The sequence below is a fragment of the Xanthomonas sp. WHRI 7064 genome (genome assembly GCF_040202355.2).
GTDB classification, from domain to species: domain Bacteria; phylum Pseudomonadota; class Gammaproteobacteria; order Xanthomonadales; family Xanthomonadaceae; genus Xanthomonas; species Xanthomonas arboricola.
The window spans coordinates 2,975,255-3,090,597 of the sequence record NZ_CP167821.1; the positions used below are offsets into that span (position 1 = coordinate 2,975,255).

The 115,343-nt window shown below is 65.9% G+C and carries 99 protein-coding genes, 2 tRNA genes and 1 pseudogene (2 of these 102 running past the window's edge); 28 read left to right on the plus strand and 74 right to left on the minus strand.

Going from position 1 to position 115,343, the window contains the following annotated elements:
• The 23 genes from truB to tpiA form a co-directional block, all read right to left on the minus strand.
• On the minus strand, window positions 1-326 hold the beginning of the coding sequence (gene truB / locus ABQY74_RS12775) for a tRNA pseudouridine(55) synthase TruB (RefSeq protein WP_184352367.1). Its footprint begins 601 nt before the window's first position; only the first 326 of its 927 coding nucleotides appear in the window; it begins with the start codon at window positions 324-326; its stop codon lies off the left edge, out of view.
• A gap of 80 nt (window positions 327-406) precedes the next feature.
• Entirely contained in the window at window positions 407-799 is a 393-nt protein-coding gene (gene rbfA, locus ABQY74_RS12780; protein WP_053045225.1) for a 30S ribosome-binding factor RbfA, read from the minus strand.
• Window positions 800-940: 141 nt separating this feature from the next.
• Window positions 941-3,649 carry a translation initiation factor IF-2 gene (infB, locus tag ABQY74_RS12785; protein WP_039522179.1) on the minus strand — a complete coding sequence of 903 codons (2,709 nt, stop codon included), beginning with the start codon at window positions 3,647-3,649 and terminating at the stop codon, window positions 941-943.
• Between the two features lie 95 nt (window positions 3,650-3,744).
• On the minus strand, window positions 3,745-5,256 hold the full coding sequence (nusA, locus tag ABQY74_RS12790) for a transcription termination factor NusA (RefSeq protein WP_016903006.1): 1,512 nt from the start codon (window positions 5,254-5,256) through the stop codon (window positions 3,745-3,747).
• A gap of 4 nt (window positions 5,257-5,260) precedes the next feature.
• On the minus strand, window positions 5,261-5,851 hold the full coding sequence (gene rimP, locus ABQY74_RS12795) for a ribosome maturation factor RimP (protein ID WP_024937971.1): 591 nt from the start codon (window positions 5,849-5,851) through the stop codon (window positions 5,261-5,263).
• Window positions 5,852-6,061: 210 nt separating this feature from the next.
• Window positions 6,062-6,138: transfer RNA gene (locus ABQY74_RS12800), tRNA-Met, on the minus strand.
• Window positions 6,139-6,340: 202 nt separating this feature from the next.
• Window positions 6,341-7,801, minus strand: a complete 1,461-nt coding sequence (gene nuoN / locus ABQY74_RS12805; protein ID WP_349791698.1) for an NADH-quinone oxidoreductase subunit NuoN — start codon at window positions 7,799-7,801, stop codon at window positions 6,341-6,343.
• Between the two features lie 36 nt (window positions 7,802-7,837).
• Window positions 7,838-9,340, minus strand: coding sequence for an NADH-quinone oxidoreductase subunit M (locus ABQY74_RS12810; RefSeq protein WP_039522180.1), 1,503 nt, complete (start codon window positions 9,338-9,340; stop codon window positions 7,838-7,840).
• 20 nt (window positions 9,341-9,360) lie between these two features.
• Complete coding sequence (nuoL, locus tag ABQY74_RS12815; protein WP_349791700.1) at window positions 9,361-11,520, minus strand: NADH-quinone oxidoreductase subunit L; 2,160 nt, start codon at window positions 11,518-11,520, stop codon at window positions 9,361-9,363.
• A 7-nt stretch (window positions 11,521-11,527) separates the two neighbouring features.
• Entirely contained in the window at window positions 11,528-11,833 is a 306-nt protein-coding gene (nuoK, locus tag ABQY74_RS12820) for an NADH-quinone oxidoreductase subunit NuoK (protein WP_006450557.1), read from the minus strand.
• Window positions 11,830-12,492, minus strand: coding sequence for an NADH-quinone oxidoreductase subunit J (locus tag ABQY74_RS12825; RefSeq protein WP_172837831.1), 663 nt, complete (start codon window positions 12,490-12,492; stop codon window positions 11,830-11,832). The genes nuoK and ABQY74_RS12825 overlap by 4 nt, the downstream gene beginning before the upstream one ends.
• Before the next feature lie 4 nt (window positions 12,493-12,496).
• Window positions 12,497-12,985, minus strand: a complete 489-nt coding sequence (nuoI, locus tag ABQY74_RS12830; protein ID WP_002810206.1) for an NADH-quinone oxidoreductase subunit NuoI — start codon at window positions 12,983-12,985, stop codon at window positions 12,497-12,499.
• Between the two features lie 3 nt (window positions 12,986-12,988).
• Window positions 12,989-14,080 (minus strand): NADH-quinone oxidoreductase subunit NuoH, encoded by a 1,092-nt coding sequence (gene nuoH, locus ABQY74_RS12835; RefSeq protein ID WP_039522183.1) that lies wholly within the window; start codon window positions 14,078-14,080, stop codon window positions 12,989-12,991.
• The gene (nuoG, locus tag ABQY74_RS12840) at window positions 14,077-16,311 is read right to left on the minus strand and encodes an NADH-quinone oxidoreductase subunit NuoG (protein ID WP_104573549.1); all 2,235 of its coding nucleotides are present in this window, start codon (window positions 16,309-16,311) and stop codon (window positions 14,077-14,079) included. The genes nuoH and nuoG overlap by 4 nt, the downstream gene beginning before the upstream one ends.
• The gene (nuoF, locus tag ABQY74_RS12845) at window positions 16,308-17,642 is read right to left on the minus strand and encodes an NADH-quinone oxidoreductase subunit NuoF (protein WP_024937978.1); all 1,335 of its coding nucleotides are present in this window, start codon (window positions 17,640-17,642) and stop codon (window positions 16,308-16,310) included. The genes nuoG and nuoF overlap by 4 nt, the downstream gene beginning before the upstream one ends.
• A gap of 3 nt (window positions 17,643-17,645) precedes the next feature.
• Window positions 17,646-18,173: an NADH-quinone oxidoreductase subunit NuoE gene (gene nuoE / locus ABQY74_RS12850; protein ID WP_016902996.1), complete on the minus strand. Its 528-nt coding sequence runs from the start codon at window positions 18,171-18,173 to the stop codon at window positions 17,646-17,648.
• Entirely contained in the window at window positions 18,170-19,477 is a 1,308-nt protein-coding gene (locus ABQY74_RS12855) for an NADH-quinone oxidoreductase subunit D (RefSeq protein WP_016902995.1), read from the minus strand. The genes nuoE and ABQY74_RS12855 overlap by 4 nt, the downstream gene beginning before the upstream one ends.
• Entirely contained in the window at window positions 19,474-20,226 is a 753-nt protein-coding gene (locus ABQY74_RS12860; protein WP_024937980.1) for an NADH-quinone oxidoreductase subunit C, read from the minus strand. Before ABQY74_RS12860 ends, ABQY74_RS12855 begins: the two co-directional genes overlap by 4 nt.
• A gap of 36 nt (window positions 20,227-20,262) precedes the next feature.
• Window positions 20,263-20,817, minus strand: a complete 555-nt coding sequence (locus ABQY74_RS12865) for an NADH-quinone oxidoreductase subunit B family protein (protein WP_016944318.1) — start codon at window positions 20,815-20,817, stop codon at window positions 20,263-20,265.
• On the minus strand, window positions 20,808-21,164 hold the full coding sequence (locus ABQY74_RS12870) for an NADH-quinone oxidoreductase subunit A (RefSeq protein ID WP_003485539.1): 357 nt from the start codon (window positions 21,162-21,164) through the stop codon (window positions 20,808-20,810). The genes ABQY74_RS12865 and ABQY74_RS12870 overlap by 10 nt, the downstream gene beginning before the upstream one ends.
• A gap of 102 nt (window positions 21,165-21,266) precedes the next feature.
• A tRNA-Leu gene (locus tag ABQY74_RS12875) sits at window positions 21,267-21,351 on the minus strand.
• Window positions 21,352-21,400: 49 nt separating this feature from the next.
• The gene (gene secG, locus ABQY74_RS12880) at window positions 21,401-21,874 is read right to left on the minus strand and encodes a preprotein translocase subunit SecG (RefSeq protein WP_104573550.1); all 474 of its coding nucleotides are present in this window, start codon (window positions 21,872-21,874) and stop codon (window positions 21,401-21,403) included.
• Window positions 21,875-21,907: 33 nt separating this feature from the next.
• Window positions 21,908-22,663, minus strand: coding sequence for a triose-phosphate isomerase (gene tpiA / locus ABQY74_RS12885; protein WP_104573551.1), 756 nt, complete (start codon window positions 22,661-22,663; stop codon window positions 21,908-21,910).
• Window positions 22,664-22,775: 112 nt separating this feature from the next.
• Between tpiA and ABQY74_RS12890 the strand changes: the two genes are divergently transcribed.
• The gene (locus ABQY74_RS12890; protein ID WP_104573552.1) at window positions 22,776-23,576 is read left to right on the plus strand and encodes an SDR family oxidoreductase; all 801 of its coding nucleotides are present in this window, start codon (window positions 22,776-22,778) and stop codon (window positions 23,574-23,576) included.
• 284 nt (window positions 23,577-23,860) lie between these two features.
• Here ABQY74_RS12890 and ABQY74_RS12895 read toward each other — a convergent pair whose 3' ends face one another.
• From ABQY74_RS12895 to trpB, 10 genes are all read right to left on the minus strand, one after another.
• Window positions 23,861-24,289 carry a group 1 truncated hemoglobin gene (locus tag ABQY74_RS12895; RefSeq protein ID WP_016902989.1) on the minus strand — a complete coding sequence of 143 codons (429 nt, stop codon included), beginning with the start codon at window positions 24,287-24,289 and terminating at the stop codon, window positions 23,861-23,863.
• Window positions 24,289-25,161, minus strand: coding sequence for a DUF3034 family protein (locus ABQY74_RS12900; protein ID WP_181098267.1), 873 nt, complete (start codon window positions 25,159-25,161; stop codon window positions 24,289-24,291). Before ABQY74_RS12900 ends, ABQY74_RS12895 begins: the two co-directional genes overlap by 1 nt.
• Complete coding sequence (locus tag ABQY74_RS12905) at window positions 25,158-27,524, minus strand: EAL domain-containing protein (RefSeq protein ID WP_349791704.1); 2,367 nt, start codon at window positions 27,522-27,524, stop codon at window positions 25,158-25,160. Before ABQY74_RS12905 ends, ABQY74_RS12900 begins: the two co-directional genes overlap by 4 nt.
• On the minus strand, window positions 27,521-28,213 hold the full coding sequence (locus ABQY74_RS12910) for a methylamine utilization protein (protein ID WP_102253854.1): 693 nt from the start codon (window positions 28,211-28,213) through the stop codon (window positions 27,521-27,523). The genes ABQY74_RS12905 and ABQY74_RS12910 overlap by 4 nt, the downstream gene beginning before the upstream one ends.
• 200 nt (window positions 28,214-28,413) lie before the next feature.
• Window positions 28,414-29,352 (minus strand): isopenicillin N synthase family oxygenase, encoded by a 939-nt coding sequence (locus ABQY74_RS12915; protein WP_039816401.1) that lies wholly within the window; start codon window positions 29,350-29,352, stop codon window positions 28,414-28,416.
• 124 nt (window positions 29,353-29,476) lie between these two features.
• Window positions 29,477-30,826: a phosphoglucosamine mutase gene (gene glmM, locus ABQY74_RS12920; RefSeq protein WP_016902983.1), complete on the minus strand. Its 1,350-nt coding sequence runs from the start codon at window positions 30,824-30,826 to the stop codon at window positions 29,477-29,479.
• A gap of 82 nt (window positions 30,827-30,908) precedes the next feature.
• Entirely contained in the window at window positions 30,909-31,793 is an 885-nt protein-coding gene (gene accD, locus ABQY74_RS12925) for an acetyl-CoA carboxylase, carboxyltransferase subunit beta (RefSeq protein WP_016902982.1), read from the minus strand.
• Between the two features lie 206 nt (window positions 31,794-31,999).
• The gene (gene trpA, locus ABQY74_RS12930) at window positions 32,000-32,806 is read right to left on the minus strand and encodes a tryptophan synthase subunit alpha (protein ID WP_039526476.1); all 807 of its coding nucleotides are present in this window, start codon (window positions 32,804-32,806) and stop codon (window positions 32,000-32,002) included.
• 38 nt (window positions 32,807-32,844) lie between these two features.
• A complete protein-coding gene (locus ABQY74_RS12935) occupies window positions 32,845-33,054 on the minus strand; it encodes a hypothetical protein (RefSeq protein ID WP_349791707.1) in 210 nt (69 codons plus the stop codon).
• Window positions 33,054-34,271, minus strand: coding sequence for a tryptophan synthase subunit beta (gene trpB / locus ABQY74_RS12940; RefSeq protein ID WP_039522203.1), 1,218 nt, complete (start codon window positions 34,269-34,271; stop codon window positions 33,054-33,056). Before trpB ends, ABQY74_RS12935 begins: the two co-directional genes overlap by 1 nt.
• A 106-nt stretch (window positions 34,272-34,377) precedes the next feature.
• Here trpB and ABQY74_RS12945 point away from each other — a divergent pair, with 106 nt between their 5' ends.
• A complete protein-coding gene (locus ABQY74_RS12945; RefSeq protein WP_104559449.1) occupies window positions 34,378-35,298 on the plus strand; it encodes a LysR family transcriptional regulator in 921 nt (306 codons plus the stop codon).
• 133 nt (window positions 35,299-35,431) lie between these two features.
• Here ABQY74_RS12945 and ABQY74_RS12950 read toward each other — a convergent pair whose 3' ends face one another.
• The 9 genes from ABQY74_RS12950 to prmB form a co-directional block, all read right to left on the minus strand.
• Window positions 35,432-36,100, minus strand: coding sequence for a phosphoribosylanthranilate isomerase (locus ABQY74_RS12950; protein WP_016903693.1), 669 nt, complete (start codon window positions 36,098-36,100; stop codon window positions 35,432-35,434).
• Window positions 36,097-36,870, minus strand: a complete 774-nt coding sequence (gene truA, locus ABQY74_RS12955) for a tRNA pseudouridine(38-40) synthase TruA (RefSeq protein WP_349791709.1) — start codon at window positions 36,868-36,870, stop codon at window positions 36,097-36,099. The genes ABQY74_RS12950 and truA overlap by 4 nt, the downstream gene beginning before the upstream one ends.
• A gap of 38 nt (window positions 36,871-36,908) precedes the next feature.
• Window positions 36,909-37,295, minus strand: a complete 387-nt coding sequence (locus tag ABQY74_RS12960; protein ID WP_349791711.1) for a VOC family protein — start codon at window positions 37,293-37,295, stop codon at window positions 36,909-36,911.
• Window positions 37,292-39,268 carry a FimV/HubP family polar landmark protein gene (locus ABQY74_RS12965; RefSeq protein ID WP_349791713.1) on the minus strand — a complete coding sequence of 659 codons (1,977 nt, stop codon included), beginning with the start codon at window positions 39,266-39,268 and terminating at the stop codon, window positions 37,292-37,294. Before ABQY74_RS12965 ends, ABQY74_RS12960 begins: the two co-directional genes overlap by 4 nt.
• 241 nt (window positions 39,269-39,509) lie before the next feature.
• The gene (locus ABQY74_RS12970) at window positions 39,510-40,535 is read right to left on the minus strand and encodes an aspartate-semialdehyde dehydrogenase (protein WP_039522208.1); all 1,026 of its coding nucleotides are present in this window, start codon (window positions 40,533-40,535) and stop codon (window positions 39,510-39,512) included.
• 86 nt (window positions 40,536-40,621) lie between these two features.
• On the minus strand, window positions 40,622-41,698 hold the full coding sequence (locus ABQY74_RS12975) for a D-glycerate dehydrogenase (protein WP_245102489.1): 1,077 nt from the start codon (window positions 41,696-41,698) through the stop codon (window positions 40,622-40,624).
• Complete coding sequence (aroC, locus tag ABQY74_RS12980) at window positions 41,691-42,794, minus strand: chorismate synthase (protein WP_039522212.1); 1,104 nt, start codon at window positions 42,792-42,794, stop codon at window positions 41,691-41,693. The genes ABQY74_RS12975 and aroC overlap by 8 nt, the downstream gene beginning before the upstream one ends.
• On the minus strand, window positions 42,784-43,272 hold the full coding sequence (locus ABQY74_RS12985) for a hypothetical protein (protein ID WP_349791716.1): 489 nt from the start codon (window positions 43,270-43,272) through the stop codon (window positions 42,784-42,786). Before ABQY74_RS12985 ends, aroC begins: the two co-directional genes overlap by 11 nt.
• Window positions 43,262-44,188 (minus strand): 50S ribosomal protein L3 N(5)-glutamine methyltransferase, encoded by a 927-nt coding sequence (prmB, locus tag ABQY74_RS12990; RefSeq protein ID WP_016903701.1) that lies wholly within the window; start codon window positions 44,186-44,188, stop codon window positions 43,262-43,264. The genes ABQY74_RS12985 and prmB overlap by 11 nt, the downstream gene beginning before the upstream one ends.
• An 80-nt stretch (window positions 44,189-44,268) precedes the next feature.
• Here prmB and ABQY74_RS12995 point away from each other — a divergent pair, with 80 nt between their 5' ends.
• On the plus strand, window positions 44,269-44,919 hold the full coding sequence (locus tag ABQY74_RS12995) for an SCO family protein (RefSeq protein ID WP_024939548.1): 651 nt from the start codon (window positions 44,269-44,271) through the stop codon (window positions 44,917-44,919).
• The gene (gene asd / locus ABQY74_RS13000) at window positions 44,916-45,764 is read left to right on the plus strand and encodes an archaetidylserine decarboxylase (RefSeq protein WP_349791718.1); all 849 of its coding nucleotides are present in this window, start codon (window positions 44,916-44,918) and stop codon (window positions 45,762-45,764) included. The genes ABQY74_RS12995 and asd overlap by 4 nt, the downstream gene beginning before the upstream one ends.
• Window positions 45,765-46,403: 639 nt before the next feature.
• On the opposite strand, the gene ABQY74_RS13005 is transcribed toward asd, so the two are convergent.
• On the minus strand, window positions 46,404-47,987 hold the full coding sequence (locus ABQY74_RS13005) for a transglycosylase SLT domain-containing protein (RefSeq protein WP_349791720.1): 1,584 nt from the start codon (window positions 47,985-47,987) through the stop codon (window positions 46,404-46,406).
• Between the two features lie 284 nt (window positions 47,988-48,271).
• On the opposite strand from ABQY74_RS13005, the gene ABQY74_RS13010 reads away from it, so the two are divergent.
• Window positions 48,272-49,777, plus strand: coding sequence for a helicase HerA-like domain-containing protein (locus tag ABQY74_RS13010; protein WP_102253847.1), 1,506 nt, complete (start codon window positions 48,272-48,274; stop codon window positions 49,775-49,777).
• A gap of 71 nt (window positions 49,778-49,848) precedes the next feature.
• Here the strand turns inward: ABQY74_RS13010 and nudK are convergent, their stop codons facing one another.
• Window positions 49,849-50,448: a GDP-mannose pyrophosphatase NudK gene (gene nudK / locus ABQY74_RS13015; protein WP_039522220.1), complete on the minus strand. Its 600-nt coding sequence runs from the start codon at window positions 50,446-50,448 to the stop codon at window positions 49,849-49,851.
• A gap of 357 nt (window positions 50,449-50,805) precedes the next feature.
• Here nudK and ABQY74_RS13020 point away from each other — a divergent pair, with 357 nt between their 5' ends.
• Window positions 50,806-52,080, plus strand: a complete 1,275-nt coding sequence (locus ABQY74_RS13020; RefSeq protein WP_349791723.1) for a hypothetical protein — start codon at window positions 50,806-50,808, stop codon at window positions 52,078-52,080.
• A 411-nt stretch (window positions 52,081-52,491) separates the two neighbouring features.
• On the opposite strand, the gene ABQY74_RS13025 is transcribed toward ABQY74_RS13020, so the two are convergent.
• Window positions 52,492-53,958, minus strand: coding sequence for a rhomboid family intramembrane serine protease (locus ABQY74_RS13025; protein ID WP_349791725.1), 1,467 nt, complete (start codon window positions 53,956-53,958; stop codon window positions 52,492-52,494).
• Window positions 53,959-54,064: 106 nt separating this feature from the next.
• On the opposite strand from ABQY74_RS13025, the gene greB reads away from it, so the two are divergent.
• The gene (greB, locus tag ABQY74_RS13030) at window positions 54,065-54,571 is read left to right on the plus strand and encodes a transcription elongation factor GreB (RefSeq protein ID WP_184229539.1); all 507 of its coding nucleotides are present in this window, start codon (window positions 54,065-54,067) and stop codon (window positions 54,569-54,571) included.
• A 125-nt stretch (window positions 54,572-54,696) separates the two neighbouring features.
• Here greB and rimO read toward each other — a convergent pair whose 3' ends face one another.
• Window positions 54,697-56,070 carry a 30S ribosomal protein S12 methylthiotransferase RimO gene (gene rimO, locus ABQY74_RS13035; protein ID WP_065049719.1) on the minus strand — a complete coding sequence of 458 codons (1,374 nt, stop codon included), beginning with the start codon at window positions 56,068-56,070 and terminating at the stop codon, window positions 54,697-54,699.
• Window positions 56,071-56,250: 180 nt separating this feature from the next.
• On the opposite strand from rimO, the gene ABQY74_RS13040 reads away from it, so the two are divergent.
• From ABQY74_RS13040 to ABQY74_RS13055, 4 genes are all read left to right on the plus strand, one after another.
• Window positions 56,251-56,913, plus strand: a complete 663-nt coding sequence (locus tag ABQY74_RS13040; RefSeq protein ID WP_047128956.1) for a dienelactone hydrolase family protein — start codon at window positions 56,251-56,253, stop codon at window positions 56,911-56,913.
• Window positions 56,910-57,347 (plus strand): HIT family protein, encoded by a 438-nt coding sequence (locus ABQY74_RS13045; RefSeq protein WP_349791729.1) that lies wholly within the window; start codon window positions 56,910-56,912, stop codon window positions 57,345-57,347. The genes ABQY74_RS13040 and ABQY74_RS13045 overlap by 4 nt, the downstream gene beginning before the upstream one ends.
• 27 nt (window positions 57,348-57,374) lie before the next feature.
• Window positions 57,375-57,542, plus strand: a complete 168-nt coding sequence (locus ABQY74_RS13050) for a LiaI-LiaF-like domain-containing protein (RefSeq protein ID WP_006452352.1) — start codon at window positions 57,375-57,377, stop codon at window positions 57,540-57,542.
• 489 nt (window positions 57,543-58,031) lie between these two features.
• Window positions 58,032-58,217, plus strand: coding sequence for a LiaI-LiaF-like domain-containing protein (locus ABQY74_RS13055; protein WP_349791731.1), 186 nt, complete (start codon window positions 58,032-58,034; stop codon window positions 58,215-58,217).
• A gap of 22 nt (window positions 58,218-58,239) precedes the next feature.
• On the opposite strand, the gene dcd is transcribed toward ABQY74_RS13055, so the two are convergent.
• Both dcd and apbC read right to left on the minus strand, forming a co-directional pair.
• Window positions 58,240-58,809, minus strand: a complete 570-nt coding sequence (gene dcd / locus ABQY74_RS13060) for a dCTP deaminase (RefSeq protein ID WP_010366727.1) — start codon at window positions 58,807-58,809, stop codon at window positions 58,240-58,242.
• Window positions 58,810-58,905: 96 nt separating this feature from the next.
• Complete coding sequence (gene apbC / locus ABQY74_RS13065; RefSeq protein WP_024939536.1) at window positions 58,906-59,757, minus strand: iron-sulfur cluster carrier protein ApbC; 852 nt, start codon at window positions 59,755-59,757, stop codon at window positions 58,906-58,908.
• Window positions 59,758-60,097: 340 nt separating this feature from the next.
• Here apbC and ABQY74_RS13070 point away from each other — a divergent pair, with 340 nt between their 5' ends.
• Together ABQY74_RS13070 and ABQY74_RS13075 are read left to right on the plus strand one after the other, a co-directional pair.
• A complete protein-coding gene (locus ABQY74_RS13070) occupies window positions 60,098-63,088 on the plus strand; it encodes a TonB-dependent receptor domain-containing protein (RefSeq protein WP_349791733.1) in 2,991 nt (996 codons plus the stop codon).
• 380 nt (window positions 63,089-63,468) lie between these two features.
• Entirely contained in the window at window positions 63,469-66,525 is a 3,057-nt protein-coding gene (locus tag ABQY74_RS13075; protein ID WP_104554035.1) for a TonB-dependent receptor, read from the plus strand.
• A 299-nt stretch (window positions 66,526-66,824) separates the two neighbouring features.
• Here the strand turns inward: ABQY74_RS13075 and ABQY74_RS13080 are convergent, their stop codons facing one another.
• Together ABQY74_RS13080 and ABQY74_RS13085 are read right to left on the minus strand one after the other, a co-directional pair.
• On the minus strand, window positions 66,825-67,220 hold the full coding sequence (locus ABQY74_RS13080) for a hypothetical protein (RefSeq protein WP_349791735.1): 396 nt from the start codon (window positions 67,218-67,220) through the stop codon (window positions 66,825-66,827).
• 199 nt (window positions 67,221-67,419) lie between these two features.
• Window positions 67,420-69,015: an NAD(P)/FAD-dependent oxidoreductase gene (locus ABQY74_RS13085; RefSeq protein ID WP_349791737.1), complete on the minus strand. Its 1,596-nt coding sequence runs from the start codon at window positions 69,013-69,015 to the stop codon at window positions 67,420-67,422.
• Window positions 69,016-69,362: 347 nt separating this feature from the next.
• Here ABQY74_RS13085 and ABQY74_RS13090 point away from each other — a divergent pair, with 347 nt between their 5' ends.
• From ABQY74_RS13090 to ABQY74_RS13100, 3 genes are all read left to right on the plus strand, one after another.
• Window positions 69,363-71,465 carry a M13 family metallopeptidase gene (locus tag ABQY74_RS13090; protein ID WP_039526432.1) on the plus strand — a complete coding sequence of 701 codons (2,103 nt, stop codon included), beginning with the start codon at window positions 69,363-69,365 and terminating at the stop codon, window positions 71,463-71,465.
• A gap of 362 nt (window positions 71,466-71,827) precedes the next feature.
• Complete coding sequence (locus tag ABQY74_RS13095; protein ID WP_349792250.1) at window positions 71,828-73,933, plus strand: M13 family metallopeptidase; 2,106 nt, start codon at window positions 71,828-71,830, stop codon at window positions 73,931-73,933.
• 184 nt (window positions 73,934-74,117) lie between these two features.
• Window positions 74,118-76,130, plus strand: a complete 2,013-nt coding sequence (locus tag ABQY74_RS13100; protein ID WP_065049728.1) for a M13 family metallopeptidase — start codon at window positions 74,118-74,120, stop codon at window positions 76,128-76,130.
• Between the two features lie 204 nt (window positions 76,131-76,334).
• Here the strand turns inward: ABQY74_RS13100 and ABQY74_RS13105 are convergent.
• The 7 genes and pseudogenes from ABQY74_RS13105 to ABQY74_RS13135 all read right to left on the minus strand — a co-directional run.
• Window positions 76,335-76,487, minus strand: a pseudogene (locus ABQY74_RS13105) (DUF1751 domain-containing protein); the annotation flags it as partial.
• A 126-nt stretch (window positions 76,488-76,613) separates the two neighbouring features.
• A complete protein-coding gene (locus ABQY74_RS13110; RefSeq protein WP_026064941.1) occupies window positions 76,614-77,312 on the minus strand; it encodes a rhomboid family intramembrane serine protease in 699 nt (232 codons plus the stop codon).
• 40 nt (window positions 77,313-77,352) lie between these two features.
• Window positions 77,353-77,760 carry an MGMT family protein gene (locus ABQY74_RS13115; RefSeq protein ID WP_349791740.1) on the minus strand — a complete coding sequence of 136 codons (408 nt, stop codon included), beginning with the start codon at window positions 77,758-77,760 and terminating at the stop codon, window positions 77,353-77,355.
• 486 nt (window positions 77,761-78,246) lie between these two features.
• The gene (gene gorA / locus ABQY74_RS13120) at window positions 78,247-79,617 is read right to left on the minus strand and encodes a glutathione-disulfide reductase (RefSeq protein WP_349791742.1); all 1,371 of its coding nucleotides are present in this window, start codon (window positions 79,615-79,617) and stop codon (window positions 78,247-78,249) included.
• Window positions 79,614-80,864 (minus strand): FAD-dependent oxidoreductase, encoded by a 1,251-nt coding sequence (locus ABQY74_RS13125; protein ID WP_349791744.1) that lies wholly within the window; start codon window positions 80,862-80,864, stop codon window positions 79,614-79,616. The genes gorA and ABQY74_RS13125 overlap by 4 nt, the downstream gene beginning before the upstream one ends.
• A 7-nt stretch (window positions 80,865-80,871) precedes the next feature.
• Window positions 80,872-82,116 carry a DUF418 domain-containing protein gene (locus ABQY74_RS13130; RefSeq protein WP_349791746.1) on the minus strand — a complete coding sequence of 415 codons (1,245 nt, stop codon included), beginning with the start codon at window positions 82,114-82,116 and terminating at the stop codon, window positions 80,872-80,874.
• Between the two features lie 207 nt (window positions 82,117-82,323).
• Window positions 82,324-82,803 (minus strand): peptidylprolyl isomerase, encoded by a 480-nt coding sequence (locus ABQY74_RS13135; RefSeq protein ID WP_024939526.1) that lies wholly within the window; start codon window positions 82,801-82,803, stop codon window positions 82,324-82,326.
• 46 nt (window positions 82,804-82,849) lie between these two features.
• Between ABQY74_RS13135 and ABQY74_RS13140 the strand changes: the two genes are divergently transcribed.
• Together ABQY74_RS13140 and ABQY74_RS13145 are read left to right on the plus strand one after the other, a co-directional pair.
• Complete coding sequence (locus ABQY74_RS13140) at window positions 82,850-83,458, plus strand: C40 family peptidase (protein ID WP_175430018.1); 609 nt, start codon at window positions 82,850-82,852, stop codon at window positions 83,456-83,458.
• 109 nt (window positions 83,459-83,567) lie between these two features.
• Complete coding sequence (locus ABQY74_RS13145; RefSeq protein WP_349791748.1) at window positions 83,568-84,317, plus strand: C40 family peptidase; 750 nt, start codon at window positions 83,568-83,570, stop codon at window positions 84,315-84,317.
• Window positions 84,318-84,466: 149 nt separating this feature from the next.
• Here ABQY74_RS13145 and ABQY74_RS13150 read toward each other — a convergent pair whose 3' ends face one another.
• The 3 genes from ABQY74_RS13150 to ABQY74_RS13160 form a co-directional block, all read right to left on the minus strand.
• Entirely contained in the window at window positions 84,467-84,958 is a 492-nt protein-coding gene (locus tag ABQY74_RS13150; RefSeq protein WP_016903982.1) for an acyl-CoA thioesterase, read from the minus strand.
• 106 nt (window positions 84,959-85,064) lie between these two features.
• Window positions 85,065-85,901 (minus strand): class I SAM-dependent methyltransferase, encoded by an 837-nt coding sequence (locus ABQY74_RS13155; protein WP_349791750.1) that lies wholly within the window; start codon window positions 85,899-85,901, stop codon window positions 85,065-85,067.
• A 9-nt stretch (window positions 85,902-85,910) separates the two neighbouring features.
• Window positions 85,911-87,251, minus strand: a complete 1,341-nt coding sequence (locus ABQY74_RS13160; protein ID WP_349791752.1) for a dicarboxylate/amino acid:cation symporter — start codon at window positions 87,249-87,251, stop codon at window positions 85,911-85,913.
• Window positions 87,252-87,393: 142 nt separating this feature from the next.
• On the opposite strand from ABQY74_RS13160, the gene ABQY74_RS13165 reads away from it, so the two are divergent.
• The 5 genes from ABQY74_RS13165 to ABQY74_RS13185 all read left to right on the plus strand — a co-directional run bounded on the left by ABQY74_RS13165 (window position 87,394) and on the right by ABQY74_RS13185 (window position 93,260).
• Window positions 87,394-89,100 carry an alkaline phosphatase gene (locus ABQY74_RS13165; protein ID WP_349791754.1) on the plus strand — a complete coding sequence of 569 codons (1,707 nt, stop codon included), beginning with the start codon at window positions 87,394-87,396 and terminating at the stop codon, window positions 89,098-89,100.
• A gap of 91 nt (window positions 89,101-89,191) precedes the next feature.
• On the plus strand, window positions 89,192-90,487 hold the full coding sequence (gene tilS, locus ABQY74_RS13170; RefSeq protein WP_127159142.1) for a tRNA lysidine(34) synthetase TilS: 1,296 nt from the start codon (window positions 89,192-89,194) through the stop codon (window positions 90,485-90,487).
• 31 nt (window positions 90,488-90,518) lie between these two features.
• Window positions 90,519-90,782, plus strand: a complete 264-nt coding sequence (locus ABQY74_RS13175; RefSeq protein ID WP_016903977.1) for an exodeoxyribonuclease VII small subunit — start codon at window positions 90,519-90,521, stop codon at window positions 90,780-90,782.
• Between the two features lies 1 nt (window position 90,783).
• Window positions 90,784-91,659 (plus strand): farnesyl diphosphate synthase, encoded by an 876-nt coding sequence (locus tag ABQY74_RS13180; protein ID WP_349791756.1) that lies wholly within the window; start codon window positions 90,784-90,786, stop codon window positions 91,657-91,659.
• Window positions 91,660-92,162: 503 nt separating this feature from the next.
• Window positions 92,163-93,260 carry a M35 family metallo-endopeptidase gene (locus tag ABQY74_RS13185; RefSeq protein ID WP_039522258.1) on the plus strand — a complete coding sequence of 366 codons (1,098 nt, stop codon included), beginning with the start codon at window positions 92,163-92,165 and terminating at the stop codon, window positions 93,258-93,260.
• A gap of 70 nt (window positions 93,261-93,330) precedes the next feature.
• Here the strand turns inward: ABQY74_RS13185 and ABQY74_RS13190 are convergent, their stop codons facing one another.
• The gene (locus tag ABQY74_RS13190) at window positions 93,331-93,795 is read right to left on the minus strand and encodes a DUF4870 domain-containing protein (RefSeq protein WP_024940779.1); all 465 of its coding nucleotides are present in this window, start codon (window positions 93,793-93,795) and stop codon (window positions 93,331-93,333) included.
• 102 nt (window positions 93,796-93,897) lie between these two features.
• Entirely contained in the window at window positions 93,898-95,265 is a 1,368-nt protein-coding gene (pmbA, locus tag ABQY74_RS13195; RefSeq protein WP_104554024.1) for a metalloprotease PmbA, read from the minus strand.
• 52 nt (window positions 95,266-95,317) lie between these two features.
• Here pmbA and yjgA point away from each other — a divergent pair, with 52 nt between their 5' ends.
• Window positions 95,318-95,899, plus strand: coding sequence for a ribosome biogenesis factor YjgA (gene yjgA / locus ABQY74_RS13200; RefSeq protein ID WP_349791759.1), 582 nt, complete (start codon window positions 95,318-95,320; stop codon window positions 95,897-95,899).
• Window positions 95,900-96,050: 151 nt separating this feature from the next.
• Here the strand turns inward: yjgA and tldD are convergent, their stop codons facing one another.
• The gene (gene tldD, locus ABQY74_RS13205; protein ID WP_024940782.1) at window positions 96,051-97,496 is read right to left on the minus strand and encodes a metalloprotease TldD; all 1,446 of its coding nucleotides are present in this window, start codon (window positions 97,494-97,496) and stop codon (window positions 96,051-96,053) included.
• Window positions 97,497-97,595: 99 nt separating this feature from the next.
• Between tldD and ABQY74_RS13210 the strand changes: the two genes are divergently transcribed.
• Window positions 97,596-98,351: a DUF6065 family protein gene (locus ABQY74_RS13210; protein ID WP_349791761.1), complete on the plus strand. Its 756-nt coding sequence runs from the start codon at window positions 97,596-97,598 to the stop codon at window positions 98,349-98,351.
• 131 nt (window positions 98,352-98,482) lie between these two features.
• Here the strand turns inward: ABQY74_RS13210 and ABQY74_RS13215 are convergent, their stop codons facing one another.
• From ABQY74_RS13215 to ABQY74_RS13225, 3 genes are all read right to left on the minus strand, one after another.
• Window positions 98,483-102,409 carry a YhdP family protein gene (locus ABQY74_RS13215; RefSeq protein WP_349791763.1) on the minus strand — a complete coding sequence of 1,309 codons (3,927 nt, stop codon included), beginning with the start codon at window positions 102,407-102,409 and terminating at the stop codon, window positions 98,483-98,485.
• Window positions 102,410-102,578: 169 nt separating this feature from the next.
• Window positions 102,579-104,078 (minus strand): ribonuclease G, encoded by a 1,500-nt coding sequence (rng, locus tag ABQY74_RS13220; RefSeq protein ID WP_024939725.1) that lies wholly within the window; start codon window positions 104,076-104,078, stop codon window positions 102,579-102,581.
• The gene (locus ABQY74_RS13225; RefSeq protein ID WP_039522269.1) at window positions 104,078-104,650 is read right to left on the minus strand and encodes a Maf-like protein; all 573 of its coding nucleotides are present in this window, start codon (window positions 104,648-104,650) and stop codon (window positions 104,078-104,080) included. Before ABQY74_RS13225 ends, rng begins: the two co-directional genes overlap by 1 nt.
• Before the next feature lie 122 nt (window positions 104,651-104,772).
• On the opposite strand from ABQY74_RS13225, the gene ABQY74_RS13230 reads away from it, so the two are divergent.
• Window positions 104,773-105,507, plus strand: coding sequence for an SIMPL domain-containing protein (locus ABQY74_RS13230; RefSeq protein WP_349791766.1), 735 nt, complete (start codon window positions 104,773-104,775; stop codon window positions 105,505-105,507).
• 233 nt (window positions 105,508-105,740) lie between these two features.
• Here the strand turns inward: ABQY74_RS13230 and ABQY74_RS13235 are convergent, their stop codons facing one another.
• On the minus strand, window positions 105,741-105,980 hold the full coding sequence (locus ABQY74_RS13235; protein ID WP_180969204.1) for a hypothetical protein: 240 nt from the start codon (window positions 105,978-105,980) through the stop codon (window positions 105,741-105,743).
• Here ABQY74_RS13235 and ABQY74_RS13240 point away from each other — a divergent pair.
• On the plus strand, window positions 105,874-106,482 hold the full coding sequence (locus tag ABQY74_RS13240; RefSeq protein WP_349792252.1) for an energy transducer TonB: 609 nt from the start codon (window positions 105,874-105,876) through the stop codon (window positions 106,480-106,482). The two genes, ABQY74_RS13235 and ABQY74_RS13240, sit on opposite strands and share 107 nt — an antisense overlap.
• 238 nt (window positions 106,483-106,720) lie before the next feature.
• On the opposite strand, the gene rlmH is transcribed toward ABQY74_RS13240, so the two are convergent.
• Complete coding sequence (rlmH, locus tag ABQY74_RS13245; protein ID WP_016903756.1) at window positions 106,721-107,191, minus strand: 23S rRNA (pseudouridine(1915)-N(3))-methyltransferase RlmH; 471 nt, start codon at window positions 107,189-107,191, stop codon at window positions 106,721-106,723.
• 121 nt (window positions 107,192-107,312) lie between these two features.
• On the opposite strand from rlmH, the gene ABQY74_RS13250 reads away from it, so the two are divergent.
• Window positions 107,313-108,854, plus strand: a complete 1,542-nt coding sequence (locus ABQY74_RS13250; protein WP_104554019.1) for an alkaline phosphatase PhoX — start codon at window positions 107,313-107,315, stop codon at window positions 108,852-108,854.
• 217 nt (window positions 108,855-109,071) lie between these two features.
• On the opposite strand, the gene ABQY74_RS13255 is transcribed toward ABQY74_RS13250, so the two are convergent.
• The 6 genes from ABQY74_RS13255 to leuS all read right to left on the minus strand — a co-directional run.
• On the minus strand, window positions 109,072-110,187 hold the full coding sequence (locus tag ABQY74_RS13255; protein WP_349791768.1) for a J domain-containing protein: 1,116 nt from the start codon (window positions 110,185-110,187) through the stop codon (window positions 109,072-109,074).
• An 11-nt stretch (window positions 110,188-110,198) separates the two neighbouring features.
• Window positions 110,199-110,609 carry a ribosome silencing factor gene (gene rsfS, locus ABQY74_RS13260; protein WP_024939731.1) on the minus strand — a complete coding sequence of 137 codons (411 nt, stop codon included), beginning with the start codon at window positions 110,607-110,609 and terminating at the stop codon, window positions 110,199-110,201.
• Between the two features lie 57 nt (window positions 110,610-110,666).
• Window positions 110,667-111,533: a nicotinate-nucleotide adenylyltransferase gene (gene nadD / locus ABQY74_RS13265; protein WP_349791771.1), complete on the minus strand. Its 867-nt coding sequence runs from the start codon at window positions 111,531-111,533 to the stop codon at window positions 110,667-110,669.
• Window positions 111,530-112,558 carry a DNA polymerase III subunit delta gene (gene holA, locus ABQY74_RS13270; protein WP_349791773.1) on the minus strand — a complete coding sequence of 343 codons (1,029 nt, stop codon included), beginning with the start codon at window positions 112,556-112,558 and terminating at the stop codon, window positions 111,530-111,532. The genes nadD and holA overlap by 4 nt, the downstream gene beginning before the upstream one ends.
• 185 nt (window positions 112,559-112,743) lie before the next feature.
• Complete coding sequence (lptE, locus tag ABQY74_RS13275) at window positions 112,744-113,385, minus strand: LPS assembly lipoprotein LptE (protein ID WP_024939734.1); 642 nt, start codon at window positions 113,383-113,385, stop codon at window positions 112,744-112,746.
• A 224-nt stretch (window positions 113,386-113,609) separates the two neighbouring features.
• Window positions 113,610-115,343, minus strand: the 3' portion of a protein-coding gene (leuS, locus tag ABQY74_RS13280; protein WP_349791775.1) for a leucine--tRNA ligase. It continues 909 nt past the right edge of the window; only the last 1,734 of its 2,643 coding nucleotides appear in the window; its start codon lies beyond the right edge, outside the window; it ends in the stop codon at window positions 113,610-113,612.

Here is a 115,343-nt window from a genome sequence, read left to right on the forward strand (position 1 = left end):
CGCAGCGCGTCTTCGCCCAGTGCCGGCACCGCACGCTCGCGCAACACCTGGCCATCGGCATCGTCGGTATCGGTGGTGACACCCAGCACGATCTCGGCGTCGTAGGCCTTGGCCGAACCGAGCAGCAGGCCGGCAATCTTGGTGGCCTCGCCCAGACACAGCGGCAGCAAGCCGGTGGCCAGCGGATCCAGGCTGCCGGTGTGGCCACCCTTTTCGGCACGCAACAAGCGGCGCGCGGACTGCAAGGCCGTGTTGGAGCTGACTCCAGCCGGCTTGTCGAGCAACAGGATGCCGTGCAACGGGCGATAGACGATACGGGGTTTCAACAGATCGGTGCTCGAATCGGGCACTGTGCGTGCCCGTTGAAATCAGGGCCGCTGATCGACAGGCGGCCGGCCGGCAGCGCTCAGCGCTGCTCGGTGTCCTCGTCGCTGGACGCGGCCTCGGGACCGACATCGTCCAGGTCACGCAGCAGGTTGTCGATACGCTCGCCGCGGTCGACCGAATCGTCGTAATGGAAATGCAGCTCGGGCACGTGGCGCAGCTTCATCGCGCGCGCCAGCTGCGTGCGCAACTGACCGGCGATTTCCTTGAGCCCCTTGACCGCTTCGGCCGAACGCTCCTGCTGCAGCGCGGTGACGAACACCTTGGCATGTGCCAGGTCGCGGCTGATTTCGACGTCGGAAACGCTGACCGACGGCAGGCCGTGGTCGCGCACGGCCGCGTGCACGATCGTGCCGAGGTCGCGACGCACCTGCGCCGAAACGCGGTCGGTGCGATGGAATGATTTGGTTGGCATGGTCATGGACCTAGTTGATTCGGAGGGCCAGTTGGCACCGAAGCCAAAAACGGACGCGGGCGGCCATGCCGCCCTCGCCTTGCAGAACTTGCGTTGCAACTCCGCCTGGCGGAGTCCGGGGCCCGCAGGCCCCGGCAGCCGTTACAGCGTACGGGCGACTTCGATACGCTCGAAGCACTCGATCTGATCGCCGGCCTTGACGTCGTTGTAGGCCTTCACGCCGATACCGCACTCGGTACCGTTGCGCACTTCCTCGACGTTTTCCTTGAAGCGACGCAGCGATTCCAGCTCGCCCTCGAACACCACGACGCTGTCGCGGAGCACGCGGATCGGCTTGCTGCGCTTCACCACGCCTTCGATGATCATGCAGCCTGCAACCGCGCCGAACTTGGAGCTGCGGAACACGTCGCGGACCTGCGCGATACCGATGATCTCTTCGCGGATTTCCACACCGAGCAGACCGGAGGCCACCTGCTTCACCTGGTCGATCACGTCATAGATGATCGAGAAGTAACGCAGATCGATGCCGTTGGACTCGACGATCTTGCGGGCCGAGGCATCGGCACGCACGTTGAAGCCGATCACCGTGGCCTTGGAGGCCGCTGCCGAATTCGCATCGGATTCGGTGATGCCGCCCACGCCGGAGTGGATCACGTTGATGCGGATGTCGTCGTTGGACAACGCCACCAGCGACTGCTTGAGCGCTTCCACCGAGCCCTGCACGTCGGCCTTGATGACCAGGTTCAGCACCTGCTGGCCTTCACCCTTGCCCATCTGGGCCAGGATGTCTTCCATGCGGTTGCTGGCCGAGGCCACCAGGCGCGACTCGCGACGCTTGGTTTCGCGCTGCTGCGCCACGTCCTTGGCCAGACGCTCGTCGTCGACGACCACGAAGTCGTCGCCGGCTTCCGGCACGCCGGACAGGCCGAGCACCTGCACCGGAATCGACGGACCGGCCGAGGCCGGCTGGTGGCCGGTCTCGTCGAACAGCGCACGCACGCGGCCGTACTGGATGCCGCACACCAGGTAATCGCCACGCTTCAGCGCGCCTTGCTGCACCAGCACCGTGGCCACCGGGCCGCGGCCCTTGTCCAGCGAGGATTCGATCACGGTACCGCTGGCGCGGCCTTCGGCCACTGCCTTGAGTTCCAGCACTTCGGCCTGCAGCGAAATCGCGTCCAGCAGCGTGTCCACACCGGTACCGACCTTGGCCGACACTTCGATGAACTGGGTATCGCCGCCGAACTCTTCGGCCACCACGTTCTCGGCCAGCAATTCGTTCTTGACCCGCAGCGGATCGGCACCGGCCTTGTCGATCTTGTTTACCGCCACGATCAGCGGAACGCCTGCCGCCTTGGCATGCGCCACCGCTTCCTTGGTCTGCGGCATCACGCCGTCATCGGCTGCAACCACCAGCACCACGATGTCGGTGATCTTGGCGCCACGGGCACGCATCGAGGTAAACGCGGCATGGCCGGGCGTATCCAGGAAGCTGATGACGCCACGGCCGGTTTCGACGTGGTACGCACCGATGTGCTGGGTGATGCCACCGGCTTCGCCGGAGGCGATCTTGGTGCGACGGATGTAATCCAGCAGCGAGGTCTTGCCGTGATCGACGTGACCCATGATGGTCACCACCGGCGGACGCGGCGTGGCATCGCCCTGCGCATCCTCGGCATGCGCCAGCAGCGCATCCTCGAAGTCGGCATTGTCGGCACGCACGGCCTTGTGGCCGAGTTCTTCGGTCACCAGCGCGGCGGTGTCATGGTCGATGCTCTGGGTGATGGTCGCCATGACGCCCATCTTGAACAACGCCTTGACCACGTCGCCGCCCTTGAGCGCGAGCTTCTGCGCCAAGTCGGCCACGGTAATGGTCTCGCCGATCGCCACTTCGCGCACCACCGGTGCGGTCGGACGCTCGAACCCGTGCGGACCGCTATTGCCCTGGTTGCCGCCACGACCGTTGTCGTTGCCACGACGCGAGGACGACGAACCCGGACGACCGGTCGGCTTGCCGCGCACGTTGGAACGGCGCGCACGATCGGCCGCGGACAGGTGCAACTGCCCGGCAAAACGCTTGGTCGCATCGTCGTCTTCGACACCGGCCACCATGACGTGCGAACCGCGCGTCTTGTGCTTGGCCGCATTGGAGCGGTCGTCCGGACGCGCCGGCGTGGCCGGACGCGATGCCGGCGATGCGCCAGCCGGACGGGCCGGACGCGGCGCAGACGGCGACGACGGTGCACGTGCGGCAGGCGCTGCAGGCGGTGCGGGTGCGGCAGCCACCGGCGCCGGCGCACTGGCAGCCGCAGCGGCTTCCTCGGCAGCCTTGCGCTCGGCTTCGGCACGGTCGCGCGCAGCCTGTTCTTCTTCGCGCTTGCGCTGGATCGCTTCGTCGCGCACGCGGTCGCTTTCGGCCAGCGCCTGCTGTTCGTCGAGATTGCGCTGACGCGAGGCGGCGAGCTTGGCCAGGATGTCGGCGCGCTCTTCGTCCGGCGTCATCGGCGCAGGACGGCCACCGCCTTCGTTTTCGGACTTCACGTAGGTGCGCTTCTGCCGCACTTCCACGTTGACCGTGGTCTTGGTGCGGCCGGCGCTGACCGTGACTTCTTGCAGCTTGCGCCGGTTGAGGGTGATCTTCTTGGCTGCTTCGCTCGCCGCTTCGGCAGGCGTCTCGGCCTTGCCATGCGTGCGACGCAGGAAGCCAAGCAGTTTCATCTTCTCGGTGCTGGTCACGACCTGGTCGGGACCGCTGAACTTCATTCCGGCCTCGGCCAGTTGAACCAGCAGTTTATCGACCGGCGTATTGACCAGTTCGGCAAGCTTGCGGATGGTGGTTTGCTGCGACATTCGGATCCTATGATCTGGTTGGCGCCCCCTCGCCCAGAGCAAGGGAAACGCTGATTCTAAGCCCTGATGGGGTCAGGGCGCGGTTCATTGCCGGCTCATTCGCCGCGCTCCAAACGGGCGATCTCCTCGGCGCGGGCCGCCAGGATCAGCGCCGCGGCGCGCTCCTGGGTCAGACCCTCGATGCCGAAGTCGACGATCTCGTCCGCTGCCAGGTCGGACAAGTCCTCGCTGGTGCGCACGCCGTGCTCGGCCAGAGCAAAGGCCGTTTCCTCGTCCATCCCCTCCAGCGCCAGCAGGTCCTCGGTGGGCTGAGTTCCTTCCAGGCCTTCCTCTTCTGCCAGCGCGGCGTTGAGCAACGCATCGCGGGCACGGGCGCGCAACTCTTCGACGATGTCTTCGTCGAAGCCTTCCACCGCCAGCAACTCGCCGACCGGCACGTAGGCGATTTCTTCGACCGTATTGAAACCTTCGGTCACCAGGATCGCTGCGATTTCTTCGTCCACTTCCAGGCGATCCATGAACAACTGGCGCGCGGAGGTCTGCTCGGCTTCGGACTTGGCGGCCACCTGGTCGGCGGTCATCACGTTGAGCTGCCAACCGGTCAGGCGGCTGGCCAGACGCACGTTCTGGCCGCCCTTGCCGATCGCCTGAGCCAGGCGGTCTTCCGCCACGGCCAGATCCATCGAGTGCTTGTCTTCATCGACGATGATCGACTGCACTTCGGCCGGCGCCATCGCATTGATGACGAAGTTGGCCGGGTTCTCGTTCCACAGCACGATGTCCACGCGCTCGCCATTGAGCTCGTTGGACACCGCCTGCACGCGCGAACCACGCATACCGATGCACGCGCCGATCGGATCGGTGCGGGTGTCGTGCGCGATCACCGCGATCTTGGCGCGGTCGCCCGGATCGCGTGCGCAGGCCTTGATCTCGACCAGGCCCTGGCCCACTTCCGGCACTTCGAGCTTGAACAGCTCGATCATGAACTCCGGCGCGGCGCGGCTGATGAACAGCTGCGGGCCACGTGGCTCCGAACGCACTTCGGCCAGATAGCCGCGCACGCGGTCGCCCGGGCGCAGCACGTCGCGCGGAATGCCCTTGTCCTTGGGAATGAAGGCTTCGGCATTGCCGCCCAGATCGACAAAGATGTTGCCGCGCTCGGCGCGCTTGACCACACCGGTGATCAACTCGCCAACGCGGTCCTTCCAGGCATCGACCACCTGCTGACGCTCGGCCTCGCGCACACGCTGCACGATCACCTGCTTGGCAGCCTGCGCCGCGATACGGCCGAAGTCCGGGTTTTCAATCTGTTCTTCGATGTAGTCGCCCACATCCACGCCGTCGGCTTCGTCGACGGCATCCATCAGACGCACCTGGCGATCCGGGGATTCCATCACAACATCGTCGGCAACCACTTCCCAACGACGATAGGTTTCGTAGTTACCGTCCTTGTGGTCGATGGTCACGCGCGTCAGCACGTCCTGGTCGGGATAGCGCTTCTTCGCTGCGGAAGCCAACGCGGCCTCGATCGCATCGAAGATCACTTCGCGCGGCACGCCCTTTTCGTTGGCCACCGCATCCACTACCAGCAAAAGTTCCTTGCTCATTTCGTCACTCCGCGCGCGGCTTGCCAGCCGCCGACTCGTTGGATGGTTTCTTCTTGTCGTGCCCGGGTTTTTTCGGGCCGGGCTTGTTCGGTTTTTGCGGGGCCAGGCCCAGGGCGACCCAATCCGGCAGGATGCGCGCCTTGTCGATGTTGTCGAAGCCGATCTGCACATCCTTGCCGTCGACGGCGAACACCACTGCATCCGCCTCGGAATCGATCCGCACGATCTGGCCCTGGAAGCGGCGCCGGCCATCCTGCGCCAGCTTCAGCACGATCTTGGCGGACTCGCCAACGTGACGGCCGAACTGCTCCAGCGTGAACAACGGACGGTCCACACCCGGCGAGGACACCTCAAGCGTGTAGTTGCCGGTGATGGGGTCTTCGACGTCGAGCTGGGCCGAGACTTCGCGGCTCACGCGCTCGCAGTCGTCGACGTTGATGACACGCTCGGGCTGTTCGGCCAGCGGCACATCGATGTACAGGCGCAATGTGGCGCCACCTGGAGCGGGAAGATATTCCACACCCAGCAGTTCCAAGCCCAAGGACTCAACCGTTGGACTCAGCAGATTCGCGATTTCGGTCGCTTTTTCGCTCACAGACTGCCCTGATCAGATGATTGCCAGTAGAACCCCGGCAACCGGCAGCAAACTTTCCGGTTCCGGAAAAAACAAGGGGCCCGATGGGCCCCTTGCGTGAAAAAAGCCCGACCTCTCAGGGTCGGCGCAAAGACGGGAACATGCGTCTTTGCGATCCAAGAAACTGAAGTACTGCCCTAAGGCATTGCATTAAAGCGGTACTTCAAAACTTGGTAGCGGGGGCAGGATTTGAACCTGCGACCTTCGGGTTATGAGCCCGACGAGCTGCCAGACTGCTCCACCCCGCAGCAGAAGCGGAATTATGAAGAACTTGAGCGGCAATTGCAAGCCCTAGTTTTTCATCGATTGAAAACCCTGGGGGTCTTCAACGTCGCGGCAAATGATAACCGCATTGCAACAAAAACGAAACAGCAATCACGACTTTATTTCAGTCCTCCCTCGAAGACGCGCGTAGCACAGGCGCCGCGAGGTCATGCAAGGACGCGTGACTCAGGCAAGGCCTGCAAATGCACGCTGGCACCACACCATGATCGGGCTCCAGGCCAGGCCCAGCGCAAGCAACGCAAGCGCGTTGACGCCAAGCACGGTCCCCAGCACACGATCGTTGCTGGCCGGCAGCGGCTCGCCCACCGGCTCATCGAAGTACATGACCTTGATGACACGCAGATAGTAGAACGCGCCGATCACCGCGCAGAGCACGCCGACCAGGGCCAGCCACAGCATGTCGCCCTTGACCGCGGCGCCGAGTACCGCCAGCTTGGTCCAGAAACCCAGGAACGGCGGGATACCCGCAAGCGAGGCCATGATGCACAGCACCAGGCCGGCCATCCACGGATTGCGCGCATTGAGCCCCTTGAAGTCGTCGATGTTCTCGGCTTCGAAGCCGTTGCGCGACAACGCGATGATCGCGCCGAACGCGGCAGTCGACATGATGGTGTAGCTCACCGCGTAGAACATTGCCGCCGCATAGCCTTCCTCGCCACCGCCGGCAACGCCCATCAACAGAAAGCCGATGTGCGAGACGGTCGAGTACGCCAGCATGCGCTTGAGGTTGCTCTGCGCAATTGCCATCAGGTTGCCGATCACCAGCGACACTGCAGACAGGCCGCCAATCAACAGATGCCACTGTGGCGACAGCGGACCCATGCCGACCTCGAGTAGGCGATACGCCATACCGAAGGCAGCGAGCTTGGGCGCAGAGCTGATGAACAAGGCGATCGGCGCCGGCGCGCCCTGGTACACGTCAGGCAACCACATGTGGAACGGCGCGGCACCCAGCTTGAAGGCCACGCCCGCGATCATGAAGATGGTGCCGGTCAGCAGCAGCGTGCGCTCGTTGGAGCCTTCGATCGCGTCATGGATGCCGCCCAGGCTCAGCGTACCGGTGGCGCCGTAGACCAGCGACATGCCATACAGCAGCAGGCCCGAAGCCAGTGAACCGAGCACGAAGTACTTCATCGCCGCTTCGGTGGCCAGGCCGTTGTCGCGATTGGAGGCGACCAATGCGTACGAGCACAGCGCGAGCAGTTCCAGGCCCAGGTACACCATCAGCAGGCTGCCGGCCGAGGTCAGCAGCATCATGCCGGCGGTGGCGAACAACACCAGCACCGGGATCTCGCCCTGGTAGAGATTGCGTTCGCGCAGGTAGGTCCAGCCGTAGACCAGGCTAAGGCCGCTGACCAGCACGATCACCGTCTTCATCACGTCGGCCGCGGTGTCGCGCACGAACATACCGTGGAAGATCTCGCCCTGCCCGCCCGTACCGGTCGCCAATAACGCGAACACCACCGCAAGCACGGCGACGGAGAACAGGTGGGTCCAGACCTTGTTCCGCTGGCTCACGAACAGGTCGAGCATCAGCAGTGCAAAGGCGCCGCCGATCAGCACCAGCTCCGGAACAAGCGGAGCCAGGTCAGCGGTGGTCAACGGCGCGAGCGTTGGCGTGGTCATCATCAAATCCTGGAAATCAAAACGTACGGCAAGCTGTTACAGCTTGGACGCGGCAATCTGGGTAGCCAGCTTGGCGATCGATGGTTCCATCAGATCGGTCAGCGGCTTCGGATACAGGCCCAGGGCCAGCACGCCAACGGCGAACACCCCCAGCACGAACGCCTCACGGCCATTGATGTCCTTCAGCTCGGCCACATGGGCATTGGCCACTTCGCCGAAGAACACGCGCTTGTACAGCCACAGCGTATAAGCAGCGGTAATCACCAGCGTGGTGGCGGCAGCGAAGGCAACCAGCGGGTGTTTCTGGAAGCTGGCCAGAATCACCATGAACTCGCCGACGAAACCACTGGTGCCCGGCAGGCCGGCATTGGCCATGAAAAACAGCATGGAGAACGTCGCAAACCACGGCATCACGTTGACCACGCCGCCGTAATCGGCGATGCGGCGGGTATGCATGCGGTCGTACAGCACGCCGATGCAGGAGAACATCGCACCGGACACGAAGCCGTGCGAAATCATCTGCACCATTGCACCCTGCAGGCCCAGACGGGCGGCATCGGTGCTGCCGTACTCACGCACCAGGGTGAAGGCGATGAAGGTGCCGAGGGTGACAAAGCCCATGTGCGCGATGGACGAATACGCCACCAGCTTCTTCATGTCGTCCTGCACCAGGGCCACCAGACCGACGTAGATCACCGCGATCAGCGACAGCGTGATCACCAGCCAGGCGAACTCGTGGCTTGCATCCGGCACGATCGGCAGGTTGAAGCGCAGGAAGCCGTAGCCACCGATCTTCAACGCGATCGCAGCCAGGATCACCGAACCGGCGGTCGGCGCTTCGACGTGCGCGTCCGGCAGCCAGGTGTGCACCGGGAACATCGGCACCTTGACCGCAAACGCGATCAGGAAGGCGAAGAAGATCCAGGTCTGTTCCTTGGCGGTCAGCTGCAGCGCGTAGAGATCGGCCAGCTGGAAGCTGCCGCCCTTCAGGTACAGGTAGACCAGGCCCACCAGCATCAGCACCGAGCCGAGGAAGGTGTACAGGAAGAACTTCATCGCCGCGTAGATGCGCCGCGGACCGCCCCAGACGCCGATGATCAGGAACATCGGGATCAGCATGGCTTCGAAGAAGACATAGAACAGCATCGCGTCGGTCGCGGCAAAGATGCCGACCGTGACGCCTTCCAGAATCAGGAAGGCGGCGACGTACTGATTGACGCGCTTGTCGATCGAGCGCCAGGCGCCGATCAGCGCCAGCACCGTCACCAGCGTGGTCAGCACGATCAACGCGACCGCGATGCCGTCCACGCCCAGGTTGTAGCCGATGTTGTAGGCCGGGATCCAGGCATGCAGTTCGATGAACTGCATGGCGTCATTGGCGGTGTCGTAGCCCAGCAGCGGCAGACTCAGCACAAAGGTCGCCACCGCCACCGCCAACGATGCCCAGCGGGCAGTCTCGGCGTTGCGCAACGCAAGGATCAAGGCGCCACCGATAATCGGCAGCCAGATCAAGATAGACAGTAAAGGCCAGTTCGACACGTTTTCTTATTCCGTACAGGTCAACGCCAGAAATGCATCAGTACCGCCAACAAGGCGATCAAACCGATGATCATTGCGAAGGCGTAGTGATAGAGGAAACCGGATTGCGTGCGACGCAGCAGATTTGCAGCCAGGTCGATCAGTCGGGCAGAACCATTGACGACGACACCGTCGACCACATGGGTATCGATGGCACGTGACGCCTTGCCAAGGACCACGCCGCCACCGGCGAAGCCATTGATCCAGAGCTTGTCGAAGCCGTACTTGTTTTCCAGCAGCCACACCACCGGCGCGAACGCCTTGCGCGACTTGGTGGCCAGTTCCGGCTTCCACAGATAGAACAGCGCAGCCAGCAGCAGGCCGGCGACCGTCAGGAAGAACGGTGCCGCCATCATGCCATGCACCGCGAAGGCAACCGGGCCATGGAACTCTTCGGCCAGTGCGCCGACGGTGTCACGCGCTGGATCGTAGAAATCGACGATGCCGGTGAAGAACGACACTGCCTGCCCCTTGAGCGCATGCGCGGCGTGATGGCCCTGCCAGTCGGTGCCGAACAGCATCGGGCCGATGGTGAAGAAACCGATCGCCACCGACGGGATCGCGAGCAGGATCAACGGCAGCGTCACCACCCACTTGGATTCGTGCGGCTCGTGGGCGCCATGGTGGCCATGACCGTGGTCGTCGTGGGTGTGCGTATCGTGTGCATGTGCGTCGTGCGCATGGACCTGCGCCTCGGCATCGGTGTGCGCACTGTCGTGGTGTGCATGCGCATCGTGCGCATGGGCATCGCGGAAGCGTTCCTTGCCGTGGAAGGTCAGGAACAACAGGCGGAAGCTGTAGAAGCTGGTCACCAGCACGCCGCCGAGCACTGCCCAATAGCCATAGGTCGCGATCCAGCTATGCGACTCATGGGCATGGTGTGCGGCTGCCTCGATGATGGTGTCCTTGGAGTAGAAGCCGGAGAAGAACGGCGTGCCGACCAGCGCCAAGGTACCGATAACGCTGGTCCAGTAGGTCACCTTCATGTACTTGCGCAGGCCGCCCATCTTGCGCATGTCCTGTTCGTGGTGCATGCCGATGATGACCGAACCGGCCGCCAGGAACAGCAGCGCCTTGAAGAAGGCATGCGTCATCAGGTGGAACACGGCGGCCGAATACGCCGACACGCCCAGCGCCACGGTCATGTAGCCCAGCTGCGACAGCGTGGAATACGCAACCACGCGCTTGATGTCGTTCTGCACGATGCCGATCAGGCCGGTGAAGAAGGCCGTGGTCGCACCGATGAACAGGATGAAGTTCAACGCGGTTTCCGACAGCTCGAACAGCGGCGACATGCGCGCGACCATGAAGATACCGGCGGTCACCATCGTGGCGGCATGGATCAGTGCTGAAATCGGGGTCGGGCCTTCCATCGAGTCCGGCAGCCACACGTGCAGCGGCACCTGCGCCGACTTGCCCATCGCGCCGATGAACAGGCAGATGCAGATCAGCGTCATCACGCTCCATTCGTGCCCCGCGAACAGCTGCACCTTGGCACCGGCCATGGTGGTCGCGTTAGCGAACACGGTGGAGTAATCCAGCGAGCCGAACCACAGCAGCACACCGGCGATGCCGAGAATGAAGCCGAAATCGCCGACGCGATTGACCAGGAACGCCTTCATGTTGGCGAACACGGCGGTCGGGCGCTTGAACCAGAAACCGATCAACAGGTAGGACACCAGACCCACCGCTTCCCAGCCGAAGAACAGCTGCAGGAAGTTGTTGCTCATCACCAGCGTGAGCATGGAGAAGGTGAACAACGAGATGTAGCTGAAGAAACGCTGGTAGCCCGGGTCTTCTTCCATGTAGCCGATGGTGTAGATGTGCACCAGCAGCGACACGAAGGTCACCACCACCATCATCATCGCGGTCAGGCGATCGACCATGAAGCCGACATGCGCCGAGTAGTTACCGACATCGAAGAAGGTGTACAGGTTCTGGTTGAACGGGCTGGCGCCCTGCCCCACCAATTGATACAGCGTCAGGCACGACAGCACGCAGCTGACCGCCACGCCCAGGATGGTGACGTATTGCGCGCCCTTGCGCCCTACCTGGCGACCGAACAGGCCGGCGATGATGCTGCCGACCAGCGGTGCAAGCACCACCGCGATCAACAGACTCTTGGAGAGAGTGATTTCCATCTACAGGTCAGCCCTTCAACGTATCGACTTCGGCCACATTGATCGTGCGGCGCGTGCGGAACAGAGTCACCAGGATCGCAAGGCCGATCGCAGCCTCTGCGGCGGCAACGGTCAGGATGAAGAACACGAACAGCTGACCGGCGGGGTCGCCAAGCTCGCGCGAGAACGCAATGAAGTTGACGTTGACCGACAGCAGCATCAGCTCGATCGACATCAGCAGCACGATGACGTTCTTGCGGTTGAGGAAGATGCCGGCCAGGGAGATGCAGAACAGCACCGCGCCCAGTCCCAGCAGGTGGCCCAAGGTAATCAAGACTTCGCCTCCTGTCCGTCGGCCGCATCCAGCTTCGGCGCGACCTGTACCGGCTTTTCAACCGCCATTTTGACCATGCGCAGACGATCGCCCGCCTTCACCCGCGACTGCTCGCCCGCATTCTGGTGCTTGATGCCGGTGCGCTTGCGCAGGGTCAGCATCACCGCGGCCACCACGGCCACGGTCAGGATCACCGCGGCGAACTCGAACGGCAGCAGGAACTGGGTGTAGAGGGTCTTGGCCAGCCAGGTCAGGTTCGACACGTCGGCGGCCTGCGCAGCGGCGTTATCGGCCGGGAACGGTGCGGCACTGCGCGCCTTGACCCCGATCAGGGTGACCATCTGCGCCAGCATGGCAACCGCCACGATGACACCGACCGGCATGTACTTGACCCACCCTTCGCGCAGGCGGCTGGTGTCGATGTCCAGCATCATCACCACGAACAGGAACAGCACCATCACCGCGCCGACGTAGACCAGCACCAGCGTCACGCCGAGGAACTCGGCGCCGACCAGCAACCAGATGCATGCCATCGAGAAGAAGGTGAGGATCAGGCACAACACGGCGTACACAGGGTTGCGCACGCTGATCACCGCACCGGCGGACACGACCGCGACGGCGGAGAAGGCGTAAAAAGCAATAGTGACCCAGTCCATCATGACCTCAACGGAAGGCGGCATCGGCAGCGCGACGCTCGGCGATCTCGGTTTCGAACCGGTCTCCGATCGCCAGCAGCTGCGGCTTGTTGACAATATTCTCGCCACGCTTCTCGAAGTGGTACTCGAGGATGTGCGTCTCGACGATCGAGTCCACCGGGCAGCTTTCTTCGCAGAAGCCGCAGAAGATGCACTTGAACAGATCGATGTCGTAGCGCGTGGTGCGGCGTGAGCCGTCTTCGCGTTTGGCCGAGTCGATGGTGATCGCCAGCGCCGGGCACACCGCTTCGCACAGCTTGCAGGCGATGCAGCGCTCTTCGCCGTTGGGATAGCGACGCAATGCGTGCAGGCCACGGAAACGCGGCGACTGCGGGAACTTCTCCATCGGATACAGCACGGTGTACTTGGGCTTGAACGTGTATTTCAACGTCAGCCACAGGCCGCCTAGCAGTTCGAGCAGGAGCAGGCTCTTGAAGTAATGGGTGATCTTGTTCATCAGTTACACGCCCTTCTGGATCACGCCGTAAAACACCATCAACGCCGTCACTGCGATCCAAACGATCGTGAGCGGAATGAACACCTTCCAGCCCAGACGCATGATCTGGTCATAGCGGTAGCGCGGGAAGCTGGCACGGAACCAGATGTAGGCGCTGGCGAAGAAGAACACCTTCATCAGCAGCCACGGCCAACCGCCCTTCCACAACCAGTCGATCCACGGCGAGATATCCGCATTGACCCAACCCTGGATCGGGCTCAACCAGCCGCCCAGGAAGAAGATCGAGATCAGGAAGCTGACCAGGATCATGTTGGCGTATTCGGCCAGGAAGAACAGCGCGAACGCACCGCCCGAGTACTCCACCATGTGGCCGGCGACGATTTCCGATTCGCCTTCCACCACGTCGAACGGCGCGCGGTTGGTTTCGGCGACGCCGGACACCCAGTACACGATGAACAACGGGAACAGCGGAATCAGGAACCAGTCGAAGAAGCCCGAGCTGCCCGCCTGCGCGAATACGATCTGGCTCAGGTTGACGCTGCCGGAAGCAATCATCACGCCGACCAACGCAAAGCCCATCGCGATCTCGTAGCTGACCACCTGCGCGGCCGAGCGCATCGCACCCAGGAACGCGTACTTGGAGTTGGACGCCCAGCCGGCCAGGATGATGCCGTACACGCCCAGCGAGGTCATCGCCAGCAGATACAGCAAACCGACGTTGGCGTTGGACAGCACCAGCTGCGCGTCGAAGGGCACCACCGACCAGGCCGCGAAGGCCGGTGCCAGGGTCAGCAACGGCGCGATGATGAACATCGCCTTGTGCGAGCTGCTCGGTTGCACGATCTCCTTGAACAGGAGTTTGAACACGTCGGCGAAGGCCTGGAAGATGCCCATGCCCACGTACATCGGCCCGTGACGCACGTGCATCCAGCCGATCAGCTTGCGCTCCCAGACCACGTAGAAGGCCACCGACACGATCACCGGCACGGTGATCAGCAGGATCTTCAGCACGGTCCACAGCACCACGCCGCCATCGCCCAGACCGACAAACCACTGGTGCAGGGGATCGACCAGGTTCAACAGCAATTCGTTCATGCAGCCACCACCGTTACACGACCGGCACCGAGCGGCGCGGTTGCGCCATGGCCGGATTCGATCCACACCGTGCCCGGTGCGACGCGCTTGTCCAGCACTACCGGCAACGTCGCCTTACCGGCGTCGGTACCGACCTTGACCATCTGACCAGCGCCGACCTGCAACTGCGCAGCCTGCTCCGGATGCATCGCCACACACGGCGCGATGTTGAGCGGATGCGACTGCAGCGCGGCGGCGCGACGCACCACCGCATCGGTGCGATAGATCGCAGCGGTGGCGGCAACTTCCAGCCCGTCGCTGGCCGCAGCCGGCTGCGCCGAGGCGACAGGGCTGACGGAACGGTTCTGCATGCCGGCACGCAGGCCGACCAGATCGATGAATTCGAAACCGGCCAGACCCAGCTCGCCACCAAGTGCACGCAGTACGCGCCAACCTTCGCGGGCTTCGACCGGCAGGCGACCGGCGGCACGTGCGGTCTGCACGCGGCCATCCAGATTGGTCAGCGATGCGTCGATTTCCGGCAGCGCACCGATCGGCAGGATCACATCGGCCACGTCGCGCGTCGAGGCGCAGGCAAACTGGCTGAACGCGACCACCTTGGCACCCGCCAAGGCGCTGCGTGCAGCGGCGGCATCGGCGAAATCCAGACCCGGCTCGATGCCATACAGCACGTAGGCCTGGCGCGGCTGCGCCAGCATGCCGGCGACATCGCGTGCGGTCGGCAACACACCCTGCGACACCAGACCGACCGCGTTCGCACCCTGCGGGATGCGGCACAGCGAGGCGCGGGTTGCAGCGGCAAAGTCGCGTGCAGCGGCACGCAATGCGGCAGCCTGCGGGTGGTTTTCAGCCAGTGCGCCGACCACGATCACGGCGCGCGTGGCGCCCTTAACCGCATCGCGCAACGCCGCATTGTCCAGGGCACCGGCCAGCTGCGACGGCGCAACGACCGTGCGGCTCGCCTGGGTGAAGGCAAAATCGAAATCGACCGGGTTGACCGAATGGATCTGCGTTCCGTTCTGGATGCTGGCCTTGCGCAGGCGGGCATGCAGCAACGGCAGCTCGTGACGTACGTTGGTGCCGAACAGCACCACTACATCGGCGCGCTCGATCTCGGCCAGCGGCGTGGCGAACGCTTCGGCCACCGCGGCATCGGAGAAATCGCGATTGAGCAGGCGGTGATCCAGATTGCCGCTGTTCAGGCCTTCGGCCAGACGTGCGAGCAAGGCGCCCTCTTCGTTGGAGGTGGACGGATGCACCAGCACACCGAGCTGATCGCCGGCGTTGTCCCGCAGGATCTGTGTCGCGGCGGCCAGACCTTCGGCCCAGCTCACCTCGGTCCATTGCCCGTTGACCTTCTTCAGCGGCTTGACCGCACGGTCTTCCGCATACAGGCCCTGATGCGAATAACGATCGCGGTCGGACAGCCAGCACTCGTTGACCGCCTCGTTCTCGCGCGGCACGGTGCGTAGCACTTCGCCGCGACGCACGTGCAGGAACAGATTCGAGCCCATCGCATCGTGGTAGCCGAGCGACTCGCGCGCCATCAGCTCCCACGGACGCGCACGGAACTGGAACACCTTGTTGGTCAGCGCGCCCACCGGGCAGACGTCGATGACGTTGCCGGAGATTTCGGTGGTCAGCGGCTTGCCGTCGTAGGTGCCGATCTGCAGGTTCTCGCCGCGATACATGCCACCCAGCTCGTAGGTGCCGGCAATGTCTGCGGTGAAACGCACGCAGCGGGTGCACTGGATGCAGCGGGTCATTTCGGTGGCAACCAGCGGGCCGATGTCCTCGTCCGGCACCACGCGCTTGCGTTCGTTGAAGCGGCTGACCGAACGGCCATAACCGAGCGACACGTCCTGCAGTTCGCACTCGCCGCCCTGATCGCAGATCGGGCAGTCCAGCGGATGGTTGATCAGCAGGAATTCCATCACGCTGCGCTGGTACTTCAGCGCCTTTTCGCTACGCGTGGTGACCTTCATGCCGTCCATCACCGGCGTGGCGCAGGCGGGCGACGGCTTCGGGGATTTCTCGACGTCCACCAGGCACATGCGGCAGTTGGCCGCGATCGGCAGCTTCTCGTGGTAGCAGAAGCGCGGGATCGGGATGCCGGCCTTGTCGGCCGCCTGGATGATCATCGAACCCTTCGGCACCACCAGGGACTGGCCGTCGATCTCGACGGTGACATGGTCCGGTGGCACGTTGGGGTTCACTGGTTGGGCGCTCATGCGGCCACTCCGACGTGCGTGTCGACGATCGAACGACCGTTGACGATGTAGTACTCGAACTCGTCCCAGAACTGGCGCAGGAAGCCTTGGATCGGCCACGCCGCCGCCTCGCCGAAGGCACAGATGGTGTGTCCTTCGATCTGGCCGGCAACGGTGCGCAGCTGATGCAGGTCTTCCATCGTCGCCTTGCCGGCAACGATGCGCTCCAGCACGCGGTGCATCCAGCCGGTGCCCTCGCGGCACGGGGTGCACTGGCCGCAGGATTCCTTGTGGAAGAACTGCGAGATGCGGCAGGCGAAGCGCACGCAGCACACGCTGTCATCCAGCACCACGATCGCACCCGACCCCAGGCCGGTGCCGAGCGCACGCAAGGTGTCGTAGTCCATCTGCAGCCCGGCAACCTGGTCGGCCTTCAGCACCGGCATCGACACGCCGCCAGGCACCACGCCCTTGAGCTTGCGGCCCGGACGCAGGCCACCGGCCATTTCCAGCAGTTCGTCGAAGGTGGTGCCGAGCGGCACTTCGAAATTGCCGCCCTTCTGCACGCAGCCGGACACCGAGAAGATCTTGGGGCCGCCGTTCTTGGTCTTGCTCAGCCCCAGGAACCATTCCGGACCGTTGCGAATGATCGCCGGCACCGACGCATAGGTCTCGGTGTTGTTGATGGTGGTCGGCTTGCCGTACAGGCCGAAGTTGGCCGGGAACGGCGGCTTGTAGCGCGGCTGGCCCTTCTTGCCTTCCAGCGATTCCATCAGCGCGGTTTCTTCGCCGCAGATGTAGGCGCCGGCACCCAGCGCACCGTAGATATCGATATCCACGCCGCTGCCGAGGATGTTCTTGCCCAGCCAGCCGTTGGCATAGGCATCAGCCAGCGCAAGCTCGAAGTTCTCGAACGGCTCGTGGTGGAACTCGCCACGCAGGTAGTTGTAGCCCACGGTCGAGCCGGTGGCGTAGCAGGCGATCGCCATGCCCTCCACCACCGAGTGCGGGTTGTAACGCAGGATGTCGCGGTCCTTGCAGGTGCCCGGCTCGGATTCGTCCGAGTTGCACAGGATGTACTTCTGCATCGTGCCCTTGGGCATGAACGACCACTTCAGGCCGGTCGGAAAGCCCGCGCCGCCACGGCCGCGCAGGTTGGACGCCTTGACCATCTCGATGACGTCGGCCGGCGCGATCTTCTCTTCGAGGATCTTGCGCAGCGCGGCGTAGCCACCGGTTTTCAGATAGCTCTCGTACGACCACGGGGTGTCGTAGTGCAGCGTTGTGTAGACGACCTGATGCGGCAACGGCGCCGGACCGACCGGGCCTGAGGGTGCGTGATGATGTGCCATGTCTTACTCCAGCCCGTCCAGCAGCGCGTCGACCTTCTCTTTCGTCAGGTGCTCGTGGTAATGGCCGTTGATGACCATCATCGGCGCTGCAGAGCAGGCCGCCAGGCACTCTTCTTCGCGCTTGAGGTAGACGCGGCCATCGGCCGTCGACTGCCCCAGCTTGCAACCCAGTTTCTTCTCCGCGTGCGCCAGCAGATCTTCGGCGCCGTTGAGCCAGCAGCTGATGTTGGTGCAGAACGCCACGTTATGGCGGCCGACCTTCTCGGTCTCGAACATCGAGTAGAAGCTGGCGACCTCGTAGGCCCACACCGGCGGCAGGTCCAGATACTTGGCCACGCCGACAATCAGCTCGTCGGTCAGCCAGCCCTGGTTCTGCTCCTGCGCAGCGTGCAGGCCCTGCAGCACGGCCGAACGCTTGCGATCGGGCGGGAACTTGCTCAACCAGTGATCGATGTGCGCGCGCGTCTTGTCGCTCAGCACCACCTGCGGATCGACGTCGCGCGCCGCTTCGAAATTACCCGTCGCCTTCATCGGTCAACCTCACCGAAAACCAAATCGTAAGTACCGATCATCGCCACGACGTCGGCCAGCAGATAGCCACGCACCACCGCGTCCATCGACGACAGATGCGCAAAGCCCGGCGCGCGCAGATGCACGCGGAACGGCTTGTTGGCGCCATCGGACATCAGGTAGCAGCCGAACTCGCCCTTGGGCGCTTCGACCGCGCAATAGGTTTCGCCGGCCGGCACGCAGTAGCCTTCACTGAACAGCTTGAAGTGATGGATCAGCGCTTCCATGTCGTCCTTCATGCCTTCGCGGCTTGGCGGAGCGACCTTGAAATTGGTGACCATGACCGGGCCGGGGTTGGCCTTCAGCCACTTCACACACTGCTTGATGATGCGGTTGGACTCGCGCATCTCGGCCACGCGCACCAGATAGCGGTCGTAGCAATCGCCATTGGTGCCGACCGGCACGTCGAACTCCACCGCGTCGTACTTGGCGTACGGCTGCTTCTTGCGCAGGTCCCATTCGATGCCCGAGCCACGCAGCATCGGGCCGGTCATGCCCCAGGCACGCGCCAGATCCGGGCTGATGATGCCGACGTCGACGGTACGCTGCTTCCAGATACGGTTGTCGGTCAGCAGCGTCTCGTACTCGTCCACACGCGACGGGAACGTATTGGTGAAATCCTCGAGGAAGTCCAGCATCGAGCCTTCGCGCGCTGCATTGAGCTTCTTCAGTGCACCGCCCTTGTGCCAGCGGGACTCCTTGTACTTGGGCATGCGATCGGGCAGATCGCGATACACGCCGCCGGGACGGTAGTAGGCAGCGTGCATGCGCGCACCACTGACCGCCTCGTAGACGTCCATCAATTCTTCGCGCTCGCGGAACGCGTACAGCATCACCGCCATCGCGCCCAGGTCGAGCGCGTTGGAACCGACCCACATCAGGTGGTTCTTGATGCGGGTGATCTCATCGAACATGGTGCGGATGTAGTGCGCACGCTCGGGCACTTCGATGCCCATCAGGGACTCGATCGCGCGCACGTAGGCGTGCTCGTTGCACATCATCGACACGTAATCCAGGCGGTCCATGTACGGAACCGACTGGTTGAACGGCTTGGATTCGGCCAGCTTCTCGGTGCCACGGTGCAGCAGGCCGATATGCGGATCGGCACGCACCACGGTCTCGCCGTCCATTTCCAGGATCAGGCGCAGCACGCCGTGCGCCGCAGGATGCTGCGGGCCGAAGTTCATCGTGTAATTGCGGATTTCCTGCTTGCTTTCGACAGGATTGCTCGCGAAGGCATCGGTTGCCTGGCGGAACTCACTCACTTGGCGGTCTCCGACTTGCCCACTTCACCAGCGGCAGTCTCATAACGGGCATCGTCGCGGATCACGCGCGGCACACCGACGCGCGGCTCGACCGAGGTCACCGGCTCGTACACGACACGCTTGCGCTCATCGTCGTAACGCACTTCGACGTTGCCGATCAGCGGGAAATCCTTGCGGAACGGATGGCCGACAAATCCGTAGTCGGTCAGGATGCGGCGCAGGTCCGGATGGCCATCGAAGACGATGCCGAACAGGTCGAAGGCTTCGCGTTCGAACCAGTTCACGCCGGGCCAGATATCGGTCAACGAGGCCACCACCGGCACCTGTTCGTCCGGTGCGTAGCAACGCACGCGCAGACGCTGGTTGTGCTGGTAGGAGATCAGCTGCGCGACCACCGCAAAGCGCTGCTTGGGCATGTGCTGCGGATGGGCGCCGTCGGAACTTTCCTGGCTGGGAAATTCGCCCCAGGCGAAACGACCGACGGCCTTGCCCTCGACGCCGCGACTGAAGCCCTGCGACGACACGTCGGCGGTATCCCACTCGTCGCTGCCGTAGCCCAGGTAATCGACGCCGCACAGGTCGCTGAGCTGTTCGAAACCGAGCTCGTCGCGCAGGGCCAGACAGGTGGCGTGCCAATCGGCTGCAGCGACTTCCAGCGTCACTTCGCCGCGCGGCAATGCCACGGCGATCTGCGCACCGGCGAAACGTGCCGCAAGTCGGTCAGTGAAGGAAGATGCTTGCTCTGCCATGGGGGCTTGGCTGCTCTCAGTAGAAGAAGACGGGTGTCAGCGCGCGATGGTCTGGGTACGCCAGATCTTCTTCTGCAGCTGCAGGATGCCGTATACCAGCGCCTCGGCGGTCGGCGGGCAACCGGGGACGTAGATGTCCACCGGCACGATGCGATCGCAACCGCGCACCACCGAATACGAATAGTGATAGTAGCCGCCGCCATTGGCGCAGCTACCCATCGAGATGACCCACTTCGGGTCCGGCATCTGGTCGTAGACCTTGCGCAGCGCCGGGGCCATCTTGTTGACCAGCGTGCCGGCCACGATCATCACGTCGGACTGGCGCGGCGACGGGCGGAACACCACGCCGTAGCGGTCCAGATCCAGACGCGCGGCGCCGGCATGCATCATCTCGACCGCGCAGCAGGCCAGGCCGAAGGTCATCGGCCACATCGAGCCGGTACGCGCCCAGTTCAGCAGCGCATCGACGCTGGTGGTCACGTAGCCCTTCTCGAGCAGCGGGTTTTCGCCTTCCGGGCGCAGGATGTCTTCCACCCGGCCTTCCGGCATCGGGTTGGTCATCAGACGATCCAGGGTCTGAATCACTCCCATTCCAGCGCTCCCTTCTTCCACACGTAGATAAAGCCGAGGAACAACATGCCGACGAACAGGCCCATGGTGACCAGCGAACGTGCGCCGATCTCCATGAACACCTGCGTCCACGGCACGATGAAGATGATTTCCAGATCGAACACGATGAACTGGATCGCGATCAGGTAGTAGCGCACGTCGAACTTCATGCGCGCGTCTTCGAAGGCTTCGAAGCCACACTCGTAAGGCGAGAGCTTGCGCGGGTCCGGACTACGCGGACCGAGGAATCGACCGACCAGCATCAGCACGATGCCGATACCGGTGGCGACGATCAGAAACAGCAGACTCGGCAAATATTCGGCCAGCACAGCGATTCTCTCTTGCCTCTGCCCGCACGCGCCGCGTGCCGGCATGGGGTATAGGCAGACCCCGCGCGCGACCAGCGATGCGCAGGAACTGCAGCCAAACAATGGTGCCCAAGAGGGGACTCGAACCCCTACGACCTAAGTCGCTACCACCTCAAGGTAGTGCGTCTACCAATTCCGCCACCTGGGCATACGTTGCGCCGCTGGGCATCCCAGTGCGCAGCGTATTGTAACCGGCTTCAGCGTTTTTGTGCTGGTTCTGAAGCGTTTTCTTCGCGTGCCGCGGGCGCCTGCTGCACCGGTGCGGATTGCGCCGGCGTTGCAGCCGGAGTTGCGGCAGGCACTGGCTGCGAGGGAGCGGTCGGGACTGCGCCGGCGGCCGGCGCCTGCGGCAACGGCTGAGTCAGCTCGCCCGCGGCGGCGGGCGCCGGGTTGGCCGACTGCGACATCACGCCCAGGTTCTGGTCGGTCGGACGTGCGCCGTGGGTGGCGTACCACGCCATGAACAGGCTGATGCTGAAGAACACCACCGCCAGCCACTTGGTCGACTTGGACAGGAAGTTCGACGCACCCTGCGAGCCGAACACGGTGCCCGACGCGCCGGCGCCGAAGCCGGAACCGGCTGCCGCACCCGCACCACGCTGCATCAGGATCAGCGCAATCATCGCCAGCGCGACCAGCACGTAGACCACATTGAGGATCAACATCAGCATTTCGAAATCCGTCCCCGGACAAAACTTAATGGGTTAACAAGCGGCCGCCGCACGCGCGATGGCCAGGAAATCCTCGGCGACCAGCGAGGCGCCTCCGACCAGCCCGCCATCGACGTCGGGCTGCGCAAACAGCTCGCTGGCGTTATCGGGCTTGACACTGCCCCCGTACAGGATGGGCAGAGAATCGGCGATTCTAGCATCCGCCTTCGCGACTTCGCCACGCAGGAACGCGTGCACCGCCTGCGCCTGCGCCGGGCTGGCGGTGCGGCCGGTGCCAATGGCCCAGATCGGCTCGTAAGCGAGTACGGCGCGGGCAAAGCCCGCGCTGCCCACCAGCGCCAGCACCGGCTCGAGCTGGGCGCGCAGCACCGCCTCGGTCTGGTCGGCCTCGCGCTGCTCCAGCGACTCGCCCACGCACAGTACCGGGATCAGGCCGGCATGCATGGCGGCGGCGAATTTATGCGCCACCAGCTCGCTGCTCTCACGATGGTACTGGCGCCGTTCGGAGTGGCCGACCAGCCCGTACTCGGCGCCGACGTCGACCAGCATCGTGGCCGAGACTTCCCCGGTGTAGGCGCCCTTCTCGTTACTGCTGACGTCCTGGGCACCGAAACACAGATGGTGTTCCTCGAAATCCTCGATCAGGTCGCCCAGGTAAGGCAGTGGCGGCAGGATGACGACATCGACACCCTCCAGGGGCATGTGCGCGGCGATCTGGGCCACCAGTTCGGTGGCGAAGGCGCGGCTGCCATGCAGCTTCCAATTTCCGGCAACGATCTTTCGACGCATCAGGCGCAGGTTCCTGAGTGGAAGACAGGCGACAGAATAGCCCATGCCCTGTCGGCAGCCGGCACACTTCTGTCCGTTGCCTGTCCTCCCCCTCCTCCACCAGGAACCTGCCATGTCCGTTTTGCCTGTCTTCGCGCTGGTCACCGGCGCCTCCAGCGGCATCGGCCGCGAGATTGCGCGTGCCTACGCAAGGCGTGGCGTGCCGCTGATCCTGACCGCGCGCCGGGTCGACCGGCTGCAGGCGCTGGCCGAGGAGTTGCGGCCCTTGGTACGGGTGGAAGTGGTGCCGGCCGATCTGGGCGATCCCGCCGCGGTCGAAGCATTGGTTGCGCAGATCCAGCGCAATGGCTGGACGGTGGGCACCCTGGTCAACAACGCCGGCTACGGCGTGCCGGGCCGCTATCTGCACAACGACTGGGCCACGCATGCACGCTTTCTGCAGGTGATGGTGAGCGCGGTGTGCGAACTGACCTGGCGGCTCTTGCCGATGATTCGCGCCAGCGGCCAGGGCCGCATCCTCAATGTGGCCTCGTTCGCCGCACTGACGCCGAGTGCCGACGGGCAGACGCTGTACGCAGCCAGCAAGAGCTTCCTGCTGCGCTTCAGCGAATCGCTGGCACTGGAGAACGCCGACTGCGCGGTCAAGGTCTGCGCGCTGTGTCCCGGCTTTGCCTGGTCGGAGTTTCACGATGTCACCGGCACCCGCGCGGCGATGTCCACCCTGCCCCGCTGGGCGTGGCTGCAGGCCGACGACGTGGCCGAGTACGGCATTGCCGCGCTGGAACGCGGCCAGGTACTGGCCGTGCCGGGCTGGCGCTATCGTCTGGTCAATGCGGTCTTGCGCGTGGTGCCGCATGCGCTCGCACTGCGCCTGATGGCGCGCGGATCGCAGCGGGTGCGTCCGTTGCAGTGAGGGGCGGCGGCGCATCGGCTGCCTGCAGCGTCTTGCCTGCGCAGCCACACACCCGTGACCGCGCGCCGCTTGCAACTGCCCGCTTGTCCGTTGCCATGGTCACCACCGGTACCGGCCGCGGCCTCCCTCCTGTCTGCAGCGCAGGGCGACTGGCAATACGTCGCGAGCGGACGTCGGATGCTGTGAACGGCGCCGCCCACAGCCGCAGCCCGTGGCTGGAAACATGGTGTTACGAGCAGCGACCACGCGCGCCCATCGCTGCGCGCGGTAGCGATGCGACAGCCTCAGTGATTGACAATTTCGCCGTGCATGGCCGCCAACCGCGCCAGCAGACGGTTCTGCGTGCGGCGCGGAATCTTGCGCTGATCCATCGCCCAGTTCAGATCCTCCACCAGCGCATTGAAGTCGCCTTCGCGAATGGCCAGGTGCGCGTGCGCCTGCTGCATCGACTTGGCGGTATCCGGGCACGGGCCGTCGGCGACATGGCAGAACTTCTGCACCAGGCGCTCGTTGAGCATCACGATGTTGACGCGCGCAAACTTGTCGACGATGCGTTGGTCGTCGGCGATGCGCGACAGCATGGTTTCCACCAGCGCTTCGATGCCGGCCTGCCCGCCGAGTTCGTCGTAGAGCGTGGGGCGCGGTTGCGTGGTGGCGCAGGCACTCATCAGCGCCAGCATGCACAGCAAGGGCCAACGCAGCCGTCGATTCATCAGAACGCCACCTGCAGGGAAAGATAGGGACCGCGTTGGTCGGTGAGCGTGGCGATATCGCCAAGCTCGGCCCAGGCCGCGGTCAGGGACACATGCTTGCTGGGAAACCAGGCCACGAATGCATCCGCCCAGGCCTGCTCGCGGGCGAAGCCGAGGTTATCGGGCTTGTCGCGATATTCCACGCCGACCACCCACGCCGGCGACAGCACGACGGCGGCGCTGGCTTCGCCAACCAGCCGATAGGCGTTGCGACGATCGCCGCCGAAACCGAGCAAGCCGGTCTGATTGGCGCGGGTCGCACGCAGCGTGCCGTTGAGCAGCAGTTGATAGCCGCCCGCGGCCTGCAGGAACAATCGGCTGGCGCTGACATAGACGTCGGTGCCGTGATCGTCGCGCGCGCCGATCGCCAGCGGCAGCGTGCCATTGCGCAGGCGTTTGTACTGCACGCCCACGCTGACCTGCGGCGCATGTCCGTAGACCAGATCGCCGTAGACCCGCAGCTTGGCGCCGAACACGTCCTGACCAAGCGCATTCCATGGCAGGCCCAGCCGATCCTGCAGGGTGCCCAGATCCAGCCGTTGCCGCGCCAGCGAAAGTTCCAGCCGGTTGCCGACCGTCAGCGCGGCACCCTGCACGTCGAGCCGGTAATCGCCGCTGTCCACATGCGTGGCGAACAGCACGCTGCCGAGTTCGTCGCGGGTGCCGTAGCCCGACAATGTGGCCCACGGCACGATGCCGCCACCGCTACTGCCTTCGATCATCGACACGCCACCGGTGGCGAGCAGGCGCCCGTCGCCGGCGATCGCCGACGCGGGCGCGCTGGCCAGCCCGGCCAGCGCCACCGACAGCAGCGCGCCCCGCCATTTGCTCATCGATGCACTCCTGCCTGCGCCACCGGCGCCAGATCGAGTTGCCGCATGCACCAGGCGACCAGCGGCACTTCTTCCAGTGGCGGCGAATACAGATAGCCCTGCACCATGTCGCAGCCATAACCGCGCAGCAGCCCCAGCGCGGTGGCGTTCTCCACGCCTTCGGCGATCACGCTCAAGCCCAGGTTGTGCCCCAGATCGATGGTGCTGCGCACGATGAACGCATCGTCGGTGCCCTCGGCCAGCTGCATGACAAAACTCTTGTCGATCTTCAATTCGTTCACCGGCATGCGCTTGAGTTGCGCCAACGAGGAATAACCGGTGCCAAAGTCGTCAATGGACAGGCGCACGCCGACGCTGCGCAGCTGATGCAGCATGTGCAGCGCCGATTCGACATCGCGCATCAGCGCGCTTTCGGTGAGTTCCAGCGTCACCGACTGCGCCGGCACCGCGTGATGTTCCAGACGGCCACGCACGTAATCCGGCAGGCCGGGGTCGGACAGATCCAGTGCGGAGAGATTGATCGCCATGCCCAGCTCCAGCCCCTGCCTGCGCCAGTGCGCCTGGCAGCGCAGCGCCTCGTCCAGCACGAAGCGGGTCAAGGGATGGATCACGCCGGAGTGCTCGGCCAGCGGAATGAATTCGTCCGGGCCGATCGCCCCGAGCACCGGATGCTGCCAGCGCACCAGCACCTCCACCTGTTCGACGCGATCGTTGCGCAGGCCGATCTTGGGCTGGAAGCGCAAGGTCAGCTCGTTGCCGCCGATGGCCTGGCGCAGATCGCCGGTCAGGCGCAGCCGGCGCAGATGCTGCTCGTCCTGGCCCAGGCGATACACGCTGGCGCCGACGGCGGTGACGTTGCCGCCCTGGCGACGTGCGATGTCCGCGCGCCGCAACAAGGTGTCCGGATCGGCGCCGTGTTCGGGAATCAGGGCGATGCCGATGCTGGCTTCCAGCTGGATACGCGCCTGCGGCAGCGCCAGCGGGCGGCGCAACTGCAGCAGCAAGCGCTGTGCATCCTGCTGCACGGTGGTGACATCGGTCTGCGCCACCACCACCATGAATTCGTCGCTGCCCAGCCGCCCGACGAGATTGGGTTCCTGGACCACGTCGGCAAGGCGGCGGCCTGCTTCGACCAGGACCTGGTCAGCGAAATCGTGGCCCAGGCTGTCGTTGAGTTCCTTGAAGCGCTCCAGATCCAGGATCAGCACCGCGGCCGTGCCGCCGGAGGCCACGGTCTGCTCCACCACATCCTTCAGCCGCTCCAGCAACCAGATGCGATTGGGCAGACCGGTTAGGGCATCGTGGCGCGCCTGATGCAGGATATGCTGCTCGCGACTGGCGATCTGCTGCTGCATGCGACCGAAGCTGTCGGCCAACTCGGCCAGTTCGCGCCCGGATGGCACCTCGACCGCGGTGTGGTAGTCGCCGCGCTGGATGCGCCGCGCTGCCTGTACCAGCTGCGCGACCGGCCTGCTGACGCTGCGCGCCAGGAAGATCGCCACACCCAGCGCCGCAGCCGTGGCCAGGCCCGCCAGCAGCAGAATGCGCAACTTAAGCACACGATAAGGCGCCACCGCGCGATCCAGCGAGGCCTGCAGCGCGACCCGCACATGGCTGTCGCCCTGGATCGACTGCAGTTTGACCAGGTAACGCGACTCGGCCAGCGTCAACGCGACCGCCGCGCCCTGCGCGCGTTCGGCAGTTGGCAACTGCTGCGCGAACTCGGCGCGCGCGGCCGGCTCCAGCGTGGACGCCAGCACCCGCACCGGCGGACCATCGGTGAAGAAGGTCGCATCCAGCCCGGTGGTGGAACGGAAATCCTGCGCGAGACCGTCGCCGGATTCGTTGCCGATCGCGATCCAGCCCACCCGGCTCGGTGCCAGTACCTGCACCACCGCCAGCCGCACGATGCGTCGGTCCAGTGCGACCACGCCCACCGCACGCCCATCGCGCTGCGCCTGCTGCAGCAGGGTCTGCACCGCGCGCAGCTGTTCGGCTTGCGGCAGATCGGCAAGCCCAGTCAAAAATTCGCCATCCGGCGCCAGCAGCAGTGCGGTCTGCGCCGACATGCGCGCAGCGTGGTTGCGCAATGCCGATTGCATGGTCGGCACATCGCCGCTGGCCACGGCCGCGCGGAAACCGAAATCGTCGGCCAGCACCGAGGCCGACTGCAGCAGTTGTTCGTCGCGGCGCAGATTGATGCGTTGCCAGACGCGCTCGCCGATCTGCAGCTCTTCGCCAAGTTGCGCCTTGACGCTGCGCTCGGTGGCGACCTGCACCGCGATGAAGGTCAACGCCTGCGTGGCGAGCACGACCAGCACCAGAAACGCCGCGATGCGGGTATGCAGGCGCATGGCCTTCATGGCTTGGGCTTCTGCGGGTCGGCGCGGCGGAACTTGTCCTGCAGCGCGCGCACCCGCGCATCCGGAGGTGCCACCGCCGGTGCGGGGCCGCTGGTCTGCAAGGTCACGCGCCGTTGCACGGCCTCGCGCGCAAGCGCCACCGGCTCGGCGAGTGCGGCGCCCTTGATGCGCGGATGCCAGACCCGCAAGGTGTAGTTGCCTGCCGGCGCGTCCAGCTGCACGCGACCGTCGCTGCCGGTCTTGCCGAAATACGGTGTGTCCACCACCACGATATAGCCCAGCATCCAGTCGTGGATATTGCAGCCCACCGTCACCAGCCCAGCCTGGTCAAAGCGCACCGGCGCGGCAGTGCTGCCCTGGAACAGCGGCAACTCGAACCGCTTTGCGGCAGAGAACGAATAGACCTGATGACGAATCTGGTCGTTGTTGGGAAACCGCACCAGGGTGCCGGTACGCACCGCCAGCACCGCCGGCACGAACTGCGAATTGACCTGGTCCATCTCGACGGTTCTGGGTGCGCCGCTGGCGGCCACCGGACGTGCCGGCTCCAGACTCACCACCGCATCGACCAACATGCCGTTGGCATCGACAACGGTGACGCTGAGCGGCGTCGCCAACGCACAGCTTGCGGCGCAGTACGCCAGCAACCCCGCAACCGGGCCGATCCGTTTGAACCACTGCGTCCGCATGCGCCCCCCAAGCCTAGTGCAATCGGCAGCGCACGCCAGGCGAATCCGACGTCGCGCTAGCGATCAGACTGGGTTATCGGCTGAGGTGAATGCAAGCTTTAACCAGCCGCCAGCAGAATTTTATGAATCAAACTGTGGCGGAGGTCATTGCCGATGCTGCGAGCGCAGCTGTTGGCTGCGCTATCGCGGCTGCGAACGGATTACTTCAGCTTGATCTCGCGCAGACGTTCTTCCAGAAAACCGTGCGCGGTAATCGGCTCGGGATAACGGCTCGGATTGTCGGCGGTGATGCACGAAGGCAGCACGTCGATGAGGAAATCCGGATTGGGGTGCAGGAAGAACGGCACCGAATAGCGCGGCTTGCGCGCCTGTTCGCCCGGCGGATTGACCACGCGATGGATGGTGGACGGATACACGTGGTTGGTCAGGCGCTGCAGCATGTCGCCGATGTTGACCACGATGGTGTCGGCGTCGGCAGTGAACGGCACCCACTCGCCATCGTTGGAGCGCACTTCCAGCCCGGCCGCGCTGGCACCCACCAGCAAGGTGATGAAATTGATGTCGCCGTGCGCACCGGCGCGCACGTTGGGGATGTCGTCGCTGGTGATCGGCGGGTAGTGGATCGGCCGCAGGATCGAGTTGCCGTTGTTGGTCTTGTCGACAAAGTAGTCCTGCGGCAGGCCGATATGCAGCGCCAATGCCGACAGCACGCGCGAGCCCAGGTGGTCCAGCTGCTGATACAGGCGATAGCCGCGCTCACGAAAGCCGGGGACCTCTTCGGGCCACAGGTTCGGCGCCATCACCGCGCGGTAAGGCGAATCGTCCGCAATCTCGCGACCGATATGCCAGAACTCCTTCAGATCGAAATGCTTGGAATCCTTGGCGGTCTCCACGCCGAACGCGGTGTAGCCGCGCGCACCGCCGCTGCCTTCCACGTGATAGCGACGCTTGACCTCTTCGGGCAGGGCGAAGAACGCCTTGAACACGTCATACGCCGCGTCGATGTCGGCCTGCGCGATGCCGTGGTTGCGGATGCCGGCAAAGCCCCACTGCCGATAGGCCGCGCCGAGCTCGGCGACGAAGGCGTCGCGGTCGCTGTCGAAACGGGTGATGTCCAGGGTCGGGATGCGGGCGCTCATACGGATATCTGCAGTTGAAGTCGGGAAGTCGAAAGGAAAGCCTGCCGCTCAGGACAGCAGGCGATACAACAGGTAGAACGTCGCGGCCTTGGCAAAGACCACGCACACACCAATGATCAGCGACTCACGCCGCGTCACGCACTGCTCCGGAGAGACGGTCGAGCGTGTCCTGCATCAGGCCGGCGTCGTCGGCTTCCACGGTCACGCGCACCACCGGCTCGGTGCCGGACGGACGCAAGAACGCGCGCCCACGGCCCTGCACGGCGGCCTGCGCCTGCTGCAGCGCCTGCTGCACGCCGGCCGCCTCCACGATCGCCTTGGCCGCCCCGCCTCCCAGCCGCACATTGACGGTCTTCTGCGGCACCTTGCTCAGGCTGCTCAGGGCCTCGCGCAGGCTCTGCCCGTCGCGCCCCAGCGCCTCGAGCACCTGCAGCGCACTGACGATGCCATCGCCGGTGGTGGCGCGATCCAGGCACAGCAGATGGCCGGAGGTCTCACCGCCCAGCGTGCCGCCGCCCTCGACCAGGGCCTGGTGCACGTAGCGGTCGCCGACCTTGGCGCGCTGGAACGGGATGTGCAATGTGGCCAGCGCCTGTTCCAGACCGTAGTTGGTCATCAAGGTGCCGACCACGGTGCCGGTGAGCCGGCCGCTGGCCTGCCAGGAGCGCGCGAGCACGTAGAGCAGATCGTCGCCATCGACCGGGTTGCCCTGGTCGTCGGCCATCAGCACGCGATCGCCATCGCCATCGAAGGCGATGCCGAGCTGCGCACCGCTCTCGCGCACCTTGGCGGCGAGGTTGTCGATATGGGTGGAGCCGACACCGGCATTGATATTGAGCCCGTCCGGTGCGGCACCGATGACGACCACGTCCGCACCCAGCTCGCGGAACAGCATCGGCGCGATGTGATAGGTCGCGCCATGCGCGCAGTCCAGCACCATCTTCAGGCCGTGCAGGGTGAACCCGCGCGCCACGCTGGCCTTGCAGAATTCGATGTAACGGCCGATCGCATCGCGAGTGCGGATCGCCTTGCCCAGGCGCTCCGATTCCACGGTGTGGAACGGCTCGTCCAGCGCGGCCTCGATCGCCGCTTCAGTGGCGTCGTCGAGCTTCTCGCCTTCGGCAGAAAAGAACTTGATGCCGTTGTCGTAATGCGGGTTGTGCGAGGCGCTGATCACCACGCCGGCGTCGGCACGCAGGGTGTTGGTCAGGAAGGCGATGGCCGGGGTCGGCATCGGGCCGATCAGCTGCACGTCGGCGCCGGCGGCGACCAGGCCGGCTTCCAACGCGGCTTCGAACATGTAGCCGGAGATCCGGGTGTCCTTGCCGATCAGCACCAGCGGGCGCTTGCTGCGGCCCTGGGTCAGCACCCGACCGAGCGCGTTGCCCAGCCGCAGCACGAAATCGGCCGAGATCACGCCCTGCCCGACCCGACCGCGGATGCCGTCGGTTCCAAAATACTTGCGACTGCTCATGCGTTGCGGTGTTCCTGCCTACGGGTGGACGCACGCGCAGCGGCGCGTGCGACGGTGTCGCGCATGCGCGCAACCACTGGCCTCATGCGGCCGCGTCCTGCGGATGCGGCTGGCGCATCATCATCGCGGTCAGATCGGCGATGCGGTCGCGCAGGTCGCGGCGGTCGCAGATCTGGTCGATGGCACCGTGGTCGAGCAGGAACTCCGAACGCTGGAAGCCTTCCGGCAAGGTCTCGCGCACGGTCTGCTCGATCACGCGCGGGCCGGCGAAGCCGATCAGGGCATGCGGCTCGGCGATATTGATATCGCCCAGCATCGCGAACGAGGCCGACACGCCACCGGTGGTGGGATGGGTCAGCACCGAGATGTACGGCAGGCCGGCTTCGCGCAGGCGACCGAGCGCGGCGGAGGTCTTGGCCATCTGCATCAGCGAGAACAGGCCCTCCTGCATGCGCGCCCCGCCGCTGGCGGAAAAGCACACGAACGGGCAGCCGACTTCCAGCGCCACTTCGGCCGCACGTGCGAAGCGCTCGCCGACCACCGAGCCCATCGAGCCGCCCATGAAGGCGAAGTCGAAGGCTGCGGCGACCAGCGGATTGCCCTTGAGCGTGCCGCGCATGGCGATCAGTGCGTCGTACTCGCCGCTGCTCTTCTGGCTGGCCTTGATGCGCTCGCCGTAGCGCTTCTGGTCCTTGAACTTGAGCACGTCGACCGGGCCCAGCTGGGCGGCGATCTCGGTGGTCGCGGTGTCGGGATCGAACAGCGAGTTCAGGCGCGCGCGCGCGCGGATCGCCATGTGGTGGTCGCACTTGGGACAGACCTCGAGGTTCTCCTCGAGCTCGGGGCCGTACAGCGCGCTGCCGCAGTTGCTGCACTTCTCCCACAGGCCCTCGGGGACGCTGCGCTTCTTGGCCGGGGTGTTCTCGGTGCGGATGCCGGAGGGCATCAATTTGCTGAGCCAGCTCATGCGTGTATGACAATCCATGCAGGGCGGCCATGTGGGCCGCAGAGGGGCGACAGTCTAACGCGCCGCAGGAAAGCCGAGGTAGCGCGGAGGCTAAATGCAGGGCCGGCGGGCCCGGCCCGTGCCTGCCGCGCGGGCGCTTAAAGGCCTGCGCACCAGTGGCGCGCAGGCCGCGCCGTCTCCCCCTGCAGGAGAACGCAGCGTTGGTTTCAGGCCTGGTCGAGCGCCTGGCGCAGTGGGGCCAGGAAGGCTTCGGCGCGTTCGCGGGCGCTGCGGACGTCGGTGGCTTCGGCCAGCGCGGCGACCAGGGCGCTGCCGACCACCACCCCTTCGGCGTCGACGGCCATCGCGGCGGCGCTGGCGGCGTCCTTGATGCCGAAGCCGGCCACCACCGGAGCGCCGGCACGCCGGCGCAGCTGGCGCAGGCGGTCGCTGGCGGCATGGGTGTCGAGCAGATTCGAGGCGCCGGTGACGCCGGCGAAGCTGACGTAATACAGATACCCCTGGGCACTGCTGCACAGCATGTCCAGGCGCTGCTCGCTGGTGGTCGGCGAGGCCAGCGCGATCAGTGCCAGGCCGACCTCGGTGAAGATGGCGCGGGTCTCGGCCGCCTCTTCGGGCGGAAGATCGACCAGGAGCAGGCCATCCACACCGGCAGCGACGGCGGCTTCGGCGAAGCGCCGGGTGCCGTGGATCTCGATCGGGTTGAGGTAGCCCATCAACACCACCGGTGTGGTGGCGTCTTCGCGGCGGAATTCGTGCACCGCTTCCAGCACGTAGGCCAGGCCGGCACCACGGCCCAGCGCGCGCTCGGAGCTGCGCTGGATGGTGGGGCCGTCGGCCATCGGGTCGGAAAACGGCACGCCCAGTTCGATGACGTCGGCACCGGCACGCACCAGCGCGTGCATGACCGGCACGGTGGCTTCCAGCGACGGGTCGCCGGCGGTGATGAAGGGGATGAGCGCCTTGCGGCCATCGGCGCGCAGGCGCTGGAAAGTTTCGTCGATACGACGCATTGAAAGACCTTGCAAAAGTTAGAGGCGGTGCGACCGCTTCAATGGATGTCCTGGTACATGGCAGGCGGCAGTTCGGCCAATGCCTGGGCCTCGACCTCGAGGTTGAAACTGTCCAGGCAGCAGCCGCAGCCACTGTTTTCCGAGCAGCTGCGGATCTGCGGCGCCCAGCGGTCGAGCCAGGCGAACAGCAGCTCCTGCTCAACCGGTTGGTCGGCCAGCGCGGTCACGGTGACGCGCCGCAGTGGCATCAGACCTGCACGCCTTCGCGCGCAGCGATGGTGTGCACGTCCTTGTCGCCGCGGCCGGACAGGTTGCACAGGATCAACGCGTCCTTGGGCATCTCCCGCGCGAGCTTGATCGACTGCGCCACCGCGTGGCTGGATTCGAGCGCGGCCAGGATACCTTCGGTATGCGCCAGCAGATGGAAGGCGGCCATCGCTTCGTCGTCGGTGATGCCCTGGTAGACCGCGCGGCCGCTGTCGGACAGGAACGAATGCTCCGGGCCCACGCCCGGGTAATCCAGGCCGGCGGAGATCGAATGGGTTTCGGTGATCTGGCCGTCGTCGTCGCAGATCACATAGGTGCGGTTGCCATGCAGCACACCGGGGCGCCCGGCCGCGATCGACGCCGCATGACGGCCGCTGGCGATGCCGTCCCCGGCCGCTTCGGCACCGTAGATCTTGACGCCCGGGTCGTTGAGGAAGGCATGGAACAGGCCGATCGCATTGCTACCGCCGCCGACGCAGGCGCTGATCGCATCCGGCAGGCGGCCGAAGTCTTCCAGCATCTGCACGCGCGCTTCGCGGCCGACAATCGCATTGAAGTCACGCACCATGCGCGGATACGGATCCGGGCCGGCCACGGTGCCGATGATGTAGAAGGTGTCCTGCACGTTGGTGACCCAGTCGCGCATCGCCTCGTTGAGCGCGTCCTTGAGCGTGGCCGAGCCGGAGGTCACCGGGATCACCGTGGCACCGAGCAGTTTCATGCGGTAGACGTTGATCTTCTGCCGCTCGATGTCGGTGGCACCCATGTAGACCACGCACTCCAGGCCCAGCCGCGCGGCGACCGTGGCGCTGGCCACGCCATGCTGGCCGGCGCCGGTCTCGGCGATGATGCGGGTCTTGCCCATGCGGCTGGCCAGCAGGGCCTGGCCGATGGTGTTGTTGATCTTGTGCGCGCCGGTGTGGTTCAGGTCCTCGCGCTTGAGCAGGATCTGCGCGCCGCCCACTTCGCGGCTCAGGCGCTCGGCGTGGTAGATCGGGCTGGGCCGGCCGACGTAATGCTTGAGGTCCTTGTCGTACTCGGCAATGAAGGCCGGATCCTGGCGCGCCTGGTCGTAGGCGGCAGCCAGTTCCTGCAACGGGCCGATCAAGGTCTCGGCGACGAACCGGCCACCAAACTTGCCGAAGTGGCCGGCAGCGTCCGGATAGGCGTGAAAGTCACTGATGGGCTGGGCCGACATGGGAATCCTCTGCAGCGATGCGGTCATACAAGAAGCATTACTGTAGCGCAGCCACGGCGCGCGATAAATCGATAAGATTGCCGCAACCTGTGACCTGGACTCACATATGAGCATCCTGCTTCCACCGCTGGCAGCGCTACGCGCGTTCGAATCCGCCGCGCGTCTGCAGAGCGTCAGCCGGGCCGCGCAGGAGTTGCACGTGACCCATGGCGCCATCAGCCGGCACGTGCGCTCGCTGGAACAGGCCCTGGGCGCGGCGCTGTTCACCCGCCAGGGCCGTGGCCTGGTGCTGACGCCTGCCGGCGCCCGGCTGCGTGATGCGACCGGTGAGGGCTTTGCGCTGATCGGCGACACCTGGGCGGCATTGCGGCGCCCCACTAGCGAGGCGCCGCTGGTACTGGGCTGCTCGGGCAGCCTGCTCGCGCGCTGGGTCATCCCGCGGCTGGGCCGGCTGCAGCGGGATCTGCCGCAGGTGCGCCTGCACCTGTCGGCCAACGAGCAGGCGCCCGGCCCGGATCTGGACGGGCTAGATGCGGCACTGCTGCTGGACACCCCGCCCTGGCCGGGCGACTGGCAGGTGCACGAGCTGGGGGTGGAGTGGATCGGTCCGGTGCTGAGTCCGCAGCTCGCATCGGCGACACAGCTCGCTGGCAGAGCGCCTGCCGCCCTGCTCGATCACGCCTTGCTGCACACCCGCTCGCGCCCGCAGGCCTGGCCGGAATGGGCACAAAGCCACGGCGTGGCAGCCGAAGCGCTGCGCTTCGGCACCGAATTCGAACATCTGGTCTACCTGCTGGAAGCCGCCGCCGCCGGCCTGGGCGTGGCGATCGCACCGCAACCGCTGGTTGCCGCGGACCTGGCCGCCGGACGCCTGCTGGCGCCCTGGGGCTTCACGCCAACCCGCGGCCGCTGGGTGCTGTGCGCCGCAAGGCGCAACCCGGACCCGCGCATCGACCAGCTCGCCGGCTGGTTGCGCAGCGCACTTTCAGAAGATCAGCAGCGCACCACGGATGCCGCAAGCGTCTGATTGGAACGCTCAGTGATGGGCGAAACAGCGACCGAACAATCGATCATCAGAGAAGCGAAAGATCTAGGGCAATCAAAACAACGAAGCAGACTGCCTACTCCGATTCCCGATTCCCGAATCCCGAATCCCCAACTCACCCCATCTCGTGACAATCGGCCCGGCGCACTTCTTCGACGAACTTGCGCATCATGTGGCCGTCCTTGATGCCGGGCGCCAGCTCCACGCCGCTGGACACGTCCACACCCCAGGGCAGCGTTGCCACGATCGCATCGAACACGTTGTCGGCGGTGATGCCGCCGGCCAGGAGAAATGGGCGATGCAGGCCGGTCGGCAGGCGCGACCAATCGAAGGTCTTGCCGGTACCGCCGCCTGCACCGGGCGCATGGCTGTCGAACAGGAAACCGGCGGTATTGGGGAAAGCGAGCTGCAAGGTTCGCGCGTTGGCGTCCTCGCCATTCATCCCGCCGCTGCCCATCGGCACCGCCTTCAGATACGGCAGGTTGAAGCTGCGGCAGAACGCGTCGTCTTCCTCGCCATGGAACTGCAACAAGGTCGGACGTACGGTGCGCACCACCTCACGCACTTCTTCCTTGGAGTTGTTGCGGAACAGCGCCACCACATCGACCATCGGCGCAGTGGCCTGGCGCATCGCGCGGGCTTCGGCCGGCGCCACGCGGCGCGGGCTGCCATGCGCAAAGATGAAACCTACCGCGTCCACACCCAGCTCGCCGGCCAGTCGAATATCACCGGCGCGGGTCATGCCACAGAACTTGATACGGGTGCGGTACAGCGATCGATTCATTGGGTTACCTCAGCGGGCAGATGCCACTCTGCGGGATACAGCGGCCCGACGAAGACCAGGCCTTGTGGCGGCGCTGTCGGCCCGGCCGCCGTGCGGTCGCGGCCGGCCAGCAACGTCGCGATCCAGTCGCCCGGTTGTTCCCCGGTTCCGATCAGGATCAGCGAGCCAACAATATTCCGCACCATGTGATGAAGGAATGCATTGGCCTGGACCTGCACCTCCACCACCTCGCCGATGCGTTGCACGCTGATGGACTGCAGGTTGCGGCGTGCATGCAGGGCCTGGCACTGCACACTGCGAAATGCGCTGAAGTCGTTCTCGCCCAGCAAGGCCTGCGCGGCTGCGTGCATGGCATCGGCATCCAGCGGGCGCCGCTCCCAGCTCAAGGTCTGGCGATACAGCGCCGGGCGTATCTGCCGATTGAGCAGGCGATACCGGTAGCGGCGTGCGCGTGCGGAAAACCGCGCATGGAAGTCGACGGCGGCCGGCACGCACCAGCGCACCGCGATCGAGGGCGGCAGGCGCGCGGTGGTGCCCAGCATCCAGCCACGCGGCTCGCGGCGCGCATCGCTGTCGAAATGCACCACCTGGCATTCGCCATGCACGCCGGCATCGGTGCGGCCTGCGCACACCACCTGCACCGGGGCATCGGCCACCGAGGACAGCGCCGCCTGCAGGCTGGCCTGTACGCTCGGCCCGCCATGTTCGCCCAACTGCTGCCAGCCCTGAAACTCGCTGCCGTCGTACTCCACGCCCAGCGCGTAACGCATCGGAACCTGCCTGTTATCGAATCGATGGAGCGCGTGGACTAGCCGACCGCGCGCTCGGACCACACTGCCAGCGTGTTACCGCCCGGCTCGCGGAAATGAAAGCGGCTGCCGCCGGGAAAGCCGAACACCGGCTTGACGATCTCGCCACCGGCGGCAAGGATCTGCTCGGCCATGGGGTCCAACTCGTCGGCATACAGCACGACCAGTGGGCCAGCGTCTGCCGGCGCTACCGCGGTGGCGCGATAGAAACCGCCGTCCAGACGACCGTCGTTGAAGGCCAGATAATCCGGACCATAGGCCTGAAACTGCCAGTCGAACACGGCTTCGAAAAAGGCGCGGCTGGCCTCCAGATCGAGCGAGGCGAATTCCACGTAATCGATGCGGCGCTCGCGTGCGGCGGCCATGCTGTCCAGCGCCGGGCTCATGCCAGGCGTTCCAGCATCTCGGCGGCCTCGGCGCGGCTGGCCTCGTCGCCGGTTGCCGCGACTTCCAGCAACAGGCCGCGCGCGGTGTCCCTGTCGCCAAGGTCCATGTAGGCCACGGCCAGCTCCAGACGATCGCGCCCTGCCGAGACGAATTCCCTGCTGTTCACCGCGCTGGGCGCAGCGGCAGGCGCGATGGGTGCCGGATCGACATCCAGGCGGTCCTGCGTGGCGACCGACGCGGACGGCACGCCCGGCGGCAGATCATTGCTGGCATGCGCAACGTCACCGTACGGCAGCTGGCCGTCTTCCGGCTGCGCGTGCGAGGACCTTGGCGGCTCCGGCACCGCGTCCTCAGGCGCGACGAACGCCGGTTGCTCTACCGGAGGCGCTGGCGGCGTTGCGCGCAGCGAGCGCCAGTCCTCGCTGGTGACCACCGGCGGCGCGGCGGCAGGCTCGGACAACAGCGGCTCGCGGCGCAGCACATCGGACAGCGGTTGCTGCGTCTGGTAGGCGCGTTCTTCTTCCCGCAGATCGGCCTGCTCGAATTCGGGGTCGTGCAGCACATCGTGCTCGCTGGGCACGGTGGCCTGCGCATCGTCCTGCGGTTCGGCGGCGTCTGCCGCGGCACCGACCGGCACGAAATCGAACTGACGCCGCGGCAACGGCGGCAGCGGCGAGGGTTTGCGCCGGCGCGCCGCCAGCCAGGCGACGACCGCCGCGACGATCAACACCAGGCCACCGATCAGCCACAGCGGGAACCCGCTGCCCTGCTGTGCCGCAGCCGGCGTCTCCGACAGCCGCTTCTGCGCGGCCGCCAGGTCGGTGTCCTTCATGGCGATCAAGGCCTGCTGTTGCTGCTTGAGCTTTTCCAGATCGGCCACGCGGGTGCGCAGATCCTGCAATTCCGCATCGCGGGTGGCGATGTCTTCCCTGGCCTGTTGCAACTGTTGGTTGGCCGCCATGTCGCCCTCGCCTTCGGCACTGGTGCCGGACGTGGCGCCGGCGGTGTTGGTCTGACTCGCCACTGCAGGGGCAATCTCGAGCCGCGCGCCGGCACCTGCCGAGGCCGCCGCTACGGCAGGCGTGGGCGCTGCAGCGGCAGCGGCAGCACCGGCCTCGGCCGGCTGCGGCATCGCCGAGCGCGCCTGACGCCACTGCACGGCCTGCTCGCGCACCATCACCGCCGCCTCGGCTGCGCCGACCTGCGCCAGCGCATCCTCCTGCGGGGTGCGCAGCACTGCGCCCTGCTTCAATCGATTGATGTTGCCGCCGATGAAGGCGTCCGGGTTGGTACGCAGCAGCGCCAGCATGGTCTGGTCGAGCGAATGCCCGCTGGAACGGGCCACCGCGGCAGCGATCTCCGACAAGGTCTGGCCCGAGCGCACCGTCGGCAACGCATCGCCGGCCGGCACCGGCGCGGCAGCGCGCGTGCTGGAACGCGTGCCGGGCGCCGCCGCGTCGGCGGCCTGTCCGGCGCGTTCGGCGGCGGTTGCGGGCGCGGCGGCCGGCGCGCGTGCGATGGCATTGCTGGCCCCGGCGCGCGGCGCCTCGATGCCTGGCTCGGCGATCGCCGCGGCGGTGTTGGGCGCATCGACCAATGCGGAATACTCGCGCACCAGCCGGCCCTGGCCCCACTCCACCTCGATCAGGAAGTTGATCGCCGGCTGCTCCACTGCCTGGCTGCTGGTCACGCGGATCACCGCACGCCCGCGCGCGTCCTGCGCGAACTGGAACTGCAGGTTGCTGACCAGGCCCTGCGGGCGCTCCAGGCCGACCCGTGCAAACGTGGTGGCCGATGCCAGCGCCACGCGTGCGTTGTCGAGTTCGCCCGGCTCATTGGAGATGACCGGAATCTCGGCCACCAACGGCTGCCCGGGCCTGGACAGCACCCGGATATCGCCCAAGCCCAACGCCATGGCAGCGCCGCTGCAGGCCATCAGCAGCAGCGCACCTATCCCTTGTATCGGACGCATCGCGCCCCCGCCCCTATGTTTCATGGGCATCAATATAGCCGCTGCATGAGCGAAAAAGTCGGCGACCCGCCGCAGAGCGCAGATGCCGCCGCGATGCCGCGATGCGACATCCATGCTGCAGGCCATCGACAGTGCATTGGTAGGAGATCGACAGTGCATGGGTAGGAGCGCACTTGTGCGCGATGAGGCTTCACTGGGAGAGCTTCATCGCGCGCCAGCGCGCTCCTACGGAACTACCGCGTCAGCCTTCCTGTGCGACCAGCTCGGCCAGCTGCACGGCGTTGAGCGCGGCGCCCTTGCGGATGTTGTCCGAGACGATCCACAGATTCAGGCCGCGCGGATGCGACAGGTCCTCACGGATACGGCCGACGAACACCGCGTCCTTGCCGGAGGCATGCGTGACCGGCGTCGGGTAGCCGCCAGGCTTGCGCTCGTCCACCACTTCCACGCCGGGCGATGCGGCCAGCAGCGCGCGCGCGTCTTCGACGCTGATCTTGTCGCGGGTTTCGATTGCCACCGCTTCGGAGTGACCGTAGAACACCGGCACGCGCACCGCGGTGGGATTCACCTGGATGGAGTCGTCGCCCAGGATCTTGCGCGTCTCCCAGACCAGCTTCATCTCTTCCTTGGTGTAGCCGTTGTCCTGGAAGTCGTCGATGTGCGGAATCAGGTTGAAGGCGATCTGCACCGGGAAACGCTGCGGGTCGATCTGCTGGAAGCTCAGCAGCTCGCTGGTCTGCTTGCCCAGCTCTTCCATCGCCGAACGCCCGCCGCCGGAGACCGACTGGTAGGTCGCCACATTGATGCGCTCGATGCCGTACTTGCGGTGGATCGGGCCGAGCGCGACCAGCATCTGCATGGTCGAGCAATTGGGGTTGGCGACGATGCCGCGCGGGCGCTGCTTCAGCGCTTCGGGATTGACCTCCGACACCACCAGCGGCACGTCGTCGTCGTAGCGGAACGCGGAGGAATTATCGATCACCACCGCGCCGGCGGCGGCGAACTTGGGGCCGTACTCCTTGGACACGCTGCCGCCTGCGGAGAACAGCGCAATGTCCACGCCGGTGGGATCGAAGTTCGCCAGGTCCAGCACATCGACCTTGCCGCCATTGAACTCCACCTGCCCGCCGGCCGAGCGCGCCGAGGCCAGCGCGTACAGGGTGGCGACCGGGAAGTTGCGCTCGGCCAGGATGCTCAGCATGGTCTCGCCGACAGCGCCGGTGGCGCCCACGACCGCGACGTTGAAACGACGGTTTTCGTTGCTCATGAGATTGTCTTTATCGAATAAGGAAAGTGGGGAATACGCTTGCGCAGTGGGTTCGGGGAACCTCCAAAGCTGGCCGCGGAGGTTCCCTATCGTTTGGTCGTGATGGTTTTGCCGGTGCCGGTGCTGGTCGCTTCGCCAGCGCGCGCGCCGCCCTGTTTGGCAGCAGCCACCGCATCGGCATTCAGCGCGCTCGGCGGATGACCGGCATTGGCGCCTTTGCCCAGCGCGGCAATCAGGTTGTCCACCGCCAGCTGCACCATCGCGCGGCGCGTGGCCAGGCTGGCGCTGCCGATATGCGGGGTGAGCACGACGTTGCGCAGGGCCAGCAGCTCGGGACGGACGGACGGCTCGCCTTCGTAGACATCCAGGCCGGCACCGGCCAGGCGCCCGTTGGCAAGCGCATCGGCCAGCGCGATTTCATCGACCAGGCCGCCGCGCGCGATATTCACCAGCGTGGCGGTGGGGCGCATCTTGCCCAGCGCCGCGGCATCGATGATGTGGTGCGAGTCCTTGGTGTACGGCAGCACCAGCACCAGGTGATCGGACTGCGCCAGCAACGTATCGAGGTCCACGTACTGCGCGCCAAGCGCCTGTTCGGTGGTGGCCGGCAGCTGGCTGCGGTTGTGGTACAGCACGCGCATGCCGAAGCCATGCGCGCCACGGCGGGCGATGCCCTGCCCGATCCGGCCCATGCCCAGGATGCCCAGCGTGCTGCCGTGAATATCGGCGCCGAGCATGGTCTTGAACGACCACTGCCCCCACTGCCCGTCGCGCAGCCAGCGCTCGGCTTCGGTGATGCGGCGCGCGGTGGCCATCAGCAAGGCAAAGCCGAGATCGGCCGTGGTCTCGGTCAGTACATCCGGGGTGTTGCTGGCCAGGATGCCGGCTGCGCTGAGCGCATCCAGATCCAGGTTGTTGTAGCCCACGCCGACGTTGGCGATCGCGCGCAGCTGCGGCGCAGAGGCAATTTCCGCCGCGCCGATACGCTCGTTGAGGGTGATCAGCGCACCGTCCAGCGATGCCAGCCGCGCAGCCAGCTCGGCCGGCGAGTACGCGGTGACGCGCGCAGTGGTGGTGAGCTCGAAATGCTCGCCCAGCTGCGCGACGACATCGTCGAACAGCGGCTGGCTGACCCACACCTTGGCGCGGGGCGACTCAGACATCGGCCTGACCGGGAATGCGTGGCGCCACCTCGCCGACATCGCCGCACTGGGCGCGATGACGCAAGGCCTGGTCCATCAGCACCAGCGCCATCATTGCCTCGGCAATCGGGGTGGCGCGGATGCCGACGCAGGGGTCGTGGCGGCCGGTGGTGATCACATCGACCACTGCGCCGTCCGCGTCCACGGTCGCGCCGGGCAGGCGCAGGCTGGAGGTCGGCTTGAGCACCATCGAGGCGGTGATCGCCTGGCCGGTGGAAATGCCGCCCAGGATGCCGCCGGCATGATTGCTGAGAAAGCCTTCCGGGGTGATCAGGTCGCGGTGTTCGGTGCCCTTCTGTGCGGCGCTGGCGAAGCCGTCGCCGATCTCCACGCCCTTGACCGCATTGATGCTCATCAAGGCGGCGGCAAGTTCGGCATCGAGCTTGCCGTAGATCGGCTCGCCCCAGCCCGCCGGCACGCCACCGGCCACCACGTCCACGCGCGCGCCGACCGAGTCGCCGGACTTGCGCAGCGCGTCCATGTAGGTCTCCAGCTCCGGCACCTGCTCGGCATGCGGCCAGAAAAACGGATTGTCCTCGACCGCATTCCAGTCGAAACCGGTCGGGCGGATCTCGCCCAGCTGCGAGAGAAATCCGCGCACCAGCACGCCGTAGCGCTGCTTGAGCCACTTCTTGGCGATCACCCCGGCGGCCACGCGCATGGTGGTCTCGCGCGCGGACGAACGCCCACCGCCACGCGGATCGCGGATGCCGTACTTCTGCCAATAGGTGTAGTCGGCGTGCCCGGGACGGAACTGCTGGGCGATGTTGCTGTAGTCCTTGCTACGCTGATCGGTGTTGCGGATCAGCAGGCCGATCGGCGTGCCAGTGGTGCGGCCTTCGTAGACGCCGGACAGGATCTCGATCTCGTCGGCTTCGCGGCGTGCCGAGGTATGCCGGCTCTTGCCGGATGCACGCCGCTGCAGATCGTGGGTGAATTCTTCCGGCGCGATCTCCAGGCCCGGCGGGCAACCGTCGACCACGCAGCCGATCGCCGGCCCGTGCGACTCGCCGAAGGTGGTGACCGTCAACAGGCGGCCGAAACTGTTACTGCCCATGACGGCATCCTCTCAACATTGCAGCAGGTGGCGTGGCGCGCAGGATGCGCGGCAGGTGACGTGCCGCCACCAGCATCGGTGCCACCGCCAACAGGCCGCTGAACACCAGCACAAAGACATCCAGCTTAATGCGCCCACTCAGCAGCCAATCGGCGAGCAGGTGCAGCGCAACGCCAGTTCCGACCAGCAGGCCGATTGCCACAATGAGCGTGCGGCGCCGATGCGCACGCAAGGCCGCATCCGAACTGACCACCACGATCCACGCCGACACCAGGCCGAAAAACGCCATCAGGCCGAAGCCGATCTCCGCCCCCGCCCTCAACAAGCGCTGTGGCAAGGGACCGCCGTACATCGGGTCGAACAGGCGGTACACCACGTCGATCAAACCGAGCGGAATGCCGACGCCGAAGATGGACACCGGCACCAGCAACAGCAGATCGCTCAGCTGCGGACGCGCGATGGACGACTCAGCGCGCACTGGCCAGCTCGGCGATGCGCGCGCCGTGCGCGATCAGCTCGCGGCATTCGACCGCGAAGATGCCCATCTGCCCCACCTTGAACTCGACCCAGGCCAGATCCACTTCCGGCAGCAGCTTGATCAGGTGCTGCTCGGACTCGCCCACTTCGCAGATCAGCAGGCCATCTTCGCTGAGGTGCTGCGGCGCATCGCGCAGGATCTTCAGCACCAGATCCAGGCCATCGTCGCCCGCACGCAGACCCAGCTCCGGCTCGTAGGAATACTCCTGCGGCAGCGCGTCGGTTTCGTCGTTGGTGACATACGGCGGATTGGTGACGATCAGGTCGTACTGGCGGCCACCCAGCCCGGCGAATAGGTCCGACTTGAGCAGGGTGACATTGTCGGCATGCAGGCGCGCCTTGTTTTCGGCGGCCAGTGCCAGCGCGTCGTCGCTGATGTCCACGCCGTCCACGTCCCACTGCGGGTTGTAGTGGCCCATGGCGATCGCGATGCAGCCCGAACCGGTGCACAGGTCCAGCGCGCGGGTGACTTCGCGGCCGCCCAGCCAGGGTTCGAAGCCGGCCTCGATCAGCTCGGCGATCGGTGAACGCGGCACCAGCGCGCGCGCATCGCTCTTGAAACTCAGCCCGGCGAACCAGGCCTCGCCGGTCAGGTACGCCGCCGGTACGCGCTCGTTGATGCGGCGCTCGAACAGGCCCAGCACCTGCTCCTTTTCCGAGCGCAGCAGGCGCGCCTGGCCATAGGCCGGGCCCAGATCGTGCGGCAGATGCAGGCTATGCAGGACCAGCTGGGTGGCCTCGTCCAGCGCATTGTCGTAGCTATGGCCGAAGGTCAGACCGGCTGCATTGAAACGGCTGGTGCCGTAGCGGATCAGGTCGATGATGGTGTGCAGTTCGTCGGCCGCGGCGGCAGTCATGGCAACAACTAAAGAGGAATCGGCCCACGATTATAGAGGTCGGATCGGTATCATGAGCGTCCGTTGCACTGGAAACCGCCATGTTCAATCGCAATACCGGCATCGTGCTGCTGGTGGCGCTGGCCGCCGGCCTGGGGCTGTTGCTGGGTCAGAAGTTTCTCGGCGCCGCGCCCAGCTCGCCCTGGCCGCCCACCCGCACCATCACCTTTTATCCGCAGCCACGCACGCTGCCGCAGTTCAGCCTGCGCCAGTCCGACGGCACCCAGCTGGTACCCGGTGAGCTGAAGGGACATTGGACGCTGGTGTTCCTAGGCTTCACCTTCTGCCCGGACGTCTGCCCGACCACGCTGACCGATCTGGCGGTGGCGCAGCAGCAGTGGGAAAGCATCCCCGATGGCCTGCGCCCGCGCGTGCTGTTCGTGTCGGTAGACCCGCAGCGCGACCCGCCGGCACGCCTGGGCGAATACGCGCATGCCTTCCACAAGGACACCCTGGCCGCCACCGCCGAGGTGCCGGCACTGCAGCGCTTCGCCACCGCGCTGGGCTTCGTGTTCCAGAAAGTGCCGGGCAAGGGCTTTGCGGACAATCCCAACGACTACAGCATGGATCACTCGGCCGGCATCGCCGTGCTCGACCCGCAGGGCCGCCTGGCCGGGCTGATCCGTCCCCCGCTCGACCCCAAGGCGATCGCCGCCGACCTCCAGCAACTGACCAAGGTAACCGCTCCGTGAGTCTCGTCACTTCCCTGACCTACGTGCTGCCGCACCGGTTGCTGTCCTCGCTGGCGCGCGCACTGGCCTATTCCGATACGCCGTCCACCAAGCAATGGTTGATCGACACGGTCACGCGCAAGTTCGGCGTGGACCTGGGCGAGGCACTGGAACCGGACCCGCGCGCCTATCCCACCTTCAATGCATTCTTCACCCGCGCCTTGAAGCCGGGCGCACGCGTGCCCGACGCCGATCCTGCGGCGCTGCTGATGCCCGCCGACGGCCGCATCAGCCAGCTCGGCCCGATCGAGAACGGCCGCATTTTCCAGGCCAAGGGGCAGTCGTTCACTGCCGCCGAGTTGCTCGGCGACGCCGAAGCGGCGCAGCCGTTCAACGACGGCCTGTTCGCCACCGTCTACCTCTCGCCCAAGGACTACCACCGCGTGCATATGCCGTGGACCGGTACCTTGCGCGAGACCGTGCACGTACCCGGCCGCCTGTTCAGCGTCGGCCCGGATGCGGTGCGCAATGTGCCGCGGCTGTTCGCGCGCAACGAGCGCCTGGTCTGCCACTTCGACACCGACTTCGGCCCGATGGTCTCGGTGATGGTGGGCGCGCTGCTGGTGTCGGGCGTGGAAACGGTATGGAGCGGCGTGGAGATCCCGCGCTACGGCGACCGCATCACGCGCAAGGACTATCGCGGCAAGGGCATCGTGCTGGAGAAGTTTGCGGAGATGGCGCGCTTCAATTACGGCTCGACCGTGATCGTGCTGCTGCCGCCCGGTGTCGCGAAGCTCGATGGCGGACTTGCCGCGGAGACATCGGTGCGCCTGGGGCAGGCGCTCGCCCGTCGCCAGGTGGGCTGATCACCGCCGCGCGCCTGCGAATGCCTGCTTGGGTTGCAAGTGATGCAACGCAGCGACGCCCTCGTAGGAGCGGGCCTGACCGCGACCGGGCCTTCTCGACGACGTTCACTGCGCAGGCGCATGTCGCCCTCCCAGCTTTCGATGTAGAGCGTCCTCGTCTACGTTGGAACTACCCGGACTACTTCGTCGCGGCCAGGTCCGCTCCTACAACGGCGCAGCCCGGCGCGTTGGCCAGATGCGGTACGCCCGCACTGGTCAATGATCCCTCTGACCAGCTCGACGGCCTGTTCCGAGCAAGAACACTTGTCCGCGGCGAAACGCCACCATGACAGCGGCATCGCACTCAGGCTCGCTCGCTACAAGACCGATGCCCAGCCAGGCTCCCACAAGAACGATGCGGGTGTAGGAGCGGGCTCGACCGCGACGTGGCATTCGCAGTGAGGCTGGGGGCTTGCACCTTTCTGACTCCAGCCTCCGATTCAGAACTGCCTTGCCTGTGCTGGAGCTACCGGGACTGCTTCGTCGCGGCCAGGTCCGCTCCTACCGGGGCGCCCGACCGCTTCTAACGGAGCGCGGCTCGGCGCAGCTTGCCGAAGCAACTGGCCGACGTTCTAACCGACGTGGTACTGCAAGCGCTGCTCAGCGATCGCAACCGGCCAGCTTGATGCTTTGCCCTGGCTTGAGCGCATACGACGGCGCCTTCAGGCCATTGGCCTTGGCCAGCTCCTTGATCTCGCACTGGTACTTCTGCGCGACGCGGCCGAGCGTGTCGCCCCTGGCGATGGTGTAGCTGCGCGCCTGCCTGGCCTTGGGCTTGGCGATCGCCGGCTGGCCGGTGGCCACGGTGGTCGGCACGCCGGCCATCGGGCTGACATCGCCCACCGCCACGCTGGGCACGTACTCGGGGGCGCTGCTGCTGCGCACGATCGCGCTGTTGAGATCGGCGGTGATCAGCGTGCGCGCCAGGTCCGCGCGCGGGCCGTTGACGCAGTAGCGCGTGTACAGGCTGACGATGCGGTTGGTGGCGTTGATGACGGTGCCGGCCGGGATCCAGCCATCGGATTCATAACGCGGGTTGAGATTGCGCAACGCACGCATGTAACCGTCGCGCGTGCCCATGCTGCCCAGGCAGATGGTGAGTTCGTAGATGGTGGTCGACTTGGCCAGCTTCAGCGTGGCCGGCTGCGCGTCGAGCTTGGCGAAGTCCACACCGTACTGGCGCGGGTGCAGGAAGATCCATGCCGCGGCGATCACCATCGGCACGTAGTCCTTGGTTTCGGCCGGGAACTGGTTGTAGACATCTTGTTCCCAGAACCCGCGCCCGCCGCTCTGCGAGAACACGCGCGCGGCACGGCCTTCGCCGCCGTTGTAGGCGGCCAGCGCCAGCTCGATGTTGCGGTTGAGCCCGGCCATGCGCTCGTTGAGGTAGGCAGCGCTGGCTTCGGCGGCGCTGCGTGCATCGAAACGCGTGTCGAAGCCGGTGCCGTCCGGACCCAGCCCGAAGCGACGCCCGGTGGCCGGCATGAATTGCATCAACCCGGCCGCGCCGGCACGCGAGCTGGCGTGCACCTTGCCGTTGGATTCCTTGGCCATGATGCCGAACAGCAGCGCCTCGGGCAGGCCGCGCTTCTGCCATTCCGGCCACATCACCCCGCGCAGGTTGCTGTAGTTCTCGTAGCTGGTCAGCAGCGCCGGGCGCATGTCGGTCAGCCAGCGGCGGATGCCGGCCTGCACCGCCGGGTTGTACTGCACCATCTTGTCGAAATCGTGGCGCTGGTCGTTGAGCAGCGTGGCGGCACGCGCCGCCTCGGGCACGCCGTTCGCCGCCGGGCCGAGGTGGTCCGGGTCGGCCTGCAGCAAGGTGTCGTCGTCTTGCGGATCTTCGGCGGCCGGCGCTTCGGCATCGGCGCGCGCCTTCAACAGGCGTTTGTAGGTGGCCAGCTGATTGGCGACCAGGCAGCCGCGCTGCTTGATGCAGGCGTCGATGACGTCTTCCATGTCCTCCAACGCGGCATCGCCTTCGGCGGTGCCCTTGGGGTCGGAGTTGTTCACCAGCACCAGCGCATCGCGGTAACGCTTTTCGGCGGCGGCCATGCGGGCATCGAGCATGGCGGCCTTCTCCGTGTCGCGTTTGGAAATGGCGTGGGCGGCGGGGACGACAGACATCAGCGCCACCACGACCAGAACCGGCCATGGGCGCAAACCAAAATGAGCGAGCGGCATCGTAGGCAGTACAGCGGAAAGGCAGGCAGGGTAGCCGCCTGGGCGACACCGGGGCAAGGCGGCGGGGCCGGCAGGGTCAGTGGGCCGTTAGCTTTGCGGCTGCGCAGCGGTACTGGAATGCCTTGGGGAAGGGCGGCAAGCGGCTGGCACACAGACTGCGTCATTGCACTGCCTGTCGGCGGCTGGCGGCTGGACAGCGCGGTCGAAATCCGGGGTCAAGCCCCGCCCGGTCTGCCCGGCCGGATTGCCCGCTAGAATCCGGCGTTTCCCACCGGATCTACGCTATGGCCTCGTTCCTGCTCGGCAAAGGCGTCACCGACGACATCCCGGTCGCGCTGGAAGGGCGCTTCGGCAATCGCCACGGACTGGTGGCCGGCGCCACCGGCACCGGCAAGACCGTGACCTTGATGACCCTGGCCGAAGGCTTCTCGCGCATGGGTGTACCGGTGTTCCTGGCCGACGTGAAAGGCGATGTCGCTGGCCTGGCGGTGGCAGGCGATGGCGCCGCCGGCGTGCTGCAGCGCGCCACGGAGATCGGCATCGCCGACTACGCGCCGGCCGCCAGCCCGGTGGTGTTCTGGGATCTGTACGGCCAGCTCGGCCACCCGGTGCGCACCACCGTCAGCGAGATGGGCCCTGCCCTGCTGGCGCGCATTCTGGAACTCAACGACACCCAGTCCGGTGTGCTCGACATCGTGTTCAAGCTGGCCGACGACCGCGGCCTGCTGTTGCTGGACCTGGACGACCTGCGCGCGCTGCTTGGACTGGTGGTGGAAGAACGCAAGGAACTGTCCACCAGTTACGGACTGGTCTCCAGCCAGTCGGTGGCCGCGATCCAGCGCGCCCTGCTGCGGCTGGCGCAGGACGGTGGCGAGCACTTCTTCGGCGAGCCGGCGCTGGAGCTGGCCGACCTGATGCGCGTGTCTGCGGACGGCCGTGGTGTGATCGGCATCCTGGCGGCCAATCAACTGGTGCTCAAGCCGAAACTGTATTCCACCTTCCTGCTGTGGCTGCTGTCGGAACTGTTCGAGCGTCTGCCCGAGGTGGGCGACCTGGAACACCCCAAGCTGGTGTTCGTATTCGACGAAGCGCATCTGCTGTTCGACGATGCGCCGGCTGCGCTGGTGCAGCGGATCGAGCAGGTGGTCCGGCTGATCCGCTCCAAGGGCGTGGGCGTGTATTTCTGCTCGCAGTTTCCCGACGACATTCCGGACAACATCCTCGGCCAGCTCGGCAACCGCGTGCAGCATGCCCTGCGCGCGTTCACCCCGCGCGACCAGAAGGCGGTCAAGACCGCGGCGCAGACCTTCGTGGCCAATCCCAAACTCGATGTGGCCACGGCGATCTCCAGCCTGGGCACCGGCGAGGCGCTGGTGTCGCCACTGCAAGGCAAGGGCGTGCCGGCACCGGTGCAGCAAACGCTCATCGCCCCGCCACGCTGCCGCATGGGCGCCATCAGCGAGACCGAACGCGCACAGGTGCGCGCGGCCAGCCCGGTCGGCACTCGCTACGACACCGCGATCAACCGCGAATCAGCTGCCGAACTGCTGGCGCGCCGGGTCGAACAGGTCGCCGAACACAACGCAGCACCGCCGGCACGCACCCGCGAGGACGAGGAAACGCAAGACAGCGGTTTCGGAAAAGCCGTCAAGGATGCCGTGTTCGGCACCGGCCGCCGTCAGGGCATGCTGGAAACGATGGCAAAGCAGACCTCGCGCACCATCGGCAGCAAGATCGGCCAGCAGATCGTGCGCGGCATCTTCGGCAGCATTTTTGGTGGGAAGCGTTGATCAGCATGACCGCCGCCGACATGTCTCGATGACACCTTCGCCCTGAAGGGCTACCGCGTGTTGGCGTGAACTTACCCCAACACGCTATGCAACTTGGCGTACTGCAACAGCATGATGGTCTTGGCATCGGCGATTTCGCCCGAGCCGATCATCGCCAGCGCTGCATCCAGTGACAGCTCGAGCACCTCGATCTCTTCGCCGTCTTCTTCGAGTCCGCCGCCCTCGCTGACCTTGTCGCCGTCGAAGTATTCGCCGACGAAGAAGTACAGGCGTTCGGTGACCGAACCCGGACTCATGAAGGCCTCGAACACCTTGCGCACGTTGTCGATGCGGTAGCCGGTTTCTTCTTCGGTTTCCTTGCGGATGCAGGTCAGCGCATCGTCCTGGTCGAGCAGGCCGGCGCAGGCTTCGATCAGCATGCCGTCGGGATTGCCGTTGAGCAGCGTGGGCAGGCGGAACTGGCGGGTGAGCATCACCGTCTGCTTGGCGCGGCTATACAGCAGGATGGTGGCGCCATTGCCACGATCGTAGGCTTCACGTGACAGGGTCTGCCAGCGGCCGTCCTTGCGCTGAAAATCGAACGTGACCTTGCGCAGCACATACCAATTGTCAGAGAGCACATCGATGCTGCGAATGCGGACCTGCGGGTTGCCGGTGGCAGAAGGATTCAAGCGACACTCCTTGTGATGCGAGCGACGGCAATGCCAGGGGCGCGGCGCGCCCGGTCGCTCGTACTGGCCGCGAGATTGCGGCGGGCCGCTATTTTACCTATTGCCCCCCAGTGCGTCGGACAGACCATGCACGCAACGCATCGATGGTCTGTCGATGCTCGTCCGATGCTATCGGACACAGCGAGCTTCAATGCAATGCCGGCACTGACGCCTGGCCTGGCCAGCAATATCCGGACCGTGCCGGCGACATGTCGCCGGCCTGTGCCCATTCCAGGTTTAATTGACTCGCCCTCCCCCAATTGCGTGACGGCACGCACCACCGCACAATCCGGTCACATCACACGCCTGGGGAGCGTCATGGAAGACCGTTTTCGCGCACGCACGGTTGCCGCGCAGGCCGCGCCGGCACCGTTCTGGACCCGCATTCCCGCCATTGCCACCTATCCGCTGCGCGGCTCGGCGCTGTACGCATTGATTGCGCTGACGCTGTGTAGCGCGCTGCTGGTGCTGCCCGGCATCCTGAAACTGGTGGTCGCCGGCGTGCTGGGCATGGCGACCTACACCTATGCCTTCGACATCCTGCGCCATACCGCCGACGGGCAAGCCGACGCTCCCCGGCTGGGGTACAACAGCTTCGACAGCGCGGTGCTGCGGCTGGTCCTGCTGGCGCTTGCGCTGGGCATCGTCATTGGTGCGGCGGGCGTACTGGCGGGCAAGCCTGGCCTGACCATCGCCTATCTTGCAGCCCAGTTGCTGCTGCCGGGCATGATGATTGCGCTGGCCATCGACGGCAGCCTGCGCCGCGCCCTCAATCCGGCCTTGTCGATCGACATGGCAGTGCGCATCGGTTGGCCGTATCTGGCCGCATACGGTCTGCTGTACGTGATCCAGGGCAGCGCCACTGCGGCGATCTTCATTGCGGTGAAGTATCTGCCGCCGATCGTGCGCGAGGCGACGATGGTGATCGCCTCGATCTGGAGCCTGTTCGCCAGCTTCCACCTGATGGGGTATCTGGTCTACCAGTACCACGAAGAACTCGGCTACGTGCCCAGCAGCGATGCGGCGTTCGAGCGCGAAGACCCGGATCAACGCCTGCTCGACGAAGCCGAACAATACCTGCGCGACGGACATTCCGACGAGGCATTCCAGGCCCTGCGCGGGGCGGTGCGTTCGCGTGCGGTGAGCCTGGCGGTGCACGAGCTGTATCAACGCCTGCTGCGTCAACACCATCGCAACGATGAACTGCGCGAGCACACCCGCCAGTACATCAACCGCCTGCTGCAGGAAAAACAGGAGCGTCGCGCGCTCGCACTGCAGCGCGAAGCGCTGGACGGCGACTCCACGTTTACCCCGCTGACGCCTGAGCAAGCCACCTTGCTGGCCGAGCGCGCCAAGATGGCCGGGCAATTCCAGCTGGCGACCGACGGCCTGCTTGCAGCAATCGCCGCATGGCCGCGCGATCGGATGATGCCGGCATGGTCGCTGGATGCCGGCCTGCTGTTGGGCGAGCGGTTCGGCCGCGATGAGCAGGCGCGCGAAGTGCTGCAAAACGCACTGACTCAATGCGACGACGATGCACTACGCGCGAAGCTGGAAGCCGCGCTGAAAGCGGTGGCGATTCAACCAGCTTGAACAGCCAACAAAATTTTAAAGGCGACAGGTAAATCCCCAAAATTGGCGCATCTTGCGACATGCACTGCTCGCAGCCCTGCACACCGACCATCTCGACGGGTCCTTGCCCGCCCACCGTCGCGGGACCTTACGCGGCATGGATGCCGCGTAAGAGCCTACAAGGACGTACTCGCGGCGTGTCCTGCGATGGTGGGCGGGTAAGGACCCTGCAGCCAGGCTGCAGATCCACCGCTCTGCAACTGATCCATCCGCGCTAGATAATTCTGCTCGAGGCAGAAGACACAACAGCAACCCGGACCTCGCGTAGCAGCGCCTTTCAAGTGCAGTCAAATGCCAGGTCAAAAGCTCGATGAGTCGAGCGCGCGGCGCCCTCACCGCTCGCTTTGGCAACACGGATCAAGCAGAAACCACTCACCCGTTCTCGAGCAAAAAGCGCGCCTTGCTGGCCTGTGCCTGCTCGGGAAACTGCTCCAGCAACTGGCGCAGCAAGCGCGCACGCTGCGCGCCGTCGTGCAGCTCGCCGTGTCGCAGGGCCAGCACGAACCAGTGGTGCGCCAGCTCGGCGCGCGGCATCCCCGACTCGCCTTCCTTCAACAGACGTTCGGCATCGGCCAACAATCCCGTGCGCAGGCATGCGCCGATCAGTGCCGTGCGCGCCGATGGCGCGTACCCGATCCCGGCCTTGCTCAGTTCGGTAGCGACTATCAGCTGGATGCGCGTCTGTTCGGCGTGGTGCGTGTGCAGCTGCAACAGCGTCTGCGCATGCTGCACGCTGTCCTGGTTGCGGCCGGCATTGCGTGCGGTGCGATAACGCGCCAGCGCCACGTCCAGGTTATGCGGCTGCTCGCTGGCCAGCTCTGCCAACAGGCGTTCGGCTTCCACGTTCTCCATGCGTCCCAGATGCCGCTGCGCGCGCTCCCAGCGATCGTCCACCAGCACTGCCTCGCTCTCCTGCATGAAGGACGGGCGCGTGCGCCGCAACAGCACCAGTACGACACCGAGCAGGGCGCCACTGACCAGCCCACCGGCGTGTGCCTCGAAGGCGACGCTGCCGTTGTCGCTCCATAGCAGGCTGTACAGCTCCCAGCCCAACCACAGCGGCAGCAGCAGGATCGCCGGCCCGCGTACGTAATCGAATACCACAAAGAACCAGTAGAAGAAGCGCACCTTGCGCCTGCCCCAGACCACGCAGAACGCGCCCATCAAGGCAGCGATCGCACCGGAGGCGCCCAGGCCGCCGCCCGGTGCGCCCCAGCGCCACCACAGGCTGGCCGCGCTGGCACCGAACCCGCCGAGCAGATACAGCAGCAGGAACCAGCCGCTGCCGATCGCACCTTCCAGCAAGGTGCCCAGCGCCAGCAGAAACAGCATGTTGCCCAGCAAATGATCGAAGCTGCCATGCAGGAAGGTGGCCGTCAGCATCCTCGCAGGTGACCACTCGGAGCTACGCTGCAGATGCCGCAGCGTGAACACCTTGGACAGACGCGCATCGTAGGGCCCGCGCAATGCGCGCCATTCACGCAGACGCTGCTCGTCCTTGAACAACGCGCCGCTGCGCAATGCCTCTGTAAAGGCCAGGTCGTGCATCGTCAGCTGCGCCAGATAGGCAAGGCGTTGCCGCGCAGGCACGCTGCCCAGCTTGCCCTGGCGCGCAGCGCGCAACTTGGTGTCGTCGGTCTGCTGCAGATAGCGCTCGTGGGCTTGCGCCTCCACTGCACCGAGGCCCGACTCGACGTAGTAGCGCACCGCGTTTTCGACCAGCGCGTCGTCCTTGCGCTGATAGCCCAGGTAGACCACCACATTGACCAACACCAGCAGCAGGGTCACCCAGGGAATGTTCTGGCGCGACCAGGGTTTGTGCAGCGGCATCAGCAACATGACAACGTCCGTGTCCCAGAAAGCGCAAAGCTTCGCTGTGCGACGGCAGATGCGCAAGCCGGCCATGCGCGCTAGCATCGCGGCCCCGCTGTCCGATACACCGCCCATGAGCCGCTGGCGCCCGCCCGCCGAAAAAAGCACCGCACTGATCACGCCCGACGGCCACGCCCGGCTCAAGGCCGAGCTGGAAGAGCTGTGGCGCGTGCGTCGGCCGGAGGTGGTGCGTGCACTGGCCGCCGCCGCGGCAGAAGGCGACCGCTCGGAGAACGCCGAGTACACCTATCGCAAGAAGCAGCTGGGCGAGATCGACCGCCGCGTGCGTTATCTGAGCAAACGGCTGGAAGCGTTGCGCGTGGTGGATACCGCACCGACCGATCCGCGCGCGGTGTTCTTCGGCGCACAGGTCGAACTGGAGGACGCCGACAGCGGCGAGCTGCTGCACTACCGCATCGTCGGCCCGGACGAAACCGACGCCGGACGCGGCTGGATCAGCATCGACTCGCCCTTGGCGCGCGCCCTGCTGAAAAAAAGCGTGGACGACGAGTTCGAAGCGCAGTTGCCGTCGGGCAAGCACACCTTCGTGGTGGTGTCGGTGGATTACGCCACTCAGTAGGCGAGTGATCGCACTCTGCTGACCTGCATGTAGGAGCGCACTTGTGCGCGATGGGGCGTTATCGATAAGGCCCCATCGCGCGCAAGCGCGCTCCTACGGACAGATGTGCAAGGACCAGCGTCCAGTTACACCATCTGCAGATTCAACGCGCGTCCTTGCTGGATTGCGACATTGGCCGGCAATGCATCGCCGAACAGATCGTGCTCGTCACTGTCGGTGATTTCCACATCGACCAGGTCGCCGACCTTCAAGCCGCGCTCGCCGCCGTTCTGGATATGCACCAGGCCGTCGATTTCCGGGGCGTCCGCGCGTGAGCGCGCCACCGCGATATCGTCTTCGATCAGGTCGACCAGGCATTGCTGCACGCTGCCGATCTTGGCCTCCAGCCGCGCGGCGGAAATCTCCGCCTGCCTGGCCATGAAGCGCGCCAGACGCTCCTGCTTGAGCTCTTCCGGCACCGGGTCCGGCAACGCGTTGGCGCTGGCACCTTCCACCGGCGAATACGCAAACGCGCCGACGCGATCGAGCTGGGCCTGATCCAGGAAGTCGAGCATGGATTCGAATTCGGCATCGGTCTCGCCGGGGAAGCCGACGATGAAGGTGGAGCGCACCGTGATCTCCGGGCACATCGCCTTCCAGCGCTGCACGCGCTCGAGGGTTTTTTCCACCGCACCGGGCCGCTTCATCAGCTTGAGGATGCGCGGGCTGGCGTGCTGGAACGGGATGTCCAGGTACGGCAGCAGCTTGCCTTCGGCCATCAGCGGAATCACATCGTCCACGTGCGGGTACGGATACACGTAGTGCAGCCGTGTCCACACGCCCAGCTCCGACAGGCCTTCGCATAGCGCCTTCATGCGGGTCTGGTACATGCGATCGCGCCACGGGCGCTCGGCATATTTCAGGTCCACGCCGTAGGCCGAGGTGTCCTGCGAGACCACCAGCAATTCCTTGACCCCGCCGCGGACCAGCCGCTCGGCTTCGCGCAGCACCTCATCGACCGGACGCGAGGCCAGATCGCCGCGCATCGAGGGAATGATGCAGAAGCTGCAACGGTGGTTGCAGCCTTCGGAGATCTTCAGGTACGCGTAATGGCGCGGGGTCAGCTTGATGCCGTAGTCGGGCACCAGATCCACGAACGGGTCGTGGCGCGGTGGCAATGCGGCGTGCACCGCCTCCATCACGCTCTGGTAGTCCTGCGGGCCGGACACCGCCAGCACCTGCGGGTAGGCCTCGCGGATCTGTTCCGGGCGCTTGCCCAGGCAGCCGGTGACGATCACCTTGCCGTTGGCGTTCATCGCCTCGCCGATCGCGTCCAGCGACTCGGTCACCGCCGAGTCGATGAAGCCGCAGGTGTTGACCACCACCACGTCGGCAGCGTCGTAACTGGGCACGATGTCGTAGCCCTCCACGCGCAACTGGGTGAGGATGCGTTCGGAGTCGACGAGCGCCTTCGGGCAGCCAAGGCTGACGAAGCCGACTTTGGGGTTCAGCTGGGACATGGAAGCAGGAGCCTGGGAACGGAGCGGCCTGGGGCCTGAGTGGAGTAATTATAGCGGCGCGCGGGCAGCGCTCTGAACCGCGCTGCGGGCAGGCAAGGTCATCTTAGCGAGACCCTCACCTGCAGCGCCGCCGATCCGGTCGATAATGCGCGCCTTCCCCCTACCGCAGCAGGAGTTCCCATGGGTCACTGGACCACGCTCGACACCCCCGACGGCCAGGTCGCCGCCTGGCACGCCACCCCGACCTCCAGCCCGCGCGGCGGCCTGGTGGTGATCCAGGAGATCTTCGGCGTCAACGAACATATCCGCGCGGTGGCCGACGATTACGCCGCACGCGGCTACGAAGTGCTGGCGCCGGCCTTCTTCGACCTGGAAGAGAAGGACGTGCAGCTGCCCTACGACCAGGAAAGCCTGCAGCGCGGCCTGGCACTGGCCAATGCGGTCGGCCTGGAGCGCGCGGTGGAGGTGGTCAAATCCGCCGCCACCCTGCTCGGCCGCGCCGGCAAGGTCGGCACCGTGGGCTATTGCTGGGGCGGCTCGGTGGCGCTGCTGTCGGCGATCCGCCTGGGCCTGCCCTCGGTGAGCTACTACGGCGGCCGCAACACCCAACTGCTGGACGAAACCCCGAAGGCGCCGGTGATGTTCCACTTCGGCGAGCAGGACACCAGCATTCCGCCCGAGGCGATCCAGGCCCACCGCGAGAAGCTGCCGCAGATGGAAACCTTCGTGTATCCGACCGGCCACGCTTTCAACCGCAGCATCGACCCCACCCACTACGACGCCGACAGCGCCGAGCGCGCGCTGCAGCGCACCCTGGGCTTTTTCGAAGCGCATCTGGGATGAGCGGGACTGCAGCCGGCATGTCCGAGGCGAGCGGCTTCCAGCTCGATGCGCGGCTGGCCGCAGACAGCGTGTTCGTCGCCGACGGACCGCTGTCGCAGGTGCGGCTGATGGACGACAGCCGCTTCCCGTGGCTGGTGCTGGTGCCGCGCGTGGCCGATGTCAGCGAGTGGATCGATCTGGATGGCGGCCAGCAGCGTCTGTTGCTGGCCGAGATCAATCAGCTCTCGCAGTTGCTGCGGGTCGAGCCCGGGGTCGCCAAGCTCAATATCGGCGCGCTGGGCAACATCGTGCGGCAACTGCACGTGCATCTGGTCGGCCGGCAGCCGGGCGATGCGGCCTGGCCTGGCCCGGTCTGGGGCAGCGGCAGCGCGCAGCGCTTCGAGGCCGACGCGCTGCACCAGCATGTCGCTGCGTGGGCGCAGCGGCTACGATAGGCGCCCGTCTCACAACCACCTTTCCGCATGAAATCCAATGTCGTCGCCGCGCTGATCCTGATCCTCGTCGGCCTGCTGTTTCTGGCCAACAACCTGGGCTGGACCAATGTCAGTCTTGGCCGGCTGATCGCCACATGGTGGCCGGCGGCGTTGGTCGCCTGCGGTGTGGGGATGTTGTTTGGGCGCGGCAAATAGCCGGGAATCGGGAATCGGGATTGGGGAATCGTAAGAGCGCGCTTCTGGCGCTGTTGATTCCCGAACTACCCGGCCGTGGCTGCTGATCTGTCACTGATTGAATGCGGCAATGCGCCTTGAGGCGCGGCTCTCGCCCGTGCGGGTGATGGGCGTTAGCGCCCATAGATATGGAATGGGAGCGATTCCAGCAGTCGATCAGCCCCAGCGCCTGGTCAGAGCGCCGACATCCCTTCTCCCATCGGGAGAGGGTGCCCCGAAGGGGCGGATGAGCGTACGCGTGGAGCCTCATCCGCTAGCCGACTGCATCCGTAGAGAGCCAGGGCTCCTGTATCCCTGAGACTGCCAGCGAACACGACACGGCCACCAATGCAGCCATGACCTTGCGGCCTTGCTGACATGACGTTTGTCATCTGCAAGTGTTGACTTCCGGCACCTGATCGGTGGGTGTATTGCGCGCAGCATGGGCGCACACCTACCGAGGACATCGCCATGCACTATCGCCTGATTCCCGCCCTGTTCCTGATCACGCTGGGCACGCTGTTTCTGCTGGACAACCTCGGGCTGGCCCGTATCGACCTGGGCAACCTGGTGTCGACCTGGTGGCCGGCGTTGCTGATCGCCGCTGGCATGCGCCAACTGCTGCGCTACCGCGAGCGAGCCACCGCGCCCTGCTGAAGGCCGCGGCCGCTCCACTGCATCAGGTGCGCGGCAGGGTCACGCCGGTCTGGCCCTGGTACTTGCCGCCGCGGTCCTTGTACGAGGTCTCGCAGACTTCGTCGGACTGGAAGAACAGCATCTGCGCCACGCCTTCGTTGGCGTAGATGCGCGCCGGCAGCGGCGTAGTGTTGCTGAATTCCAGCGTGACGTGGCCTTCCCATTCCGGCTCCAGCGGGGTCACGTTGACGATGATGCCACAGCGCGCATAGGTGCTCTTGCCCAGGCACACCACCAGGGTGTCGCGCGGGATGCGGAAGTATTCCACCGTGCGTGCCAGCGCGAAGCTGTTCGGCGGGATGATGCACACATCCGATTCGATATCGACAAAGCTGCCCGGATCGAAGTGCTTCGGGTCGACAATGGTCGAGTTGATGTTGGTGAAGATCTTGAACTCGCGCGAGCAGCGCACGTCGTACCCGTAGCTGGAAGTGCCGAAGCTGACGATGCGCTGGCCGGCGGCATCGTGCTTGATCTGGCCGGGCTCGAACGGCTCGATCATCGCGTGCTGTTCGGCCATGCGCTTGATCCAGCGGTCGCTCTTGATGCTCATACGGTGTTCCTTGAAGACGGAAGGCGGCAGGCCGAGCGGCCCGCGCGAAAGGCAGCGAATTCTAGCAAGCGACCGGCACCAGCGCCGGCCTGCGCGCTACAGCAGCGAAGCCGAAATCGGGATGCTGGCGCGCGGCCGCTTGCCCAGCTCCTCGGACAGGCGCGCGGCAGCGGCCAGATAGGCCTGCGCTGCCGCCGACTCCGGCGCGGCCACCACGATCGGCTGGCCCGCATCGCCCTGCTCGCGGATCGCGATCGCCAGCGGCAACGACCCCAGCAAGGGCACGCCGTACTGCGCGGCCATGCGCTCGCCGCCGCCCTCGCCGAACAGGTGTTCGCGGTGGCCGCACTGGCTGCAGGTGTGCACCGCCATGTTCTCGACGATGCCGAGCACCGGCACCTCGACCTTTTCGAACATCTTCAAGGCCTTGCGCGCATCCAGTGTGGCGATGTCCTGCGGCGTGGTGACGATGACCGCGCCGGCCACCGGGATCTTCTGCGACAAGGTCAGCTGGATGTCGCCGGTGCCCGGCGGCAGGTCGATCAACAGGTAATCCAGGTCGTCCCACAGGGTGTCGTTGAACAGCTGGGTCAGTGCCGAGGTTGCCATCGGCCCGCGCCAGATCATCGGCGTGTCCTGATCGACCAGCAAACCGATCGACATCGCCTCGATTCCGAACGCGCGCAAGGGCTCGATCGACTTGTTGTCCGGGCTGTCCGGCCGCCCGCTCAGGCCCAGCATCGCCGGCACGCTCGGCCCGTAGATGTCCGCGTCCAGTACGCCGACGCGCGCGCCCTGCTGACGCAAGGCCAACGCCAGATTCACCGCGGTGGTGGATTTGCCCACCCCACCCTTGCCCGAGCCCACCGCGATCACATTGCGGATCCGCGGATGCGGCGCCAGCGCGCCCTGCACCGCGTGCGCGGGGATTCTGCGCTCGCCGCTCATGCGCGTGCGCTCCGGGAGGGGTCGATCACCTTGCTTGAAGCGTATTGAACCATCGTCGTCATTGCCTGCCTGATTCGTCGTGCGCTGCCAACACAGCGATGGCTGCATCGCCAGGCGCAGCGCATGGGGAGACCGTCAGTTTACCGGCTCGGCCATAGGCAGATGCGTTTCAAGCTGCCACCAGACATCGGCGCTGCTCGCTTATCCATGTGTCAAATAGCGACAAATTTCACAAATGTGGACACATGATTAAGGAATTGTTACGTTCGGGATTCAGTTCAGCCAGCGCTCAGCGAGCACAGCTGTTTCGCAAAAATCCCAGCGAGGAATCCGCAAGGTCATGTCGAGCCGTCTTCCGCAACACACCCAGCGTCATCGTTTGAGCACCGCGTTGTTTGCGGTGCTGGCCGCGTCTGCCGGCCACGCTGCCGCGCAGTCAGAAAACGGGGTCGCACCCGGCACCACCGATCTGGACAAGGTCACTGTCACCGGCTCGCGCATTGCGCGTACCGGCTTTGTCACGCCCTCGCCGGTCACCGCAATCAGTGCCGAGGAAATCCGCGCCACCGGCGCGACCACCATCAGCGACCTGATGGCGCGCATGCCGGCGCTGGCACCGAGCTACACGCTGGGCAATTCCACCCGCTTCATCGGCACCGCCGGCCTGGGCCTGCTCGACCTGCGCGGCATGGGCGTGGACCGCACCCTGGTGCTGGTCAACGGCCGCCGCCACGTGGGTTCCAGCCCGGGCTCGACTGCGGTGGACGTCAACACGATTCCGGTGGAATGGGTGGAACGCGTCGAAGTCATCACAGGTGGTGCCTCGGCCGTCTACGGCGCCGACGCAGTGGCCGGCGTGGTCAACTTCATCCTCAAGAAGAACTTCACCGGATTCGAGACGCGCGCGCAGACCGGCCTGGCCGATGAGGGCAACTACAACCGCTCCTTCGCCAGCTTCTCGGCAGGCACCGACTTTGCGGACGGCCGCGGCAACATCGCGGTGTCGGGCGAATACAGCAAGCAGGACCGCTTCGGTCGCGGCAACCGTGCCATCGGCCGCGAGTATCTGGTGTCGGTTCCTAACCCGGGGTTCGATCCGAGCCAACCGCCGAGCGAGCGCAATCCGCAGAACGTGCTCAGCGGCCCGGGCGGCAATCATTCCACGTCCTACGGCGGCACCTTCAACCTGGGCACCTTCGATTTCCGCAACCCGGCCAGCTATGGCAACCGCTACCTGTTCAACCAGGACGGCAGCTTCCGCCGCAACCGCTACAACGGCACGGTGGTCAGCAACACCTCGTGCGTGAATTGCGATTTCGTTGATCTGAATGCGGTCGCCGACCTGCAGCCCGGCTTCGATCGCAAGAGCGTCAATACCATGATCAACTTCGAGGTCAGCGAGAACCATCGCCTGTTCTTCGAAGGCAAGTACAGCGAAACCGATTCGGAATTCTTCGGCCAGCCGGCCTTCGACAGTTCGCTGCGCGTGCGTCGCCAGAATCCGTATGTCAGCCCCGAACTCGGTGCGCTGATGGATTCGCGCGGTGCCACGCAGATCCTGATGAACCGCTTCAACGTCGATGCCGGCCGTCGCGGCGAGAACATCGAACGCAAGACCTATCGCGCAGTGCTCGGTGCCGAGGGCAACTTCACCGATAACTGGACCTACGACGTGTCCGCCAACTACGGCAAGACCACGGTCGACCGCTTGAATCTCAACAACCGCATCAACGAGCGCTGGCAAGCCGGTATCGATGCCGCACGCGATGCCAGCGGCAACATCGTCTGCCGCACCACGCTGGATCCGAACGCGATCAATCCGCACACCAATCGCGTCTATTCGGCGCTGGCGCGCGAAGGCTGCGTGCCGTTCAGTGTGTTCGGCAACGGCGCGGTGACTCCGGAAGCAGCGGCATGGTTCAACACCACCGCGCGCTCGCAGGCCAAGATCCAGCAGACCGTGTTCAGCGCATCGGTGGCCAACAGCAACCTGCTGTCGCTGCCGGCCGGCGACATCGGGTTTGCCGGTGGCGTGGAATACCGCAAGGAGCAGAGCGAGGAAATCACCGATCCGCTGGCGGCCTCGGGAGCGACCTTCCTCAACGCCATCCCCAATAGCGGTGGCGAATACACCGTCAAGGAAATCTTTGTCGAGAGCACCATTCCGTTGCTTGCCGGCTTGCCGGGCGTGGACCGGTTGGCACTGGATGTGGCAGGACGCTATTCGGACTACGACAGCATCGGCTCGACCAAGACCTGGAACGTGGGTCTGGACTGGACCATCATCCCGTCGCTGCGTCTGCGCGGCACCGTGGCACAGGCAGTGCGCGCGCCCAGCATCGGTGAGCTGTACGACTCGCAGAGCGAAAACTTCGCGACCATCAACGATCCCTGCAACTACCTGCCGACCAATACCAACCGTCCGGGCACCGCGGGCGATGTGGCATTGCGCCAGGCCAACTGCAGTGCGCTGGGTGTGCCGGTGGGCTGGATCGATACCTTCACCTCCACCCGCCCCGGCGTGAGCGGCGGCAACCCGGAACTGAAGCCGGAGCGCGCGCGCAGCCTGTCCTATGGCCTGGTGTGGCAGCCGGAGTTCTTCGACGGCTTCGGCATGTCGATCGACTACTGGCGCATCGACCTGCAGGACGCGATCGGCACCGTGACCGCAGAGACCAATGCCACGCGCTGCGTGGACAATCCAGGCGGCATCAACAACAGCTTCTGCGGCTTCGTGCAGCGCGCCCCGCTGGGTGGATTCACCGACCCGCAGGGCCGCATCTATCCCGAGCACAGCATCATCGGCTGGCAGGCGCTCAACGAAAACCTGTCACGCTCGCGGCGTGTGGGCGTGGATCTGGAAATGGACTACCGCTTCCAGCTCGGCGAAGGCAACACCGTGCTGCGCCTTGTCGGCACGCGCCTGATCCAGTCGCGCGAATGGGTGTTCCAGGACTTCCCGGCCGAATACGACGAGTACGTGACCTACGTGACCGACCCGCGCTGGCGCGCGCAGTTCCAGACCAAGTACAACTGGAACGAATGGCGTGCCTCGTGGGACATGAACTATGTGGACGGCAACCTGCGCGTGACGCCGGAGAGCTACAACAGCAATCCGGGCTCGGCCAGCCCAATCAAGAACGGTTCGTACACCTACCACAACTTCCAGTTCGGCTATCAGTTCCCCGGCTCGAAGATCGACGTCTACCTCGGCATCGACAATGCCTTCGACAAGGACCCGCCGCGCAACTACTTCGGCTCGGACTTTACCTCCGCGCTGTACGACAACATCGGCCGGTTCTTCTATCTGGGCACGACTGTCCGGTTCTAAGGCCTGTTGACGACGCATCAAAAAGACCCCGTTCGACGGGGTCTTTTTTTGACTTCATGTTTCATATGAAACCAGTAACTCCGGACGCGACACTCTCAAGATGAACGCGGCGCCATGTAGCGTTCGGTTAATCGGCGCAATGTCATGCCGCATCGCACGCACTGACAAAAATGAATACTCGTGCCGCACACGTCCGCGATTGTTCGCATGCCCTGCAATTTGTGCGCAGATCCGCATATTTGATGCGGATCTCGCCCTTTTCATTAACCAATCATTCAAACCGCTTGCGACCCAGACCACACATTCATTACGTTCGGGTTAAGGCCATCTGACTCTCCGGTGACCGCCACTTCTCCCGATACCCAGCTGAAAGGTTAGGAATGAGCAATCAAATTCGTCGCCATGCCCTCAAGCGCACCGCTCTGGCTGTTGTGCTCGGCGCCTGTCTCGCCAATGGCGCGGTCTACGCACAAAGCACCACCGGCAGCATCTACGGTAGCGCTCCCTCGGAAGCCGGCAGCACCATCGTCGTTCAAAGCGACACCGGCCTCAGCCGGACGATCACCATCGACGCCAATGGCCGCTACAACCTCGGCTCGCTGCCAGTCGGTGCATACACCGTCACCTTGAAGCGTGGCGATCAGGTCGTCGACACCCGCAAGAACGTGCAACTGCGCGTCGGATCCGGCACCGAGGTGTCGTTTGCTGGCGCAGCTGCCAGCGGCAGCACCGATGCAACGACGCTCGGCGCGATCACGGTCACTGCCGCCAATGCACCGAAGATCGACGTCAGCTCCACCAGCTCGCGGTCGGTGATCACGTCCGAACAGCTGGCAACGCTGCCGCTGGGACGCAGTGCGGAGGCGATTGCTTTACTCGCGCCTGGTGCAGTGGCCGGCAGTGGCGCTTTCAATAACGGCTCGCGCTCGGTGGTCTCTTTCGGCGGTTCCGGCGTTACCGAAAATGCTTATTACATCAATGGTTTCAACGTCAGTAATCCGCTGAGCAACCTGGGCGGCGTCAGCCTGCCCTATGGCGCAATCGACCAGCAGGAAACCTATACCGGCGGCTATAGCGCCAAGTACGGCCGTTCCACAGGCGGCGTGATCAACCAGCTCGGCAAGCGCGGCACCAATGAATGGCATTTTGGTGCACAGGCAGTGTGGGAACCAGATTCCCTGGCAAGCTCGACTGGCGATGTCTGGTTCCCGAGCAACACCCTGCCTGCGGGTTATGGCTACACCAACCGTACCCAACCTGGCACGCTCTACCGCAGTGGCAAGGACAACAATCAAACCCGTACTGTCTACAGCGCGTATGCGGGCGGCCCGCTAATCGAAGACAAACTCTTTATTTTTGTCGCTGGAGAAACCGATAAGACCGACGGCGTCACCACCAACGCACGCACAAGCTCTATCCAGGGACAGAACAACTACGGGTACAGCTCGCCGAAGTTTTATGGAAAGCTGGACTGGAACATCAACGATTCCAATATTTTGGAATACACCCGCATCCAGAACACTGACCGACGCGGCGGCTACTACACCGCATTCAATTACGACGATCTGAGCACTGGGGGCGCGACCGGGACTTTCCCGGATACGTTCAAGATCACTGACAAATACGACATTTTCAAATACACCGGTTATCTCACCGATGATCTGACCTTGAATGCCACCTGGGGCCGCAGCACCCAGCACAACCGCCAGTTCAACCCGAATATTTCGGACCTTCCATTCCTCGACGGCGTCACCGAGCAAGATCCGGCAATTGTGGGTAACACGCCGATTCGCAACGGTCAGGCGACCAATCGAGCCAAGGCTGATGATCCGATCAGCAAGTCGAGGAGCCTCCGTCTGGAGTTGGAATACCGCCTCGGCGATCACGACTTGACCGCTGGCGTGGACAATATGTATTTCAATGCCTACAACGAGGGCGTTCGCACCACGGGTCCTGGCTATCAGTGGATCTATGGCCGCCAGGACAATCCTACTGAAGGCATTAACCCCGAACTTGGCGTCGGTGCGCCCGGCGGACAGGGCTACTACGCGCAACGTCGGATCTTTACGACAACCACGAGCATGGCGGTCGAGCAGAAAGCCTATTATTTGGAGGACCGTTGGCAGGTCAGCGACAAGTGGCTGCTGACCCTGGGCATTCGCAACGATAAGTTCACCAACTACAACAGCGACCACGTTGCCTATGTCGACAGCGGTGATCAGTGGGCGCCGCGGCTGGGTGCAAGCTGGGATGTGTTCGGCGATTCGTCACTGAAGATATTCGCCAACCTTGGGCGCTACTACCTGGCGTTACCCAATAGCGTCGCCATTCGTGGAGCATCGGCCTCAACCTATACCGACGAATACTTCACATACACCGGTATCGACGCCAATGGCGAGCCAACCGGTCTTGGAGCGATTGGTCCTGGCCCGGTCTCGAGCAATGGCGAATACGGCCAGGCGCCGGATCCCAATGCGTTCGCACCCAGTGATCTGAAGTCGCAGTATCAGGACGAGATCATTCTTGGCTTCGAGAAAACTCTCGGCGAGAGCTGGAACTCGGGCGCCAAGGCGACCTATCGCAAACTGCAGAGTGCGATTGATGATGTCTGCGATCCTGGCAAGATGTCCGCGAAATTGGCTGCAACCGGTGGAGATGTCAGTAGCGTGAGCATCCCGGGGTGTGTCATGTTCAACCCTGGCCAGACCAATACCTATAATCTTGCCAACGTCGACGGCTCAGGCTATACGCAATTGCGCATGAGCCAGTCCGATTGGGGTTTCACCGACAAGGCGCGTCGCAATTACGTTGCCGTGGACCTGTTTCTGGAACATCCGTTCGACGAAAAGTGGTATGGCCGTGTCGACTACACCTGGTCGCATAGTTACGGGAATACCGAAGGTCAGGTTAAGTCTGACATCGGTCAGTCCGATGTCTCCAAGACGCAGGACTGGGATGCGGCTGAGTTGATGTATTACGCAGGCGGTAGTCTGGCAAATGACCGCAGGCATCAGCTCAAGGCATTCGGTGCGTATCAGATCACGCCGGAGTGGATGGCATCGGCGACTGTACGCGTGATGTCGGGCACACCGATCTCCTGCCTGGGCTACTTCGGGTCGAATGAAGGCAATCCGATCGGATATGGCTCTGCGTACCACTACTGTGGTGGCCAGGCTTCACCTCCGGGCGACGCTGGACGTACCCCCTGGATCAAGAATCTGGATCTTGGCATTACCTACCGGCCTTCCTTCGCCGACCATAAGTTGGCGCTGGGACTTCAGGTCTTCAACGTCTTGAACGACCGCTCGGTAAATCGTGTTGAAAGCCGCTACAACACCGCGCCCTTCACCGTTCGCAACACCTATGGTGTCGGTACCGAACCCTACAACTACAACACACCGCGATTCGTCCGTCTGACTGCAGCCTACGATTTCTGATCGCAGGAACCGGATCGCCGTAATGGCGCTTCCGGAGCAGAAACCACTTGAAAAGGCCCTGGTTTCCAGGGCCTTTTTTTATCCATTACCGAAGAGTCATGGCAATCACCCCGGTATTGGTCAATCACCAAAATAACCCGCGCAGCATTATGTCCAGGCGCACGCTGACCAAGCCTCCTCTCGAGTGTGCTCCAGACCCGCACAGATACAAGCCGGAATCGCACCGCGATAGACGACGCCCCATCCCGGCAGCGGGCTGGGGCAGAAGAACTCTACCGCTGGCCCTGGAGTTGACTTATCTAACGCTTAACAGGTGTCCATCCAAAATCCCATAGAAGCTCAGGCTCAGTTGTCTCGCACGGAAAGCGCCGGATCAAATCACACGCCTCCTCTTCTGTGAACGGCGCACTGCTTGTCAGCGAATAAGTTACCGATGTATCGTTTTGAATATTGCAAGACCCTCCACCCGGCGGACAAATGACTTCACTACTGCATCCGCCCTTAATCGTCAAACGATATGGCGCAGAAGTATCCCCTCCTTCCCATTGCGCATTATTGCAGAAATACGCCTGCTGACCGACGGGAACGCCCTCGGCACTAAAATAGACGTAATTGATTGAGTTCTTACGGGCAGCCTGGACGTCTGCTCCAGCACATGCGAGGGCAATCAACAACGCAACAGAAGCAATCTTCACCTGACATCTCCTTGTGAGTGAAATTCGCGCAATTACTGTGAGCGCATGCCATTATTATCACTTCCCAAGATATATTTCAGATAAAGATCACATTTTTACAAGACAAGTCATTAAAATTATTTAATTTCTCAGAGGAGTGCCTACTTCAAACCAGATACTCCCTAGCGGCGAATTCGATTCAATACATTGCAGCAAAAACTCAACCACCCAACATCACCCGCGCCGCATTATGCCCAGGCGCTCCGGTCACTCCGCCACCGGGATGCGTGCCGGACCCGCATAGATACAGCCCGGGAATCGCACCGCGATAGGCGCCCTGCCCCAGCATAGGGCGTGCGCTGAAGAGTTGATTGAGGCTGAGGGCGCCGTGGAAGATGTCGCCGCCGATCAGCCCGAAGATGCGTTCCAGATCGAGCGGGCTGAGGACCTGCCGGCCCAGCACCGAGGCCGCGAATCCGGGTGCGTAACGTTCGACCGTCGCGATCATCAACTCGGCGACTTCCTCACGATGATCGTCCCAATGCCGGCCATCCGGCAGCTGCGGTGCCACGTGCTGGCAGAACAGGCTGGCCACATGTTGACCGGGCGGTGCCAGCGTGTCGTCCAGCGTGCTGGGAATCAGCAACTCGACCACCGGTTCGCGTGACCATCCCGAAGCGCGCGCGTCCTGCCAGGCACGATCCATGTAATCCAGGCTCGGCGCCAGGATGATCCCGGCAGTCAGATGATCGCCCGTGCCCGGCAAGGCGGTGAAATCCGGCAGCCGCGAGAGCGCGACATTCATGCGAAACGTGCCCGATCCGCAGCGGTAATGCGCCATGCGTTCGCGTGTCGGCGTGGGGACATCATCCGGCTGCATCAAACGCTGATACAGCAGCTTCGGATTGACGTTGGCCACTACTGCACGCGCACGCAGCGTCTCTCCCTGGACGGTGATGACACCGACCGCACGCCCCTGCTCCACCAGCACGCGCTCCACCGCGCAGCCGGTACGAATCGTCACGCCAGAGTCGCGCGCACTGGCGGCCATCGCCTGGGTGATCGCGCCCATGCCGCCGATGGCGTGTCCCCAGGCGCCTTTGACGCCATTGCTTTGCCCGAACACGTGATGCAACAACACGTAAGCCGTGCCCGGCGTGTAAGGGCTGGCGTAATTGCCGACGATGCCGTCGAAGCCGAATAGCGCCTTGATCGGTGCGCTTTCGAACCAGCGATCCAGATATTCGGCGGCCGAAATCGTGAACAGGTCGAGCAGCTCCTGCCGCAACGCGAGCGGTAATTCCTGCAGCTGCAGCCCCAGCTTGCCCGCGCGCCATAGCTGCGGCAACGCGCGCAGCCATCCACCATCGCTGACATCCGGCGGTGGCTGCAATGCCAGCACACGCAGGACATCGGCCAGTTGCTCCAGGCGCGCTTCATAGGCAGGCAATGCAGCGGCATCGCGCGCGGAGAACTTGCCGACTTCCACAGCCGTGTGCCCTGCGCCGGCCAGCAGGTACTCGCCAGTCGGCAATGGCAGAAAGTTGTTGATGCGGCGCGCCACCACGCGCAGGCCATGTCGCTCCAGGGCAAGATCGGCGATGACCTTGGGTTGCAGCAACGACACCGTGTACGCCGCCACCGAGTTGCGAAACCCGGGGTGAAATTCTTCGGTGACCGCTGCGCCGCCAACGACGTCGCGCGCTTCCAGCACCAGCACCCGCTTGCCGGCCTTGGCCAGGTAGGCGGCGCAGACCAGCCCATTGTGGCCGGCGCCGATGATCAGGGCATCCAACGGTTCGGAAGCGGTAGCCATGCGCTTGTATATAGCACTGCTTGCACAGCCGGACCATTGGGCTTTCGCGGCCATCAAGATGGCTGTCCGGGTACCGAAATCGACGTTCAGGCCAGGTGAGCGAGCGCAGGGCCTCAAGCTACAGCGCGCAGGACTCGCAAACATCGGATTGCCACTGCGCCAGGGGCCCTGCGCAGGACTGCCGCCGATCCGGACACCGTCGGGCCGGTTCACCTACACATGCCGCACCCATGACCTTCGACACCATGCCATCCGGCTGGCGAGGCGTAGAGTGCCGGCCACAGCCCCGGCGACGGGGCTTCCCACATCTGCTCCTGGAGCCCTTTGTGATTCGCACACCTCATTTGTTGACCCTGTCCCTGGCCGTGGCCGCCGCGCTGAGCGGTTGCAAGAAATCCGAAGACGCCGCGCCGGCCGCGCCCGCGGCCGACACCGCCGCAACCACCCCGGCGGCTCCCAAGACGCTGACCCTGGACCAGAGCAAGCTGCCGGCCGTGAACCAGTTCACCGCCGCCGACCTGGATACCAACGGCAACGCCTGCACGGATTTGAATGCGTACGCCAACGCCAAGTTCCTGGCCGCCAACCCGGTGCCGAGCGATCGCACCAGCTGGGGCGCATTCGAGATGCTCGACGAGCGCTCCAATGCGATCCAGCAGCAGCTGGTCGAACAGGCCGCGGCCGACACCAGCGCCACCGGCGTGGAAAAGATCGTCGGCGACCTGTGGTCTACCGGCATGGACGAGGCCAAGATCAACGCCCAGGGCATCGAGCCGCTGAAGCCGGAACTGGCCGCGATCGACGCCATCAACGACCAGGCCAAGCTGGTCGACTATCTGCGCAGCAGCGCCGCCAAGGGCAACAACGAGCTCTTCAGCTTCGGCGCCGAGGCGGACTTCAAGAAGTCCAGCCAGAACATCGCCTATGCCATGCAGGGCGGCCTGGGCCTGCCGGATCCGGAGTACTACACCAGTGCCGCCAACAAGGCCAAGCTGGAGGCCTACCAGGCGCACGTGGCCAAGGTGCTGGAACTGTCCGGCGTGGCCGCGGCCGATGCCGCCGCGCAGGCCAAGCAGGTGGTCGCGTTCGAGACCCGTCTGGCCAAGGTCTCCAAGACCAGCACCCAGATGTCGCGCGATGCCTCGCTGGCCTACAACCCGATCTCGCCGGCCGATGCCGACAAGCTGACTCCCAACTGGTCGTGGACCGAGTTCTTCAAGTCGCAGGGCGTGGCCACGCCGGAGATGTTCTCGCTGGCGATCCCGGCCTTCCACCAGGAAGTGAGCAAGATGATCGCCGACACCGATCCGGCGATCTGGCGCGCCTACCTGCGCTTCCACACCGTCGATGGTGCCTCGCCGTTCCTCAGCCAGCCGTTTGTGGATGAGAACTTCGCGTTCTACAACCAGACCCTGCGCGGGCAGAAGCAAATCAAGCCGCGCTGGAAGCGTGTGCTGGCGACCATCAATGGCCAGACTGGCGAAGCGCTGGGCCAGATGTACGTCAAGGTCGCCTTCCCGGCCGATTCCAAGGCCAAGATGGAAACCCTGGTGACCAATCTGCGCACCGCGCTGAAGGCCCGCATTGAAAAGCTGGACTGGATGAGCCCGGAGACCAAGACCAAGGCGATCGCCAAGTGGGAAAGCTTCACGCCCAAGATCGGCTACCCGGAAAAGTGGCGCGAGTGGAACGGCTTGAACACCAGCCGCGACAGCTACCTGGGCAACGTGATGGCCGCGTCCGAGTACAACTACAAGTGGAACCTGTCCAAGATCGGCAAGCCGGTGGACAAGACCGAATGGGGCATGAGCCCGCAGACGGTCAACGCCTACTACAACCCGTTGCAGAACGAGATCGTGTTCCCGGCAGCCATCCTGCAGCCGCCGTTCTTCGACCCGAATGCGCCGGAGGAAATGAACTACGGCGGCATCGGTGCGGTGATCGGGCATGAGATGACCCACGGCTACGACGACCAGGGCAGCCGCTTCGGTGCCGATGGCAACTTCATCGCCGACCCGGGTTGGTGGACGCAGAAGGATCTGGACGCGTTCAAGGCGCGCACCGGCAAGCTGGTCGCGCAGTTCGACGGCTATCGCACCCCGGCCGGCGACAAGGTCAAGGGCGACCTGACCCTGGGCGAAAACATCGCCGACCTGGGCGGCCTCAACACCGCCTACGACGCGATGAAGACCGCCACCGCCGGCAAGGACGACCCCAAGACCGACGGCATCACCCGTGACCAGCGCTTCTTCCTCAACTGGGCCACGGTGTGGCGCCGCAACTTCACTCCGGAAGAACTGGTGGTGCGCCTGAAGACCGATCCGCACGCGCCGGCCAACTTCCGCGCCATCGGTGCGCCGTCGAACATGCCGGCGTTTGCCGCCGCGTTCTCGTGCAAGGCCGGCGATGCGATGGTGCGTCAAGGCGATCAGCAGGTCGTGATCTGGTAATTGCGCGACATTGGTAAGAGCTAGCGGCGATCTTCGGATCGCCGCTTTTTTTGTGTGCGCCGTGGCGCCGTTGGCGGGTGCGTAAACCTCTTTCGTCCGTACTGGCAGCGCCTATGCACGACCGGAAATCGGCACGCCATTCCGGCAACCAAGCAGGCTGCACCTCGCTCGGGAGCGCTTTAGCAGGCACGCCGGAGACAAGCGCTTGTGCAGCGCCGGCCTGGATTGCCGTGGCTGCACCTGGTGAACGGATGCGCTTCGTGAACCGGTGTCTCCAGGCCAAGCTCAACAAACCTCAAACCCGGCGCTCGCAAGGCGGCGTCCGCTTATGCTCGGAGTCCATTTCCTCGCCGATGCCAGATATGCCCTTGCTCAAGACCTCCACCCTTGCCCTGGCCCTGCTGGTCGCCCTGCCTGGCTGCAAGCGCGCCTCCGATGCAGATGGCGCCCCGGCATCAGCGGCCACTTCGGCACCTGCCGCGCCGCCGGCCACGACAGCCAGCAAACCCGCATTCGATATCAGCGAGCTGGGCCCGGCAGCCAGCGCGTGCCAAAACCTGGACGACTTCGTCAATGGCGCCTGGGCCAAGGCCAATCCGATTCCGGCCGACCGCACCAGTTGGGGCATGTTCGACGAGCTGACAGAAAAGAGCCTGACGACGCAGCGTGAGATTGTTGAAAGCGCCGCGAAGCAGGTAGATACGCAGACCGACCCGCTCACACGCAAGCTTGGCCTGCTCTATGCCTCGGGCATGGACGAAGCCGCAATCGAGGCAGCGGGAGACCAACCCATCCGTCCGTTGCTGGAGACGATTGGAGCGCTGAAATCCTCGGAAGATGTCGCCAAATACATCGCGAGCCGCTACGCGGAGGGCGACGGCCAGGTTTTCCAGTTCGGCGCGAGCGCGGACTTCCACAAGGCAGACCAGCAAATCGCCTTCGCCAACGAAGGCGGCCTCGGCCTGCCAACGAAGGACTACTACACCGCCGCCGAGTACGCCCCCATTCGGGAAGCCTATCTGGCCTACATCGCCAAATCGTTCGAGCTCACCGGCAGCAATGCCGATGCGGCCAAGGCACAGGCCAAGGACGTGATGGCGCTGGAATCGCGCCTGGCTGCTGCGTCGCTTTCGCCGACCGACGCACGCCAACCCAAGAACCAGTACAACTTTGTCAGCGTTGCCGAGGCAGACGCGCTCACCCCGCACTTTTCGTGGAAAGATTTCTTTGCCGCGCAAGGCGTGGATGTCGGTGCCGGCTTCTCGCTGTCGCAACCGCGCTTCTTCGCTGCGTTCGACCACCAGTTGGCAAGTGCGCCGATTGCACAGTGGCAGGCGTACCTACGCTTCCACACCATCGACGATGCATCCAAACATCTCAGCAAGGCCTTTGTCGACAACAACTTCGCTTTCTACGGCAAGGCTCTGTCCGGGCAGCCGGAGCAACGCCCACGCTGGAAACGCGTCCTGCGCGCGCTCGACTCCGCCATGGGCGAAGGCCTTGGCCAGCTCTACGTCGCCAAAGTCTTCACGCCCGAAGCCAAGCAACGCGCAGCCGAACTGGTCGACAACGTCCGCGCAGCGCTCAAGACGCGCATCGAAAACGTGGATTGGATGAGCGCCGAAACCAAGACGAAGGCGCTTGCCAAGTGGAACGCGTTCCTGCCCAACATCGGCTACCCCGACACCTGGCGCGACTGGTCGGGGCTGGACATCGTGCCGGGGGCGTATTACCGCAATCTGCAGGCGGCTGCCAAGTTCAACTACCGCTATGACATCGCTCAAATCGGTAAGCCCACCGATCGCAAGCGTTGGTCGATGACGCCCCAGACGGTCAACGCGTACTACAGCCCCAGTACCAACACCATCAATTTCCCGGCCGGCATTCTGCAACCGCCGTTCTTCGATGCCAATGCCGACGATGCCCTGAATTATGGCGCCATCGGCGCGGTGATCGGGCACGAAGCCACGCATGGCTTCGACGATCAAGGCAGCCAGTTCGATGGTGCAGGCAACAATGTCAATTGGTGGACGGCGCAGGATCGCAAGGCATTCGAACAGCGTGCCGATATCCTGGTAAAGCAGTTCGATGCCTATGTTCCGCTGCCCAGCCACCCCAAGCTGCATGTCAACGGCAAGCTCACCCTCGGCGAGAACATCGCCGACCTGGGCGGTATCAATATTGCCTACGACGCCCTGCAGACTGCATTGCGCCAGCATCCCGAGCGGGTCGCGCGCATCGACGGCTACAGCCCCGAGCAGCGATTTTTCCTGGGCTTTGCGCGCAACTGGCGCGGACAGACGCGCGAGCAGCAACAACTGGTCTACCTGGCGAGCGACCCACACTCACCGGACAACCTGCGCGCCATCGCATCACCGTCAAACATGCCGCAGTTCGCCAACACCTTTGCCTGTAAGCCGGGCGATGCAATGGTGCGCCCGGAGAAAGACCGCGTGGTCATCTGGTAATTCGGTGCAGGTGCCGCCTGCAATCGCTTCCAGCAGCAACGCAACACGCACAGGCCCGCACCCGCGGGCCTGTCGCGTTCATGCAAGCGGCCGGCACCGAGGGTAGACGGCAGCTCGCGCCCGCCTGCACGGGGCGCAGCCTTGCTAAACTCCGCCGACTTCAATCTGGCCACCCTTCTTCTCGATGCCCACCATTCGTCCGCTTGCCCTCGCTCTTGGCTTCAGCCTGATCACGCTGCTGTCCGCCCCCGACGCCGACGCCGCTCGCAAGAAGAAGGCTGCTCCCAAGGCGCCGGCCGTCTCGGCGGCCTGCACCAATTTCTACGATTACGCCAATGCCGGCTGGCTCAAGGCCAACCCGGTGCCGCAGGCCGGTGCCGTTACCGCGCTGGGCCAGCTGTCCGAGCGCGCGCTGCAGCAGCAACGCGAGTTGCTGGATGCATCGATGAAGACGCCGCAGGGCAATGTGCAGAAACTGCTCGGCGACTTCTGGGCCAGCGGCCTGGACGAAGCATCTGTCGAAAAGGACGGCTCCAACCCCATCGCCCCCTTGCTGTCGCGCATCGACGCGATCAAGAAGGCCAAGGATGTGCCCGCTTCCATCGCAGCATTGCATCAGGTCGGCATCCCGGTCGGCTTCAATTTTGGCCCGGACGTGGACCTGAAGGCGCTTGACCGGCACATAGGGTATTTCATGCAGGGCGGCATGGGACTGCCGGACCCGGCGTTCTACACCCGCACCGACGCCGACACCCAGGCGCTGATGGGCCGCTACCGCGCCTACGTCAAGCAGATCCTGGCGCTGACCGGCACCCCGGCCGACAGGCTCGATGCCGATGCCGCCTCGGTGCTGCAGATCGAGACCGCGCTGGCGCGCAGCGCGCAGTCGGTGCAGGGCATCAACAACCCGTTCAACAACTACGCCCCGATCGCCACCAAGGAGCTGACCAAGCAGTACAAGAATCTGCGCCTGGCCGACTTCCTGGAAGCACAGGGCGTCAAGGATGACCTGGTGTCGATGGCCGACCCGGCCATGTTCAAGCAGCTCGACAGCATGATCGTCAGCATCAAGCCGGAGCAGTGGAAGGCCTATCTGCGCTGGCGCGTGGGCGATGCGATGGCGCCGTACCTGTCCAAGAGCTTCCACGATGCCGAATACCAGTTCCGCGGCCGTCTGCTGCGTGGCGATGCGCTGCCGCCGCAGCGCTGGCAGCAGGTGCTGGACGCGATCAATATCGCCGCCGGCCCGATGCTCGGCCGCGAATACGTGGCGCGTTACCTGAGCAGCGACACGCGCCGCCAGGCCGAAGCCATCGCCGACCAGGTGCGCGACGCGCAGCTGGCCGCGCTGGAGCGCACCGGCTGGGGCAACGGTGAGGTGATCGCCGAAGCCAAGGCCAAGCTTGCAGCGATGAAGATCGAAGTCGGCGCGCCGCGGCGCGATCTGGATTACACCGTGCAGCCGATGGGCCGCGGCAGCTTCGGCGGCAACATGCTGATCGCCTCGACCTGGCGCCACCGCGAGGAGATGAAGCGCATCGGCAAGGGCAACGCCGACCGGCGCTGGGACGTACTGCCGCAGCAGCCGGCAGTGGCCTACGACATCGCGCAGAACCGCCTGATCATCACCGCCGCCGTGCTGCAGCCGCCGGTGCTGACCGCCGGCAGCACACCGGCCGCGCAGTACGGTGCTTACGGCGCGCTGGTCGCCCACGAAATCACCCGCGCCATCGACGCCAAGGGCTCGCTGGTGGATGCCAAGGGCGAATTGCGCAGCTGGTGGACGCCGGCCGAGAAGACCAGCTGGACCCTGCTGACCGACAAGGTGGCCAGCCAGTTTGGTGCCTACCCGTACCCGGGCGTGCCCAACGTCAAGGTCAACGGTGCACAGACCGCCGAAGAAAACCTGGCCGACCTGGCCGGCATCGAACTGGCCTGGCAGGCCTTCAGCAAGGCACAGCCAGCGGCCACCGAGGCCGACAAGCAGGCGTTCTTCACTGCCTGGGCCGGCTTGTGGGCCCAGCAGCTGTCGCCGAACGAAGCGGTGCAGCGCGCCAGCGCCGACATCCGGGCGCCGGGCCAGTGGCGCACCAACGGTCCGCTGTCCAACCTGCCGGAGTTCGGTGCGGCGTTCAGCTGCAAGGCCGGCCAGCCGATGCAGCGCCTGGATGCCGAGCAGTTGAAGATCTGGCGCTGATTCAAGCACCAGGAAGTCACTGGCAATCCACACGCAGTGGCAAGCAATAAAAAAGAGCGCGGACTCCGCGCTCTTTTTTTATGCCTGGCATTTCATCCATGACAGCGCACGCTTGGTAGGAGCGGCCCCGGCCGCGATAAGGCCTTACCGGCAAAACCCCATCGCGGCCAGGGCCGCTCCTACGAATCAGGGCGTTGCCACGCCTCAACGCACCACACGCAACGGCGGCTTGCGCCCCTTGCCACCGCCCTTCCTGCCGCTGCCGCCAAACGGCGACTGCCCGCGCCAATAACGGATCATCAGCCAGCCAAACAGCATGCCGCCCAGATGCGCGAAGTGGGCCACGCCCGGCTGCCAGTCATCCATCCGTTGCGTACCTGACAACGCACGCTTGGTAGGAGCGGCCCCGGCCGCGATGAGGTCTTACCGGTAACGCCCCGTCGCGGCCAAGGCCGCTCCTACGAATGAGGGCGTTGCCAGGCCTCAGCGCACCACACGCAGCGGCGGCTTGCGCCCCTTGCCACCGCCCTTCCTGCCGCCGCTGCCGCCAAACGGCGACTGCCCGCGCCAGTAGCGGATCATCAGCCAGCCAAACAGCATGCCGCCCAGATGCGCAAAGTGGGCCACGCCCGGCTGCCAGCCGGTCGCACCCAGGAACAGTTCGATCGCACCGAACACGATCACGAAAGTGCGCGCCTTCATCGGGATCGGCGGAAACAGCAGCATTACCCGCTGATTGGGGAACAGCATGCCGTAGGCGAGCAACAGACCGAACACCCCGCCCGACGCCCCCACCACCGGCGCCCCGCTCTGGGTGAACCAGGCCATCAGCAACTGGCACACGCCGGCACCGGCCACGCACACCAGGTAATAAGTCAGAAAGCGCTTCTGCCCCCAGGTCTGCTCCAGCGCCGCGCCGAACATGAAAAGCGCCAGCATGTTGAAGAACAAATGGTTGAAACCGCCATGCAGGAACGCATAGGTCAGCAACTGCCATGGCATGAAGCTGGCGCCGGGCGAGAACGCATCGAAGCCGTTGGAAATCGGCCATAGCATCAACGAGGACAGTGCCGCATCGGAGGGCAGCACGCCGGCGCCCAGGTCGCCCAATGCCCACTGCAGCAGGAACAAGCCAATATTGGCGATCAACAACGCTTTGGTGACGGGCGGCAGTTGGGGCATGACGGCATCCTTCGGAATGCCAACCATCATAACGGCAGGCTTATGAAGGTCCCCACACGGCGGCGTCCAGCCGCTGCGCGGCACTGGCACGGCGCACCCGGCCCTGCTCGACCGCCACGCCCTCGGCACGCAGCCGCCGACATTGCTCACGGTAGCTGGATGAGCCTTCCGGCAACGCGATCCGGCCATCGCTGCGCAGCACCCGGTGCCAGGGCAGCTGCGGATCGTCATTGCCGCTGAGCACGCGCGCCACCAGCCGCGCTCGCCCGGGCAGGCCGGCGCGCAGTGCGACCTCGCCATAGCCGGCAACCTGGCCGGAAGGTATTGCCCGAATCGCCGCGAGAATGCGCAGTCGCGCCTGTTCGCCGGAGAGCGGCTCGGCGTTGGAGACGGCGCGCGCAGAGGGGTTGGCCGATCGACGCGTCGTTGGTTTGCGGGGCTTGGACATCGCGCAAGGATGCCAGCTATGGGATTGAAATCCCTCTTCCGTCCGAGCGAGGAGGCAGTGTTTGCGCGCTCTCGGTGCGCGTGTCTTGACGCGCCTGGGCTGACAGCGCGGAGCGGGATTGAGGTGAGGGTTCGGGCGGCACGAGGCACTGCGGACAAGCAGAGCGGTCAACTTCCATGCAAGGCCGGATGAGGCATGGCCGGCTGGGACGGCAGATCGGCAGCTGAGTGATGCATCGAATGTGCCGGACCCTCACCCCTTTCCCGAGGGGAGAGGGGCTTTGATCCGTTTGCTTGCGGGGGCCTGACCTGCGTCAAGCGCACTTACGTCGGGTGCAGGAGTGGTGTGCAGTGTCACGCGGGGCTGCCGCAAGTTGTGACACGCAGGGGCCGACGTCAGTCCCTGCATCCGGCAGAGCGCTGATGCCCGCGTCGGCCCGGTCACAACTGCCGAACCAATGCATCAGTGCATCAGTGCATCAGTGCATCAATGCATCAACACGATCTCTTCCGACGAGGTGGGATGGATCGCCACGGTCTCGTCAAAGTCGCGTTTGGTCGCCCCCATCTTCACTGCCACCGCAAAGCCCTGCAGCATTTCGTCGGCGCTCTCGCCCAGCAGATGCACGCCGACCACGCGCTCTTGTTCGCCCACGCAGACCAGCTTGAACAGGCTGCGCTGCGGCGCGTCGGCCAGCGCGTGCAACATCGGGCGGAAGTTGCTGCGGTAAATGCGTACCGCGCTGCCATGCCGCGCGCGTGCCTGCTCCTCGGTCAATCCGACCTGCCCGAGCGGCGGATGCGAGAACACCACGCTCGGCACGCCTTCGTAATCCATGCGCGCATCCGGCTGCTTGCCGAACAGGCGATCCATCAACTTGCGTCCCGCGGTGATCGCCACCGGCGTCAGTCCGACCTTGCCGCCGACATCACCGACGGCATGGATGTTCGGCACGTTGGTGGTCTGGCCTTCGTCCACCACCACCTCGCCTTTGTCGCCCAGGCGCACGCCGACCTCTTCCAGACCCAGCCCTGCCGTGTTGGCACGCCGGCCGGTGGCGAAAAACACCTTGTCGAAGACGTCGTTGCCCTGCTCGCTGGGGTGCGCGGGATGACCATGCACGCGCAGCTTGCCTTCTGCATCGCGCTCCAGGCCCGTGGTGGAAAAACCGAAATGCAGGCGCACGCCCAGATGCCGCAGGTTGTCGGCCAGTTGCAGGGTCAGCTCGGCATCGAAGCGTTCCAGCAACCGCTCGCCCTGCACGAACAGATGCACACGGCTGCCCAGCGCTTGCAGCAGGCCGGCGATTTCCACCGCGATATAGCCGCCGCCGATGATCGCCACCTGCGCGGGCGCATGACAGAGATTGAAGAAATCGTCGGACACCTCACCGTGCTCGGCACCTTCGATGTCCGGCCGCAGCGGATGCGCGCCGGTGGCGATCACGATGTGCTCGGCGGTCACCGGCACGCCGTCACCGCCCATGATGGTATGGCGATCCTGCAACACACCGCGCTGCGGAATCATGACCACGCCATCTTCGTTAAGGCGGCGCCGATAACTGGCGTGGATGTTGCCGATATAGCCCTGCCGGTGCGTGACCAGTTCCTGCCACGCCAGGGTCGGTCGCGGCACATCGAAACCCAGCGCCCCGGCCAACTCGATCTTGCCGGCCAGATCGGCCGCCAGCCACATCGCCTTCTTCGGCACGCAGCCGAGATTGACGCAGGTGCCGCCCAATTCGTTCGGCTCCATCATCGCCACGCGCGCACCGTATCTGGCCGCGCGAAACGCAGCGGCCAGTCCACCGGAGCCGCCCCCCAGGATCACCACGTCGTAGTCGTACCGGGCACTCATGCGAAGCGCTCCGCCCGGTAGGGATGCGGGTCCAGCGCAGGTGCGCGGCCCGTGATCAGGTCGGCCATCAGTTGTCCGCTTGCAGTGCTCATGCTGATGCCGAGCATGCCATGTCCGGCTGCGAGCCAGACGTGAGGACGGCCCGGCACCGCGCCCAGCACCGGCACGTCGTCCCAGGTCATCGGCCGCCATCCATACCAGCGCTCGATCACGGCCGGACCGGCCGGCGCGTACAGATAATCGGACGCTGCGCGCTCCAGTGCCGCAAGGCGCGTGGGGTTGAGGTGGGTGTCGTGCCCGGAGAATTCCATCGTGCTGCCGATCCGCAGGCGATCGCGCCACGGCACCACGAACACCCAACGGTCCTTCAGCACCACCGGGCGACGCGGCATCAGCGCCGGGGCGGTATAGGTGATCGAATAGCCCTTGCCGGCCTGCACCGGCAGACGCAAGCCCAGTTGCGCCGCCAGCAGCGGCGACCACGGGCCGGTTGCGATGACCACCTCGCGCGCCTGCAGTCGCCCGCGCGCGGTATGCACGCACGCGCCACGTGCGTCCGGCACCACCGCATCGACGCGGCACTGCGCCTGGATCACCGCACCACGCGCGCGCAGCACTCTTGCCAGTTCTGCGGTGTAACGCTCCGGGCGCAGATGCGCATCGCCGGGAAAATGGATCGCACCGGCAATGCACGCACGGAATGCCGGATCCTGGCGCACGTAGTCGGCACCCTCGATCATCTCGGCCTGGATACCCCACTGCGCAAGCACGTTGCACTCGTGGCGATAGCGCGCAAAGCGGCGCGCATCGGCAAACACGTAGTCCAGCCCATCGCTGCGAAATTCGCAGTCCAGCGCATAGCGCTCGACCCAGTCGTCGAAGCGTTGCCGCGCATCGCCCAGCAACGCCGCGCGCGCCTGCGCGCTGGCCTGCCAGTGACGCGTATTGCAACGCTGCGCGAACTGCAGCAACCAGCGCCACAGCGCCGGGTCCAGACGTGGCCGGATATAGAGCGGCGCGTCCGGCGTCAGCATCCACTTCAGCGCCTGCGCGATCATGCCCGGCGCTGCCAGCGGCGGCGCATGGCTCGGCGTGATGGTGCCGCAGTTGCCGTACGACGTCGCCGCACCCACCGCACCGGCATCGAGCACGTGCACCTGCCGGCCCGCTTCGACCAGTGCCAGCGCAGTCGCCAGCCCAATGGCGCCGGCACCGACCACCACCACATCGACAGGCGCGGCGCTCATGTGCGCACTACCCCACGCGCGCGTCGCTGCGACGCATCGGCGGCACACGCAGATAGGTCACGCTGCGCCATAGCCATTCCATCGGCCCGAAGCGGAACCAGCGCAACCACAGCTGGCTCAGCACCACCTGCAGCGCAAACAGCGCCAGCGCGAACGGCAGCTGCCATACGCGCGGCAGCTGCTCGAAATAGCCCAGCCCGTAACCGTAGAAGATCCACGTGCACACCAGCGACTGCATCAGGTAGTTGCTCAGCGCCATGCGCCCGGCGGGCGCAAGCCATGCCAGGCGCGGCGCCAGGCGCACCACCCACGCCGCATAGCCCAGGCTCATCAGCGGGCCGGCAATCAGCGACAACGCGAATGCACCCGACAGGCGCAGATCCAGCCGCGCCGGATCGATCCACGGCTCCAGCGCGTAGCTCACCCCCATCACGCCCAGCCCGAGCGGCAGCACCCCGTAGCGCAGGGCCCAAAACAGGCGCGGGAAACGCTCGGGCGCGGCGATCGCGCCACTGCGCACAAACCAGCTGCCCAGCAGGAACATGCCGAGCATCGCCGGGCCATTGATGCTCAGCCCGGTCATCGCGTGCTGCAGGTCGTGCCAGCGCTGCAGCGTGGCCTGCGCATAGCTGCCGCTCCCGAAGGCGGCGCGCTGCGCCTGCACGTTCGCTGCCGCCTGTTGCGCCGCCTCGGCCATCGCGGCCTTCCATTCAACGGCAGCCGCCGGATCGAGCTGCATCAAGGTGCCTGCGACGCCATACAGCAGCGTCAACGCGGGCGCGCAACAGTAGACCAGCGCGGCAAGCCACGGCAGCGTCACCGTCGGCACCGAGCGTGTGGCTAGCAGCAACAAGGCCAGCAAGGCGTAGGTGACCAGCACATCGCCGGACCACAGCAGCAGCGCATGCATCAAGCCGATCACCAGCAGCCCGACGGTACGGCGCAGATAGGTGCCGAACAACCCGCGCCTGGCCTGCGCGGCACGTTGCGCCATCACCGCAAAGCCCATGCCGAACAGCAACGAGAACAGCGTGTAGAACTTGCCCTGCACCAGCAGGTACACCAACGCATCGGCAACCCGGTCGGCACCGTGCCAATGCGGCTCCACGCCGGTGACCGCCAGATCGAGCGGGCCGACGAAGGCTTCGATATTCATCAGCAGGATGCCCAGCAGCGCAAAACCGCGCAGCACGTCGAGCACCGCGATTCGCTCGCTGGTTGCGATGGGCAGCAAAGGATCGCGCGGGGTCATCTCGGCTCGGGCAGCGCGGCGCGGCGATCGCGGTGCGCAACATGCAAACAGCCCGCCGAGATGGCGGGCCGCGGAAACACATCCAGCCAACGCTGGTCACACGGACACGATCGGCGCGTGCAAGCCGGCATCACCGTGCGGTGCATGCCGATCCTGCAGGTTGCCCGCATCGGTCCGCCTGCCACACGGGCCGCGTGACGACTGCGTTCAGTGGTGATGGCCGCCTTCGCCATGCACATGCCCGTGATCGCGCTCTTCCTGGGTGGCTTCGCGCACCTCGATGATCTCCACGTCGAAGTGCAGGTCCTTGCCAGCCATCGGGTGATTGAGATCGACGTCGACCACGCTCATGCCGACCTTCTGCACCGTCACTGCGCGCGGGCCGAAGTTGGTCTGCAGCACCACCTGGGTGCCCGGGACCAGCTTGGTGGCGCCGAAGTGCTTCTTGGGCACGCGCTGGCTCAGGCCTTCGCGGTATTCGCCGTAGGCTTCGGTGGCCTTGACGTCCACGCCGAAGCTGTCACCGGCTTCCTTGTCCATCATGGCCGCTTCCAGGCCCGGAATGATGTTGCCGTGGCCGATCATGATCGCCAACGGGTCACGCTCCTTGGAGCTCTCGATCGGCTCCTGGCCGAGCTCGGAAACGGTGTAGTGGAAGCGGACGACGCTGTCTTTTTCGATCTTCATGCCTGGCTCTGGATAGGCTGCCCGGTGGCAGACGGTGGAGGACGGCTTGTCGGCCGCCGGGTGCGCCGCCATCATGGCGACCTTTCGAACCGCCCATTATCCCGGCTCCATGCATATCACGCCAGTTTTCGCCGCCCGCGCCCGCCGCGCCGCGGCCAGTTCGTTGCTGGGCCTGCTCGTGCTGCTGGGCGGTTGCGCACAGGCGCCGGTCCGTCGACCGGCCGCCACCCCGCCACCGGCACCGCGTGTCTGGCCGCAGGTGCCGCCGTCCAACCCGGCCGCCGCCAACAACATCCTGATGCGTGCGCTGGGCCTGGTCGGCACCCCGTACCGCTTTGGCGGCAATACGCCGGAAACCGGCTTCGACTGCAGCGGGCTGGTCACCTATGTCTACAAGGATGTGCTGGCGCTATCGCTGCCACGCACCTCGCGGGAGCTGGCCGCGGTGCAGGGCCCGCGCATCCCGCCGGAGCAACTGACCACCGGCGACTTGGTGTTCTTCGGCTCCAGCGGCAACGTGACCCATGTCGGCATTTATGTCGGTGAAGGCCGCTTCGTACATGCTCCGAATACCGGCGGTACCGTCCGCTTGGATTTCCTGGATGGCGCCTACTGGCGTGACCATTATTCAGGTTCAAAGCGGGTTTTGCCCTGATATGTGATGTGCATCACATTTTATAAAACGGAAATTTAACCTTTTTTGAACGTAACGATTCTTTCACCAAGGCATCATCCCGCATCGACAGCAGAATTGTGATTCCCGCGTGACGAACGACGAACAGATCAACACTGGCGCCGCACCGCTTCCGCCCCGGAAACCGCTCCGCCTGCTATGCGCCACTGCCCTTTGGCTCGCAGCCATACCCGCCCTGGCCCAGACCGCCAACGGCACCCCATCCGCTCCGCAGACGACCACGCCAGACAGCGCCGTCGCCGCCGAGAAAGCCGCAACCCGCAGCCGCGCCGACGCCGCTGCCACCGCAACACTGGCCGCCCTGCTTCCGCACCTGGCCGCCAACGACGCCATTCCGCTGATGGACCGCTCGGCGATGTTCGCAGGTGACCTCAGCCGCCTGCTGGCCAATTACGACGTCTCCCAGAGTGCGGCCAATGCTGCCCAGAACGCCGTGGCTGACAGCCGTGTGCAGGTGATCCTGCAACGCGCCATGGCCCTGCTCGGCACCCCGTACGTCTGGGGCGGCGAGTCCACCGAAGGTTTCGACTGCAGCGGCCTGGTCGGCTATGTGTTCAAGACCGCCCTGGGCATCGACCTGCCGCGCGTGTCGCGCGACATCGCGCGCGACGAATCTGCTGAACTGATCAAGGACCCCAACGCGCTCAAGGCAGGCGATCTGGTGTTCTTCGGCAGGCGTGGCCGCATCGACCACGTGGGCCTGGTGGTCGGCGATGGCAAGTTCCTGCACGCGCCCAGCCGCGGCAAGGACGTGCGCGTGGATTCGCTGGCCAGCGGTTACTGGAGCGAGAAATTCATCCAGGCACGTCGGGTGCTGTGATCCCGAGCACCTGATCCACTGCATGACAGAAAGGCCGCGGAGATCCCGCGGCCTTTTGCATGGTGGACGGTCTTTGCGCGGAAGCTCCCTACCGTCGCCGCGCACGCATCTGGGTCACGTACGCAGCACCGCGCAACTCGCCACCCCGATCAGCGCGCGGCATCGGCCTGGTAATGCGCCATGGTGTCCTCGATGCCCTTGCTCAGTTCCATCACCTTGAGCGCGTACTCGGCCAGGCGCTGATCCTCGGGCGTGTCCGGCCGCCAGGAAGGCACTTCTACCGGCGTGACACCATCCGGGTCCATCGCCACGAACACGATGATGCAATGCGTGCATAGCCGCGAGTCGCCGCCCATCGGGCTGCGCGCCCGCACATCGATGGCGAAGTGCATGCTGGTGCGCCCGGTGTAGACCAGCTTGGCCGACACCGCGACCAGATCGCCGATCCGCACCGGCGCCACGAAGCGGATGCCGCCCACCGCCACGGTGACGCAGTAATGCCCGCTCCAGCCACTGGCTGCGGCAAAGCCGACCTGGTCGATCCACTTCATCACCACGCCGCCATGCACCTTGCCGCCGAAGTTGACGTCGCTGGGCTCGGCCAGAAAACGAAATGTCAGATCACGCTGTTGGCCAATCACCGCCCGCCCCCGTCAATGGATGAGCTGGCAGTGTGCCATGCGGGTGGGACGTCAGCGCGCCCAACGCAAACGCCTGACGCTGCGTCCGGCAGGGCCGATGCTTCACTCAGGAACGCAGCGCATCCAGGTTGTCCTGCCTGCGCAGACACAGCCAGGGAAAGTGGGGTTGTTTCATCCTGAGCATTCTTCGCAAGCGCGCCCCCGGGCGGCGCGGGTCGAACAGTCGCTGCACCATAAAGCGCTCGAAACTGGCGTAGGTGTGCTGGTGGTAATGCGCGGCCAGCGCCGGAACGCCCAGTTCGGTGAAGTAGCGCAGGCTGCGCGCGGCGCTTGCGTTGGCGGCTTGCGCATCCGCATACAGCGGGCTGTCGAGGATGTGCAGCTCGCCGCCGTCGCGCAGTTGGGCGAGCAGGCGCACGACCAATGCCGCAGGGTCGGCGAAATACTGGATGCAGGCCGGGATCACGATGACATCGAATAGATCGCGCGGCAGCGCCAGGGTCTGGATGTCGGCGGCGATAAAGCTCAGGCGCTGGTCGTGGCCGAACACGCGCGCGGCCTGGGTCAGCTCGGTGCGGTTGACGTCGATGCCGCAGACGTCGCGTTGCAGCGATTGCGCCAGCAACTGCGACAGCCAGCCGTTGCCGCAGCCCAGTTCGGCTATGGCGCCCTCGCCTGCCTGCGCGCGCAGGTGCTGGACCAGCAAGGCGCTGGACAGCGCACGCACCTGCCATTCCAGACTGGCGCCGAGCTTGCCGCCGGGACGCGGCAGGCTGCGCACCTGCGCATCGGTGTAGAGCCGGCCTTCCTTGCGTCGAACCTGCAGATACTGCTGCTCGAACGGGTAGTCGGCCAACGACCGCTGTACCAACACGCCGTCGACGCTGTGCAACTCGGGCAACTGCTGCAGGCGATCGCGCAGCGTGGGAAATCCGGCGCGCATCGGCAGCGGTCAGCGCTGCGTCGGCGCGCGATCTGTCAGCGGATCTTCCAGCCCTACGTTCGTCGAGGCCGACTCGTAGACCGCCTTGTCGAGCAGGCCGGTTTCCTTGGCCACCAGCACCGGCACCAGCATCTGCCCGGTCACGTTGGTCATGGTGCGCATCATGTCGAGGATGCGGTCGATCGCATACAGGTAGCCGATGACTTCCAGCGGCAGGTTGGCCGCACTCAGCACCACCGTGGCCATGATCACCGCGGTGCCGGGTACGCCGGCGGTGCCGAAGCTGCCCAGCACCGAGGCGATCAACACCACGAAGTACTGGTTGGCGGTCAGCGGCACGCCGGTGTACTGGGCGATGAACACCGCGCACAGGGCCGGGAAGATCGCACCGCAGCCATCCATCTTGATGCTGGCACCCAGCGGCACTGCGAACGCGGCGTAGTCCTTGCTGACGCCCAGGTTATGTGTGATCGAGCGCATTGCCACCGGCATCGCGGCAAAGCTCGATGAACTGACGAAGGCCACCTGCATGCCCGGCGCCGCGCCGCGGAAGAACTTCCACGGATTCAATCCATGCAGCAACAACAGGCTGCTGTAGACCACCACGATATGGATCGTGCAGGCCACATACAGCGCCAGTACGAAATTGCCGAACGGCAGCAGTTTCTCGAAGCCATAGCTGCCGACCAGGCTGGCGATCAGCCCGAAGGTGCCGAGCGGGGTCATCTCCAGCACGAAGCGGGTGACCTGGATCATGATGTCGCTCAACTGCGCGGTGAGCTTGCGTGCCTCGGCCACGCGCTCGCCGAGCTTGACCATCGCAAAGCCCAGCAGCGCGGCGAAGAAGATCACCGGCAGGATCGATCCGCGCCCGGCCGCCAGCACCGTTTCGCCGGCCGCATTGGTCTTGGTGCCGATGCCGGTCAGTGCGTAGAACGGGTTGGAGGGCACCACGTCCAGCAGCACCTTGATCGGGCTGGGCACATCGCGCGGTTTCCAGGCCGAATCCACGCTCAGGCTGAAATGGCCGGCGCCGGGTTGCATCAACGTACCCACCGCCAGGCCCACGCCCACCGCCAGCGCGGCGGTGATGACGAACCACAGGAAGGTGCGCCCACCGAGCGCGGCGACGGATTTTTGCCCGTGCAGCGAGGAGATCGCATTGATCACCGCAAAGAACACCAGCGGGATCGCGATCATCTTGATCAGGGTGACATACAGATCGCCGAGCGGGCCGAACCACACATCGGCCGGCGGCCCCATGGCCCAGCCGGCCAGCGCGCCGAGCACGAAGCCGGCCACCACGCGTTGCCAGAACGGAATGCGCAACCAGGCCGAGACCAATGTCATGCGTCGAATCATCCGGGGGGAGAGTGCATGCACCATAGCCCAGGCCCGCGCCGCCCGCGAGGTCACGACTGGAACAGCGGCGTGTCATCTGTGTGACACCAGGCATCCCGGCATAATGCGCATTGATTCAGTCACGAGTTCGATGCCGATGCGTTACCGCCTGCCTGCCCTCGCCGCCCTGACCACCGTGTGTGTCGCCGCCTGCGCGTCCAGCGCCGGCACCAGCGCATCCGCGCCCGCCGCCGTGCGCGTGGAGGTGCCGCAGGTGACGCATCCCGCCGGCGAGACGCCGCAATGGTGGTACCGCTCGGGCGCCGCGCGCGCAGCCGGCAACGGCGCGATGGCCGGGCGGGCGCGCAATGTGATCCTGTTCCTGGGCGACGGCATGAGCCTGACCACGGTCGCGGCAGCACGCATTCTGGATGGCCAGCGCAAGGGCGGGCCGGGCGAAGAGAACCTGCTGTCGTGGGAGCAGTTCCCGGCGACCGCCTTCAGCAAGACCTACAACACCGATTCGCAGACGCCGGATTCGGCCGGCACCATGACCGCGATCACCACCGGGGTGAAAACGCATATGGGCGCGATTGGCGTCAGCAGCGGCAACCGCAGCGATTGCGCCGACAGCCTGGGCAAGGGCTTGTTGAGCTGGCTGCAGCTGGCCGACAGCGCCGGCATGGCCACCGGCATCGTCACCACCACCCGCCTCACCCACGCCACCCCGGCGGCGACCTATGCGCATTCGCCGGACCGCAACTGGGAAAACGATACCGACCTGCCCGAGTCCGCCCGCACTGCCGGCTGCCAGGACATCGCCCAGCAACTGCTGTCCAGCGCGCGCTTCGGGCGTGGCCCGCAGGTGGTGCTGGGCGGCGGACGCAGCCAGTTCCAGACCGTGCAGGAACGCGATCCGGAATACGACGACAAGGTCGGCCTGCGCCTGGACGGCCGCGATCTGGTCGCCGAGTGGAAGCAGGCACACCCACAGGGCGCCTACGTCTGGAACGAACAACAGTTGCAGGCGGCCACCGGCGCGCCAGCGCTGCTGGGTCTGTTCGAGCCGGATCACATGCAGTTCGACCACGACAGCAACCGCACCCCGCAAGGCGAGCCCAGCCTGACCGAAATGACCCGTACCGCGATCCAGTCGTTGTCGCGCGACCCGAACGGCTTCGTGCTGATGGTCGAAGGCGGCCGCATCGACCATGCCAACCACGCCGGCAATGCCTACCGCGCGCTCGACGAAACCGTGTCGCTGTCCGATGCAGTACGCACCGCCGTGCAGACCGCGCCGCCGGACACGCTGATCATCGTCACCGCCGACCATTCGCATACGCTCAACTTCGTCGGCTACCCGGTACGCGGCAATCCGATCCTGGGCAAGGTGCGCGGCACCGGCGGCGAAGAAGGCGACCGAAGCCAGCTGGCCACCGACCTGGCCGGCCAGCCCTACACCACGCTGAGCTACGCCAACGGCCCCGGCTACACCGGCGCCAGCAACGCGCAGCCGGCCGGCCCCAAGAAGTACCCGCACGAACCCAGCAATAGCGAGCCGGCCGCCGGCCGCCCGGACCTGACCCATGTCGATACCGAGGCGCCCAGCTACATGCAGGAATCGCTGGTGCCGACCAAGTCCGAAAGCCATGGCGGCGAAGACGTCGGCATCTGGGCCACCGGCCCGGGCAGCGCCGCCTTCCGCGGCACGCTGGAGGAGAACGTGATCTACCACGTCATCGTCCAGGCCACCCCGCGCCTGCGCGAGCGCCTGTGCAAGGCCGGTACCTGCGACAGCGCTGGCGTGCCGGTGGAGCTGCCGCAGTCGGCCACGTTCGAGACTGCGGCCAAGCGCTGATGGGCAGGCTGCGCGCAGCGCGGATGGCGGCGGCGCGTCATACCCCGCCGCCCGCGTGCGGATGCAGCGTCGCAGCACGCCATCTGCATCGATGACCGGATTGCTGCCACCCGCAGCGCCGCCTGGCCCGGTGCTGATCGCCTACAGCGGCGGCGTGGACTCGAGCGTCTTGCTGCACCTGCTGGCAGCGACGCCGCGTTATCGCGACACGGGGCTGCGTGCAGTGCACGTGCATCATGGCCTGCATGCCGATGCCGATGCCTGGGCCGCGCATTGCCAGCGCCAGTGCGACGCCCTGCACGTCCCCTTGCAGGTCGCGCACGTGCAGGTCGCGCGCGACAGCGGCCTGGGGCTGGAAGCGGCGGCACGCCATGCACGCCACGCCGCGTTTGCCGCGGCATTGGCGCCCGGCGAATGGCTGGCGCTGGCGCACCATCGCGATGATCAGGCCGAAACCTTCCTGCTGCGCGCACTGCGCGCTTCCGGCCCGGACGGCTTGGCCGCGATGCGCGCGCAGCGTCCCTTCGCCGCCGGCATGCTGTGGCGTCCCCTGCTGGCGCATGCGCGCGCCGAGGTGCTGGCGTATGCGCAGGCACATCGCCTGCAGTGGATCGAAGACCCCAGCAATGCCGATGCCCGCCACGACCGTAACTTCCTGCGTACCCAGCTGATGCCCGTACTGCAGCAGCGCTGGCCACAGGCCGCCGAGGCACTGGCGCGCAGCGCGCAGCTGAGCGCCGATGCCAGCGACCTGCTGCTGCAGGAGGACACCGCGCTGCTGCCCGGCCTGCTGACCGCTGCCGGCGCACTCGATCTGCAGGCCTTGCGTGCGCAGCCGGCAACACGTCGGCCGCGGCTGCTGCGCGCCTGGGTGGCTGCAGCGCAGGTGCCACCGCTGCCTGCGCACGGCGTTGCCGCCCTGGAGCAGGAAATCGACGACGCCGCGCCGGATCGGCAGGCCTGCTTTGCCTGGCAACAGGTGCAGGTGCGGCGCTGGCGCCAGTGCCTGTATCTGCTGCGTCCGCACAGCGCGTGGCCGGCGTCATGGCAGGCCTGCTGGGATGGCACGTCCCCGCTGCCACTGCCGGATGGCGCGCAACTGCAGTTGCACGGCGCACCCGGCTTGCGCTTCGCGCAACCGCTGCAGGTGCGCGCACGCCAGGGGGGCGAACGCATCGTGTTGCCGCAACGCGCGCATTCGCATCGGCTCAAGCACCTGCTGCAGGCGCTGGATCTACCGCCCTGGCAACGCGCGCGCCTGCCGGTCCTGTGGGCCGACGGCCAGGTGCTGGCAGCCGGCGACTGCATCGTCTCGGCGGCATTGAGCGACTGGCTAAGCGCGCATGGCGCATCCTTGCGATGGCGCGACCACGCCACTGCGAATTGACCCGCCTGCCTGCGCGCCGCACACTTTGACGATGGTCAAAAAATCCTTGAACGAAACATCCCCGGTTGCCCGCTTCGAACAGTCGCTGGAAGAACTCGAGCAACTGGTGCAGAAGATGGAAGTCGGCGACCAGAGCCTGGAGCAATCGCTCACCGCCTACGAGCGCGGCATCGGCCTGTACCGCGACTGCCAGCAGGCACTGGAACAGGCCGAACTGCGCGTGCGCATGCTGACCGACCCCGCGCGCCCCGATCTGGCCGAAGACTTCCAGGCGCCATCGCAGGACGGCGGCTGAGGTGAGTTCGGCGTTGTTCGAGCACTGGATCGGCCGCACCGAACGCAGCCTGGAGGCCAGTCTGCCCAGCACCACCCTGGCACCGCAGCGACTGCACGCCGCGATGCGGCACGCGGTGCTGGGCGGCGGCAAGCGCATGCGTCCGCTGCTGGTGTATGCGACCGGCGCACTGTTCGGCGCCAACGAGGACAGCCTGGACACACCCGCAGTGGCGGTGGAGCTGATCCACGCCTATTCGCTGGTGCACGACGACTTGCCGGCAATGGACGACGACGCCTTGCGCCGCGGCCAGCCCACCGTGCATATCGCCTTCGACGAAGCCACGGCAATCCTGGCCGGCGACGCGCTACAGACACGCGCCTTCGAGTTGCTGGCTGCGGCCCCGGTCAGCGCGGAGCTGCGGGTCGGCTGGCTGCAGAGTCTGGCCACCGCCGCTGGCGCTGCCGGCATGTGCGGCGGCCAGGCGCTGGATATCGATGCCACCGGCCAGTTGCAATCGCTGCGCGATCTCGAGCGCATGCACGCCCTCAAGACCGGCGCGCTGATCCGCGCCGCGGTGCGCATGGGCGCGCTGACCGGCGCTGCCGCAGCCGACGACCAGCAACGCCTGAATGCGTTTGCCGATGCGCTGGGCCTGGCGTTCCAGGTCCGCGACGACGTCCTGGATGTGGAATCGAGCTCGGCGCAGCTGGGCAAGACCGCTGGCAAGGACGCCGCGCAGGCCAAGTCCACCTATCCGGCCCTGCTCGGAATGGACGGCGCCAAGGCCAAGCTGGCCGAACTGGCCACCCGCATGCACGACATCCTGCAGCCCTACGGTGCGCCCGGCGACACGCTGGCGACGCTGGGCCGGTTTGCGGTGGACCGGGCGCACTAGCGCGCTGCGTTCGTTTGAGCGGCCGTACAGCCGCGCCGCGCCCCGCGTGTTGATGTCTGGCAACAGAGCACCGGCACCGCCAATGCGCAGGGTGAGGAGGCCACTGCAGCGGCTGCAATGCCACCACGCACGGCGATTACGGCAGCACGTTCGACTCCAGCAGCCCGCAGTGATCAGCCGGTCGCACCGGCCGTTGCGCACACCGTGCGCCAGCGCACGGTGCGGTTGCAGCGTACCGCCCTGCAAGTGCCGCGCTGTGTCACAGAACGTAAATTCTCTTTTCGTACATTTTTCACATGTAAATTTCCGCACATTAGCCAAAAAGCGTGAAACGATCCGCAATTCTTCGCTGAATTGTCGCCATCGATGTCCATATTTGTCATCGCGTAGCCACCAGCAGGCCAAAAACAGCAGCAATCGGTTCTCTTGTTGCGTCTGCTCGCTCTGCCTAGGTTGACCTGCCCGCGTCCGCGGACATCCCCCGACCACATGGAGAGTCACTGGTGAAGAACGTTTTTCTCGCATCGTTTGCAGCAGGTACGTTGGCCGTTGTTGGCGTGCTCGGTTCGGCGCAGGCGCAGTCCGTGCGCGGCCCGGTCCCGTTGACCATTGAACTGGCGCCGGTCGCCGATCAGGCTGGGCGACATCAGGGCAAGATCGCGGTGACCGTCACCAACAACGGCAGCCAGATCGCCCGCGTGCCCACCTATCAACTACCGCTGCAGACGCTGGACAACGGCATCCTGGAAGTGAGCCGCGATGGCGCGCCGGTGGCCTACACCGGACGCCTGGTCAAGCGCGGCCTGCCCAAGGCAGCCGACTTCACCATCCTCAAGCCCGGCCAGAGCGTCAAGGGCGAGGTCGATCTGGCCGGCGCCTACGATCTGTCGACCAGTGGCAACTACACCATCCAGGTCCGTTCGTCGCTGCAATACGCCTCGCTGTCCGACGGCAGTCTGATGAAGGCAGCCAACGGCCAGCCGGCCGTGGCCACCAGCACGCCGCTCACCGTCTGGCTGGACGGCGCGCGTCGCGGCGTGCAGCGCCAGCTCGCAATCGGTCCGACCGCAGTGGTTAATGGCATCAACTACCTCAACTGCAGCACCACCCGCACCAACCAGGCCGCCAGTGCCGTCACTGCCGCGCGTACTTACTCGCAGAACGCGCGCAACTACCTTAATGCCGGCAGCACCGGCGCGCGCTACACCACCTGGTTCGGCGCCTACAACGCCTCGCGCTACAGCCGGGTCAGCTCGAACTTCGTCAACATCGACAACGCGCTGGACCAGAACAACGGCCAGCTGACGATCAACTGCAGCTGCGAAGCGGATCTGGCGGACGCCTTCGCCTACGTCTATCCGAACCAGCCGTACGAGATCCATGTCTGCAATGCGTTCTGGAGTGCGTCGACAACCGGCACCGACTCCAAGGCCGGCACGCTGGTGCACGAGACCAGCCACTTCACGGTCGTCGCCGGCACCCAGGACCGTGTCTACGGCCAGTCCGGCGCGCGCAGCCTGGCGATCAGCAACCCGGCCCAGGCGATCACCAACGCCGACAGCCACGAGTACTTCGCCGAGAACACCCCGGCGCAGAACTGATCGCATCGTCGCCTGAAACGACAAAGGCCCGGCATCGCTGCCGGGCCTTTGTCATTTGCACCGCGCCGGATTACTTGATCAGGCGCAGCGTGAACGGATAACGGTAGTGTTCGCCGTTGTTGGCCTTGACCGCGGCCAGGATGCACAGCACCAGGTTGGCGATCCACACCAGCGTCGGCACGAAGAACAGGATGCCGAACGACACGATGGTCAGGATCACCGCAGCCACATAGGCAATGATCACGGTGATCTGAAAGTTCAACGCTTCCTTGGCCTGATCGGTGGCGAACGGTTTGGACGGGCTGGCGTCCTTGCTGATCAGCCAGATCACCAGCGCGCCGATGAAGGACGTCAGTATGCCGAGCAGGTGCGCGGCCAGCGCCAGGGTGCGCTCCTCTGACGGTGTGCTGGTACCGATCGGCGGCGGCGGCGGTACGGCGTGCGACTCGAATTCGCTCATCATGTCTCCCCATGCATGGTTGTGGTGCGGCGGACTATAGCAACGATTCAGCCAGCCACCAGTGCGGGAAGACATGGTCTCGGCGGTGCACGGCGGCTACCGCCAGGCAGAGCGGCAAAACGCGCGCCGGGCGCTGTGCAGTTGGGCAGTGGGCGCAGCAGCCCTGCTCAATCACGGTCAGCTATCGCCTGCCACCGTCATGCGGTTGACCAGCACCGAGCCGATCTTGACGTGCGAGCGCGGATCGACATCGTTGCCGACCGCCTCGATGCCGGCGAACATCTCGCGCAGATTGCCGGCGATGGTCAGCCCGTCGACCGGATAGGCGATCACGCCGTTCTCGATCCAGAAGCCACCGGCGCCGCGCGAATAATCGCCGGTCACCGGATTGACGCCGTTGCCCATCAGCTCGGTGACCAGCAGCCCGCGCGACATGCCGGCAATCAGCGAAGCCAGGTCGCCGGCGTTGGCGGTGACCTGCAGGTTGTGCACGCCGCCGGCGTTGGCGGTGGTCTGCAGGCCCAGCTTGCGTGCCGAGTAGCTGCCCAGCACATAGCGCTGCAGCACGCCGTCGCTGATCAATGCCGAACGCCGCGTCGCCACGCCTTCGCCATCGAAGGCGGCCGAGCGCAGGCCGCGGCGCAGGTGCGGTAGTTCTTCGATGTTGAACCAGTCCGGAAACAATTTGCTGCCGACACTGTCGAGCAGGAAGCTGGCGCGGCGATACAGCGCGCCGCCGGAGACCGCGCCGAGCAGATGCCCGACCAGCGAGCGCGCCACTTCGGGCGCGAACAGCACCGGCAACTGGCCGGTCGGCAACGAGCGTGGCTGCAGCCGCGCCAGGGTGCGTTCGGCGGCGTGGCGGCCGATCGCTTCCGGCGCCTCCAGGTCTTCGCGCGCCAGCGCGCTGCTGTACCAGCCATCGCGCTGCATGCCGTCGCCCTGGCCGGCAATCAGCGCACAGCTGATCGAATGATGGGTGCCGCGCTCGCGGCCGATGAAACCATGCGAGTTGGCGTAGACCGACAGGCTGAGCCCGGTGCTGGCCGAGGCGCCGTCGGAGTTGCTGATCCGCGCATCGGCATCGCGCCCGGCGCTCTCGCAGGCCAGCGCCAGGTCCACCGCGGTGTCGGCGTCCAGTGCCCACGGGTGCCAGCTGTCCAGCTCGGGGAAGTCGCGCGCCATCAGCTCCGGGTCGGCCAGGCCGGCAGCGACATCGTCCTCGGTGTAACGGGCGATCGCGCAGGCCTGGGCAACGGTCGATTCCAGGCTGGAATCCTGCAGATCCGCGGTGCTGGCGCTGCCCTTGCGCTTGCCGAAGTACACGGTGACCGCAATCCCGCGGTCGCGGGTGGATTCCACCGTCTCCACATCGCCCAGGCGCACGTTGACGTCCAGGCCGCGCTCTTCGCTGCAGCTCACTTCGGCCTGGGTGGCGCCGGCGGCACGGGCGCGCTCGAGCAGGCGCTGCGCGATGTCGGTGAGCGCATCCAGGCGCTGCAGGCTGTCGTCCTGGACACGTGTTTCGGAGGAGAGTGCGTTCAATGCTTTATCCTAGTCTCAATGATGAATAACTTCTTGTTTCGGATGGATGGCAATGCGCGGACGCGACGAAGACACCGGTGAATTCCGCGGCGCCAGCCGCAGCCAGCAGCGGCGCGAGGCGCTGGAAATCTTCGACCTGGGCGAAAAGCTGGTGGCGCTCACTCCGGCGCAGCTGGCCAAATTGCCGGTGCCCGAATCGCTGATCCCCCATATCGAGGAGAGCAAGCGCATCACCTCGCATATCGCGCACAAGCGCCAGCTGGCGTTTCTGGCCAAGCACATGCGCCGCGAGGACGACGAAACGCTGGCCGCAATCCGCGATGCGCTGGATGCCAACAGCGATACCGCGCGCCGCGAAGTGGCCGCGATCCACCGCGTCGAGCGCTGGCGCGAGCGCCTGCTCGCCGAAGGCGACGTGGCGCTGGCCGAACTGCTGGAAACCTACCCGGCCGCCGACCGTCAACAACTGCGCCAGCTGGTGCGCAATGCGATCCACGAGCGGGCCAAGAACAAACCGCCGCGCGCCTACCGCGAGCTGTTCCAGGTGCTGCGCGACCTGTCTCAGGAGCAGGGATTGGAGAGTGGTGAATCGGGATTGGAAGACGACGAATCGGCGTCGGAAGGCGACGAATAAGGCTCCGCTCGATCCATCCAGCGCCGCAACGGCCATCCCGGCCGTTGCCAATCCCAGATCCGGGCTCCCGGATCCACCCAAGCGGAACCCGCCACGCCCGGCGCTTCCTGCTGTTGCGAATCCCGATTCCCGATTCCCAAATCCCCGCATCTCAGGCCTGCGTTCCACCAACGGTGATGCCGTCGATCAGCAGCGACGGCTGGCCGACGCCGACCGGCACGCTCTGCCCGTCCTTGCCGCACACGCCCACGCCCTCGTCCAGCGCCAGGTCATTGCCGATCATGCGCACCTTCTGCATGGTCTCCGGGCCGTTGCCGATCAGCGTGGCGCCCTTGACCGGCGCGGTGACCTTGCCGTCTTCGATCAGGTAGGCCTCGGTGGCCGAGAACACGTACTTGCCGCTGGTGATGTCGACCTGGCCGCCGCCGAAGTTGACCGCGTAAATGCCCTTTTTCACCGAGCGGATCATTTCCTGCGGATCGTGCTGGCCGGCGCGCATGTAGGTGTTGGTCATGCGCGGCATGGTCAGGTGCGCGAACGATTCGCGCCGGCCGTTGCCGGTCGGTGCCACGCCCATCAGGCGCGCGTTGTGGGTGTCCTGCATGTAGCCGACCAGCACGCCATCTTCGATCAGCGTGGTGCACTGGGTGGACGTGCCCTCGTCGTCGATATTGAGCGAGCCGCGGCGGCCATCCAGGGTGCCGTCATCGACGATGGTCACGCCCGGCGAGGCCACGCGCTCGCCGATGCGGCCGGCGTAGACGCTGGTGCCCTTGCGGTTGAAATCGCCTTCCAGGCCATGCCCCACCGCCTCGTGCAGCAGCACGCCGGGCCAGCCCGGGCCGAGTACCACCGGCATCACGCCGGCCGGTGCCGGAATGGCATCCAGGTTGACCAGCGCCTGACGCAGCGCTTCGCGGGCAAAGCCTTCCGGGCGGCCATCGGCGAACAGTTCGGCATAGCCGTAACGGCCACCGCCGCCGGAGTAACCGGACTCGCGCCGCCCGCCCTGCTCGACGATCACCTGCACGTTCAGCCGCACCAGCGGGCGCACGTCGGCGGCAAGCACGCCGTCGCTGCGCGCGATCAGCACCGTGTCCACACCGCCGGACAGGCTCACCATCACCTGCTTGACGCGCGGATCGGCGGCGCGCACGTACTGGTCGATACGGCGCAGCAGATCGACCTTGGTCGCGCTGTCCATGTCGTCGATCGGGTCGGTAGCCGGGTACAGCGCACGGCCGTTGCCGCGCACCAGCGAGCGGGTGGATTGCGCACCACCCTCGCGCGAAATTGCGCGTGCGGACTGCGCCGCCTCCAGCAAGGCGTCGCGCTGGATATCGTCGGAATAGGCGAAGCCGGTCTTCTCGCCGGCAATCGCGCGCACACCCACGCCCTGTTCGATGGAATGCGCACCGTCCTTGACGATGCCGTCTTCCACGCTCCAGCTCTCGCGTCGCGAATGCTGGAAATACAGGTCGCCGAAGTCGATGCCCGGGCCCAGCAGGGCGCCGAAGGTGCGGTCGAGATGGCCGGTGTCCAGGCCGGAAGGAAGCAGCAGCCGGGTTTCGGCCAGAGTGAGAGCGTTATCGGTCATGTAGTCAGGATGGGGCCCGCGCGCCGGGGAGACAAGTCGTTCGGCTGAACATGCGGCACGGCTATCATCGCGGGCCCATCGCCACGCCGACGCCCGCGCATGAAGCTCACTGCCCACGTCCTGGATGGCCATACGCTGGACATCCGCCCCGCCCCGCACGAGCGCGACTGGATGGACGCCACCGACCAGCGCTATGCCTACCGCTGCCTGCCGCTGGCGATCGCCAATGCGCATGGCTGGGAGCTGCTGTGCCAGGCCGGATTCGAGGCCAGTTGGGACGGGCGCGACGGCCTGGATGCGATCCGGATCAGCGTCGATGCCGGCGCCGCGTCACAGGCGCTCAGTCACTTCGGCTACGGCGTGCTGACCTTCCACGTGCCCTGCCTGTTTCGCACCGATGCCGGCATGGATCTGTTCGTCACCGGGCCATTGAACCGGCCCAAGGACGGCATCGGCGCGCTGAGCGGCATGGTCGAAACCGACTGGAGCCCGTACACCTTCACCATGAACTGGAAGTTCACCCGGCCCGGGCAGGTGCGCTTCGAGGCCGGCGAGCCGTTCTGCCATCTGTTCCCGCTGCCGCGCCAACTGATCGAACAGGTGCAGCCGCAGTGGAAGCCCTTATCCGAGGCGCCGCAACTGGCGCAGCAGCATGCCGACTGGACGCGCAGCCGCACGCAGTTTCTGCAGGAACTGCCGGATGCGCAGTCGGCCGCCGCGCGCGAGAAATGGCAACGCGGGTACTTCCGTGGCGTCGCCGGTGCCGATCAGGCGCCGGTGCAGGGCCACCGTTCGCGCCTGCGTCTGCCGATGTTCGTGCGCGCCGATTGCGAGGGCGACAGTCCGCTCGACTGAGTGCATCGCTGCATCGGCGCGCGGGACGTGCCCGCTGGCGCGCATGCCGCGTTCGATCGACTCTACGCAAGGCCTGAGTGCCCGCGACGACTCAGCACCAGCACACGCCAGCGCGCCCGCAACCGGACGCGTCAGCGTGGCGACCGACCGGGCGTGGCTGGCGTTGCCGTGGGCGCGCCTTCTGCAGGCGGCTTGCCGGGCGCCCGCTCACGCACTTCGCGCTCCACCACGTCCACCTGCGGATCCTTCCACGGCCCGGTGACGTGATAGGTCTTGGCGCCGATCGCCCCGAGCGGTTTGCCGAGCACCGCATTGGCGGCCGCGCCCACCGCCGCTCCGACCGGGCCGCCGGCCACCGCGCCAACCACGGTGAGCAGATTGCCGGCCTTGGGGTTCACGTCCACGGTCTGGTCGAAGGTCTGCGCGCGCAGGTCGGTCTGCCCCCGGATGGCGATGTCGGCGGCCGGGCCTTCGATGCGGATCGCATCGGTGCGCGCGAAGCCCTCGCCGAAGCGCACCTGGCCGTCCAGCTTGTTGAAGGCCAGCCCCTTGGAGAAGAAATCGCGGAAGTCGAACATCAGCCGGCGCGGCAGCTGCGCCACGCTGAGCAGGCCGAGCACGCGGCCGGCACCGGGGTCCACTTCCAGCAGCTGGCCATTGCGCACGTCGATCTTGAGATCGCCATCCAGCGAACCGAGCGCAAACCCGGTCGGCGAGCCCTGCCAGCCGGCATTGAGTTCGAGCTGGCCTTCGCCGCCGCGCAGCTGGCCGCCCAGGGTGAGGTTCTGCAGCAGGTTGCCGAGATTGCGGCTGTCCACCCGTGCCGACAGCCGGGTGCTGGCGGAATCGCCCTTGCCGCGCCAGGCGCCGGTCAGGCCGATGTTCTGGTCGTTGGAGCGCAGTTGCAGCTGGTCCACCTGCATGCCGTCGGTCAATCGGCTGCTGCGCAGGGTGGCCGCGCCCAGGGTCATCTTGCCGACCTGCAGGTCGTCGATATCCAGCGACAGCGGCGGGATCGAGACCGGGTCGAATTCGGCCACCGCGCGGCGCGCCGGTTCCGGCAAGGCCCCGGCCAGCGGATCGCCCGGCTCGGGTGCGGCCGGCTCGGCCGCTGCGGCCACCGGCTGCCAGTGCACCGTGCTCAGCTTGCCCTGCACGGCGGCGCCATCGGCATTGGGCACGCTGAGCTGGCCGGCCAGCGATGGGCCGTCCAGGGTCACCGCCACCGCGTCGCGGGTCGGCCGCAGGCGCAGGCGCGTCTGCGGGAACACGCCGCCGATCATCAGCAATCGGTCGGCCTGCACATCCACCTGCTGCAATGGCACGGCGTCCTGTTTCGGTGCTGCCGGCTGGCCCGGCAGCGGCGGCATGTCCGGCTCGCTGCTGCCGCGCGCCAGGCTGATCCAGTCGATCGCATCCAGCGAGGCAGTGCGGCCGGTGACCACCAAGCCGTTGGCGGGCGGCCGCTCAGTGACCGTGTCGGTACCCATGACCACGCGCACGCCGGTCTGGTTGCCCTGGCTGCTGGCCTTGAGCGCGACCAGCTTGCCGAAGGCCACGTCGATGTCACCATCGCCCACCGGCAAGGCCACCCTGACCTGCGTGTCCAGCGGCTGCGTGGCCGCCTTGTCCAGGGGTGCGGGCAAATCCAAAGTGGTGCCGACCAGCTGCGAGCGCAGTGTCAGCAACGCCTGCGCGTCGGCCTGCCCCGGCGAGGTCAGCGGCACGTCCACGCCCACCTGCCATGGTGCGCTGCCATGCACGTAGGGGCGCAACCATTCCATCTGCGGCGCGCGGTCGAACAACTCCTTGGCATCCAGGGTGGCGCCAAAGCGCGCTTCGAACGCCTGCTTGGGATCCTGCACGAAGCCGCCGGCACGCAACGACAACTCGCCGCTGCGGCCCTGGTGCTGCACGCTCAGGCGCTCGGCGGCAAAGCCGCTGTCGCGGTACTCGGCCTGTCCGCTGACCTGGTCGAAGGCCAGGTTCCAGCGCGCATCGCCCAGCCTGGCGCCCTGCAGCGCGACCGTGCCCTGCAGATGACCGCCCACACCGCCGGTGCGCAAGGGCCGCAGCAGGTCGAAGCTCACCGCTGCCGGGCCGGACACCGTGAGGTTGCGCAAGGTGTCACCGTAGCGCTGCTCCAGCGGGCTCTTGCGCAACATGCCCAGCAGCTGCGCGGCATCGGCCCGGGTGGAGGCGCGCACGTAGAGCTCGGAGGTGGCGAAGCTGGGAATGCCCGCCTCCAGCGACGCGATCGGCGCGCCGGCCAGCTCGCCCTTGCCCTGCAGGGAAAATCCGTTGCCGATAAAGCGCAGATCGGCCTGCACCTGCTCCATCGCCGGCCAGTCCGGATTGAACGGGATCACGCCTTCGCGGATCTGGCCAAAGGCCTCGAACCGGCCGTCGTTGTTGTCGAACGGCCAGTCGTCCAGATCGCCGCTGACCAGGCCGGTGCCGCCGGTGATCACGCCACCGGCAACCGCCGTGTCCAGCCAGTCGATGGCCGCCTTGCTCATCTTGGAGCGGATCCAGAACTTGCGCGCCACCGGCAAGGCGACATCGTCCAGTTGCGTGGCCAGCTGGATGCGCGGGCGGCTGCCATCGTTCTGGAACCACAGCCCGCCGCGCACGCTGGCGCCGTAGTCCTTGGCCTGCACGCGCAACGCCGGCGTGGCGACCTGCCAGCCGGCGCCGTCGCGCCAGCCCACGATGCTGCCGGCCAGCTGCAACTCGTGCACCACCCCGAAACCGGTCGGCCAGTCGAAGCGCAGCGTGGCATCCGCTGCGGGGTCGAGCTGGATCGCCTGCGCATCGCCATCGATCCGGCCGCGCAGGCCGCTGATGCCCGGCGCGTTGCCCACCGGCAGAAAGCCCAGTTCCTCGATCCGGCCCTGCGCGCGCACCGCTCCGCCCTGCTCGCCGGCGATCTGCAGATCGGCCAGGCGCAACTGCGGCCGGGACAGGCTCAGCCAGCGCCGCAGGCCAGGCGACAGTTGCTCGCTCAAGGCAGCCGCGGCGATCAGGCCCGAGACATCGAGGTGTTTGCCCACCACCGCATAACGGCGCCCGCCGGCAATGCTCAGCCCGTCCAGCCGCTGCAGCCTGGCCGCCTGGCCCAAGCGCAGCAGCGGCGCATCCATGCGCCAGCCGCCGTCGATGGTCTGCCAGCGTGCGCGCGCCTGCAGCCGCTCCCACGCCAGCGTGCGGCGTGCGGTCTGCTCGGGCAAAGGTGCACCGGACAGACGCAGTTGTTGCAGGTCGGCATCCACGGTGACTGCGGTGATCCGGCGCGCGCGCAACTGCGCCCAGGCCTGCAGGCGTCCGCCGCCGCCATCCACGCGCATGCCGCCGAACTGCAGCAACGCAGCCCAGGCGGCCAGATCGGCCGGGTCGGCTTGCGCATAGGCGCTGCCGTCGCCGCTGTCGCGATCGAACGCGATCACCGTGGTCAACGGTGCGCGCTGCAAGTCGATCCAGGCGCGGCTGCCGACCTTCACCGTCGAGCCGTTGACACGCAGGCGCAGGTCGATGCGCGGCAGCGTGGTGTCCACGCCGATCGACGGCGCGGCCACGCGCAGGCGCGCCTCGGCCACCTGGATCTCGCCGAGCCGGCGCAACGCTTCCAACGGGTCCGAACGCCGCCCGGCCGGCAGGCCCTGCACCGACCAGACGCCATCGTCGCTACGTTGCAGCGTCAGCGCCAGACCACGCAGACGCACCTCGGTCAGCGAGTGGCCGGGCAACAGTCCGGCGTACATCGCCAGCAGGATTTCGGCCTGGCCCACGCGCACCTCGCCATGCGGGCCGATCCGCAGGCCATCCAGCCGCAGCAACGGCCCGCGCCGGGTCCATTCGGTCTGCAGGCGATCGAACGCGATCGGCTGGCCGGCGCGCTCGCTCAGCCACGCGGCGATCTGCTGCGGCCGCTGCTCGGCCAACGGCAACGCCTGGCTGGCCGCACCCACCAGCAACGCGATCGCCACCAGCGCAAGCGCAGTGGCAGTGATCGCATAGCGGCGAAACAGACGGAGACGGCGGCGCAGCGGGGTGGGCATTAACGGCGGGGAATGGTGAATAGGGAATAGGGAATCGCAGGAGCACAAACCGCGCCGCGCACACGATCATCCATCCGCGCGCGCCGCCATTCTAAAGATGTCACCGTTACCCCGCAGAGCGCCTTTCGCTCCACCCCCATTCCCGATTCCCGACTCTCCATTCCCCGGCTCACAGCAGCACCACATCAAACTGCTCCTGCAGATACTGGTCGTCGGACTGGAAGCGGATGCTCTTGCCGAGGAATTCCTCCAGCTCGGCTACCGCGGCCGACTCTTCGTCGGTGATACGGGCGACGACCTTCGACGAGGCGATCACCAGCAGCCGCGCCGCATCGAACTGGCGTACCGCGCGGGTGATCTCGCGGAAGATCTCGTAGGTCACCGTCTCGGCGGTCTTGATGGTGCCGCGCCCGCTGCACTGGCCGCAGGTTTCCGACAGCTGCCGCTCCAGGCTTTCGACGGTGCGCTTGCGGGTCATCTCGACCAGGCCCAGCGGCGAAAATTCGTACACGGTGGTCTTGGCGTGATCGCGCGCCAGCGCCTTTTCCAGCGTGCGCAGCACCTGGCGGCGGTGCTCGGCATCGTCCATGTCGATGAAGTCGATGATGATGATGCCGCCCAGATTGCGCAGCCGCAGCTGCCGCGCCACCGCCTGCGCGGCCTCCAGGTTGGTGCGGAACACGGTCTCCTCGAGATTGCGCTGGCCGACGAACGAACCGGTGTTGACGTCGATGGTGGTCATCGCCTCGGTCTGGTCGATCACCAGGTAGCCGCCGGACTTGAGCGGCACCTGCTTGTTCAGCGCGCGCCCGATCTCGTCCTCGACCCCGTACAGGTCGAAGATCGGCCGGTCGCCGGTATACAGCTCCAGCCGCTCGGCCAGCACCGGCATGTACTTGGCCACGAAGGCCTGCAACTGCACGAAGGTCTCGTTGGAGTCGACCTTGACCTTCTCCACGTCGCGGCGGATCAGATCGCGCACCGCACGCAACGGCAGGCTCAGGTCTTCGTAGATGATGCTGCACGGCGGCGCCTCGCGGCCGCGCCGCTCGACCACGTTCCAGACCCGCGACAGGTAGGCGATGTCCTCGGCCAGCGCCTCGGCCGGCTGGCCTTCGGCGTTGGTGCGGATGATGTAGCCGAAGCCGCCGTGCTGGGCCGAGACCTCGCTGACGATGGTCTTCAGGCGCAGCCGCTCGGCCTCGTCCTCGATCCGCGCCGACACCCCGACGATCTTGGATTGCGGCAGCAGCACCAGGTAGCGCGAAGGAATGCTGATCTGCGTGGTCAGCCGCGCGCCCTTGGTGCCGATCGGGTCCTTGACCACCTGCACCACGATGTCCTGGCCGTCGCGCAGCAGTTCAACGATCGGCACCGCGGCCGCCGGCGGCGGCGGGATCGGGGTTTCTTCGGTATCGACCACGCTGGCCGGTGCCGGTGCCGGGCGCACCACGTCGTTGGCGTGCAGGAACGCGGCGCGCTCCAGACCCAGCTCGACAAATGCCGCCTGCATGCCCGGCATCACCCGTTGCACCTTGCCCTTGTAGATATTGCCGACCACGCCCCGGCGCCAGCCGCGCTCGATATGCAGCTCCTGCAGCATGCCGTTCTCGATCACCGCGACGCGGGTTTCGCGCGGGGTGACGTTGACCAAGATCTCTTCCGACATCAATGCGCTCCGAGGGCTGTGAGCAACTGCGAGGTGTGAAACAGCGGCAATCCCATCACGCCGGAATAGCTGCCGGACAGATGGCTGATAAAACGTTCGGCGCGGCCTTGGATCGCATACGCGCCGGCCTTGCCCATCGGCTCGCCGCACGCCACGTACGCGGCGATCTGCGCAGCATCGAGTGGCGCGAAGGTCACCTCAGACACCACCAGCGTCTGCACCGGGGCGCGTTGCGCGCAGACTAGAACCACGGCCGTGAGCACCTGGTGGGTACGCCCGGACAGCAGGCTCAGCATGGCGACCGCATCGTCCGCATCGGCCGGCTTGCCGAATACCCGCTCGCCCAGCACCACCTCGGTATCGGAGCCGAGCACGATCGCATCGGGGTCGCTGGCCTGCACCTGCGCCAGGCCGGCACGCGCCTTGTCCAGCGCCACGCGCTGCACGTATTGCGCAGGCGATTCGTCGGGCGCGCGCAGTTCGGGCACGTCCAGTTGCAGGGTCTGGAAAGGCACATCCAAGCGTTGCAGCAGTTCTTGCCGGCGCGGCGACCGGGAGGCGAGATAGAGCATCCGTCCAGCATACCTGTTGCTCCTCCCCGCCCGCTTGCCGATCCGGGCGGCAGTGGTCGCGTTCGACTCACAACATGTTCATCGAACCGGCAACACGCTTCCCCCACAGACAAGGAGATCTCATGCGTACCACCCTCAAACCGTTGTTGCTGGCCCTGTCCATCGCTGCCGGAACCGCCATGACCGCCCACGCCCAGACCGCTCCGAGCTACACCATTCCCAACGACGGCACCCTGCTCAACGTGTCGGCCGAAGCGGACGCCAAGCGCATACCGGACATCGCCACGCTGTCGGCCGGCGTGGTCACCCAGGCCGCCGACGGCAACGCCGCCATGCGCCAGAACGCCGAACAGATGAGCAAGGTCATGGCCGCGATCAAGGCCGCCGGCATCGCCGACAAGGACGTGCAGACCACCGGCATCAACCTCAGCCCGCAGTACACCTACAAGGAAAACGCGGCGCCCAAGATCAACGGCTACCAGGCCAGCAACACGGTCAGCCTCAAGGTCCGCGACATCTCGCGCCTGGGCAAGGTGCTGGACGCGCTGGTCGCCCAGGGCGCCAACGACATCAACGGCCCCAGCTTCTCGGTCGACCAGCCCGAACCGGCCTACGACGAGGCCCGCGTGGCCGCGCTGAAGAAGGCCCAGGCCCGCGCCGACACCTATGCCAAGTCGCTGGGCCTGAAGGTGCGCCGCATCGTCAGCATCTCCGAAGGCCGCAGCGGCGGCGGCGTGCGCCCGATGATGATGGCCGCCTCGATGCGCTCGGCCAAGGCCGAGATGGACACCCAGGTCGCCCCGGGCGAGAGCACCTTGTCGATCAACCTGGACGTGACGTTCGAGTTGGGTCGTTGACCTGACCGCAATCGCGTTCGGTTTGCTTTCCAGACTGCCCTCCTCGAGGGCAGTTTTTTTTATTGGGCACGCCGAAAGTTCTGGTGACTCGCCTTGCGATGACACCTGACCCGCTTCCGACACGAGTCAGACGTGCCAAAAGTGTGCGGATCAATGCGACCGGGGCGAATCGACCAGCCGACCTCCAGCGCGTCGAAATCGCTTGTGCCCGCGCGAGGCTCGGTAAACCTACGCTACCGGATGGTGTAGTGCGTCCGGGTCGCGCTGGTCCTTTCCGCAGTTCCGTTGAGGAGGTGGATGATGGTTCGCACGCAATCGCAGGTTTCTTCCCGATCCACCGGCATCGATACGTCGCGCGTTCTGGCGATGAGCACGGCGGTGGCCTTGCATCTACTCGCCGGCGGGTTGTTGTTGATACCGCTCTCGTACCGGGCAATTCCGCAGCAGCCCGCACCGAAAGAACGCTGGGTCATGCCCATCACCATCGAGACGCCGCCGCCACCGGTGTTTCCGATCGAGGTGAAGTTCAAGCCGAAGGCAACGCATACATCGCCGACCCCGGTGCAGGTGCAGGTGCAGGTGCAGACCCCGGTGATCAGTGAGCCCGCGGTGGTCGACAACGCAACGTTCGCCTTACCCGCGGTCTCGGAGGCGGTGTCTGACAGCGCGCCGGCGATTGCCGCGCCCGGCGGCCCGATCGAGGCAGGCCAGTTGCAGTATCTGAGTTCACCAGCGCCGAGTTACCCGGTGGCGGCACTGCGTGCCGGGCAGCAGGGCACGGTGCTGCTGCGCGTGTTGGTCGGCACCGATGGGCGCCCGGCCGAGGTGAGCGTGCAGACCAGCAGCGGTCATCGCGCACTCGATCTGGCGGCACGTAGCCAGGTGCTGCGCAACTGGCGCTTCCAGCCGGCGATGCAGAACCGCCAGGCCGTGCAGGCCTACGGCCTGGTGCCGGTGAGTTTTTCGTTGAACTGATGCGTCATCACCTGCGGCGACCCGGATGCCCGGTCGCCGCATGGTCTGGCGTTGCGCGCCCGGCTGCTGCAAGGCCACGGTTTCAGCTGTTGCATGCGCATCGTTGCAGTGCGCCTTGCGTGCACGCGACGACGTGCGGTCTCGCGGATCGGATTGAGGGTGCGCGCTGCTACTCGCCCGCACATCCATCTCGAAAGCGCAGCGGCGACGCGCGGCTTACTGCCATCGCGCATGCCGCTTAGGCGCGGTGATACGGATGATTGGCCAGCATCGCCGCAGCGCGGTACAGCTGCTCGGCGACGATCAGGCGCACTAGCATGTGCGGCAGGGTCAGCGGGCCGATAGACCAGCTTTCGCTGGCGGTTTTCAGCACCTCGGCGGCGTGCCCTTCGGGGCCGCCGATCAGGAACGCCAGATCGCGGCCCTGCCCGCGCCAGTGTTCCATGCGCTGGGCCAGCTGTTCCGAACTGAGTGGGCGGCCCGGGATGTCCAGCGCAACCACGTAGGCGTTCTTGGGCAGCGCGGCGAGCACGCGGCGGCCTTCGTCATCGATGGCGCGTTGTGCATCGCGGCCCTTGCCACGCAGGCCAGGCTCGATCTCGACCAGCTCCAGCGGCATCCAGTGCGAAAGACGTTTCTGATATTCGGCAAAGCCCTGCGCCACCCAGGCCGGTGCGCGCTCGCCGGTAGCGATAAGTCGGCATTTCATGACCACATGATATCCGCGTCACAGCCTGGGCATCGGAACCGGGGCGATCACACCGGTGTCATGGTGCGGTTACAGCGGGCTTCTAGGGTCGGCGCACTACCCAGCCCGCAGGAGTCGTTCGATGCCGATTTTCGATCCCGCCCGCCGCCAGATGCTCAAGGGCAGCGCTGCCGTCATGGCCGCCGGCGCGCTTGGCAGTTTGAGCGCGCTGCAGTCGCGCCAGGCACAGGCCGCCAACAGTTCCTCGCCGCCGCTGCAACTTGCCCCGGTGCCCAGCCGGTATGGCCCGCTCGCACCGGTCGCCGACCAGAGCACCGGACTGCCACTGCTGCAGCTGCCGCGCGGTTTCAGCTACCGCTCGTTCGGCTGGAGCGGCGACCGCATGGACGATGGCCAGCCCTGCCCCGACCGCCATGACGGCATGGCCGTGGTCGGCCTGCGTCGGCCCGACTGGCGTCCGGGCAGCGACCCGTTGCGCGGTCTGGAATACGTGCTGATCCGCAACCACGAACGCGGTGCGACCACCCCGTTCCGCGCACCGGCGATGTACGACACCGGCATCGTCAGCGGCACCCAACTGGCCGGCGGCGGCACCACCACGCTGAGTTACGGCCGCCGCGGCTGGGGCAGCCTGGAGCCCAGCCTGGGCGGCACCCTGGTCAACTGCGCCGGCGGCCCGACCCCGTGGGGCACCTGGCTGAGCTGCGAGGAGATCAAGACCAATGCGGTGTCCAGCACCGGCCGCAAGCACGGCTACGTGTTCGAAGTGGACCCGGACAGCCAGCGCACCACCGGCCGGCCGCTGGTCGGGCTGGGCCGCTTCAGCCACGAGGCAGTGGCGATCGATCCGCGTACCGGCATCGTCTATCTCACCGAGGACGATCGCAACAAGGCCGGGCTGTACCGCTTCATTCCCAACGACCGCCGTGGGTGCAATGGCTCACTGGAAAACGGTGGCCGGCTGCAGGCCGCCCGCGTGCGCGGGCGGCGCAATGCCGATCTCACCGTCGCCAGCATCGGCCAGCAGTTCCAGCTGGAATGGGTGGACATCGAAGAGCCGGATCTGGACAGCATCGCCGCGCCGGCCGGCTTTGCCGACATCGGCGCCAACGACACCCTGAGCGGGCCGTTTGCGCAGGCCTGGGCAGACGGTGCGCTGCGCATGAGCCGTGGCGAAGGCATCTGGTACAGCTACGGCAAGCTCTTCATCGTCGACACCAGCACCGGCGTGGATGCGCAGGGCCGGCGCGGCTACGGCAACGGCGCGGTATGGGTGCTGGACCTGTTCACCCAACGCCTGAGCGCCCTGTTCGTCAGCGGCAATCAGCTGGCCGCGCACAACCCGGACAACGTCACCGTCAGCGCGCGCGGCGGCGTGGTGCTATGCGAAGACGGCGGCGAGAGCCCGGACGAATACGGCCCCGGTGCGCGGCTGCTCGGGCTGACCCGCGGCGGCGAATCGTTCTATCTGGCCAAGAATAATGTGCAGCTCACCTCGCAGCAGATCGCCGATGCCGGCAAGACCATTGCCGAGGGCGACTACCGCGATACCGAGTTCTGCGGCGCCTGTTGGGATCCGCTGGCGCGCACCCTGTTCGTCAACATCCAGACCCCGGGCATCACCCTGGCGATCACCGGGCCGTGGGAGCGCGGGCCGTTGTGAGCCTGCGGCCCTGAGTTGGCTGTCTTAGGCACGGGGCAACGGCCAGCGCTGCCGAACGGACCGGCCTCCGTTCGGCAGCGTCGCTCCGGCCGCCGGTACAGCGCCGCGCATGCACGCGTCCCGATTGCAGGGCTGGCAGCGTGTCCAGCCAAGGCAGCGCGCCGCGCGCGCGCGCGATGGCGGGTGTGCAAGCCGACAACCACCATAAAGGCCTGGATCAGAACCAGGGCGCGTCGGGCGCGCCCGCCATGGCGCGCTGCTGCTTCAACCAGCGCTTGAACGATTGCGGGTCTTCCAGCTCGCGCAGTCCACGGCGCGCGTCCAGCAGGTCGTCTTCGACTTCGCGCTTGAGTTGGGCCATCAAACGGCCCAGTCGCTCCGGCTTGGGGCGCGACGGCAGCTCCAGCCCGTATTCGGCGCAAAAGTCGTCCGACTGCTGCTGCACCTGCTGCTGCAGCTGCCTGCACTGCCGATCCAGCTCGCGGTTGTAGTCCTGCAGGCGCGCGGCGCTCATCGCATCCACGCCTTGGGCGTCCATCAGACCGATCTCGGCCTGCAGTTCGAGCAGACCCAGCAGATCACCGGCCTTGTAGGCCGCGTTGAGCCGCTGCATCAGGATGGTGCGCGCGGCATGGTCGTCGGCGCCCTTGGCGCGATCCGGATGCAGATTGCCGGCCAGCTTGCGATACAGCTCGCGCAACGGAGGCGGCTCGGCATTCTCCCCAACTGCCTTGTGCTCGGCACGCTTGCGCCGTTGTGTGTGGCGTTGCTGTTGCTGCGCACGCTCCTGCTGCAGGCGCTCGCTGACGCGCTCGTAGAGCTGTTCGGGCGAATCGATGCCATCCAGCTCGTCGGCATCCAGCCCGTAGGCCTGGCCGAGGATCTGCTTCATCAGCGCATCGGATTCGGCGACTTCCTGGTCGTAACCGGCTGCGCTGTGGCGGTCGTAGATCGGCCGCAGTGACGCGTGGCCGGCCTCGATCAGCGGGGCGGCGATATCGCACAGCAACTCGGACAGGAAGGCGCGGTCGGCCTTGCCCAGTTTGACCGTGGCATACGCACGGTCCAGCTCTTCGACCAGGGCGATGTCGGCCGCGCGGCGGTGGTCGAGCAAGGGCTGCAATTCGGTGTGGTAACGCTCGCGCCACTGCGACAGTGCAAGCTGCCAGGCCTGCAGGTCGGCACGATGCCGTTCCAGGTCGCGCAGCAATCGGTCGAAGCGTTTGCGTGCCGGCGACAGCGACGCGCCGGAGGCGTGTGCGCCCTGGCTGCGCAGCTGTTGTAGCGCCTGCGAGGCAGGCGCATCGGTCGCGGGTCGGGCATTGCGCGGCATGCCCGGCTCACTCACTCTTCGGGATCGGCATCCGCGTCGTCCGGACGCTGGTCACCCACCGTCCACAGACGCTCCAGCGCGTAGAACTCGCGCACGCGCGGCAGCATCACATGCACCACCACGTCGCCCAGGTCCACCAGCACCCACTCGGCCTCGCGCTCGCCTTCCACGCCCAGCGGCATCACGTCCAGCCGCTTGGCGAACTTGACCACTTCTTCGGCGATCGACTTCACGTGGCGGGTCGAGGTACCCGAAGCGACCACCATGTAATCGCAGACGCTGGACTTGCCGCGCACATCGATCTCGACCACGTCCTTGGCTTTCAGCTCCTCCACGGCCTCGCGCACGGTGGCCAGCAGGGCCGGCACGGACGGCGGCGGATTCGGGATGGAGGTCTTGATGACTTGGGCTTGGGTGGTCAAAGCGGGCAACTCGATGGAATTGGCGTGAATTATAGGCCGGTCCGGCCGGCTGCGTGTTCAGCTAGTCGGCGGGGCGCAGCCGTAGAGGCCTTCGTGCGCGATAAATGCCGCCACCGACGCCGGCAGCAGCGCCTGCCAGTCGCCGCCGCCGGCGATGCGCGAGCGCACCGCGCTGGCCGATTCGCCGCGCAACGGCTGCTGCAGCGACCACAGGCGGCCGGCCGGCGAGATGCCCAGCTCGCCCGCCCTGGCCGCCCAGCGGCCCTGCACTGCCGCGGCAAGCTGCGGCGCGGCGGCCAGGTCCAGCGGCGTGCCCGGACGCGCGGCAATGACGAAATGCGCCAGTTCGAACAAGTCTTCCCACTGATGCCAGCTGCTCAGCCCGACGAAGGCATCGGCACCGAGCAGCCAGGCGATCGGTGTCGTGGGGCCGAGCTCGGCACGCAGCGCGCGCAAAGTGTCGACGGTATAGGACGGCGCACGGTCGCGGCTGGCGCGTTGCAGCTCGCGGGTGTCCAGCGCCAGCCCGGGCGTGTCGGCCAGCGCCAGCTCCAGCATGCGCGCGCGCTGCGCTGCGGTGGCGCCGGGTGCGGGACGGTGCGGCGGATCGGCGGCCGGTACCAGGTGCACCAGCGCGCCCAGTTCGTCGCGCGCGGCGCAGGCGATGGCGAGGTGGCCCAGGTGGACCGGATCGAAGGTGCCGCCGTAGTACAGGTGGAGCGGGGATTCGGGATGGAGCCGGGAATCGGGAATCGGGATTGGGGAATCGGAAGAGCGTGGGTTCGGCGCTGCCGGGTGGGAGTTGGTGGGCGGCGAGGTGTGGGCTGCGCTGCTAGAGGTGGCCGCAGCTGCGGCCTGGTCGGGGGTTGCGCTGCGTGGGGAAGCGGGTCGCGCGTCGCCGTTTGCGGCATCGCCGGCCTTCACGCCAGCAATCTCACCGCGCGGGATTCGGCCACGGCCACCAGCAGGCGTTCCAGGCCGACCCAGGGGTCGCCATCGGCGCGGCCCTTGGCCATGCGATCGACCCGCGAGGCTTCGGCGACGAAGCGCTCCCAGCGGCGCGGTTCGGGGTGCCGTTGCAGCGCGCGCTTGAACGGCGCCTGGCGCGATTCCCATAGGCCCTGCGCCTTCATTTCGTCAGCGAGGTTGCCGCCGTTGGCCTGCACCTTGGCCAAGGACGCGGTGCGCAGCAGTTCCTTGATCAGGATCGGCATCAGCGCGGCCACCGCCTCGCCTTCGGCGCGCAGGCCGGCGAGCATGCGGATCGCTGCGGCCGGCTGCCCGGAGAACGTGGTTTCGGCCAAGCGGAACACGTCGTAGCGCGCGGCATCGGCGACCAGCGACTCCATCGCCTCCAGGTCCAGCACCTTGCCATCGGCCAGCAGCACCAGTTTGTCGATTTCCTGCGCGGCGGCCAGCAGGTTGCCTTCCACCCGTTCGCTCAGGCGCTGCACCGCCGCCGCGTCGGCACGCAGGCCGTGGCTACGCAGGCGGCGCTCGATCCAGTCCGACAGCTCGTGCGGCTTGATCGCCCAGGCCACCGAAATGGTGCCGATGCGGCCGATCGCATCGGCCCATTTGCCCTGGTGCGCCTTGCTCCAGTCGTTGGCGGTGATCAACAGCACCACATCCGGCGGTGGGTTGGCGCAGAAGCGGGTGATGACCTCGGCGCCGTCCTTGCCCGGCTTGCCGCTGGGCAGGCGCACTTCCACCAGCCGGCGCGGACTGAACAGGCTGGGCGCGTTGAAGGTCGCATCCAGATGGTTCCAATCGAACTCACGGCCATCGGCATCGAAGACCTCGCGTTCGCTGATGCCTTCGGCGCGCGCGCGTGCGCGTACCGCATCGGCCGCCTCCAGCACGCGCAAGGTCTCCGGACCGGCGATCAGGTAGACCGGCTGCAGCGGCTGATTGGACTGGCCGGCGAGCTGTTCTGGGCGAAGTTCCATGACTACCTAAGTTCCATCACTACGAAGGCACACGCCACTGCACCGTCACGCACAAGACAGCGTCGGCAGCGATCGTCGGGGCATGCTCACCGCGCAGCAAGCGCGATATGCACCTGGCGCAAGCCAATTCCGCACAGCGTGCGCGGTTGCCCGGCAGATGCGCGGACGGGATGATCACCAGCTGCTCAGTTATTCGACGAAGACGCGGGCGGCAGCGATGCCGGCACGCTCGATTCCGGCGTGGACGGCTGCACCGGCGGTGTGGTGGCCGGCTGCAGCGGCGCGCTGGGCGTGCTTTCCAGCGTCTCGCCGCGCTCCACACGCGCCCGCACGACGCTGTCGATGCGACGCAGGATCGAGGCCGACATGTCCTTACGCAGTTCGTTGGCGAGGATCTCGCGCTCGGTCGCGGTGCCGGTGGCATCCACCGGTGGCGACACGTAGTCGCGCGACAGCTCGATCACCTGCTGCGGCACCAGCACCGAGCCGTTGGCGGTGGTGACGGTGAAGATGGCCGCATAGCGCAGGCTGTATTCCTGCGCGCGGCCCTGGCTGTCGATGGCGATCGGCAGATCGCCCCAACGCTCGGACAACACCTGCACCTGCGCAAAGCCGGTCTTGGCATCTTCGTCGGCCAGGGTGGCGCCGGCGGCCTTGAGGCCACGCCGCAGCAACTTGGCCAGCTCGCTGTACTGCACCGCGGACTGCACCTTCACCGCGGGCGTGTCCGGCGGCAGCGCCAGCGAGTTGCGCAGATGGAAGCCGCAGGCGGTGAGGCTCGAGACCAGCACGAGGGACGCAGCGAAGGCAGTAGGAAATCGAATCATGGGCACAGTCTGGATGAGCGCCCCGGCGGCGGCAACAGGCGGCTAGCCTGCCCGACACCGCGTGAACGGGGCTTGAGAGGGCGCCGCGAAAAACGCGGCGCCCGGGAATGACAAACGCGTCGCCACGCGCCGGTGAAATGAATGACCGCACGCCACTGCGGCAATCTCATATGCGCGTCGCCACACCGGTCCGCGACACTGCCCGGACCGGCGATCGGCAACGATCAGCCCGCCACGATATTCACGATCTTGCCGGGCACGATGATGATCTTGCGCACGCTCAGCCCTTTCAGGAACTTGGCCGCGTTCGGCTCGGCCTGGGCCAGCGCTTCGATCTGCTCGCGTCCGACGTCGGCGGCCACCTCGATGGTGCCGCGCAACTTGCCGTTGACCTGCACCGCCAGGGTCAGCGCGTCGCGCACCAGCGCGGCGGCATCGACCTGCGGAAACGCCACATCTTCCAGCAGCGTCTCGCCGTGGCCCAGCACCTGCCACAGCGTGTGGCTGGCGTGCGGGGTGATCGGGTTGAGCAGCAGCACCATCGCCTCCAGGGCTTCCTGGCGCACCGCCCGGCCCTGCGCACTGGCATCGTCGAACTTGGCCAGCGCGTTGGACAGTTCCATCACCGCGGCGATCGCGGTGTTGAAGCTGTGGCGGCGGCCGTAGTCGTCGCTGACCTTGCCGATGGTTTCGTGGGTCTTGCGGCGGATCGCCTTCTGCTCGGCGCTCAGTGCGGCGGCGTCCAGTGCGGCGGCGGCGCCCTCGCCCACATGCTTGTGCACCTGCACCCACAGCCGGCGCATGAAGCGCGCCATGCCATCGACGCCGGCCTCGTTCCATTCCAGCGACTGCTCCGGCGGGGCGGCGAACATCGAGAACAGCCGCACCGTGTCGGCGCCATACTTGGCCACCATCGACTGCGGGTCCACGCCGTTGTTCTTGGACTTGGACATCTTCTCGGTGCCGCCGATGTGCACCGGCTGGCCGTCGGCGATCAGCACCGCGCCGGTGACGCGGCCGCGCTCGTCGCGCTGGATTTCCACGTCGGCCGGATTGATCCAGTCCTTGCCGCCGTTATCGGCATCGCGATAGAAGGTGTCGGCGATGACCATGCCCTGGGTGAGCAGGTTGGTCACCGGCTCGTCGCTGTCCACCAGCCGCGCGTCGCGCATGAGCTTGTGATAGAAGCGGAAGTACATCAAGTGCAGGATCGCGTGCTCGATGCCGCCCACGTACAGGTCGGCCGGCATCCAGTAGTTGGCGCGGCGATCGACCATGTCGCGTGCGTTGGGGCTGGTGTAGCGCGCCACGTACCAGCTCGACTCCATGAAGGTGTCGAAGGTGTCGGTCTCGCGCTCGGCCGGGCCGCCGCAGTCCGGGCAGGTGGTCTGGCGCCAGGTCGGGTCGGTCTTGATCGGCGAACCGGTGCCGGCAAATTCCACGTTCTCCGGCAGCACCACCGGCAACTGGTCTTCCGGCACCGGCACCGCGCCGCACTTGGCGCAATAGATCACCGGGATTGGGCAACCCCAATAGCGCTGGCGGCTCACGCCCCAGTCGCGCAGGCGGTAATTGACCCGGCGCTGGCCCTGGCCCTTGCGCTCGAAACGCTCGGCCAGTGCCTCGAAGGCGCCGCCGAAATCCAGCCCGTCGAACTCGGCCGAATTGATCAGCTCCAGCGGGCGGCTCTTGTCGGTGTACCAGTCGCGCCACTGGCTGGCGTCCCAGCTCTGCTCGTCGTCGTTGCGCGGCTCGCGCAGCTTGACCACCTGCACGATCGGCAGCTTGTACTTGTTGGCGAACTCGAAATCGCGCTGGTCGTGGCCGGGCACCGCCATCACCGCGCCGGTGCCGTAGCCCATCAGCACGAAGTTGGCCACCCACACCGGCACCTGCTCGCCGCTGATCGGATGCACCGCGGTCAGGCCGGTGGCCATGCCGCGTTTTTCCTGGGTTTC

Bases quoted from the DNA above. Each gene is read 5' to 3' on its own strand.
- rbfA (WP_053045225.1), bottom strand. From the start codon at position 799: ATGCCAACCAAATCATTCCATCGCACCGACCGCGTTTCGGCGCAGGTG.
- infB (WP_039522179.1), bottom strand. From the start codon at position 3,649: ATGTCGCAGCAAACCACCATCCGCAAGCTTGCCGAACTGGTCAATACG.
- nusA (WP_016903006.1), bottom strand. From the start codon at position 5,256: ATGAGCAAGGAACTTTTGCTGGTAGTGGATGCGGTGGCCAACGAAAAG.
- nuoN (WP_349791698.1), bottom strand. From the start codon at position 7,801: ATGACCACGCCAACGCTCGCGCCGTTGACCACCGCTGACCTGGCTCCG.
- nuoL (WP_349791700.1), bottom strand. From the start codon at position 11,520: ATGGAAATCACTCTCTCCAAGAGTCTGTTGATCGCGGTGGTGCTTGCA.
- ABQY74_RS12825 (WP_172837831.1), bottom strand. From the start codon at position 12,492: ATGATGGACTGGGTCACTATTGCTTTTTACGCCTTCTCCGCCGTCGCG.
- nuoI (WP_002810206.1), bottom strand. From the start codon at position 12,985: ATGAACAAGATCACCCATTACTTCAAGAGCCTGCTCCTGCTCGAACTG.
- nuoH (WP_039522183.1), bottom strand. From the start codon at position 14,080: ATGAACGAATTGCTGTTGAACCTGGTCGATCCCCTGCACCAGTGGTTT.
- nuoG (WP_104573549.1), bottom strand. From the start codon at position 16,311: ATGAGCGCCCAACCAGTGAACCCCAACGTGCCACCGGACCATGTCACC.
- nuoF (WP_024937978.1), bottom strand. From the start codon at position 17,642: ATGGCACATCATCACGCACCCTCAGGCCCGGTCGGTCCGGCGCCGTTG.
- nuoE (WP_016902996.1), bottom strand. From the start codon at position 18,173: ATGAAGGCGACGGGTAATTTCGAAGCGGCGCGCGACGTCGATCCGCAG.
- ABQY74_RS12860 (WP_024937980.1), bottom strand. From the start codon at position 20,226: ATGGCAGAGCAAGCATCTTCCTTCACTGACCGACTTGCGGCACGTTTC.
- ABQY74_RS12865 (WP_016944318.1), bottom strand. From the start codon at position 20,817: ATGGGAGTGATTCAGACCCTGGATCGTCTGATGACCAACCCGATGCCG.
- secG (WP_104573550.1), bottom strand. From the start codon at position 21,874: ATGCTGATGTTGATCCTCAATGTGGTCTACGTGCTGGTCGCGCTGGCG.
- tpiA (WP_104573551.1), bottom strand. From the start codon at position 22,663: ATGCGTCGAAAGATCGTTGCCGGAAATTGGAAGCTGCATGGCAGCCGC.
- ABQY74_RS12890 (WP_104573552.1), top strand. From the start codon at position 22,776: ATGTCCGTTTTGCCTGTCTTCGCGCTGGTCACCGGCGCCTCCAGCGGC.
- ABQY74_RS12895 (WP_016902989.1), bottom strand. From the start codon at position 24,289: ATGAATCGACGGCTGCGTTGGCCCTTGCTGTGCATGCTGGCGCTGATG.
- ABQY74_RS12900 (WP_181098267.1), bottom strand. From the start codon at position 25,161: ATGAGCAAATGGCGGGGCGCGCTGCTGTCGGTGGCGCTGGCCGGGCTG.
- ABQY74_RS12905 (WP_349791704.1), bottom strand. From the start codon at position 27,524: ATGAAGGCCATGCGCCTGCATACCCGCATCGCGGCGTTTCTGGTGCTG.
- ABQY74_RS12910 (WP_102253854.1), bottom strand. From the start codon at position 28,213: ATGCGGACGCAGTGGTTCAAACGGATCGGCCCGGTTGCGGGGTTGCTG.
- ABQY74_RS12915 (WP_039816401.1), bottom strand. From the start codon at position 29,352: ATGAGCGCCCGCATCCCGACCCTGGACATCACCCGTTTCGACAGCGAC.
- glmM (WP_016902983.1), bottom strand. From the start codon at position 30,826: ATGAGCAGTCGCAAGTATTTTGGAACCGACGGCATCCGCGGTCGGGTC.
- accD (WP_016902982.1), bottom strand. From the start codon at position 31,793: ATGAGCTGGCTCAGCAAATTGATGCCCTCCGGCATCCGCACCGAGAAC.
- trpA (WP_039526476.1), bottom strand. From the start codon at position 32,806: ATGCGTCGTATCGACGAAACTTTCCAGCGCCTGCGCGCCGATGGCCGC.
- ABQY74_RS12935 (WP_349791707.1), bottom strand. From the start codon at position 33,054: ATGCCACTGCGGCGCGTCACCGTGACCGCGCTGGCCGACCAACCGGTT.
- trpB (WP_039522203.1), bottom strand. From the start codon at position 34,271: ATGTCGGCCCAGCCCATCAGTGACTTTCACGCCTATCCGGACGCTGCC.
- ABQY74_RS12945 (WP_104559449.1), top strand. From the start codon at position 34,378: ATGAGCATCCTGCTTCCACCGCTGGCAGCGCTACGCGCGTTCGAATCC.
- ABQY74_RS12950 (WP_016903693.1), bottom strand. From the start codon at position 36,100: ATGAATCGATCGCTGTACCGCACCCGTATCAAGTTCTGTGGCATGACC.
- truA (WP_349791709.1), bottom strand. From the start codon at position 36,870: ATGCGTTACGCGCTGGGCGTGGAGTACGACGGCAGCGAGTTTCAGGGC.
- ABQY74_RS12960 (WP_349791711.1), bottom strand. From the start codon at position 37,295: ATGAGCCCGGCGCTGGACAGCATGGCCGCCGCACGCGAGCGCCGCATC.
- ABQY74_RS12965 (WP_349791713.1), bottom strand. From the start codon at position 39,268: ATGCGTCCGATACAAGGGATAGGTGCGCTGCTGCTGATGGCCTGCAGC.
- ABQY74_RS12970 (WP_039522208.1), bottom strand. From the start codon at position 40,535: ATGAGCAACGAAAACCGTCGTTTCAACGTCGCGGTCGTGGGCGCCACC.
- ABQY74_RS12975 (WP_245102489.1), bottom strand. From the start codon at position 41,698: ATGTCTGAGTCGCCCCGCGCCAAGGTGTGGGTCAGCCAGCCGCTGTTC.
- aroC (WP_039522212.1), bottom strand. From the start codon at position 42,794: ATGGGCAGTAACAGTTTCGGCCGCCTGTTGACGGTCACCACCTTCGGC.
- prmB (WP_016903701.1), bottom strand. From the start codon at position 44,188: ATGACTGCCGCCGCGGCCGACGAACTGCACACCATCATCGACCTGATC.
- ABQY74_RS12995 (WP_024939548.1), top strand. From the start codon at position 44,269: ATGTTCAATCGCAATACCGGCATCGTGCTGCTGGTGGCGCTGGCCGCC.
- ABQY74_RS13005 (WP_349791720.1), bottom strand. From the start codon at position 47,987: ATGCCGCTCGCTCATTTTGGTTTGCGCCCATGGCCGGTTCTGGTCGTG.
- ABQY74_RS13010 (WP_102253847.1), top strand. From the start codon at position 48,272: ATGGCCTCGTTCCTGCTCGGCAAAGGCGTCACCGACGACATCCCGGTC.
- ABQY74_RS13020 (WP_349791723.1), top strand. From the start codon at position 50,806: ATGGAAGACCGTTTTCGCGCACGCACGGTTGCCGCGCAGGCCGCGCCG.
- ABQY74_RS13025 (WP_349791725.1), bottom strand. From the start codon at position 53,958: ATGTTGCTGATGCCGCTGCACAAACCCTGGTCGCGCCAGAACATTCCC.
- greB (WP_184229539.1), top strand. From the start codon at position 54,065: ATGAGCCGCTGGCGCCCGCCCGCCGAAAAAAGCACCGCACTGATCACG.
- rimO (WP_065049719.1), bottom strand. From the start codon at position 56,070: ATGTCCCAGCTGAACCCCAAAGTCGGCTTCGTCAGCCTTGGCTGCCCG.
- ABQY74_RS13040 (WP_047128956.1), top strand. From the start codon at position 56,251: ATGGGTCACTGGACCACGCTCGACACCCCCGACGGCCAGGTCGCCGCC.
- ABQY74_RS13045 (WP_349791729.1), top strand. From the start codon at position 56,910: ATGAGCGGGACTGCAGCCGGCATGTCCGAGGCGAGCGGCTTCCAGCTC.
- ABQY74_RS13050 (WP_006452352.1), top strand. From the start codon at position 57,375: ATGAAATCCAATGTCGTCGCCGCGCTGATCCTGATCCTCGTCGGCCTG.
- ABQY74_RS13055 (WP_349791731.1), top strand. From the start codon at position 58,032: ATGCACTATCGCCTGATTCCCGCCCTGTTCCTGATCACGCTGGGCACG.
- dcd (WP_010366727.1), bottom strand. From the start codon at position 58,809: ATGAGCATCAAGAGCGACCGCTGGATCAAGCGCATGGCCGAACAGCAC.
- apbC (WP_024939536.1), bottom strand. From the start codon at position 59,757: ATGAGCGGCGAGCGCAGAATCCCCGCGCACGCGGTGCAGGGCGCGCTG.
- ABQY74_RS13070 (WP_349791733.1), top strand. From the start codon at position 60,098: ATGTCGAGCCGTCTTCCGCAACACACCCAGCGTCATCGTTTGAGCACC.
- ABQY74_RS13075 (WP_104554035.1), top strand. From the start codon at position 63,469: ATGAGCAATCAAATTCGTCGCCATGCCCTCAAGCGCACCGCTCTGGCT.
- ABQY74_RS13085 (WP_349791737.1), bottom strand. From the start codon at position 69,015: ATGGCTACCGCTTCCGAACCGTTGGATGCCCTGATCATCGGCGCCGGC.
- ABQY74_RS13095 (WP_349792250.1), top strand. From the start codon at position 71,828: ATGCCCTTGCTCAAGACCTCCACCCTTGCCCTGGCCCTGCTGGTCGCC.
- ABQY74_RS13100 (WP_065049728.1), top strand. From the start codon at position 74,118: ATGCCCACCATTCGTCCGCTTGCCCTCGCTCTTGGCTTCAGCCTGATC.
- ABQY74_RS13110 (WP_026064941.1), bottom strand. From the start codon at position 77,312: ATGCCCCAACTGCCGCCCGTCACCAAAGCGTTGTTGATCGCCAATATT.
- ABQY74_RS13115 (WP_349791740.1), bottom strand. From the start codon at position 77,760: ATGTCCAAGCCCCGCAAACCAACGACGCGTCGATCGGCCAACCCCTCT.
- gorA (WP_349791742.1), bottom strand. From the start codon at position 79,617: ATGAGTGCCCGGTACGACTACGACGTGGTGATCCTGGGGGGCGGCTCC.
- ABQY74_RS13125 (WP_349791744.1), bottom strand. From the start codon at position 80,864: ATGAGCGCCGCGCCTGTCGATGTGGTGGTGGTCGGTGCCGGCGCCATT.
- ABQY74_RS13130 (WP_349791746.1), bottom strand. From the start codon at position 82,116: ATGACCCCGCGCGATCCTTTGCTGCCCATCGCAACCAGCGAGCGAATC.
- ABQY74_RS13135 (WP_024939526.1), bottom strand. From the start codon at position 82,803: ATGAAGATCGAAAAAGACAGCGTCGTCCGCTTCCACTACACCGTTTCC.
- ABQY74_RS13155 (WP_349791750.1), bottom strand. From the start codon at position 85,901: ATGCGCGCCGGATTTCCCACGCTGCGCGATCGCCTGCAGCAGTTGCCC.
- ABQY74_RS13160 (WP_349791752.1), bottom strand. From the start codon at position 87,251: ATGACATTGGTCTCGGCCTGGTTGCGCATTCCGTTCTGGCAACGCGTG.
- ABQY74_RS13165 (WP_349791754.1), top strand. From the start codon at position 87,394: ATGCCGATGCGTTACCGCCTGCCTGCCCTCGCCGCCCTGACCACCGTG.
- tilS (WP_127159142.1), top strand. From the start codon at position 89,192: ATGACCGGATTGCTGCCACCCGCAGCGCCGCCTGGCCCGGTGCTGATC.
- ABQY74_RS13175 (WP_016903977.1), top strand. From the start codon at position 90,519: ATGGTCAAAAAATCCTTGAACGAAACATCCCCGGTTGCCCGCTTCGAA.
- ABQY74_RS13190 (WP_024940779.1), bottom strand. From the start codon at position 93,795: ATGTCTTCCCGCACTGGTGGCTGGCTGAATCGTTGCTATAGTCCGCCG.
- yjgA (WP_349791759.1), top strand. From the start codon at position 95,318: ATGCGCGGACGCGACGAAGACACCGGTGAATTCCGCGGCGCCAGCCGC.
- tldD (WP_024940782.1), bottom strand. From the start codon at position 97,496: ATGACCGATAACGCTCTCACTCTGGCCGAAACCCGGCTGCTGCTTCCT.
- ABQY74_RS13210 (WP_349791761.1), top strand. From the start codon at position 97,596: ATGAAGCTCACTGCCCACGTCCTGGATGGCCATACGCTGGACATCCGC.
- ABQY74_RS13215 (WP_349791763.1), bottom strand. From the start codon at position 102,409: ATGCCCACCCCGCTGCGCCGCCGTCTCCGTCTGTTTCGCCGCTATGCG.
- rng (WP_024939725.1), bottom strand. From the start codon at position 104,078: ATGTCGGAAGAGATCTTGGTCAACGTCACCCCGCGCGAAACCCGCGTC.
- ABQY74_RS13225 (WP_039522269.1), bottom strand. From the start codon at position 104,650: ATGCTCTATCTCGCCTCCCGGTCGCCGCGCCGGCAAGAACTGCTGCAA.
- ABQY74_RS13230 (WP_349791766.1), top strand. From the start codon at position 104,773: ATGCGTACCACCCTCAAACCGTTGTTGCTGGCCCTGTCCATCGCTGCC.
- ABQY74_RS13240 (WP_349792252.1), top strand. From the start codon at position 105,874: ATGAGCACGGCGGTGGCCTTGCATCTACTCGCCGGCGGGTTGTTGTTG.
- ABQY74_RS13235 (WP_180969204.1), bottom strand. From the start codon at position 105,980: ATGACCCAGCGTTCTTTCGGTGCGGGCTGCTGCGGAATTGCCCGGTAC.
- rlmH (WP_016903756.1), bottom strand. From the start codon at position 107,191: ATGAAATGCCGACTTATCGCTACCGGCGAGCGCGCACCGGCCTGGGTG.
- ABQY74_RS13250 (WP_104554019.1), top strand. From the start codon at position 107,313: ATGCCGATTTTCGATCCCGCCCGCCGCCAGATGCTCAAGGGCAGCGCT.
- ABQY74_RS13255 (WP_349791768.1), bottom strand. From the start codon at position 110,187: ATGCCGCGCAATGCCCGACCCGCGACCGATGCGCCTGCCTCGCAGGCG.
- holA (WP_349791773.1), bottom strand. From the start codon at position 112,558: ATGGAACTTCGCCCAGAACAGCTCGCCGGCCAGTCCAATCAGCCGCTG.
- lptE (WP_024939734.1), bottom strand. From the start codon at position 113,385: ATGATTCGATTTCCTACTGCCTTCGCTGCGTCCCTCGTGCTGGTCTCG.